The sequence below is a fragment of the Actinomadura pelletieri DSM 43383 genome, from assembly GCF_003634705.1.
GTDB classification, from domain to species: domain Bacteria; phylum Actinomycetota; class Actinomycetes; order Streptosporangiales; family Streptosporangiaceae; genus Spirillospora; species Spirillospora pelletieri.
The window spans coordinates 111,709-227,051 of record NZ_RBWU01000002.1; the positions used below are offsets into that span (position 1 = coordinate 111,709).

Genomic DNA, 115,343 nt, shown 5'->3' on the forward strand with positions numbered 1-115,343 from the left:
GCCCGGCCAGGCGATCGTCACCGGGTTCCGGCACAGCGGCCGGGTCGTGATGGCCGCCTCGTTGATCATGATGGCGGTGTTCGGCGGGTTCATGACCGGTGCCGGGATGATGATGAAAATGGTCGGTTTCGGCCTCGCCGCCGCCGTCCTGTTCGACGCCGTCATCGTCCGCATGGTCGTCGTGCCCGCCGTTCTCGCGCTGCTCGGCGGGCGGGCCTGGTGGCTGCCGCGCCGGCTGGACCGGCTGCTGCCGCGCGTCGACGTGGAGGGCGAGTCGCTGCGCGACCGGGTGCCGTCGCCCGCGCCGGTGCCGGACGGCGCCAGGACGCCCACGGCACGCGTCTGACCTGCCGCGACGGTGGGGTCGTCCGAGCGGCGCGCGGACGGCCCCACCGCGGTCCGTGCCCCATCATGGGGTACACGCGATCCGGGAGAGCCTCATGTCCAACACCTGGCGGCGGTTCACCGACCGCCGTCCGCGCTTCGCCGAGGCGGTCTTCCTGCTGCTGGTGTACGCGATCACCCTCGGCCAGTACATCGACTCCGAGACGGGCTGGTGGCCCGGGGCCCTTCCCGCGAGCGCCGCCTGCCTGGCCCTGGTGTGGCGCGGGCGTCACCCGGGCGCCGTCGTCGTGTTCGTCCTCGCCTGCACCGTCGTCGCCGGCGCCACCGGCTATCCCCTCGGCCACCAGCACATGGTCCCGCTCGTCGTCGCGTTCTACGCCCTGGGCGTCCGCAGCCCCGAGCGGGTCGCGCGCGTCTACGGCCTCATCGCCATCGTGGTGTTCGCCGTCGCCGCACAGTGGTCCGTCGAGGACGACCAGGCGCAGAAGCTCGCGACGTTCGCCCCCGCCTTCTGGATCATCGTGGCGATCGTCTCGGGCGCGGCGGTCCAGGGGAGGCGCGCCTACCTGGACGCCGCGCACGCCCGCGCCGAGCACGCCGAACGCACCCGCGAGGAGGAGGCCCGGCACCGTGTCGCCGAGGAACGCGTCCGCATCGCGCGGGAACTCCACGATGTCGTCGCCCACCACATGGCCCTCGCCAACGCCCAGGCCGGGACCGCCGCGCACATCGTCCGCACCGACCCCGGACAGGCGGGGGAGATCCTCGCCGAGCTGAGCCGTACCACCGCGGCGGCGCTGCGGGAGCTGCAGGCCACCGTCGGGCTCCTGCGCCGGTCCGACGATCCCGAACCGCTGGAGCCGTCCCCCGGGCTGGAACGGCTCGACGAACTGGTGTCCGCGTTCGAGTCCGCCGGGCTCCACGCCACCGTCACGGTCGACGGGGAGACGCGACCGCTCTCACCCGGCGTCGACCTGGCCGCGTACCGCATCGTCCAGGAGGCCCTCACCAACGTCGCCAAGCACGCCGGAGCGGCCACCGCGGACGTCCGACTCGCCTACCACGACGACACGCTGACCGTCACGATCAGTGACGACGGCGGCCCGAGCCCGCGCCCGCCCGCGCCGAGCGGCGGGTTCGGCATCGTCGGAATGCGGGAACGAGCCCGGTCCGCCGGGGGACGGCTCCGGGCGGAGCGGCGTCCCGGAGGCGGCTTCGCCGTCACCGCCGAACTGCCCGTCCACTGACCTCGTCCACCGCTCTCGGGAAGGCCCATGACGATTCGCGTTCTGCTCGCCGACGACCAGACCCTGCTGCGGGCGACCTTCCGGATCCTGATCGACTCCTGCGAGGACATGGCGGTGGTCGGCGAGGCCGCGGACGGCACGAAGGCCGTCGAACTGGCCCGGGCGCACCGTCCCGACATCGTCCTCATGGACATCCGCATGCCCGGCACCGACGGCCTCGCCGCGACCGAGGCCATCTGCGCCGATCCGGACCTGGCGGACACCCGCGTCCTCATCCTCACCACGTTCCAGACCGACGAGCACGTCGCGCGGGCCCTGCGCGCGGGCGCGAGCGGCTTCCTCGGCAAGGACGTCTCCGCGGACGGGCTTCTCGACGGCATCCGCACCGTGGCGTCCGGTGACGCGCTCCTGTCCGGCCCGGCCACACGCTCGCTCATCAGCCGCTTCCTCGCCGTACCCGAACCCGGCGCGGACGCCCTCCGCGGCGACGTGGCGGCCCTCACCGCCCGCGAACGCGAGGTGACGACCCTCGTCGCCGACGGGAAGTCCGACACCGAGATCGCCGCGGAGCTGTTCCTCAGCCCGCTGACCGTCCGCACCCACGTCCAGCGCGCCAAGATGAAGCTGGGCGCCCGCGACCGCGCCCAGCTCGTCGTCATCGCCTACCGGTCGGGGCTCGCGCGCGCCCCGCACGCGCCGGCGACGGACCCCGGTCAGCAGTCGGGAAGGAGCCGGGAGAGGTAGTCCTCGTAGAGGGGGACGTGGGCCTCGTCCACGACCCGGCCGTCCTCCTCGGGAAGCAGGTCGAGGAGGCTGCGGACGTCCCAGTACGGGTCGTGCGGGTAACCGCCGGAGACCTGGTCGAACGTGGCGAGGAAACGGTCGGCGACGGACGGCCCGTAGCGCAGCGCGAGCCCCCGGCGCATCCGGGCGATGTCGATGGCGACGGGACCGGACGAGGCGTCCGACCAATCGACGACGCCGGTGAGCTTGCCGAAGGACCACAGCGTGTTGTCGGCGTGGTAGTCGCGATGGAGGAAACGGACCGGTGCCTCCGGAGCGGGCCGCGCGGCGACCTCGTAGGCGCGTTCCCACAGGCCGGGCCGCAGCGCGTGCCGGGGTGGAAGCCGCACTTCGAGCCGGTTGTGCGGGACGTAGGGCGGCATCGTGGACGCCCCGTTCAGCGCGTGCACCGGCAGCAGCGCCGCCGCGAGCTGGATCAGGTACTCGGGCAGGTCGTCCGGTGACGGGCGGGGCGGATGACCGCCGAGCCGGGTGATGAGCAGGGCCGGCACGTCGCAGTAGGCACCGGCGGGATCGGCGGCGACGAGCGCCGGGGTGGGGATCTCGCAGCCGGCGAGCAGGGCCAGCGCGGCGATCTCGCGCTCCGGCGAGAACTCGCTGCCGTGCGGGCGCGCGGACACCGGCTCCCGGTACGTCCAGCGGCGCAGCACCAGCCGATGCGCGCTGCCGGACCGGCTCTCCACGAGGAGAGCGTGGTTGGCGTGGGCGGAGCCGCCCGCGAGCGGCCGCACCATGCGAACCTCGGCGCCCTTGCCGAGACACTCCTCGACCCAGCGCAGGGTGGTGGGGTCGGGTTCGGCGGCGCCGGTCGACAGGCAGGGAGCCGGTGTGCGAGTCACCTGATCCATGAAAACCGATTCCGAAGGGTATTGGGAGTGATTTTGCGAAGACGGAACGTAACAAATTGCACGTCATCGCGGTGTCGTGGTGGAGCACCTTCGGTCGTCACGGCGCTTTGCCGGACATACCTCGCGGATCCCGTGGGGTATCCGAACACCGCCGGAGCGGCTCGGGCGGGGCCGTCCACCCCCGCCCGAAGTCCGCTCCGGTCGCGCCCGCGTGGTGGCCGGTCAGTCCTTGGTCTCGCGGCGGGGGCGCAGCAGCGCCTCGGCGAGGGCGAGCATCGTCTCCTCCAGCGTGGACAGCCGTTTCAACACGTCCTCGTGCACGGCGTTGACCTGCTTCGAGACCTCGTCGTGGACGCCGTCGACCTTCTTGCCGACCTCGTCCTCGACATGCGTGAACCGCTTGGCGACCTCGGCCTGCGCGGCGTCGGCACGGCGCGCGGCCTCGTCCTGGAGACCCTCGACGCGCCGGGCGAACTCGTCGTGGACGCCGCCGACCTGCCGCGCGACGTCCTCCTGGATGGTGCCGACCTGCTTGACCACGTCCTCGTGGATGGTGCCGACCTGCCGGGTGACGTCGCTGTGGATGTCGCCGATCCGCTTGCCGACATCGTGGTGGACGCCGTTGACCTGCCGCGCCACCTCGGTGTGGACGGACTCGACCTGCTTGGTGACGTCCGCGTGCACCGACTCGACCCGGCGGGACACGAGGTCGACCTGCGCGGTGAACTCCTCCAGCGCGCCGTCGACCCGCTTGGCGACCTCCTCGTGGATGCCCTCGATGCGCTTGCGGACGTCGTCGTGCACGTCCTCGAAACGGCGGGAGAACTCGTCCATGCGCCGGGCGACGTCGCTGTAGGCCGTCTCGGCGATCCGCGACATGGTCGCCTTGACCTCGTCGCGGTCGGGGCGGGCCCGCAGCTCCTCGATCAACGGGTCGACGGCGTCGGCGAGATGCTTCTCCAGCGCGTCGAACCGGTCGCTGTGGTCGGCGGGCGGACGCTGCGCCAGCTCGCCCAGCAGCCGGTGCACCTCCGCCATCTCCAGCGTCGCGGGGAGCCGGGCGATCCGCTCGCCGACACCGTCGATACGGCCGTCGATGCCCTCGAACCTGCCGTCCAGGCCGTCCAGCTTGCCGGACAGGCCCTCCAACCGGCCGTCGACGCCGTCGAGCCGTCCGTCCAGGCCGTCGAGCCGCCCGCCGACGCCCTCGACCCGGCCGTTGACCGCCTCCAGGCCCTGCTCCATCCGCTCGGCCATCTCGCCGAGCGCCTGGTCGACCCGTGCCGTGACGCCGTTGATCGAGTGTTCGAGGCGCTCGGACCGGTGACCGAGCTCCGCCAGCGACTTGTCGAGCCGGTTGAACCGGACGGACGCGGCCTCCATGCTGCCCTGCAGCTTGTCGAGCCGCTTGGTCATCTCGTCCATGCGCTGCGACGCCTGCTGGGTGGCGTCGGTGATGTGCTGCGCGGAGTCGATGACGGCCTGGATGCGGGACAGGCCCTCGTCGACGTTCTCGGCGACGACGCCGACGTCGGCCCACAGCGCCGGAAGCTCGGCGACGGGCTTGACCCGCTCGCCGAACGCCTCCAGATGCTCGGCGAGGCCCTCGGCCCACTCCGGGGGCTTGCCCGCCAGCTCGTCGACCTGCCCGCGGACGCCGTCGAGCTGTCCGGTCAGCCCGGTCAGCTCCCGCTCGCGGACCTCGCGCAGGAGCCACTCCATGCCTTCCAGCCGCTGGCGAATCTCGTCGAGGACCTGACCCTGTGAGCGCTGTTCATAGACGTGGTCCTGCGCCGCACGGGCGAGCAACTCCCGCATCCGATCCGAGACCGGTTGACCCCCCGTCTGCAGGAAGTTGTGATTCGTTTCCACCCGATGCTCCTTCGTGTGCCGGCGCGACGAAATGACGCACGGCAATGAATCTCTGGAGTGGCCACTGTAGTGCGTGTAGGCGGCCGCTATAACGGGTAGTAGGGAACATTGTGAGTTCTGTGTAATGTGCCTGTTACCCGGCTGGGGCGTGAAGTCGCGGTTTTAGGTTGATGTGGCTTTTTCCGGCTTTGCGGCTATCGGTGGGATGGTGGCAGAGGTCGGAGTGTGGAGACGTCGACCGGTGGGACGAGGGCGTTGACCTGCCCGGACATCTCCGCTGAGAACGGTCGTTGCCGGGCGGTGGAGCGTCACGGACGGTCGGACACGTGCAGCCGTGATGTGATGCCGCGCGGCGTTGGCCGGGCCAATTCGGTGGGGCTTCCGGCGGTGTCGAAGGGGTCCTCGGGAACCCGGCGCGAAGATTTTCGCCGCGTTGATCGAGCCGGCTGCATTGGTGGCGCTGATCGCCGCCTTGCCGGACGCTCCCCAATCCCGGGTGAACCCGATGCCGCAAAACGCCGATGATTTGCCCGAACCTGACGCGTCGCCCGGTCCTCCTTGGCCCTACCGGGGCACCGGGAAGATCTTTGGAATTGATCGCCGTCCGGCCATCCGATTTCGGGTGGATTTCCGTGTGCGGGCCCGCGTCAGGTTCGCGTTCCGGCGACGGGACGGGTCAGGAGGGCGACGGGGTCGCGCCCCACCCGGGTCACCACCAGAGTCAGGGCCGCCGCGCCCTGCCGGGACGCGCGGCCACCGGCGAAACCGAGGTCGCGGCGGAGGCGATCGACGTCCACGGCCGAACCGCGCTTCTTCACGGTGAGCACACCGATCCCGCGCCGCCGCAGTTCCGCGCGCAGCCGCTTGACCGAGAACGGGAGCACGTCCTCGATCTCGTAGGCGGACGCGAACGGTGTGGGACAAAGCCGGTCAGAGGTGACATACGCGATGCGCGGGTCAGCGAGCCCGCCGCCGACCGACTCCGCGACCTCCCCGACCAGATGGGCGCGGATCACGGCTCCGTCCGGCTCGTAGAGGTATCGGCCCCATGCGCGCACGTCCGGCTCGTCCAGGCCCTGCGGGGTCAGCGTCCACACCTGTGGATCGGTGTCGGACGACAACAGGGTGGCGCGTCGGCCCACGTCCCCGGCCAGGTCGCCGAGCCACAGGGCCGCCTCCTTCACGTCGCCGCCGACCGAGATCCACTCCGCCTCGGCGCCGTACGGGACGGCCTCGTGCGGTATGCCGGGCGCGACCTTCACGCAGGCGGCCGGCACTCGACCCGCCATGTCCAGGACGACGTCCAGCGGCGGTTCGTACGAACGGGGATCGAACACCCGGCCACGCGCGGTGCGTCGCCCAGGATCGGCGAAGACGGCATCGAACGGACTCGGCTCCTCCTCGGTCGCGTCACCCACGCGCACGGTGGCGAGATCGTCCAGCCCCAGGGCGGACACGTTCGCCCGCGCCACCTCGGCCGTCAACGGGTCGCGCTCCACGCCTTCCCCGCGTAGCCCCGCGCGAGCCCGCGCGACCAGGTCGGCTCCGATGCCGCAGCCGAGCTCCAGCACACGCGCGCCGGGCAGCCGCTCCGCGAACCGCCGTGCCCGATGCGACGCCACGCTCGCCCGCGTCGACTGTTCGAGGCCCGCCGGGGTGAAGAACATGCGGTCCGCGTCGTCCCCGAACTTCGCCCGCGCCCGCTCCCGCAACCGCACCTGGGTGAGGGCCGCCGCGACGAGCGCGGGGTCGTGCCGTTCGCGCAGGCGCGACGCCGCCGTCAACAGCGCCTTCTCGCTCACGTCCAGGCTCGCCGCCTCGCGGAGAAGCGCCTGGCCGGACGGGCCCCGCAAAGCCCGGAATGACACGATGTCCATGGAGCGAAGTTAGCCGCCGGTGAACGGGAGAAGGCGGCGGCGGGGCACTCCCCGTGTCCGTGTTGACTGCTTACCGGGCACGGCATAGTCTCCATGACTGGCACTCTCGTATGGAGAGTGCCAACACAAGCGACGAAGGTCGGTCTGGCACCCGCGACGGCAGGCCGGTCCAGGGTCGCCTCTTCTGCCACATGTGCCGGTCGGCCCGCCATGGCCGGCCGAGGACCAATCGAAGGGGAGGTCAGATCGTGACGACCGCCACCAAGGTTGTTCTCAAGCCGCTCGAGGACCGCATCGTCGTCCAGCCGCTTGAGGCCGAGACCACCACCGCGTCGGGCCTGGTCATTCCGGACACCGCGAAGGAGAAGCCCCAGGAGGGCACCGTCATCGCGGTCGGCCCGGGCCGCGTCGACGACAAGGGCGAGCGCGTCCCCGTCGACGTGAAGGTCGGCGAGGTCGTGCTCTACAGCAAGTACGGGGGCACCGAGGTCAAGTACAACAACGAGGAGTACCTCGTCCTCTCCGCCCGCGACGTGCTGGCCGTCATCGAGAAGTAATCACCGAGAACGTGATGCACCCGCCCCGGTCGGCGCCGCCTTCGGCGGGCCGGTCCGGGGCGAATCGCGTGAAAGAGGAGAATCCGCATGGCGAAGATCCTGGAGTTCGAGGAGGACGCTCGCCGGGCTCTTGAGCGCGGCGTCAACGCTCTCGCGGACGCCGTCAAGGTGACGATCGGCCCGCGCGGCCGCAATGTCGTCATCGACAAGAAGTTCGGCGCGCCGACGATCACCAACGACGGCGTCACCATCGCCCGCGAGGTGGAGCTGGAGGACCCCTACGAGAACCTCGGGGCCCAGCTCGCCAAGGAAGTGGCGACCAAGACCAACGACATCGCGGGCGACGGCACCACCACGGCGACCGTCCTCGCGCAGGCGCTGGTGCGCGAGGGCACCCGCAACGTGGCCGCCGGCGCGTCGCCCCTCGGGCTCAAGCGCGGCATCGACGCCGCCGCGCAGTACGTGTCCGACCAGCTCCTCAAGACGGCCCGCGAGGTCGAGGAGAAGGGCGAGATCGCGCACGTCGCGACCATCTCCGCGCAGGACCCGCAGATCGGCGAGCTGATCGCGGAGGCGTTCGAGAAGGTCGGCAAGGACGGCGTCATCACCGTCGAGGAGGCCCACACCATGGGCCTTGAACTGGAGTTCACCGAGGGCCTCCAGTTCGACAAGGGCTACCTGTCGCCGCACATGGTCACCGACCCCGAGCGCATGGAGGCCGTCCTGGAGGACGCCTACGTGCTCATCGTGGACGGCAAGATCTCCAACGTGCAGGAGTTCCTGCCGCTGGCGGAGAAGGTCGCCCAGACCAAGAAGCCGCTGCTGGTGGTGGCCGAGGACGTCGAGGGCGAGGCCCTGGCGCTGCTGGTCGCCAACAAGATCCGCGGCACGTTCCTCTCCGTCGGGGTGAAGGCGCCCGGCTTCGGCGACCGCCGCAAGGCGATGCTCGGCGACATGGCCACGCTCACCGGCGGCCAGGTCGTCAGCGAGGCCATCGGCCTCAAGCTCGACTCCATCGGCCTGGAGGACCTCGGCCGCGCCCGCCGCATCACCGTCACCAAGGACGCCACCACCATCGTCGACGGTGAGGGTTCCACGGAGGACGTGACCGCCCGGATCAACCAGATCAAGGTCGAGATCGAGAACTCCGACTCCGACTGGGACCGGGAGAAGCTCCAGGAGCGCCTGGCCAAGCTGGCCGGGGGCGTGTGCGTGCTGCGCGTCGGCGCCGCCACCGAGGTGGAGCTGAAGGAGAAGAAGCACCGCCTGGAGGACGCCATCTCCGCGACCCGCGCGGCGATCGAGGAGGGCATCGTCGCCGGTGGCGGGGCCGCCCTGGTGCACGTCGCCAAGGAGGGCTTCGACACCCTCGGCCTGTCCGGTGACGAGGCGACCGGCGCCGAGGCCGTCCGCCGCGCGCTGGACGAGCCGCTGCGCTGGATCTCCGAGAACGCCGGCCAGGAGGGCTACGTCGTCGTCTCCAAGGTGCGCGACCTGCCGCAGGGCCACGGCTACAACGCCGCGACCCAGGAGTACGGCGACCTGATCGCCCAGGGCGTCATCGACCCGGTCAAGGTCACCCGTTCGGCGGTCACCAACGCCGCCTCGATCGCGGGCATGCTGCTCACGACCGAGGCGCTCGTGGTCGACAAGCCGGAGGAGCCCGAGGAGGCCGCCGGCGGCGGTCACGGCCACGGGCACGGTCACGGCCACTGAGACCGTCCGCCGGAGTTCCGTCCGGTGATCATCGGTAGACCCCCGTCCGTCCCGGGCGGGGGTCTCGCCTATCTATGTAGGAATTACCTATTAACTAGCTCCTTGAGCTATTTCAGGTCGTCCGTCCGATACTTCCGGCTCACAGAATTCGAAACTCTAAGTAGTTTTTCGATGTCCGTACGTAGTATTCCCAGGTTCGCTCCAGCACTGTGACCATTCCGTTGTCAATGGCGGTGGAGACACGCCCGGGAGTGCTGGGCATCATGCTTGACGTGACCGAGGGATGCTACGCCGGGACCATGACCGCGCGCGCTGCCGAGCCCTCGGGAGGGCCCGCCCCTCCACCGCCCCACGACACCGGCCGTGGGATCAGGGTGCTGCGCGCGACGAAGACGGCGGACGGTGACCTCAAGGAGCTGACGAACCTCGCCGTCCAGGGTGACCCCGGGGCCATCGAGGTGTTGATCGCCGAGGTGCGTCCCATGATCGTCCGGTACTGCCGGGCCCGTCTCGGACGGGTCTCCGGCCAGTACCACATCGCCGACGACGTCGCCCAGGAGGTCTGCATCGCCGTCCTGTCGGCCCTGCCCCGCTACCGGGACATGGGCCGTCCCTTCGCGTCCTTCGTCTTCGGCATCGCCGCGCACAAGATCGCCGACGCGCTGCGCAGCGCGGTCCGCGCGGCCGTGCCGACCGAGGACCTGCCGGACGGTCCCGACGACCGTCCCGGGCCCGAGGAGACGGTGGTCCGCTACATCGAGGCCCAGCGCGCCCGCGACCTGCTGACGCGCCTTCCCGACCACCAGCGCGAGCTGGTGCTGCTGCGGGTCGTGGCGGGCCTGTCGGCCGAGGAGACCGGTAATGTACTGGGCATGTCCGCGGGGGCGGTACGGGTCGCGCAGCACCGGGCGCTGGCCCGGCTTCGGGCGATGGCCAGAGAGGAGTCGATCGCTTGACGGAGCGCGGCCCCTTCACTGGCATGCGGGGCGCCCCGGGTCCGGCCGAGCCTTCGAACACCGGCGATCCCCCCGCGCCGGCGGGCGGTTCCCGAACCGCACCCGCCGACCTCAGCGAGGTGCGCCGAACGGACGCGATCATCGACTCGCTGGCGGCCCGGCGCGCTGCCGGTTCCACGGCCCGTTCCGCGACCTTCCCTGAAGGCACGGACAGCGGCCGCCCACGCCACACCGACGACCCCGCCGTACGCCTCCTGACCGCCCTGATCACCGACGTGGACGACCAGGACCCGGCGCCCGAGGCGTCCCCGCCCCCACCCGGCCCCGGCTCGGGCCCCCGCCGCCGGGGCCCCCGCACCATCGTCGCCCTGGGCGTGGCCGGAGCCGTCCTCGCCAGCACCGGAGTGGCGGCCGCCGGCGGCGGCACCGTAGACCGCCCCGCGGCCTTCCCGGCCCCCACAAGCCCCGCCGACCAGCAGACCAACGCCAAGAAGCCCCCGCCGACCGACACCGACGCCGGCTTCCACGCCGAGGCCCCGCGCCCACGCCTCCGCCCCGTCGCCGACACCGACCGCCCCGCCGCTTCGCGCAAACCGTCCGGCCCCCGCAAGGACCGCCACCAGACCAGGACGCGCCCGAGATACCTGTTCCCACCCGCGCCCCCGGCCCACGGCCGTCCCCAGAACCCCCCGGGCACGCCCACCTACTCCGCCCCACCCGTGGGCTACGGCACCGCCGAAGCCCCCCGCCGCCCCCAGGGCGGAGACAAATACCCGCGTAACCCCTCCTCCGGCATCCAAAGCCACCCGAAGGAACGCACCCACCCATACCTGGACCACTGCCACCACTGCCGCAACGACTAGGGCGTGCTGTGTTTATTGCAGGCCCGGCCCACTTCGCTCGCCTGGCGGCTGTGTTTACTACAGGCCCGGCCCACTGCGCTCGCCTGGCGGCTGTGTTTACTACAGGCCCGGCCCACTGCGCTCGCCTGGCGGCTCGCTACGTGACCGTGCCTGGGCGAACGCGGCATCGCTTCGCGATCCGCCCGGCTCCGCTCGCCTCCGGCATCGCTCCACCGGCCGGGTAACGCGTTCGCGCGCGGGCCGAGGCACGTCGAAACAGGCCCTAGCGCCCTCCCCGGCAGACAATCTCCAGGCTCTCGACCCTGACAGGTGAGTTCAACTCTCGTCGAATTTCGTATAACATGTTTGGTGTCTCTGCGTGTCTGGCCGTAATGGTGCCATCGCTCGTTGTCATACAATTCGGACTCCAGATTCGAGGTACCGCGGCGCGTTGACATGTCACGGGCTTCTCCGGGACGCCACATCACTCCAATGGGGCATGCCCGCGAACTCGCCTCCCGCTGGCGGCGCCGGCGAATAACACCGAGTATTCGACTTTTCGCTGTCGCATGAGTCGGTGGTCCGTCCTGTGATTTCTAACGCAGTGATATTAGTTGATCTTTCACTGTTCAGCGATTACTGTCCTCCAGCATCCGGTAGCTCATCGGGTTTATTGTTCGCGCCGTGGACGTCGTCCGCGCGCTTCGCCTGGAGAGTGGTTGATGAGGGCTCGTCCGGTGGACAGAATTCTGATGCGACTTGACTCGCTGTTCGACGGCGTTCACGAACCGTCGCGGGTGGTGACGGAAGTCGGACGCCTGAGCACACAACTGGTGCTTCAAGCCACGTTGGACGCGGAAGTACGACTCGATGGGCCGGGAGAAGACCCGCACCGGCGGCGGCGCACAGATCACCAACACCTATGACGACGCCGGTCAACTCATCAAGACCGAGACCGGCGGCGGAGCGGTCACCACCCAGGAGTACAACGCCGACGGCCAGCACACCGCCACCATCGACCCCCGCGGCAACGTCTCGGGAGCCGACCCCAACGACTACAAGACCCGCTTCACCTACGACGCCGACGGCCGCCAAACCAAGGTCACCGACCCCCTCGGCCGCGAAACCACCACCACGTACGACCCGGCCGGTCAACAAACAAAAACCACCGACCCGGCCGGAAACTCGACGACCTTCACCCACGACCCCCTAGGCAACGTCAAAACCGTCACCACATCGACCGGCGCGGTAACGACCTACATCTACGACAAGGCCGCCCAGGTCACCGAAATCAAGAACCCCCGCAACGGCGTAAGAACCCTCACCTACGACCCCGCCGGACGCCTCAAAACCGAAACAACCCCAGGTGACCGCACCACCACCTACGACTACGACGCCTCCGGCCGCCTGACCACCAAGAAGCTCCCCGCAGGCGAAATCGCCTACGAGTACGACCACCTAGGCCGCCCGACCTCGATCAACTACAGCGACAACAGCCCCGACCTGACCTACCGCTACGACCAGGCGGGCCGCCCCACCGAGATCACGCAGACCACCGCCGCCGGGCCGAAAACCGCCGCGATCACCTACGACCAGGCCGGACACGTCACCAAACTCACCCGCGGAGACCAGCAGTTCGTCTACGACTGGGACGACAACGGCAGGCTCGTCGAACGCAACCTCCCCGGCAACCGCTCCCAGTCCTACACCTACGACGACGACAGCCGCATCGCCTCCACCACCTTGACCGGTGCCACCGCCCTCACCATCGACTACACCTACGACCAAGCGGGCGCACTCAAGAAGACCACCCGCCAGGACGGCCCCACCACCACCCATACCTACAACCGCGCAGGCCAGCTCACTGACCTGGTCCACGCCAACGGCACCACCCCACTGGTCGAACACGAGCTCTCCTGGAACCCCCAGGGCTCACCCGCGACTGTCACCACCACCCGCGGCACCACCAGCACCAAGGCGATCTACACCTACGACACCGACGGCCGCATCACCAAGTTCTGCCAGTCCGACGGCGCTGAATGCACCGACACCTCGCCCTACACGGCCTACGAATACGACCCCAACGGCAACCGCACAAAACACACCGTCCATGACGCCCCGACTGCTGGCGGTCGCACAAACGTCACCCACACCGCCTACGACAGCGACGACCGCCCCATCCAAGACTCCGCGACACCAGGCGGACCGGCCACCGTTGCCTACGTCTATGACGACAACGGCAACCTACGCGAGAAGACCACGCCGGCGGGGACCAAGACGTTCCAATACGGCCTGGACGCCAACCTGCAACGCGTCGGCCTCGAAGACGGCCGCGACGTCACCTACACCTACGACGAGAACGGCAACCGCACCGGCCGCGCCATCAACGGAACCCACGACGCCGGCTGGCAATGGGACAGCGTCGGAGACCTCCCCGTCCGCATCGCCGAAATCAACGCCACAGGCACCACCACCCACCAGTGGTGGGCCGACCCCCTCAGCTCCCTGGGAACCGCGCTAACAGACGCCCCCGCCAACGCACCCCCCACATGGCTACTCGCCGACTTCCAAGGCACCATCACCGACACCGCGACCACCATCGACGACACCCTCACCCTCACCGGATCCGCCCAGTTTGACCCCTTCGGAGGTGTGACCAGGAGCGAGGGGTCATACAAAGACAATCCACTGAGGTTCCATGGCCAGTACTTCGATAACGCAATTGGCCTCTACGACATCCGAGCCCGGGACTACAACCCCGACGCCGGAACCTTCACGGCAACCGACCCCGTCAAGCCCAAGCCCGGCACTCCATTCACGACCACCTACCACTACGGCTACAACAACCCGGCCGCCTACACCGACCCCGCCGGCGAATGGGGCTTCCTCGCCAAAGCCGCAATCGGAGCCGTCGTCGGCGGCGGAATCGGCTACGTCAGCCATGGCATCTCCACCGGCAACTGGTGGAGCAAAAGCGCCGCCTGGGCCGCAGGAAGCGGAGCGCTCGCGGGCGCCTTCGGAAGCTTCGGTGGCGCAATTGGCGCAGGCATCGGCGGCGGACTAGGAGCCGCCGCCTACGGCTACGGCACCAGCGGCGGCAACTATAGCTTGGGCCAAGGTCTCGCAGACTTCGGTTTCGGCGCTGCCATTGGCATTGCGGGAAGCGCTGCTGTGGCGGCTGCCGCAGCCGCGGCACGACGCGCACTCCAAGCTCGAATCGTCAAAGACTGGAGCCGAAAGGGCCTCGAAAAGGCATGGGGCCCCATTAGAAAATCACTCACCAAGTGCCCGTGGTATCGAAACAGGAAATTGAAGGTCGCGCCTACCAGTTGTCTGCGGGGCAGTAGTTTTGTCGCCGGGACCATGGTGACGCTGGCCGACGGAAAACGGAAGTCAATTGAACGGGTAACGCGAGGGGAATATGTCCTATCGTCAGATCTTCGCACTGGGAAAAGCAGAGGAAGCATTGTACGCGAAACAATCGTAAGTCGAGGCCAAAAGAATCTGGTGCTCATTTCTCTTGGCAAGCAAAAAAGACCGGATTGGGGGTTGCAAGCGGGGCTCTGTTCCTCAAGGGGGCTGGCAATTCGAGCATCGTAGCGACGGATGAGCATCCATTTTGGTTGCCAGAAGCAGAACGATGGGCAGACGCCGCAGACCTCAAAGCGGGACAGTGGCTGCAAACGCATACTGGAACCAACGTACAAATCCGTGATATTTCGAAGTGGACTGAGTACGCTACAGTATACAATCTCGACGTCGGGGTCGACGACACCTTCTACGTGGGTTCTGGCCCCATCTCTGCACTCGTTCACAACTGTGATGGGGAGGTTGACTGGGTCAACGAGAACGCTACGATGGACTCGGCAGCCAGAGCTTACGATGATGGTGCTTTAGGTGCCGTGAGGGGAAAGGCTCCGGCACTCCACTATTATGGGGTTAACCGCAACAGTCTTTCGATCGTCAAATTCGACGGCGTAGACCTCAAAAACAGAGTCATGATCGACAGAAAGCTCAATGTTAAAGGTTACCCTAAAACCTATCGCCAAGCACAGAATCAATCGCTCGCACTTGAGCAAAATGGAATGACGGGGCGATGGGAGGTGCCGAATGAGCGGGCGGCTAAAGATGCGCGTCGCATACTCGGAAGGCTGAACATTACTAACATCAGGGTAAGGATCGTGCCACAAAGATGAACGGTTTCGAAATCGCGGTACAGGCTCTTTCGAATTTGATCATTTCCATCAATCTAACCGACGACGAGGAAATGGATCCGGATGTGGCTACCAGCCTACTAGAGCCGGTATCCGCCATACTTGACGGTATGGATAAAGAGGGGATGACCAAGTTTGCTGATCTAGTTGTCCGTTACGCAGAGACGGAACCGAATGATATTCGCAAACAAGCCCTTCTGGATTTGCCAGAAATCTTGGGCTTCCTCGATTGATGAATAAATCAAGAATCCCCGTGGCGGCGTGCAGACCCTGACCTACGACCCCGCCGGACGCCATGGGCTTCAGGCCGTGGCTGTCGTGGACGTTGGCGGCCGAGACGCCGACGACCAGGGGCAGTCCGTTCGCGTCCGACAGGACGTGCATCTTGGAACCCCGGCCTACCCCGGTCCACGGGGCTCGGACCGGTGTGTTCGTCCCCTTTTTCGCCCGCACGTGCGCCGAGTCGAGCACGACCCGCGAGACGTCGACCAGGCCGGCATCATCCAGTCGATGCAGCACCGCCTCGTGCAACCGGCCCCACACCCCGACCCGCGACCAGATGACAAACCGGCGGTGCGCGGTCGATTTCGAGATCTGAAAGCACGGCGGCAACGCCCGCCAGGCACAACCGCTGACCAGCACATAAACGATCGCCGCGAACACCGTCTCATCAGGAGAGTCTGGCGTACCACCGCCCTGCGGGCGCACCCTCGACGGCGGAATCAACGGTTCGGCGATCTTCCATAATCCGTCCGGCACGATCCAACTCCACGTTCCCTGACCCATACCGAGCCCAACGACCAACCACCACATAGGACACGGTCTAAGTGGATGTAGATTGGAATGAGTACGAACCATACATACCGGTGCATGAGGGGTTGCTGACGGAATTGTCTCGCTGTCACGCTCGCGAAGAATTTAGCAACTTGATGCAGCGGAAAAGCGATCGTGTTCGGCAACTTAAGAGGCTGTTAGCGGCAAACAGAATTAAGTTGAAGCAAGACCTACACTCCGTGCAACTTTTGAATGATATTTTTCGGCTAAACGTCGAGAAGGATGCGATAAACCTGAAGCGGATCGCGTCAATTTGGTGTGGAGTGATTAACGACATCGCTCCATTCTTGGGCGACCTGATGATCTCTATGTGTTTCGGCGTGCCAACATGGCGGTTCAATGTGTCGAGCAAGAGGGATGTCTCCTATCAGCGGCACGTGATTTCAGGATTCCCTAAAGCTGATCCGCGGTATTATGTTGACATAGACCTGGTAGTTGCAACGTATGGTCATCAAATTATTGAGGGGCAGACGTAGACAGCGAGTTTTTTGTCGCCGTCCTGGAATCGGCCAGAGAAATGACCTGACGAGGAGAGTGTCGGAGTTCGAGAGCGGCACGTTTGTCGAGTGGCAGGAGGAGGCCGCGGCATGACTGGGGTGCATGAGGAGCCCGTTGAGCACCGACGGTTCCTCCAATATCTCCTGGACCTAGAAACGGTGCCGAGGCGGACGAGGCCGATCGGGTGGCCGTCGTGCTCCGCGACCGTGACAGCACGGTGGCAGACAGTGCGGTGGGCCGTCATCTCGACCGCCGGGCCGCTCAACTGCTGACGACCGGGCATTCGCTGCGTGGGCACAGGCGATGAGCCAGGTGGTCGCCGATCGCGACTTCCTCACCCGCCGGCTACGTGAGTGGAGCTTGCTCAAAGCGATCGTCCTGGACGGACCGTGGGCCGCTGAGGATGTCACCGGCGCCACCAATTGTTCGAGCGCATGACCGCGACCACGCAGATCGTGACCGCAATCGATGCACTCCGGCTTCTCGCGGTAAGGAAAATCCGGAGCAGCAGAGGGTATGATTGTGGAGGGAAGGAACCGAGGCATCGTTGTTAAATGGATGGAATGCTGATGTCTTCCCGTGTCGAAAGAGGTTGCGTGTATGGCTGGCGAGATCAACTGATAGTAGTTCCGATTCTTGAGTCGGAAAGAGGGCATTGGAGTGACATCGCGCCGATAGTCTTGGCGAGTCCTTCATCAGTATCCTTGAGTGAGGCTGTTCGTTCAGCTTTGAGTCAATCGGGCAGGGGGCGCGCACCGAAGGATACGGAGTGGCCTGTCCTCGCATCGGTGGGAGTTGATTCGGAGAACAGATTCTACAAAGATGCCCACCCCTGCTGTATTTTTGTCACTAAACAGTCACGAAAATGCATGGCATCTGTCTGGAATAAAGCTCCGGACGGGCGGGGATACGAGCCGTCTAAGCAGGATGCCATTGAGATAGCCCTGGATGTCCAAAAAGGGGAGCCGGGGGCATCTCTGCTAGTACTTATGGGACTGTAGTCTATCGGTCATTTTGACGAATTATTAGTGTTCGCTGCGTTCGGCTCCCGGCAAGTTGGAAAGCCGTTTGATGGTAGGTCACCTGCGCTGAAGTAGTTGCATAAGAGTCAGCATATTGTATCATAATGTTGAGGACTCAGGGCGCTTGGCGCGCCTATCAAGGCGTACGGGGCCGCCATTCCACAACCGATGGAGTGAATGTGGACAGCGATAGGCCAAAGGCAGACTTCCCGTCCGCAGCCCCGGGGTGTCCCTATGGGTTCCGTCAAGTGGTGACGGGGGTTTGTGGTTGGTAGAGGGTGCCGTCGCGGAGCATGGCGAACAGGACGTCGCAGCGTCGTCTGGCGAGGCAGATCAGGGCGGCGTTGTGGCGTTTGCCCTGTTCTCTCTTCTTGCGGTAGTACGCCCTGCTGGCGGGGTCGGCGAGGGAGGCGAACGCGGCCAGGAACATGGCGCGTTTGAGGTTCTTGTTGCCGCCTTTGGGTGGCCGTTCGCCCTTGATCGAGGTGCCGGACTGCTTGGTGACCGGGGCGAGACCGGCGTAGGCGGCCAGATGGCCCGGGGTGGGGAAGGCCGAGCCGTCCCCGACTTCGAGGAGTACCCGGGAGGCGGTCCTGGCCCCGAAGCCCGGCATCGAGGTCAGGACCTTGGCAAGAGGGTGCGCATCAAGCATCCTTTCGACCTCTGCTGCGATCTGCTTGCGTTGATCGAGGACGTTGCGCAGCGAGACGGCCAGACGGGGCAGCACCGCCTCGGCCGCCGCTGTGCCTGGGACGGTCACCGTCTGCGCGTCCAGGGCGTTCATGATGTCGGTGACGAGCCGCTCGCCCATGCGCGGTGCGAGCTTGCGGGTGAGGTTCAGCAGGCGGCGACGTCCGGCATCGCGCAGACCTTGCGGCCCGCCGAACTTGGTGAGGATCTCCAGGACGGCGGGGTGGTCGAGCTTGGTGCCCAGGACGCGTTCCAGCGCGGGGTGGACCTGGGTGAGCAGGCCGCGGATCCGGTTGCGGACCCGGGTGGCCTCGCCGGCCAGGTCGTCGTCGAACCCGACCAGCACCTCCAACTCGGCCAGGGCTTCGTCGCCGGTGTCGACCCGGCGCAGCGTATGCGGCAGCGTCCGGGCCGCGTCGGCGATCACGTAGGCGTCCCGGGCGTCTGTCTTGGCGGTGCCGGGGTGCAGGTCGGCGAGCCGCCGCATGGGGAGCCCAGGCAGGTAGGCCACCTGGCAGCCCTCGGCCCGGGCGACCGCGACGGGCAGCGCGCCGATCGAGGCGGGCTGGTCGACCACCATCAACACACGGCCGTGCTCGGCGAGCTTGGCGAACAACGCCTTCAGCTTCGCCTCGTCATTGGGCAGCGCCCTGTCGTGCAGCCGATTGCCGGACGGATTCAGCGCACGCGTGGTGCCCGCTCTTGCCGACGTCCAACCCAAGGAACACCGCGTACTCGCTGCTCAAGACACTCCCGTCCGACCACCCCTGTATGCCTGGCCGAAATGGGGCTTCCTCGCCAAAGCCGCAATGGGAGCCGTCGTCGGCGGCGCAGCCGGCTACATCGGCCACGGCATATCCACCGGTAGTTGGTGGAGCCGCGACGCCGCCGCAGCCGCAGGAACAGGTGCTCTCGCTGGCGCCTTCGGAAGCTTCGGTGGAATCTTCGGAGCCGCAGCCGCGGGCGGAGCAGGCACAGCCCTCTACGGCTGGGCCACCAGCGGCGACAACTACAGCTGGAAACAAGGTGCGATAGATTTCGGCATCAGCGCAATTACTGGCGGCATAGGCGGCGCTGCCGCGCGTCTGGCCGGCAGAGTCGCCGCAAACGCGGCAGCCCAACAAGCCCTCCGGATCATTCAGAACTGGAGCAAGAAAAGCCTGAAGAAGGCATGGGGGCCGATCGACAAGGCGCTCATGAGATGTCCAAAAGTAACTGGCCCGATTAAGCGATCAGTTACTGTCTTGCCGCAGGGAGTTTCTAAAGCTCAATTCGCTGAGGCAAGGGGAATACTTCGCGCTGAAGCCGGCCACTATGGTGGCGATATCGCCGTACAAGGCAGCAGGGCCAAATACACGGGACCGAACTCCGATATAGAAATCGCAATTCGCGTTAGCGCGGCCAGATTCAACCAGGCTATCCGCGAGAGGTTCGGCACGCCGAATCCAAGAAGCGCCAAAGAAGATACAATGTTGCATGCAATGAGAGTCGGAAGAATCCAAGCTGGTGAAGCCGGCCTTCGGCGAGTGAGAAAACAATTGGAGCGCGTGTTCGGACTTGAGGCAGACTTGTCCGTGGTACGAATTGGCGGTCAGTTCGACCAAAGACCCTAGATGCAGATGAAGAGATGATATATGTATTGTAAGGCGTTCGTCAGTGAAGAGTGCTACCATGTCGTCCGGGAACACCTGTCCGGTATCCTGTCTGCCGACTTCGCGTCCGCGACAGCCGCCATCGACAGTGTAGAAGTTGAAATACGCCGTAATCCGGATCATGTTTCCAGTAAACGGCCAACTGACAAGTTCCTATACTGGCCGATTATTGTGGAGATAGAGGACGATTCATCCGTTGCGACGAGTGCGATGATGGGGATTGCGTCTCGGGTTATCATTGGCCTTTGGAAAGTCGATATCCCTGTGGTAGTCGCCTGCGACTTCGAGCAGTTGCTGCCGTGGAAGGGGGGCATCGAAAGAGTCGGCAATTCAGGTTAACAGGAAGAGTTATGGCCCAAAACTGCCACGCTCACGATCGAATGAGAAGTGAGAAGTACATCGATCAGTGCGGTGAGGCGGTTAAGACCGTGTCCTATGTGGTGAGGCGGTCCAGTCGTTTGTAGCAGCACAGGGCTGCTGCGAGGCCGAGGAATGCCCGGTGGTTGCGGGGGTTGCGTTCGTAGCGGTGGTTGAGTCTGCGGTAGCCGGTGAGCCAGGACAGGGTTCGTTCGATGACCCATCGTCGGCGGCCTGAACGTTGGCTGGATTCGATGCCTTTGCGGGCGATGCGGACGCCGATGCGTTGGCCGCGTAACCATTGGCGCAGGTCGGGTTGGTCGTAGGCCTTGTCGGCGTGCAGGCGACTTCGCCAAGATCCTCTGCGGGTGAGCATTCAGTGCGGGTGCGTTGGGGTGCAATGAATGCGCGGGCCGCGTGATCGCGGCGCGGGGAGGGGAAGTTCAATGGGCTTTGGGTGGGTGGCGTCCAAAAGCGATAGTGGCCCCTACCGCAGGCTTGCGGCGGTAGTTTTGTGCCGTCGAACGTGCCCTGTCTAGCAGCGTGAATACGCATGAAGCTGGTACGGGGTCGGGTCGGTGGGTGTCCCAATCGGGTGTATCCGATCCAGCCACGCTGGGGCGAGGAATACTCTGGCGTGTCGGCCTGGGGCGCGTCTCGTAGGTCCGTCTTAGCGCGTCGGCCCTGCGAAACGCGCAGTCTGGGGCGTCAGCTTTTGGTGGGGGTGGGGGACGTGGGGGCGAGGCTTTTGCATTGTTGGGTTGCCTTGGCGACTGTGGGGTCGTTTGTGTTGAGTGCCAAGGGTTCGGTTAGGGGTGGGAGTTTTTTGATGCCGTGCTGCATTAGGCACTTGCCGTAGGCTGAGTCGGCGTAGGTGAACTTGCGTTCTTTGGCCAGGCGTGGGCCTTCCACCGTTGACGGTGACGGTGCTGGTGGTCCGGGGAGTTCCTTGACCTCTCGGGTGGGCGGTTTGGAATCGCCGCCTAGGGTCGTCATTAGGAAGGCTGCGGCGGCTATGCCGGTTATGCCTAGGAGGAAGGGGAGCACTTTTCGGGGGGTGAGCTGAAGCTTTTCGCTGCGCTGCTCTTTCATCCCTTGCCTTTCGTGTGCAACGGCACAGGAAAGATCACTGGGCCTCGGAGGTTCCCTGTCCGCGTCCCTGACCTGCGGTGTCAAGCATCGTCCTCGACGTTGGAGCATGCAAGCTTGTGGTTCGGATGCGTTGCACAAAATCGGACATGGCGTGCGCTGACGGGTTCCTGGTTTGTGTTGGGTTCGTTGTTTTTCTCGAAGGTCCGTATGCTTCGCGGGGTGTTGGATCCTCGGAGTACTCGGCCGGATGCTGTGGGGGCGGACGGGTGGCCTGTTGTTCAGCGGTCGGTTCCCGAGCGTGGGCGGCCTGTCGGGGCGGTGTGGCGGACCTTGCAGGCGGTCGGCTCCATCGTTGGGGTGCAGGTGCTGGCGGTAGGTGTTTGTCTGCTGGTGGTCAGTAGCTATCGGAGGGCGGCTGCCGGGTGGGTGCTGCCGTTGGTCGGGGTTCTTGATGTTCTCGTTTCGGTGCAGATCGCGTGGCTGGCCGTCCGGGACATTCGGCTCGCCGGGAAGGGGACGGTCGGCGCGCGTGTTGTTTTGGCGTTTGTGGTGGTCGGCATGCCTGTGGGGGCGGGGGTGGGCGGGCTTGCCGTTCAGAGGTACATGAACCGTCCGGTGGACGGTGCGTTCGACTCTGCGGTGATGGACCGGGATCTCAGGTTCACGGCGACCGAGTTCCGGTGTGGCGGGAAGGTTAAGCGGGTTGTTGTGCGGGGGACGTTGTGCCGGGTCTCGTTAGCCGTTGCCAACACGGGGCCGGTGGGGGTGCGGTTCGAGGCCGGGGTGCAGCGGCTGCGGGAGAAAGAGGCCGAGTATCGCGGCACGCTTCTGGTCGTGGGACGGCAGAGGCGGCCGGTTTGGGAGGTCAAGCCGGGTGCGGAGGTACGGGGTGTTTTGGTGTTCGACGTGCCGCGTGGGGTGGTGCCTCGCTCGCTTGAGTTGAGGGCGGTGGCGGACAGTCGGGGAGTGCGGCTGCCCGTGCCGTGACGTCAGTTCTCGTCGCGGCCCTCTTCGCTGTCGATCACGCCGTCGACGTAGCCGCGGGCGTACTCCCAGCTCACGTAGTCGACGGGGTCGGGGGACATGGCCGGCTCGTGGACGCGGGGAAGGCCCTGGTCGAGCAGGTGGCGCAGGTTCCCGTGGAGCAGGTCCCAGTCGATGTAGTGCAGCTTGCCGCAGTCGCCGCAGTCGACGGTGAGGCCGCGCACGCCGAGGGGCTCCAGCAGGGCGCGGAAGACCTCCAGGTCGGCGAGGTCGGCCAGCACGTCTTCCCGCTCCGTCACGCTGAGCGGAGCGGCGTCGTCGCCCGGGTCCCCGAGCGCCGCGGCCGGGTCCTCCGGGTCTCCGGCGAACGGGTCGAGCGGAGCGTCGTCGTGCACATACCCACGCTACTGCGCCACGCGTGGAGAGGTGCACCCCCAGGCTGTTCCGTGTCGAATTGGTTACGGAATGTAGGGGAATGTTGGGGGTTGTCGTGCTTGTTGCGGGATGTCATCAAGGACACGTGCCCGCCCGCGCAACAGCCCGTCCCGGCGCGGGCGTACGCCCTACCATGGGAACAGGGTCGCCGTGACCTGGCCCGACGTCGCTACCACTACGGGAAGGTAGTCATGAACCCCGCCGAGTCCGACAAGTTCCTTCCGCAGGGGCTGACCTTCGACGACGTGCTGCTGCTGCCGGGCTATTCCGATCTCCAGCCCGGAGAGGTCGACACCACGACCCGGCTGACCCGTCGCATCAGCCTGCGGATACCCCTGTTGTCCGCGGCCATGGACACCGTGACCGAGGCCCGGACGGCGGTCGCCATGGCGCGGCAGGGCGGGATCGGGGTCCTGCACCGGAACATGTCCATCGAGGAGCAGGCCGAGCAGGCCGACCGCGTCAAGCGGTCGGAGGCGGGGATGATCACCAATCCGGTGACGTGTCTGCCGGACGCGACGCTCGCCGATGTCGAGGAGCTTTGCGCCCGTTACCGGATCTCCGGGGTGCCGGTCACGGATGTTCGGGGTGTGCTGGTTGGGATCGTGACCAATCGGGACATGCGGTTCGAGACCGACCCGTCCCGGCCGGTGCGAGAGGTCATGACGCCGATGCCGCTGGTCACGGCGCCGGTGGAGGTGACCCGGGACGAGGCGTTCCGGCTGCTCAAGGGCAACAAGGTCGAGAAGCTTCCGTTGGTGGACGCCGAAGGCCGTCTTAAGGGCCTGATCACTACCAAAGACTTCACCAAGAGCGAGCAGTATCCCGACTCGACCAAAGATGCAGACGGGCGGCTTCTCGTCGCCGCGGCCGTGGGGGTCGGGGAGGACGCGCTCCAGCGGGCCAAGGCGCTTATTGAGGCGGGCACCGATGTGATCGTGGTGGACACCGCCCATGGGCACTCCAAGGGCGTCGCCGACACGATCGCCGCGATCAAGGCGAACTCGTCCGTCGAGGTCGTCGGTGGGAACGTCGCCACGTATGCCGGGGCCGAGCTTCTGGTGGAGGCCGGTGCGGACGCGGTCAAGGTCGGTGTCGGGCCCGGCTCGATCTGTACCACCCGGATCGTCGCGGGCGTCGGGGTTCCGCAGCTCACCGCGATCGCCGAGGCGTCCCGGGCGGCCAGCAAGGCCGGTGTGCCCGTCATCGGTGACGGTGGACTTCAGTACTCCGGTGACATCGCCAAGGCCATCGTGGCGGGTGCGGACACGGTCATGCTCGGGTCGCTGCTCGCGGGTGTCGAGGAGTCGCCGGGCGAGCTGATCTTCGTCCATGGGAAGCAGTACAAGTCGTACCGGGGCATGGGCTCGCTCGGCGCCATGCGCAACCGGGAACGCGGCGCCTCCTTCTCCAAGGACCGTTACGCGCAGGCCGACGTCAGCGCCGAGGAGAAGCTGATCCCCGAGGGCGTCGAGGGGCAGGTTCCCTACCGTGGGCCGCTGGCCAACGTCGCGCATCAGCTCGTCGGTGGGCTGCACCAGTCGATGTGGTACGCGGGCACCCGGACGGTTCCGGAACTCCAGGAACGCGGGCGTCTCATGCGGATCAGCGCCGCGGGCCTGCGGGAGAGCCACCCCCACGACATCCAGATGACCGTGGAAGCCCCCAACTACCAGGGACGCTGATCTCGACCGTCCTACCCCCTGACGTAAGCTCTTGCCGGGCTTGTTCCCGCGGTCGGCGGGAACACCCGGCAGGACGATGACCGGCACGGCGCCGGGGCGAGGAAGAAGGGGCGCAGTGGCTGCTGAGGTGGAGATCGGTCGGGGCAAGAGCGGCCGCCGGGCGTACGCCTTCGATGACATCGGCATCGTGCCGTCCCGCCGGACGCGTGATCCCGAGGAGGTCAGCGTCGCCTGGCAGATCGACGCCTACCGGTTCGAGATGCCGCTGGTCGTCGCGCCGATGGACAGCGTGGTCAGCCCCGCCACCGCCATCGCGGTCGGACGCCTGGGCGGCCTCGCCGTGCTCGATCTCGAAGGGCTGTGGACCCGCTACGAGAACCCCGAGCCGCTGCTCGCCGAGATCGCGTCGCTGGACGATGTGCGCGCCACCCAGCGCCTCCAGGAGATCTACACCGAGCCGATCAAGGAGGAGCTGATCGGTCGCCGGATCCAGGAGATCCGCGAGGCCGGGGTCACCGTCGCGGCGCGGTTGTCGCCGCAGCGCACCGCCCAGTTCCACAAGGCCGTCATCGACGCGGGCGTCGATCTGTTCGTGATCCGCGGCACGACCGTGTCCGCCGAGCACGTGTCGGGACGCGCCGAACCGCTGAACCTGAAGCAGTTCATCTACGACCTGGACGTCCCCGTCATCGTCGGCGGCTGCTCCACGTACACCGCCGCGCTGCACCTGATGCGCACCGGCGCGGCCGGGGTGCTCGTCGGGTTCGGCGGCGGGTCCGGGCACACCACGCGGACCGTCCTCGGCGTCGCCGTCCCCATGGCCACCGCGGTCGCGGACGTCGCCGCGGCCCGCCGCGACTACATGGACGAGTCCGGCGGCCGCTACGTGCACGTCATCGCCGACGGCGGCATGGTCAACAGCGGTGACATCGCCAAGGCGTTCGCGTGCGGCTCCGACGCCGTCATGGTCGGGTCGCCGTTCGCCCGGTCCACCGAGGCGCCCGGACGCGGCTACCACTGGGGCAGCGAGGCGCACCACGGCGACGTCCCGCGCGGCACCCGGCTGGACCTTGGGACGATCGGGACGATGGAGCAGATCCTGCACGGCCCGTCCCATGTCGCGGACGGTTCGATGAACCTCATCGGGGCCCTGCGGCGCGCGATGGCGACGTCCGGATACACGGAGCTGAAGGAGTTCCAGCGGGTCCAGGTCGTGGTCGCCCCCCGCCGGTTCGCCGACTGAGATCACCCTGAGACCGAACCCACGCGGAATCGGCGCTTCCCGGTGTGGCCCCGTCCCTACTCTGGGGTAGGTAACCGCTCGGAACCGAACTGCTATGGGGGGAATCGCGATGACGGGATCACCTGTGACGGGCCTGGGCAGCTCCCGGCTGGGCCCGGCCGAACGGGCCGCGGCGCTGGATCGCATGGCGCGCGAGGAGTTCGACGTGGTCGTCGTCGGCGGCGGCATCGTCGGCGCGGGCGCGGCGCTGGACGCGGCCACCCGGGGTCTGTCCGTCGCGGTCGTCGAGGCGCGTGACTTCGCGTCCGGGACGTCCTCCCGCTCGTCGAAACTGATCCACGGCGGACTGCGGTACCTGGAGCAGTACAACTTCGATCTCGTTCGGGAGGCCCTCACCGAACGCGGCCTCCTCCTCCAGCAGATCGCCCCGCACCTGGTGCGTCCCGTCCCGTTCCTGCTGCCCACCACCCACCGCGTGTGGGAACGCGCCTACTTCGGCGCCGGAGTGGCCCTGTACGACGCGCTGGCGTTTCAGATGGGCAGCACCCGGGGCGTCCCGCACCACCGGCATCTGACGCGGCGTGGCGCCCTGCGCGTGGCCCCGTCCCTCCGCAAGGACTCCTTCGTCGGCGCCATCCAGCTTTGGGACGCCCAGGTGGACGACGCCCGCTTCGTCATGATGGTGCTCCGTACCGCCGCCGAGTACGGCGCGCAGATCGCGTCCCGCACCCAGTGCCTCGGGTTCCTCCGTGAGGGGGAACGCGTCACCGGGCTGCGCATCCGCGACCTTGAGGGCAACACGACCAGCGAGGTCCGCGCCAAGCAGGTCGTGAACGCCACCGGCGTGTGGACGGACGACATCCAGGAACTGGTCGGCGGGCGCGGGCAGATCCACGTCAAGGCGTCGAAGGGGATCCACCTCGTCGTCCCGAAGGACCGCATCCACTCCGCGGCGGGCATCCTCCTGCGCACCGAGAAGTCGGTCCTGTTCGTGATCCCCTGGGGACGTCACTGGATCATCGGCACCACCGACACCGCCTGGGACCTCGACAAGGCCCACCCCGCCGCGTCCAAGGCCGACATCGACTACATCCTCGACCACGTCAACGCGTTCCTGTCCACCCCGCTCACCCACGACGACGTCGAAGGCGTCTACGCGGGCCTGCGGCCCCTCCTCACCGGCGAGACCGAGGAGACGTCGAAACTCTCCCGCGAACACGTGGTCGCCCACCCCGTCCCCGGCCTGGTTCTCGTCGCGGGCGGCAAGTACACCACCTACCGCGTCATGGCCAAGGACGCCATCGACGCCGTCGCCCACGGTCTCGACGGAAAGATCCCCGAGTCCTGCACCGACCGGATCCCGCTCGTCGGCGGCGACGGCTTCCAGGCCATGTGGAATGCCCGCCACCGGCTCGCGTCCCGCTCCGGCCTGCACGTCGCCCGCATCGAACACCTCCTGCGCCGCCACGGCACGCTTGTCGACGACCTCCTCGGACTGATCGCCGAGAAGCCCGACCTCGGCAAACCCCTCGGCAACGCCGAGGACTACCTCCGCGCCGAGATCGTCTACGCGGCCACCCACGAGGGCGCCCGCCACCTCAACGACGTCCTCGCCCGCCGCACCCGCATCTCCATCGAAACCTGGGACCGCGGCGTCGGCGTCGCCCAGGAGGCCGCCGACCTCCTCGCCCCCGTGCTCGGCTGGTCGAAGAAGCAACGCGACCGCGAAATCGAGTACTACCGCAAGCGCGTGGAAGCCGAACGCGCCTCCCAGATCCAGGAAGACGATCAGGAAGCCAACGCCCACCGCCGAGGTGCCCCCGACATCGTCCCCACCGCCTGACCGAACAGAAAGCCCCTGGCGCCCCCTTCGGGCCCAGGGGCTTTGAACATCAAAGATTCTTGAGGGTGTGGGTGAGGTGGCGGAAGTTCTGGTGGCTGAGGAGGATGTTGCCGCCGTTCGGGTCTTTGCTGTCACGGAGCGCAACGATGTTCGGAACGCTGGCAACCTCAACGCAGTTGTCGCCCTTGTCGCTGCTCCGGGAAGCCTTGCGCCAGGTGGCGGTGCTCAGGTTCATTTCGTCTTTCCCGGTCCCAGGGGTGTTTTTCTAGAGGTTTTTGAGGGTGTTGGTGAGGTGGCGGAAGTCTTCGTGGCTCAGGAGAATTTTGCCGCCATTCGGGTACTTGCTGTCACGTAGCGCGACGATGTTTGGAACGTTCGCGACCTCTACGCAGTTGTCTCCGTCAGCGCTGCTGCGTGAGGACTTGCGCCACTTGACGGTGCTCAGGTCCATCTCTCGTCTATCACCCTTCTGATCAGCGCTCTCGTGTCTGTTATGTTGAGCGCTCCCGCCTGGAGTGTAACGAAGCTTTCGACTGTTAGCTCCACTTCGTGCGGCTTGGTCGAGGTTTCTCCGCCGTAGGCTTTCTGCGTGTACACCACCTGGCGCTGGTCGGGCAACGTCGCTATGGCGAACGACGTTCTGACGACTCGGCAGTACGCGAACGGGGCAATCTGAATATTGATCCGTTCACGGGTCGACAGTTCGATGAGGTACTTGAACTGGTCGCGCATGGTCTCCGGACTGTCTACTTCGCGGTAGAGGACGCTCTCGTCCATTACCACGGAGATGACGGGTGGAGGGTTCCTCTTGAGGATTTCCTGCCTCCGCATTCTGCTCTGGAAATCCTCTTCCTGGGGGAGTAGGAACCTCGCGTACGCCTCCGTCTGGAAGAGCCCGTAGACCGAGTACGCCTCGTATCCGCGTAGGAGTACGCTCGACACTTCCACCTTTGGGAAGTTCACAAAGTATGTCGGATACTTGGTGGATTTGATCTTTTCTACTAGCTCGTCCCAGGATTCGACTAGCTCTCCGTTCGCGTTGAGTGCCTTGTCCACTCGCGTGGTGAAGTCCCTGCGGCACTTGGTGCGTCCTCGCTCTACGTGGCTGATGTAGGAGCGCTGGACGCTGACCAGCCGGGCGAGTTGGGCCTGGTTGAGTCCGGCCGCTTCTCGCCTGCGCTTGAACTCGTTAGCGAATCCGAGCAGCTCGGGGTCCACCGGCATCCTGTTTTCGCTGGTAGATGTCATGTCGATCTTCCTTTCGTGGTGATTGGGCGTTGAATAATTGTTAGTCAGATGCGGCTGCTTCGCGCTTCTACCATTAAGGTTACGCCTTTCCGTGCGTTGATGTGGGCAGTCAAAGAATCGACTGCAAAGGTCGTACCGATGCCCGCAATCGCCCAGGTTCCCGAGGTGTCCACGCTGGTCCTCAGTCCCACCGTTAATGCGCCGAAGTACGCCAGGGACTTCCTCGCCAAGTGCTTCTGTGATCTAGGGATCGCAGACGACTATGTGGGGCGTACCGTCATCAGTGAATTGGTTACCAATACCTACGAACACGTCGGAACCGGACAGATCGTTATCCGGATCTTCGAGGACGAGCAGGACGGTTCCGTGGTCCTGGAGGTCTGGGATCAGGGAGCGGAAATGCCCGTCGTTCAGGAGGTCGAAGGTTCCGCCGAGTCGGGGCGCGGCCTCTTCGCAATGTCGCTTCTGGTGCGCGACTGGGGCGTCCGACCGATCAGTGAGGGAGGGAAGATCGTATGGGCCAAACTCGACCGCTGAGCGTTCGAGTGGAACGGCGCACGCTGCTACTGCGCACGCACCTCGGACGTTCGACGGCCGTCCGTTATCTGGACACGCTCAGCGCCGCGCTCAAGCCGTTGGGATACCGGTCCGTCCGTCTCTACCGTCCCGAGGAGTTTCCGGCCTCGGTCGTCTTGCCGCTGCTCTGGGAACCTCTGCTCTGGGTGTACGTCTCCGGCCCGCACAGCCACGTGGGGACCGTCGTGAACGCCCGTGCCGTGGCGAACCAGATGTGGGCGTACCACGAGGCCCGGCGCGGCAGGCACGGCTACCTCTCCCCCTGCGGGGATGTGAAGGCGGCGGTCGAGGAGATCGACAAGCTCCTCAAACACCGCATGTTTCCAGGCAACGCCTGGTGAGATCCGTCGAGGCCGGTGCCTACCGCCGACTATTGATGCTGCACCGTCAGTTGGCGGGTCGGAGTCTCGGTCGCGAGCTTCTCGCACACCGCGAGCAGGTGTTGGTGGCGGCGCAACCGCATGTATGCCTGTGGGGGTTGGAATGATCCCAGCTCGTTGCGCAGGTCCTCGATGGACAGGCCGGGGTACTCGCTCACGCGCAGGAGCGGGATGGCGAACCCCCGGTCCAGCCCCTTGAGGTACTCCAGCACCCTGGCTCCGTTCCCGGCTTGGGCCTGCTCGGCGATGGCGGCGATCCGGTCCGGACCGTCCACCACCGGCGGGCCCAGGTCGATCACCGCCGTCAGCCGAGCCACCGGCGTGGTCAGGTACACGAACCAGCGGGTCGGTCGCCCCTCCATGTAGCGGCGGCGGAACTCGTGTTTCTTCAATCCCTGCCACATCAGCTTGTAGTGCTGCTCGTGCAGTGCCATCAGCACCGGCTCGGGCTCTGTCACCGGACGCCCACCCTCCCGTTCCGCGGTTCAACGATCAGCGTTGACGGTCGGTCGGCCGGGCGTTGAGCGGCTTGCCGGTATTTGACCTGGGGATCGGCTACTTCGGGTGGCCTTGCATGAGGTTCTTGCCGGTCTGGTAGAGGTCGGCGGGGACTCGGGCCGGGTCGAGGAGGTGTTGGAAGGCTAAGCCGAAGTCGAGGGCCAGGGTGAGGGTGGCGCGTTCGTGGGGGGCGATGGCGTCGTCGGGGTCGAGTTGGCTGGCCAGGCGGGCGCGGCGTTCGGCGTACCAGTCGGCGATGCGCCAACCGGCGGCGTAGTCGCGCATGCCGTAGAGCCAGAACTCGACGAGGAGCAGGGCGAGTTGGCGGGCGCGTTCGTCGGGTTCGTGGCGGGACGAGGAGCGGCCCGTGGGGTCGCCGTCCTCTTCGGCGGCGCGGAGTTCGTCGCAGACGTCGGTGCGGGAGGGGTCGCTGGTGAAACGCTCCATCAAGGCCAGGAGAAGGTCGGTCTTTCCGGCGAAGTTGGAGTAGACGGCGCCCTTGGTGAGGCCCGCGGCGGCGGCGATGTCGTCGAGTGAGGCTCCGTGGATGCCGCGTTCGGCCCAGAGGCGTTCGGCGGCGGTGAGCAGGGCGGTGCGGGTCTGCTCGCGGCGGTCGGACGGTCGTGCGGGTGTCGTGGCACCCTCGGGATGGCCGCCGTGGGTGTCCCTCATGCGTTCTCCCCTCCGTGTGCGGACACGCGCGTTCGAGGACCGCGCGCTGAGAATCTCCTCTTCTTCGAAATACACCGGTTGAGCATGGTCAGTCCGTGAGTTGCGGAAGTCCGCCTGGCTTGGAACGCTCCGTTTGGACGGGCGAGGCCAGGGAGTGGGAGAAGCTCGGCAAATCGCCCAGGCGGCTCGTTTCCAGTGGATAGTCAGGGGTGGGCAGGGGGTCATACGCTGGAGTTCATGGCATCTCCGACGGTTCCGGCGGCCGAGCGCGCGCTGCCCCAGACGTTGATCGATCGGCTGGTGCCGTATGTCGCCTCGGGCGGTGGTGAGACGGCGACGGTCTCCTGTCCGTTCACGGAGGAGGCGCTGGCGGTCGTTCCGGTCTCGGGGAGCGATGACGTTCTCGCGGCCTATGAGCGTGGGCGTGCGGCTCAGGCGGCGTGGGCGAGGATGCCTGTGGGGGAGCGGGTCAAGCCCTTCCTCAGGCTTGTGGACGTGCTCGTCGACCGGCGCGAGGAGATCCTCGACCTCATCCAGTTGGAGACCGGCAAGGCGCGCCGCCATGCGATGGAGGAGTTCCTCGACGTGGCGTTGTGCTCGCTGTACTACGCGCGGCGGGCCTCGCGGCTGCTGGGGCCGCGGCGTAGGCAGGGGCTGCTGCCCGGGCTGACGCGGGTGCGGGAGCTGCGGCATCCGAAGGGTGTCGTGGCGTTGGTCGCGCCGTGGAACTACCCGTTCGCGTTGGGGCCGGGGGACGTCGTGCCCGCGCTGTTGGCGGGCAACGCGGTGATCCACAAGCCGGACACCCAGACGTGTCTGTCCAGTCTGTGGGTCGTGGACCTGTTGGTGGGGGTCGGGCTGCCGCGGGATCTGTGGCAGGTCGTGGTCGGTGAACCGGACGAGATCGGTGATGCGCTGGTGGAGAACGCCGACTATGTGGCGTTCACCGGCTCGACGCGGGGTGGGAAGGCGATCGCGGAGAAGGTCGCGCCGCGGCTCGTCGGCTACTCGCTGGAGCTCGGCGGCAAGAACCCGATGATCGTCATGGCGGACGCCGATGTGGAGCGCACGGCGAAGGGGGCCGTTCGGGCGTGTTTCGCCAATGCCGGGCAACTGTGCGTCTCGATGGAGCGGATGTATGTCCACGAGGACGTCTATGACCGGTTCGTTGCGAGGTTCGTCGAGTTGGTCAAGGGGATGCGGCTCGGGGTCGGGTTGGATTTCGACGCCGAGATGGGGTCGCTGACCTTCCGGCGGCAGCTCGACTCGGTGGTTCGGCAGGTCGATCAGGCCGTTGAGAAGGGCGCGACCGTGCTTGCCGGGGGGAGGCACCGTCCTGATATCGGGCCGCTTTTCTATGAGCCCACGGTTCTCGAAGGTGTGAACGAGGACATGGAGTTGTGGGCGGAGGAGACGTTCGGCCCGGTCGTCGCGCTCTACCGGTATCGCGACGAGGACGACGTCATCGAACGAGCCAACGACACGCCGTACGGGCTGAACGCGTCGGTGTGGACGAGCGACCCGGCGCGGGGGCGTCGTCTCGCCGCGCGGATCCGGGCGGGGACGGTCAACATCAACGACGGGTACGGCGCCGCCTACGGGTCCTACGACTCGCCGATGGGCGGAATGAAGCAGTCCGGGGTGGGACGCCGCCACGGGGCCGAGGGCCTGCTGAAGTTCACCGAGGTCCAGACCGTGGCGAGCCAGCACATCATGGACCTGGCGCCTCCGGGCGGCATGGGCTACGACCGGTTCGCCGACCTCATGGCGACCGGGGTCAAGGTCATGAAGAAGCTGCGGATCAGGTAGGGGCGGCCGTGCGGCAGGACTTCGACGTGCTCGTCGTCGGATCGGGGTTCGGCGGCAGCGTGTCGGCGCTGCGGCTGGTCGAGAAGGGGTACCGGGTCGGGGTGATCGAGGCGGGTCGCCGGTTCGACACGGGCGGAGCGCCGGGGTCGCGGTATCCCGAACTGCCCAGGACAAACTGGCGTGTCAGCCGCTACCTGTGGGCACCGGCGCTCGGGCTCACCGGCATCCAGCGCATCCATCTGATCCGCGGCGCGAAGTCGAGCCGGGTGATGGTGCTGGCGGGCGCGGGTGTCGGAGGCGGGTCGTTGAACTACGCCAACACCCTGTACGTCCCGCCGGAGCCGTTCTTCAAGGACCGGCAGTGGGCCCACATCACCGACTGGCAGGACGAGCTGACGCCCTACTACAGGCAGGCGCAGAGAATGCTCGGCGTCGTCCAGAATCCGACCATCACCGAGGCCGACAAGGTGATGCGGCGGGTCGCCGACCGGATGGGCAAGGGCGACACGTTCGTCCCGACCCCGGTCGGCGTCTACTTCGGGAAGGGGGCGGGCGTCGAGAGCGACGACCCGTACTTCGGCGGGGCGGGGCCACGGCGGCGCGGCTGTGTGGAGTGCGGCGAGTGCATGGTGGGCTGCCGCCACGGCGCGAAGAACATGCTGACGGAGAACTACCTGTACCTCGCGGAGAAGGCGGGGGCGCGGGTGATGCCGCTCAGCCGCGTGACGAGCGTGCGGCCGGTGGACGGCGGCTACGAGGTCGAGATCGTGCGGACCGGGTCGTTCGGACGTGACCGCAGGACGTTCACCGCCGGGCAGGTCGTCTTCGCCGCCGGGACGTACGGGACGCAGAAGCTCCTGCACAAGCTGAAGGCGACCGGCCGCCTCCCGAATCTGTCCGACCGGCTCGGCGCCCTGACCCGTACCAACTCGGAGGCGATCCTCGGCGGCGGCCGGGCGGGCGGCAAGCCCGGCCCCGACTATTCCACGGGCGTCGCGATCACCTCGTCGTTCCACCCGGCTCCGGACACGCACATCGAACCCGTCCGGTACGGGCGCGGCTCCAACCTGCTCGCCGGTCTCCAGACGTTGCTCGTGGACGGTGACCGCCCCGGTGAGAAGCACACGCCCCGCCTGGTGAAGTTCGTCCGGCAGGTGGTGCGCCGTCCCCGTGACATGCTTCAGATGCTCAACGTGCGGCGCTGGTCGGAGCGGACGGTCATCGCGCTGGTCATGCAGACCCGCGACAACTCGATCACGTTGAAGCCCAGGCGAGGGCCGTTCGGATGGGACGTCCGCGCGGCCGCGGGGCACGGCGAGCCCAATCCGACCTGGATTCCGGAAGGGCACGAGGCGACCCGGCTGATCGCGGAGGAGATCGGCGGCGTTCCCGGCGGCACGTGGGGCGACCTGTTCGACGTGCCGATGACGGCCCACTTCCTCGGCGGATGCGCGATCGGCGACTCCGCCGAGACCGGGGTGATCGACCCCTACCACCGGGTCTACGGGCATCCGGGGCTGCATGTCGTGGACGGCTCCGCGATCTCCGCGAACCTGGGCGTCAACCCTTCGCTGACCATCACGGCGCAGGCCGAGCGCGCCATGGCGTGCTGGCCGAACCGGGGCGAGGACGACCCGCGTCCCGCCGTCGGCGCGCCCTACCGGCGGCTCGGTCCCGTCCCGCCGAAGAACCCGGTCGTTCCGGTCGGCGCGCCGGGGGCGCTGAGCCTTCCGATCGTCGACGTCACCTGACCGGGCCACCGCGCGGACGGACGCGGCGAGAACCGTGAAGTTCTCGCCGCGCCACGGATCACTGCGCGCGGTAGCTGGACCACTGGGCCTGCATGCGCTGGTTCTGACCGGGCGTGAACTCGGTCATGCAGGCGTCGTAGCTGTAGTCCATGTAATTGTGGATCGGGTCGACTCCGGCGGCGGGGCAGGTGTCGCGGCCCGTCGGGCAGCCGGACGCCGGGCTCTGCTCGGCGGGGGTGTCGGCGACCTGGTCGCCTTCACCGGAGCAGCCGCCCTGGAAGGTGTGGTAGAGACCCATCCAGTGGCCCACCTCGTGGGTACCGGTGTCGCCCTCGTTGTACTCGGCGAGCGTGCCGCCCGGCAGGCTCTGGTAGTGGACGACGACACCGTCCATCACGGGCGAGTTGCGGTAGCTGCTCGGGAACGTGGCCCAGCCGAGGAGGCTGTTGCCGAGGTCGGCCGTGTAGAAGTTGAGGTCCTGCGCGTTGCCCTGGCGCAGGGCGGTCTTCATCGTCCGTTCGTTGCCCTCAGGGTCGGAGAACCAGGCCGCGTTCTGCGTCCGCTTGGTCTGCGCGTGCGTGAACGTCACACCGCTACTCGCGTAGGCGGCGTTGAGGACGTCGAGCTGCTTCTTCAACGTCGCGTCCGACACATTACCGGCGCTGCCATAGACGACCTGGAAATGCACGCGGACGTTGATGGCGTTGGTCCGCTTCTTCGGCAGCTTGCCGAGACGGGACCTGAAGTCCTTCTCCATCGCCGCGACCTGGGCCGGGCCGGGCTGATTCCGTTCGGTGACGTGGGCTCCGGCTCGAACACGGGCCTGTGCGGGCTGTTCGGCACAGGCGGCGGACGAGGCGGACGGCGCGGCCGTGGGAAGGGGAGCGGCCAGGGCGGCGGGGGCGTACGCCGTGGCGGTGGCGAGCACGCCGACGACGCCGACGATTCCAGCGCGGTTCATTGAACTCCTCGGGGGGCTTGCGCGGGCATGGAGGCGCGCGCATCGGGGGAGCGGAGTTACTGCTGGAACCAGAGTGGAGCGGAGTAAACATTCCGTCTTTGGCAAAATTGGACGAATTGGGGCGGTCAACGCTGAATACGGCACCCTAGCGTCCCGGCGTAGCGTGTCCGCATGGACGTCGGACACGAGGTGACGCGCGTACTGGCTGAGATGCGGGCACAGGCCGACCCGGTTCGGGCCGAGCAGGAAAAGCGGTATCTGAAGAGCGAACTAGCCCATATCGGAGTGCCGGTACCGGCTCTGCGCAAGGTGGCGGTGTCGGCGGTGAAGCCCGAACCGACCCGGGACGAGTTGGTCGTTCTTGCCGAAGCCCTCTGGGACGTGACCGACGAGGGGCGTCCGGTGCATGAGGCGCGCATGGCCGCGATCGAGGTGCTCGTCAAGCGGGCCGCGCTGCTGGAGCCACGGGACGTCCGGCTGGCGGAACGGTTCATCCGCGACTCGGCGAGCTGGGTGTACGTGGACCATCTCGCGGAGAAGGTCGTCGGCGGGCTCGTCGTCCGGTACCCGGACCTGGGAACCGTCCTGGACGCGTGGGTCGGCGACCCCTACATGTGGATACGGCGGTCGGCCGTCCTGGCCCTCCTCGCGGGCGTCCGGGCGGGGGACCCCGATCTGGAGAGACTCGACCGGTTCGGGGACGCCGTACTCGGTGAGACCGACTTCTTCATCCGCAAGGCCCTCGGCTGGGTCCTGCGTGAACTGTCGAAGAAGGACCCGGACTGGGTGGTGGCCTGGGTTCTCCCCCGAACGGGAGCCCTCTCCGGTGTCACGCTACGGGAGGCCGTTCGCCGACTCCCGGAGGAGGACGCCGCCCTCATCCTCAACCGCTGACACGCCGTGTGGCCGAGGGCCGCTCTGAGGCACGTCCAGGCGTGGACTCCAGTACACGGCACCGGTCCGGCGGCGTGCGCTCCACGTGACTCCCCCCGTCCAGAGCACAAGTCGCCCATCGGACGGGGTGCGGGCGATCCGGGAACTGGTGGAGGGTCGCTTCTCGGGAGCGGCGAGGGCGTGGTCGGGCCGCTCGTCGGGCGGCAGGCCCACGTCCCAGGCATCAGGTCCGCGTACGCCCTGGCCGATACCCCCGAATGCCGGACGCATCTGATCTACCGGTGCACCAAGCGCCCGGGCCGGGCGGCGGTTTCGGGATCAGGTGCGGTAAGCCTTCCACACGTTGTGGATGCGGGCGCCCTGACCGGCGGTGAACGACGTCATGCACGTGTCGTAGCTGTAGTCCATGTAGTTGTGCACCGGGTCCGCACCGGGGGAGGGGCAGGTGTCCTTGCCGGTCGGGCAGCCGTTGGTGGGGTCGCGTTCGGCCGGGGTGTCGGCGACCCGGTCGCCCTTGCCGCCACAGCCGTCCTGGAACGTGTGGTAGAGCCCCAGCCAGTGGCCGACCTCGTGGGTGGCGCTGAACCCCTTGTTGAAGTTGTCGATGGCACCGCCCGGCATGCTGCCGTAATGGATGGTCACGCCGTCCAGCTTCGGCTCGGTCTTGTACTTCCATGGGAACGTCGACCAGCCGAGCAGGTCTCCGCCTATGTGGCTGCTGTAGAGGTTCAGTGTGCTCTTGCCGCCCTTGCGCAGCCGGGGTTTGTACGTCTGCTCGTACCGTTCCGGGTCGTTGAACCAGGCGGCGTTGTCGGTACGGGTCACGGCGCGGAGTTCGAAGGAGACACCGGTGTCGGCGCCTCCGTTCCGTCCGGCGTAGGAGTCGTTCAGGGTGCTGATCTGGCTGTCGATCGCCGCGGCGGACACATTGCCCTTGGCGCCGTTGTGGAGTACGTGGAAATAGACGGGAACCCGGATCGGCGCGGCGACGCGCAGGGCGGCACCGGCCGACTGACGGCCCGGGGCGATGCCGAGCCCGCGCAGGACCTGGTCGAGGCGCTGTTCGACGTCGGCGGCCTCCCGGGGAGTCAGATCGTTGTGCTCCCGGTGGCCGTGCGCTCCCGGCCGGAGTCGCGCGTCGGCGTGCGCGCAGTCGTCCGAAGACGCGGCGGCGCCCTGGGTGGGGCCGGACGGCAGAGCCGGGACGAAGGCGGCGATCAGGGCGGTGACGGCGAGCAGCTTCACGGCACTCCTAGGGAGGACGCTTGCGGACGGGACCAGTGAATACAGAGCGTCATCAACAGGTATCAGAGCGAAGTCTTCCCGCGAGTGTGATCAAGGTAAACGGATGCCGACCGTTATCGGTGGATCGCATGTTGTGACGGCCGCGACAGGGTGCGCGCATCGGCGCAGGCGGGCGGCCCGTAGACTGAAGGGGTCGTTTCGGCCCTTGCGAAAGGCGTTGTTGGTGGTCGCAGACCAGTCCTTTGACACCGTTCTCGTCGTCGACTTCGGTGCCCAGTACGCGCAACTGATCGCGCGGCGTGTCCGCGAGTGCCACGTGTTCAGCGAGATCGTGCCGTCCACCATGTCCGCGGCGGAGATGCTGGCCCGGAAACCGAAGGCGATCATCCTGTCGGGCGGTCCGGCGTCGGTGTACGAGGAGGGCGCCCCGGCCGCGCCGGACGGGCTGTTCGACCTCGGCGTCCCCACGTTCGGGATCTGCTACGGCCACCAGGTGATGGCGAGGGCCCTCGGCGGCACGGTGGAGAACTCCGACGTCGCCGAGTTCGGTGGCGCGACCCTCACCGTCGCGGCCCCGGGAATGCTGTTCGCCGGGTTGCCGCACGAGCAGCCGGTGTGGATGTCGCATCGCGACCATGTCAGCCGCGCGCCGTCCGGGTTCATCGTGACGGCCAGCACCGACGTGACGCCGGTCGCGGGCATGGAAGACCGCGAACGCGGCTTCTTCGGCGTCCAGTTCCATCCCGAGGTGCTGCACACCGAGCAGGGCATGGAGGTGCTGCGACGGTTCCTGTACGAGGGCGCCGGGTGCCGTCCGAACTGGACGATGGTCAACATCGCGGACGAGTCGATCGAGGCCGTCCGGGAGCAGGTGGGGCACAAGCGGGCGATCTGCGGGCTGTCCGGCGGCGTGGACTCCGCGGTCGCCGCGGCGCTCGTCCAGCGCGCCATCGGCGACCAGTTGACCTGCGTGTTCGTCGACCATGGGCTGTTGCGCAAGGGCGAGGCCGAGCAGGTCGAGAAGGACTTCGTGGCAGCGACCGGGGTGAACCTGCACGTCGTGGACGCCCAGGAGCGTTTCCTCGCGGCCCTCGACGGCGTCTCCGACCCCGAACAGAAGCGCAAGATCATCGGCCGTGAGTTCATCCGGGTGTTCGAAGAGGCGGCGCGGCAGATCGTGGGTGAGGACGCGCCCGAACCGGTCGAGTTCCTCGTCCAGGGCACCCTCTACCCGGACGTCGTCGAGTCGGGCGGCGGCACCGGCGCGGCCAACATCAAGTCGCACCACAATGTCGGCGGGCTTCCGGACGATCTCCAGTTCACGCTGGTCGAGCCGCTGCGGAGCCTGTTCAAGGACGAGGTCCGCGCGCTCGGCGAGCAGCTCGGCCTGCCGTCGGAGATCGTCTGGCGCCAGCCGTTCCCCGGTCCCGGTCTCGGCATCCGCATCATCGGCGCCGTGACCCGTGAGCGTCTCGAGATCCTCCGCGACGCCGACGCGATCGCCCGCGCGGAACTCACCGCCGCCGGGCTCGACCGCGACATCTGGCAGTTCCCCGTCGTGCTGCTGGCGGACGTCCGGTCCGTCGGCGTCCAGGGCGACAGCCGCACCTACGGCCACCCGATCGTGCTGCGCCCGGTGACGAGCGAGGACGCGATGACGGCCGACTGGGCGAAACTCCCCTACGACCTGCTGCGGCGGATCTCGACCCGCATCACCAACGAGGTCCGCGAGGTCAACCGGGTCACGGTCGACATCACGTCCAAGCCGCCGGGCACCATCGAATGGGAGTGATCCCACGCGCGTGAGAAGGCCCGGGTGCGGTTCGCACCCGGGCCTTTCGCGTGTCGTGTGTCTCAGACGGCGGCCGGGGCCAGCACGGCCTCGGCGTCGAGGGTCGCGGCAGTCGCGTTCACGACGGCGGCGATGCGCAGCGCCTCCTGGACGAGTTCGCGCGACAGCCCCGCCTCGCGGAGAACCTTCTCGTGCGACTCCAGGCACCGTCCGCATCCGTTGATCGCGGACACGGCCAGGCACCACAGCTCGAAGTCCACCTTGTCCACCCCGGGACGGCCGATGATGGACATGCGCAACTTGGCGGGCAGCGTCGCGTACGTCTCGTCCCCGATCAGGTGGGTGGCGCGGTAGTACACGTTGTTCATCGCCATGATGGAGGCGGCGCCCTTGGCCGCCTCGAACGCCTCGGCGGACAGGTGGTCGCCCGCGTCCTCGGCCAGCTCGCGGATGACGACGGCGCTGCGCGTGGCGAACGCGCAGGCCAGCACCGTTCCCCACAGCTGCTGGTCGGTGAGCTGGGAGGTGGAGGTCAGCGAGCCCAGGTTGAGCTTGGTGTCCTTGGCGTAGCCCGGAAGGGCGGCCTTCAGAGTGTCCACGCCCATGGTCAGACCCCGGCCAGCAGCTTGCCGGCGTCGAGCGTGTCCTCGCCCTTGTTCCAGTTGCAGGGGCACAGCTCGTCGCTCTGCAGCGCGTCCAGCACCCGCAGGACCTCCTTGACGTTCCGGCCGACGGAACCTGCGGTCACCATGCTGAACTGGATCTCGTTGTTCGGGTCGACGATGAACGTCGCGCGCTGCGCCACACCGTCCTCGGTGAGGATGCCGAGGGCGGACGACAGCTCCCGGTTCAGGTCGGACAGCATCGGGAACGGGATGTCCCGCAGGTCCGGGTGGTCCTTGCGCCAGGCGAAGTGGACGAACTCGTTGTCGACGGACGCGCCGAGCACCTGGGCGTCGCGGTCGGCGAAGTCCTCGTTGAGACGCCCGAACTCGGCGATCTCCGTCGGACACACGAAAGTGAAGTCCTTCGGCCAGAAGAACACGACGCGCCACTGGCCCTCGTAGGACTTGTGGTTGATCTTCTCGAAGGCGTTGTCCGGGTCGAGCGAGACGCAGGCGGTGAGCTCGTACTCGGGGAACTGGTCACCGACAGTAAGCACGTTGCTCCTTCGTCGTAGCTGAGGGATGCGCCTTCGTCGAGGAAGGCGCAGGCAGGCCGCCGTGCTCCGGTTCGGCGGCTGATGTCACTCAGCGTGCCTCAGGCCCATAGAGAAGAGAAATCGATCCGTCCCCGTGCGGCCATAGGAGCTACCTATCAATCACAGTCCGCAACGCTGTGAGCTGGGAGTTCGCGATGGTGCGCTCGGCGGGCATCACTCTGTGTGGCGGGTGAGTGGGGAACGTCACTCGCCCGGACGCCCCGAATGCCCGGCCCGGGTCACTGTCTGTGATGAAGCGCGGGTAAAGTCTCAGGTGGAATGGCGATCAGTAGACCGACGGTGGCGCAGTTGCGGGCGTTCCTCGCGCTCGCCGAGCACCTGCATTTCGGCGACGCCGCCGCCGCGCTGCGGATGAGCCAGCCCGCGCTGTCCGGCGCGGTGGCCGCGCTGGAGGACACCCTGGAGACCCGGCTCGTCGAGCGGACGACCCGGAAGGTGCTGCTCACCCCGGCGGGCCGGCGGGTCGCGCGGCGCGCCGAGGTCGTCATGGCGGAACTCGATCGGCTGGTCGAGGAGGTCAGAGCCGTCCGTGGACCGCTGGTGGGGCCGCTCAGCGTGGGTGTGATCCCGACCGTCGCGCCGTACCTGCTGCCGATCGTGCTGCCGAGGCTCGCCAAGGAGTACCCGAAGCTGGAGCTGTCGGTGCACGAGGAGCAGACCGACCAGATCGTCGCCGAACTTCTCGCCGGACGCCTCGACGTCGTCCTGCTGGCGCTGCCCATGCCCGAGTCGGGCGTGACCCAGATCCCTCTCTACGACGAGGATTTCGTGCTCGCCGCGCCCGCCGAGTTCGAGCCGGCGCCCGGGTCGGCGGGCGTCTCCCGGGCCGCGCTGAACGACCTGGACGTGATCCTGCTCAACAAGGGGCACTGCCTGCGCGACCAGGCCCTGGACGTCTGCCGCGAGGTCGGCGCGCGGGCCGCCGCCACCTACGCGACGAGCCTGGCGACGCTGGTGCAGCTCGTGTCGGGCGGGCTCGGGGTGACGCTGGTCCCGGAGACCGCGCTGCCCGTGGAGACCCGCCGCGCCCCGAACCTGTCGGTGCACCGGTTCGCCGCGCCCGCCCCGCACCGGCGGATCGGGCTCGGGTTCCGGTCGACGTCGCCGCGCGCCGGGGAGTTCGAGACGCTCGCCGAGAGCCTTCGCGACGCCGTCGCCGAGGCGGGGTTCCCGGCGGGTGTCCGGCTCGCCTGACGGCGCCCGCAGGGAGGCGGCCTGAACCCGCCCTGAACCCGCCCTGAACCCGTCCGTTCGGACGGTCACCCGGCGGTCAACGGTCTCCTCGACGTCGCCGCGCGCCGGGGAGTTCGAGACGCTCGCCGAGAGCCTTCGCGACGCCGTCGCCGAGGCGGGGTTCCCGGCGGGTGTCCGGCTCGCCTGACGGCGCCCGCCGGGAGGCCGGCCTGAACCCGCCCTGAACCCGTCCGTCCGGACGGTCACCCGGCGGTCAACGGTCTCCAGGAGAGGTCAAGTCTGTGTCAGGGGACGGCCTGGCAATCGCGATGCGAGTTCAGATGGTCGCGGAAGGTCACCATGCTCGTGGGTCGAGGAGGAGGCCCCATGTCCCCGAAGCTCAGCGTCGTCGTGCCGTTCCACAACACCGAGGAGTTCATCCGGGAATGCCTGGAATCGCTGGCCGGGCAGACGCTGCGCGACCTTGAGGTGATCATGGTGGACGACGGGTCCACCGACAACGGCGCCGTGATCGCCAAGGAGATGTGCGAGGGGGACCCGCGGTTCCGGCTGGTGACGCGGGACCACGAGGGCCCCGGGCCCGCGCGGAACGCGGGGGTGCGGCAGGCGAGGGGGGAGTACCTGGCCTTCGCCGACGCCGATGACCTGGTCGAGCGTGAGGCCTACGCGCGGCTGGTCGGGTCGCTGGAGCGGACGGGGTCCGACATCGCGTCCGGCAACGTTCACCGAATGGACGCCGACCGGACGTGGCAGTCGCACCTGCACGACGGAGTGTTCACGGCGTCTTGTTCGAGGACGCATGTGTCGTCCAAGCCGTTGCTCATGCGTGACCGGACGCCATGGAACAAGGTGTACCGGCTGGATTTCTGGCAACGCGTCGGCCTGGAGTTCCCGAAGGGCTACTACGAGGACCCGCCCGTCACGGCGCGCGCGCACGCGTTGGCCCGTTCCGTGGATGTCCTGAGCGACACGGTCTACTACTGGCGCAAACGGCCCGGTTCCATCACCGAGGAGCGGTACGACTGGGACAACATCACGCAACGCCTGTCCTCCGCGCGCGCACTGCGCGACGGCATGGCCGAGTACGCGCCACGTCTTCTGAACGCCTACGACGAGCACGCCCTGGTGGGAATCGAGTTGCGCGTCCTGTTCGAGGCGCTGCCCAGAACTCAGGACGCGCAGCGTGAGGAACTCGTCGCGATCGGAGCGGATCTGGCGCGACGCATCAGCCCACGCGTGCTGAAGCGGCTTCCCGCGATCACGCGCCTGCAACTGCACCTGCTGTGTCGGCGGACGTTGCCGGAACTGCTGGAGGTGCTGCGTTTCGTGCAGCTGCGGAAGGCGGGGGACGTGCCGAGGGTGCGGCGGGGGCCGCGACGCCGCTGGTACGCGGAGTTCCCGTTCTTCGAGGACGAGGACCTGGCCGTCCCGCCGCACGTGTACGACGTCACCGACGAACTGAGGCCGGTCGCGGCGATCGACCGGGCCGAGTGGGTGGACGATCGGCTCCGCATCGAGGGCCACGCCTACATCCGGCACCTGGACTCCTCGACCGAGGACGGTTCCCGCATCCGCGTGTGGCTGGTGGCGTCGAACAAGCGGGGCCTCATCCGCGTGCCGATCCGGCGGGTCCGGCGGCCGGACGTGACCGCGCGGTCGAGGCAGTCGGCGGTGTCCTATGACTGGTCCGGGTTCGTCGCCGACATCGATCCGTCGTCGCTGCGGATGTTCGGGCGCTGGCGCGACGTCGACTGGGTGCCGTTCGTCGAGATCACCAACCGGGGGTTGCGGCGGCGGACCACGTTCTCGAACCCGAAGCTGACCCGTCGGCAGTGGCCGGACGACCGCGAGTGCGCGCCCGGCGTCCTCGTCCAGGGTGTCGCCGGGAGCAGGCGGTTCGTTCTTCAGGTGCGGCGGACGACGATGGCGGTCGAGGCCTGCCGCCTGGAACGCGGCGAGCTGTGGCTGGACGGCCGGAGCAGCGTCCCGCTCGGCGACGACCCGGCGGTCGTCGCGGTGCCGAGGGTCGGCCGGGCGACCGTCACGGGACCCGTCGAACCGCTCACCGACACCCGCGCCCAAAACGACGGGGACCGGGACGGCGGGTTCCGGGCCAGGCTGCCGGTCGCCGAGCTGATGGGACGTCCGGGCGACTGGGAGATCACCCTGCCCGGTGGTGTGCGGCCCTACCTGGACGAGGAACCTGCCGGTACCGCGTTCCGCGTTCCCGGTGGAGAAGTCGAACTCGCCAGGACGCGGCGCGGCACGCTGCGTGTCGTTGCCCGGGAACTGGTCCTTGCCGTGGACGCGGTGGCCTGGTCGTCGGACGGTCACCTGCACCTACGAGGAACGTGCAGCGACCATGCGGGACGGCCGGGCGCACTCGTCGTTCGGCGCCGACGGTCGTCGGAGGAGCACACGGTCACACTGCGCTGGAACGGTGACCGGTTCACCGCCAAGTTCTGTCCCGCGCGGATGCCGGTGCTCGGATTCTCCCGTCCGCTGGTCGCGGGCCGCTGGGACGTCGTCGCGACCGTCGGCGAACAGGAACGACCGGTCGTCGTCAGGCGACACACCCTCCGCGACCTGCCGGAGCCGTTCGAGGCGGGTCTGCACAGGATCACGGTGCGCGCCCAGAAGACCGACCAGTTGCAACTCCTGATCGAAACGGCCCTGGACGACGACGAACGCGGAGCCTACGCGCAGAGCCGCCTCCGCTCCGGGCACTACCGGCGCCACCTGAACCTGCCCGTACGCGAACTGGCCGTGTTCGACGCCTACAAGGGACGCCAGTACTCCTGCAACCCCCGCGGCATCTACGACGAGCTTCGACGGCGTGGAACCGACCTCGAATGCGTGTGGGTCACCGAGAACGGCCAGTTCGGCAAGCCCGCCGGTGCCCGAACCGTCCTGACCGGTACACGCGAGTACTACGAGGCCCTGGCCCGCGCCCGCTATGTCTTCGGCAACTGGTCACAGCAGGAGTGGTTCACCAAACACGAAGACCAGACATATGTGCAGTGCTGGCACGGGACGCCGTTGAAGAAGCTCGGATACGACGTCAAGCAGATGCCGTACAAGCGCACCGAGGGCGTCGACTGGATGCGACACGACGTCCCCCAATGGGATCTGCTGCTCGCCCAGAACACGTTCTCCGTGCCGCTGTTCCGGCGCGCGTTCGGCTACACCGGCGACGTCATCGTCAGCGGCTATCCCCGCAACGACATCCTGAACAGCCCCCACCGGGCCGAGATCGGCGCGGCGGTGCGGCGGCGCCTCGGCATCCCGGAGGGCAAACGCGTCGTCCTGTACGCGCCGACATGGCGGGACGACTTCCATCTGGCGATCGGCAAGCGGGCGTTCCGCCTGGAACTCGACATCGACAGGTTCAGGACGGCGCTGGGTCGCGACCATGTCCTGCTCCTGCGCACCCACTATCTCGTGACCGACCGGCCGAAGCTGCGTCCCGGCGACTGCGTCATCGACGTCTCCGTCTACCCCGACATCTCCGAACTGTTCCTCATCAGCGACGTCCTCGTCACGGACTACTCGTCGGCCATGTTCGACTTCGCCGTCACCGGGCGCCCGATGGTGTTCTTCACCTACGACCTCGAGCGATACCGCGACCATGTGCGCGGTTTCTACTTCGACTTCGACGCCGAGGCACCCGGTCCGCTGCTGCGCACCTCGCAGGAGGTCGTGGACGCCCTGCGCGAGCCGTCCGCGCTCGACGCCGGGTTCCGGGACGCGCGGGCCGCGTTCGCCGCGCGGTACTGCCCGCTCGACGACGGTCACGCCGCATCCCGAGTGCTCGACCGGGTCCTGCGACCCGCCCACTGACAACCCCATCACGGAGCCACACGTGTCACCTCAGATCAGCATCATCGTCCCGATCCGCGACACCGGGACAAACCTGGCGGAATGCCTCCAATCCCTGGCCTGGCAGACGCTGCGCGACCTTGAGGTGCTCATGGTTGACGAGCGACCGGCGGAGAAACGACCAAGAGACGAACAGGATGGCAAGTCCGTCGCCGCGGAGTTCGCCGACAACGACGACCGCTTCACGCTCATTCGACCGTGCTGCGCGCGGCCCACGATGCGGGGCGGCGGGCTGGACTCGGCCGTCGAACGGGCCAAGGGGCGGTATCTCGCCTTCGTCGACGGTGACGACACGCTGCCGCCGTACGCGTACGAACTCCTGGTCGGCACACTGGAATCGACCGGGTCCGATCTCGTCGGCGGAAACGTCATGCGCCTGGACGGGACGCAGGTGCACCAGTCCCCGATGCACGCCCAGGCCTACGCCACGACCGTCCAGTCGACGCACGTGACCCGCCACGCCGCCCTCCTCCAGGACAGGACGGTCCGCAACAAGGTCTTCCGGCGCACCTTCTGGGACGCGCACAGCTTCAAGGCTCCCTTGACGACAGAAACACAGGACGCGCTCGTCGCCGTGCAGACCCAGCTCCTGGCGAAGGCCGTGGACGTCCTCGACACGACCGTCTACTACTGGCGGGACCGTCCGGGAACGGCGACACGGCTCCGTCATGACCCTGCGGACATCACCGACCGGATGGCCGCCCTTGCGACCGTTCGGAGACTTGTCGCCGACCACGCGCCGGAGCTTCTCACCGTCCACGACGGCTACGCCCTGGATACAGAGGTGCGCGCGCTGATCCTCGCCCTGCCCGGAGCCACTTGGCAGGAGCGTGAACGCCTCGTCGAACTGGGCGCCGAGGTCGTCGCCTCCATGGCCGACACCGCCGCCGAGGGCCTGATATCGATCAGGCGGCTGGAGACCCACCTGCTCGGTGCGCGAATGCTGCCCGAACTCCTGGAGGTGCTCCGCTTCGAGGAGTTCGGTCTGCGGGACGTGCCGATCGTCCAGCAGGGCCGCGTCCGGCAGCGCTGGTACGCCCGCTATCCCTTCTACGGTGACGTGGAACGCGGCATCCCCGAAGAGGTGTACGACGTCACCGACGAGGTTCGCCTCCGCGCCGAGGTGAACCGCGTCGACTGGGACGTGGACACGCTCATCGTCGAGGGGCACGCCCACTTCGAACGGTTCGAGGTGGCGTCGGCGACGGACTCCCGTATCCGTGTCTGGATGCGCGACGTCAGGACGGGCAAGGAGATCCGCCTGCCGGTCGAACGCGTCCGCTACCCGGAGGCCACCGCCCGGTCCGAACAGTCGACCGTCTCCTACGAATGGGCCGGTTTCTGCGTCCGGGTCGAGCCCGACTACCTCCTGGACGGCGACGAATGGCGAACCGCCACCTACGAACTGTTCGTGGAGGTGTCGACGGCGGGACGTAAGGCCGTCCGGCGGCTGGAGGCGGAGAATCCGGCCGTCCGCTGGACCGCCGCGCGGCAGGTGGACGAGCATGTCGCCGTCCAGCCGGCGGCGGGCGACGACGATGTGTTCGTCGTCCATGTCAAACGCGCCAAGGCCGTCCTCACCGGCATCCGCGGGGACGGCGACATGCTCGAACTGACCGGATGGACGCGGCGTGCCCTCGGCGTGGGCGCCGCCGTGGTCGCCGCGCGGCGGCACGGCGGCGCGGAGGTCCGTGGCGAGGTGACGCTGCGCCAGTCGACCGTGGTGCGGATGGCGGCGGGCACCGGCTTCGACTTCACCGCGAGACTGCCCATGCGGAGCCTGATCTCCGTTCCGGACGGGCACGAGCACACGCTGGGCCACCGCCCGCACCTGCGGGACGCCATCGACTGGGACATCCGCCTGACCGGCGAGGGCGGCCCCATGAGGCTCACCGTCGCGAGCAACGTCACCCCCACCCGCCACGCCCTCCCGACCATCCCGGAACGCGGACGGGAGTTCGTCCTGACACGGACCGCCTTCGGGAACCTGCGCGGTGTGGAGCGCAGCTTCCGGCCGGTGGTGACGGCGGTGGAGTGGGACGCGAACGGCGTCTTGACCCTGGTCGGCGACTTCGCCGACCCGGTGGACCGACCCGACCACTTCGTCCTGCGGCGGCGCCGGTCAGGGGACGAGCACCGCCTCACCGTCACCTGGGAACGCGGCCGGTTCACCGCCGCGTTCACGCCCGGGACGATGTCCGTGTTCGGAACCGACCTGCCGTTGAGCAGCGGAACATGGGAACTGCTGGCGCGTGCGAGTACCGGAGAGGTGGCCGTCGTCGTCGAACGTGACGTGATCCCGAGCCTGCCCGGCTGGTGGCGCGTGGGAACGCACGAATTCGAGGTCGGCGTGTACCAGACGGACGCGGTACGGCTTCGCAGCCGCCCCGCCCTGGACGACGACGAACGCAGCCCACACGCACAACTGCTCCTCCAGCAGCGTGACTACCCCGTCTATCTGCGGAGCCCGCTCTCCAACGTCGTCGTGTTCGACAGCCACGGCGGCACCCAGTACAGCTGCAACCCCCGGGCCATCTACGAGGAACTGACCCGTCGGATGCCCGACGTGGAATGTGTGTGGATTTCCCAGGACGGCCAGTTCGCGGTCGACGGGAACGCACGAACAGTCTTGGCGGGAACCCGCGAGCACTACCGCGTCCTCGCACGCGCCCGTTACGTCATCACCAACCATGGATTGCCGCCCTGGTACGTCAAGCGGGACGGTCAGACCTGCGTCCAGACATGGCACGGCACCCCGCTGAAGCGGCTCGGTCACGAACTCGGCGACATGCCGTACCACCGGACGGCGCGGTTCGACTGGATGGACCGGGAAGTGGGCCGGTGGGATCTGCTGCTGTCCCCGAGTCCCTTCGCCACACAGGTCATGCGCCGTGCGTTCCGGTACGACGGGAAGGTCCTGGAAGCCGGGTACCCGCGCAACGACATCCTGAGCACACCCGAGTGGGAGAGCCTCGGGACCGGTGTACGCAAGCGGCTCGGAATCCCGGACGGCAAGAAGGTCGTCCTGTACGCGCCCACCTGGCGGGACGATCGGTTCCACGCGCCCGGCAGATGCGGGTTCTCCCTGGAACTGGACGTCGAGACCATGCGGAACGCCCTTGGCGACGACCACGTCCTGCTGTTCCGGGCGCACCACCTCGTCACCGAACAGAACCGTCCCGCGACGGACGACTTCCTGGTCGACGTGTCCAGATACCCGGACATCTCCGACCTCTACATGGCGTCCGACGTGCTCGTCACGGACTACTCGTCCGCCATGGTCGACTACGCGATCCTGGGCAGGCCGATCGTCGTCTACGCCTACGACCTGGCCGCCTACCGCGACCACGTGCGCGGCCTCACCTTCGACCTGGAGGCGGAGGCGCCCGGCCCGATCGTGACGACGTCCGCGGAGGTCGCCGACGCGGTCGAGCACGCGTCCGATTCGGAGGAGCGCTACGCCGAGGCCTATGACCGCTTCTTCGTGAAGTACTGCCCGCACGACGACGGCCAGGCGTCGGCCAGGGCCGTCGACCACATCTTCGGTGGCCTCCTCAGCACGGACTGACCGAACGCAACCAACAGAACGGGACATCTCTCAGCGATCTTCACTAAGCTCAACGTTCCGCCCAGCCGATGGCAGAGGAGAGCGTGAGCGCATGAGCGGAGAATTCGTCCCCGCGTCCAACGCCTTAACGGCACGGTGGGCCAAGGACGCCTGCGACGGCACGACCACGGTCCTGTCCGGCGCGGGGGTGTGGCCGCTGCTGGCGTTCCTCGCCGCCGCCTCCCGCGAGCCGGGCCGGGCGGAGTTGCAGGAGGCCATCGGCATCGACGCCGCCGGTGCCGACCGGCAGGCGCGCGTGGCGGTGAGCCTGCTCAAGCACGCGACGGAGGCGGCCGCGCTCGGCGTGTGGACGCACGCGGACCTGCCCGTGGAACCGTGGTGGCGCAAGGTCGTCCCCGCCGAGGCGCGGGGCGAGCTGACCGGCGAACCCGACGCCGACCAGTCCACGCTGGACGAGTGGGCCCGGGAGAACACCGGTGGCGAGTTCACCGAGATGCCGGTTCAGGTCCGCCCGGACACCATGCTCGTCCTCGCGACCGCGCTGACCGTCGACACGCGGTGGCGGGAGCCGTTCGACGCCGTTCCGCTCCGTCCCGAGGAGGGTCCCTGGGCGGGACGCGCCAAGGCTGTGGCGGGCCTCACCCACGCCAGCCAGGACGTCACCCGGCTCGCCCTCGCCCCGGAGACACCGGCGGGACCGGTCACCCTGCTGACCACCCAGGGGGAGGACGAGGTCGACGTCATCCTCTGCCTGGGCGAACCCGAACGCGCCCCCGGAGACGTGCTCGCCGCGGCGATCGAGGCCATCGACGGCAAGCATCGGCTCCGTCGCGGTGAGCGGCTCCTCGAACGGACCCTCGCGGACAAGACCCCCGGCCTGCGGATCGACACGGTCACCTCGTTCGAGCCGCACACCACGCTGCGCGCCACGACCGCGGCCTTCGACATCGCCGCCCACCACGACCTGCTGGCCCGTCCGAAGGTGTTCGGGCTCGCGACCGTCTCCACCATGGACGGGCGCGGCCACCTGCCCGGAATCAGCCGGACGCCACTGGCGGTCGGCGCGGCGGCGCAGGACGTCACCGCGACGTTCTCCGCGGAGGGGTTCCGGGCGTCAGCGGTCACGGCGATGACCGCGGTGCTCGCGGCGGCCCCGATGGCGGAGGCGCAGGTCCTGAACGTCACGTTCGACCGGCCGTTCGGCTTCCTGGTCTGGCACCGGACGAGCAGTCTCGTCCTACTGGCCGGTTGGGTCGCCGAACCCGCAGACCATCCCGAGGAGGACCCCGCCCCCTGACGCCCGTCAGCCCGGGCGGCGGGCCCGCGCAAGCAGGCCCGTGCCCGGCCAGGCACCGCACATCGGCAGCCGCCGTTCGAGGACGGCGGTCAGCCGCAGCGCCTCGTTGACGAACGGATGCAGCGGGGCGAGGTCCTCACGCCGGACCGTGCGGTGCCTGAGACGGCGCAGGAACGGGCGGAGCAGCACGCCCCTGCTCCACACCCGCTCCAGCACGAGTCCGGCGCCCTCGATCAGCTCCACGAACGTGCGGCGCGTGTAGCGGCGGACCCGGCCGAGGGCCACGTCGTGCGCCGACCACAGCGCCATGTCGCACGGCACGGACACCAGCGCCGTCCCGCCGGGCCGCAACACCCGGGTGATCTCCGCCGCCGCGCGCTCGTCGTCCTCGATGTGCGCCAGGACGTCCAGGGCCAGCGCCAGGTCGAACCGGCAGGACTGGAGCGGCAGGTAGCGCGCGTCGCCCTCGTAGGCGGCCACGCCCTGCGCCCGCGCCAACGCGACCGCCACCGGGTTCAGATCGATCGCGGTGGCCTCCCAGCCGTGCTCGGCCAGCACCCGCGAGGCACCGCCCGCCGCGGCCCCGATGTCCACGGCCGTGCCCGGCACGCTGTACCTCAGCAGCTCCGCGGACAGGATCTCCCGGCGCTCCCGATACCACCAGTTGTCGTTCTCGATCCGCGCGATCCGCCGGAGTTCGATGGTGTCCACGGGACAAGCGGACGCCATGGACGGTGGCACGTTCCACCGACATCGCCGTCCGGCGAGGGATCGTTGACCGGTGTTTGACCCCGCGCCGGACGTCAGCGCTTCTTGCGGCGCCGCCGGATGACGAGCCGGATCGCGACCAGCGCCGCGACCAGCCCGCCGACCGCCGGAGCGGCGCGCTTGGCCACCGACGGGCCCGCGAGCTCCAGCATGTCGATCGCGTCTTCCTCCCGCGCCACCCGCAACGGCCGTTCCCGCTTCACCGGTGCCGCGGACTCCGCCCGCTCCTCGACCTCCGCGGGCTCGTCCCGCGCCTCCGGCTCCGCGACCTCCTTCACGGCCTCCTCGGCCGCCTCCGGTTCGACGGGCTTCTCGGAAGTCTCGGGTTCGGCGGCCTTTTCGGATGCCTTCGGTTCGGCGGGTTTCTCGGACGTCTTGGGTTCGGTGGGCTTCTCGGAGGTCTTCGGTTCGGTGGGCTTCTCGGACGTCTTGGGTTCGGCGGCCTTTTCGGACGTCTTGGGTTCGGTGGGCTTCTCGGATGCTTTCGGTTCGGCGGGTTTCTCGGACGTCTTGGGTTCGGTGGGCTTCTCGGACGTCTTCGCTTTGGCGGGCTTCTCGGCCTTCTCCGTCGCGGTGGGCTTGTCCTTCGGCTTCGCCGGGGGCTTCTCGGACGATTCGAGTTCCGCCGCCAGGGCCTTGGCGAACCGGGCGACGAGCTTGGCGCCGACCTCGGACAGGATGTTGCGGCCGAACTGCGCGGGCCGACCCGTCACGTTGAGCTTCGTGTGGACGGTCACGCGGGTCGTGCCGTCCTCCTCGTGCAGTTTCGCCTGGACGGTCGACGACGCCGTCCCCGAACCGCGCGCCTCCTTACCGGACGCCTCCAACGTCACCGTCCGGGACGACTCGTCGGCGGACACGATCCGCGCGGTCCCGCGATAGGTGATGGTCATCGCGCCGACCTTCACCTTCAACCGGCCCTTGTACTCGTCGCCTTCGGCGGAGTCGAGGGTCGCGCCCGGCATGCAGGTCGCGACGCGCTCCACGTCGAGCAGCACCGGCCAGGCCTGATCCACCGGCACGGGGACGGTGAAATCGTGGTCGAGCTCCATGATCGGTGTCCTTATCGTCCGGAGGTTTTGCCCGTGACGTGACCTTACGGTGGCGGGCCGTTCGGTCGCCAGTCGGGGGCGGTCACCCGGATCCGGGTACCCCGCCCCCGATGATCAAACGGCGATGAACGGTCAGGCGGTGCAGGCCGTCAGCGCCCGCGCGGTGAGCACCGTCGCGAGATGCGACCGGTACTCCGCCGAACCGTGCAGGTCGGACGGCGGTTCGGTGCCCTCGGTGGCGTGCTCGGCGGCGGCCCGGAACGACGCCTCCGACACCGGAAGGCCCCTGACCGCGTTCTCCACCGCACCGGCCCGCACCGGCACCGGACCCATGTTCGTCAGTGCGACACGTGCGTCCTCGACCACGTCGCCATCGCGGCGTACCGCACACGCCACACCGACGATCGCCCATGCCTGCGCCGTCCGATGGAACTTCTCGTAGTGCACGCCCCAACCGGATCCCAGCTTGGGCACCCGCACACCGACGAGCAGTTCGTCCGGCTCCAGCGCCGACGTCATCCAGTCGACGAAGAACGACGGGGCCGGGATCTCCCGCTCACCGCGCACCGACCGGACGAGGAACAGCGCGTCCAACGCCAGCGCGACCGCCGGAAGGTCACCGGCCGGGTCGGCGTGCGCCAGCGCCCCGCCGAACGTGCCGCGATTCCGGACGGCCGGGTCCGCGACGGTCTCCGTCGCCCGCGCGAGCAGCGGAACGTGCTCGCGCACCAGCGGATCGCGGATCACCTGGTGGTGCGTCGCCATCGCGCCGACGAACAGCGCGTCGCCCTCGTCCCGGATCTCGCGGAGCGCGTCCACCCGGCCGAGGTCGACCAGCGCGTCGGGGAACGCGAGCCGGAGCCGCAGCAGCGGCATCAGGCTCTGCCCACCGGCGAGCGGCTTGGCGTCCTCGCCCGCGTCGGACAGGGCCCGGACGGCGTCGTCCACCGACACGGGCCGCGTGTAGTCGAACGTCGCCGGGATCATCGCGCACCCGCCTCCCCGCGCAGGGCCCGCCACACCCGTTCCGGTGTGCACGGCATCGGCACGTCGTGCACGCCGTGCGGGCGGAGCGCGTCCACGATCGCGTTGACGACCGCCGGGGTGGACGCGATCGTGCCCGCCTCACCGACGCCCTTCACGCCCAACGGGTTGGACGTCGCGGGCGTCTCCGTCCGGGCGGTCGTGAACGGCGGCAGGTCCGCGGCGGATGGGACGAGGTAGTCCGCGAGCGTGGTCGTCGTCAGATTGCCGTCCGCGTCGTACACGGCCTCCTCGAACAGCGCCTGCGCGATGCCCTGCGCGAGCCCGCCGTGCACCTGCCCTTCCACGATGAGCGGGTTGACGACCTTTCCGACATCGTCGACGGCCACGTACTTGCGGAGCTTCACCATGCCCGTCTCGGTGTCGACCTCGGCGGCGCACAGGTGCGTGCCGTGCGGGAAGGAGAAGTTGTCGGGGTCGAAGGTGGCGTCGGCGTCCAGGGACGGTTCGAGACCGTCCGGAAGGTCGTGCGCGGTGAACGCGGCCTGCGCGACCTCCTGGAGCGTCGTGCTCTCCTCGGGGACGCCCCGGACGCTGAACCGTCCGTCGCGGAACTCCAGGTCCTGTTCGGCGGCCTCCAGCAGGTGCGCCGCGACCGTGCGCGCCTTCTCGACCACCTTGTCGCACGCGGACGACAACGCGACCCCGCCCACGGCGAGGGACCGCGACCCGTAGGTGTCCATGCCCTTCGGCGCGATGGCCGTGTCACCGTGCAGGACCCGCACGTCCTCGAACGGAACCCCGAGCCGGTCGGCGGCGATCTGCGCCCATGCCGTCTCGTGGCCCTGCCCGTGCGGGGACGAACCGGTGATCACCTCGACCTTGCCGGTCGGCAGGACGCGCACGGACGCGTGCTCCCAGCCGCCCGCCCCGTACGACAGCGAACCGAGGACCCGGGACGGAGCCAGCCCGCACATCTCCGTGAACGTCGACACCCCGATGCCCAACTGCACCGGGTCTCGCCGGTCACGCCGGTCGGCCTGCTCCGCGCGCAGCTTGTCGTACTCGAACAGCTCCAGCGCCTTGTCGGTCGCGGCCTCGTAGTCGCCCGAGTCGTAGGTGAGGCCCGCGATCGTCTCGTACGGGAACTCCTCGTGCGCGATCCAGTTGCGCCGCCGTACCTCGATGGGGTCGATGCCGAGTTCGTGGGCCAGCTCGTCCATCAACCGCTCGATGGCGTACGTGGCCTCCGGACGGCCCGCGCCCCGGTACGCGTCCGTCGGTGTCTTCGTCGTGAAGACACCCGTGCACGTGAACGAGTACGCGTCCATCTTGTAGATGCCGTTGAACATGAACGCGCCCAGCAGCGGGATGCCCGGGGTGACGATCATCAGGTACGCGCCCATGTCGGCCAGCAGGTCGACCTTGAGGCCGCGGATCCGCCCGTCCTGTTCGGCGGCGAGCGTGAGGCGCTGGATCTGGTCGCGGCCGTGGTGGACGGTCATGTTCCCTTCGCTGCGCGACTCCGTCCACTTGACCGGGCGGCCGAGCCTGCGGGCCAGCAGGAGCGCGATGACCTCCTCGCCGTACACCTGGAGCTTGGAGCCGAACCCGCCGCCGACGTCGGGAGCCACCACCCGGAGCCGGTGCTCGGCGATGCCGGTGACGGTGGCCAGCATCAGCCGCAGGATGTGCGGGATCTGCGTGGCCGAGTACAGCGTGAACTCCTCGCCCTCCGGCACGCAGAGCACCGAGCGCGGCTCCATCGCCGAGGGGATCAGCCTTTGCTGGACGTACTCGCGTTCGATGACGACCGGGGCGTCCCGTAGCGCGGCCTCCAGGTCACCGTTCTCGTACACCCACGTGTAGGACTTGTTCGTGCCCAGGTCGTGATGGACGACGTCGGCTCCGTCCGCGATGGCCGCCTTCATGTCCACGACGGCGGGCAGCGGTTCGTAGTCGACGTCGATCTTCTCCAGGGCGTCGACGGCCGTGTACCCGTCGCGGGCGACGACGCACGCCACCGGCTCACCGGCGTACCGCACCTCGTGCACCGCCATGGGCGGATGGTCCGGATGCTTCATGTCGTCGGTGACGATCCACGCGCACGGCAGCGACCCCTGCTCGTCGGCGAGGTCCGTTCCGCTGAACACGGCGACCACGCCGGGGTGCGTCGCGGCCTGGGACGTGTCGACGCGCGTGATCTTCGCGTGGGCGTGGGGGCCGCGCAGGAACGCCATGTGCAGCGTGCCCGCGGGGGTGAGGTTGTCCGTCCACTTCGTCCGGCCGGTGAGGAGCCGGGCGTCCTCCGTCCGGCGGCGGGGGCTGCCGATCTCGTGGACGGTCACGACGCCACCTCCCGGCGCGCGGGCCGCATCTCCTTCGCGGCGCTGCGGACGGCCCTGACGATGTTCTGGTAGCCGGTACAGCGGCACAGGTTGCCTTCGAGCCCGGCCCGGACCTCCTCCTCGGACGGGTCGGGGTTCTCCCGCAGCAGGTCCAACGACGCCATGATCATGCCGGGGGTGCAGTAGCCGCACTGGAGCGCGTGCTCCTCATGGAAGGCGCGTTGGAGGGGATGCGAACCGGTGGAGTTCGTCGGCTGGGCGGTGGTGGCTGGGGCCTGGTCGGTGTCGGGTCCCGCGAGACCCTCGATGGTCGTCACGTCGCAGCCGTCCGCCTGGACGGCGAGCACGGAGCAGCTCTTCACGCTCACACCGTCCAGCAGGACGGTGCAGGCTCCGCAGTTGCCGGTGTCGCAGCCGACCGGGGTTCCGACCTTCCCCAGCCGTTCGCGCAGGTAGTGGACCAGAAGGAGGCGGGGCTCGACGTCGTCCTCGTACGTCGCGCCGTCGACCTCGACACGGACACGTGGCATGCCTTTCCTCCCAGGGACGTCTCACAGCGGGCCAGCGGGCTTCGCGAAGGGGCGTCCCTGGGGGAGGGGCGCGTGGATCCGGCCACGTCATCGGGCCACCTCCGTGGAAGGCGACCCTACGAACGTATGACGCGGGTAAAAGGTGGACCAGCCCTCAATGAGAGCTATTTCGTGATACGCGCGAGTTTCTGAGATGTGCAGGGGTGTGGGAGGCGCGCTAGTGGACGCGGAGCAGCACGGGCCAGGTCTTCGGCCCGACGATGCCGTCGGCCGCGACGCCGCCCCACCGCTGCACCGCCTTCACGGCCGCCTCGGTGGCGTCGTCGAACCGCCCGGTCATGCGGATCTCCGGGTGGCTGCGGGCCATCAGCAGACCTTGCAGGCTCTGTACGTGCTCGCCCGAGTCGCCCTTGTTGAGCTGGGGCAGTTTCTTCACGATGTCCTCCGTCCAGTGACCGCCGTATGCCGGTCGCCCATAACCAGCGATGACGCTGGAACTCCGCACGCGACGCCGAACCGCGTTGTCGGTGTTGGCCTCGATCGTCTGGACCCGCCCGCCGCCGAGGACCTTCTCGACCACGCCGACATGGTCGATCGCGCCGATGCTGTTGGTGGAGCCCCAGTCGAAGAAGACGATGTCGCCGGGCTTGGCCCGGTTGACGTTCGCGGTCGTCCCGCTGTGCCAGCGTCCGATCTTCTGGAAGTCCTGGGCGTGCCAGACGGTGTAGGCGCGGTCGCCGCCCGGCAGGACGGCCTCGGCGTTGCCGCTCTCCCGGGCCCAGTAGGTGATGGCCATGTCGCACCAGTCGGCCTCGAGGAACTCGTCGCCGTGCTTGGCGGCGTACCTCTTGGTGATCTTGTTCGGGCGGCCCGACATCCCGATCGACCCACGGGCCTCGGCGATCATCCCCGCGGCGCTCACCCGGTCTCCTCGCCGAGGTAGAACCCGTCGGAGTCGGGGTCGCCGTACAGCTCCGCGAGGACCTGCTCCTCATCGGGCTCGGTGGCGCGGTGGACGTCCGGATGCACATCCACTTCGTCCATATGGGCGGCTTCTTCGCTGTCTGTTCTGTCGTGGGGGCTCACGGCGCTCTCCTGGGCCTTCGCTGTGGGCCACCCCGTTCTGTAGATGGCCCCTAGCTGACCGTAATAGGTTCGGCCATTACTTCTCTGGCTTTCGACCTAAAACAGGCCCATCCGAGCGAATTTCCTTTCTGTCGGGTAAGCGCGATGCCCCTGACCAGCGGAGTGACCGGGGACGCATGCGAGTTTTGTGCCTTCCGGGGTAGGGCTCCGGTATGTTCTTCTTCTTCTCGTCTCGACTGGGATGTCTGGGTTCACTGGTCGTGACCGTGGTCCTCACCTCGATCGCGTACGTGATCCTCAGTCGCTGACCCCCGCGGGGCTCCGATCCGCGTCGGCTTGACAAGGGTCGGCCGCCGAGTGTCTTCTGGTACGCATGTCGGCGCGCGATTCCTTTGACAGCCCCGTGGCCCTGGGCCGCGTGGCGAGCGCGCTGTGTCCTTCGTGTTGTCGCTGAACCAGACCTGCTAGTTCCGCTGACCTCCGTACGCGAAGGACCTTCCGTGTTTCCCGATCTCACCATGCGTGGCCAGGACGATCCGCACGGCCGCGCGCTCACCGTCCGTCCGCCCACCGTCGGTCAACTCGCGAGCCGCGTCGGCGACCTGGCCCGGCGTCCGGCGGACTGGTGGCGGCTCGTCGTGTTCGACGCCGCCGCGCCGGTGCGCGTCCCGCTGGACGATCAGCTCTGGCTCACCACATGGCCGCCCGGCCACGGCGGGACGGTCCACGGCCGGGTCAGCACGCTGCTCGCGGGAGAACTGGCCGAGGTGATCCTCGCGGACTGCGGGGTCACCGAGCGGCCGCTGAGGGCCAACCGGGTCCGGGTCCACGGCGGGCCGTGCACGGTGACGAACCCCGGTCCCGCGTACGCGGTCAGCCTGCACGCCGACTGGTCAGGGACGGACGAACCGTCCTCCGGCCGCTGAGAAGGCGAACGTCAGCGCAGGTTCCGGCGGCGCGCCCGGGTCAGCACCCGGACGGTCCCGACAAGACCGAGGCCGATCAGCACCACCGGGGCCAGCGTCGTCACGGCCGGCAGGTCCCGGTCTGACAGGCCCTGCGCGAGGAACAGGCCCGCGAGGCCGAGGAAGAACAGTCCGGTGATCGGTCCGGCCGGGTCGAACCGCCGCCGTCCCGGCGTGTCCGGCTTCCGCTCGTCAGCCACGGCGCACGCTCACCTCGCCGACCTTCCCGCGGATCCGCAGGCTTATCACCGGCGGGTCGCCGCCCGGCCCGCTCTCGGGCTCCAGGGTCTGGACGACCTTCGCCCGCGGACCGCCGGTCATCCGCCGCTCGATGTTCAGGTCACCGATCGCCAGCCGCGCGTCCACATGGACCCGGGCGGTCGCGGGCACGACGATCGCCAGCTCGCCGAGAACGACCTCGGCGTCGATCGCGACACGCTGCCCGGCGACCAGCCGGAGCGCGGTCAGGTCGAGATCGCCCTGGCCGACGCCGACCTTGTACACCTGGTTCGTCCGCGAGACGTCCGTGGGACGCCACTCGATCTCCCCGTACTCGGCGTCGCGCGGCGCGTCCCCCGCGACCGACGCGGTCAGCATGGTGAGGGTGAGGACGGTGCCCGCCGCCGCGAGACCCTGCGTCCGGAACCAGCCGCCGAGGACGAGACCGCACCCGACGACGGCGAGCGCGGGAGCCATGACGATCAGCCAGGAGTCGGGGGCGGCATAGTCCTGCGCGACCGGGATCATCGCCGCTCCGGCCGCCATGGCGGCGAGCAGCGTGATCGTCCCCACCGGTGAGCCGCCGCGTGCCCGCCGCGCCACGGTGGCCCCGCCCGTTCCGGCGGGCCGCAGGTCGGTGTCGGCGGTCTCCTCGTCGAGGGGGGAGGCGGTGTGCGCGGCCGAGTAGGCGGCCAGGTCGATCATGCCCTCGGGCAGGCCACCGGAGCGTGTGGACGGCGCGTCCTTGGTGAGGGTCACGCCGCCGCTCTCGGCGTGCGTCCGGGCCGCCGACGGGTCCGGCGGGTGCCCGGCGAACCGCTCTGGGACGGACCGCGCCAACGCCACCAGGTCCACGCCCCGCGAATGCGCGATCAGCAGCGACAGCCCGAACACGACCAGCAGCGCGATCGTGTCGGTGACGGCCGTGCCGAACACGCTGAACGCGACCCCGGCGGTCATCAGCACGCCGAGGACCGTCAGCACGGCCCCGGCGTCGAACCACCGCTTGAGCAGCTGCTCCACGATCGAGGACCGCTCCGGTCGCGCGGGCATCAGCAGCACCGCCGCGACGTAGAGGAAGATCCCCTGCCCGTGCGCGAGGACGAGGATCGCGAACCCCACCCGGAAGACGACGGGGTCGATGCCGGTGTGGCGCCCGAGCCCGGTGCACACCCCGGCGAGCACGCGGCGATCGGCGTCGCGCGCCAGTCGCCGGTACTGGAGGCCGTCCCGCCGCCCGCCGTCCTGTTCCCTGCTCATGGCGACCATCCTGACGCGCCGTCCCGCACGCGTGGTATCCGGGACGTCCCTGATCCGACCCTGAAGTGAAGCCGGGGTGCGCCCCTGATGCGGGCGGCGTCCCCCGCGTGTGACGATCGGTCACGTGGAAGAGGAGACGGCGACCAAGGAGCCCGGCGCGACGTCCGCGGCGGCCGCGTTGGCACCGGACGCCGCCGTGCGGCGGTTGGAGCGCGCCGCGGAGGGCCGGCTCGTCGCCGGCGTGTGCGGCGGTCTGGCCGCGCACCTCGGCGTGGACGCGTTCGTCATCCGCGCCGCGTTCCTGCTGCTGAGCCTGGCCAGCGGGATCGGCGTCGCCGCGTACATCGCGTTCTGGGTCCTGGTCCCGCGGCGACGGCTGCCGGAGTCCGGCGTGCCGGTGCCGGTCCGGCGTGGCCGCCGCGACTGGGGGCAGCTTCTCGCCTACTCGGCGGTGGGGCTGGGGTTGGCGGTGCTGCCGTGGGGCGCGGCCGGGGTCGTCCAGTGGGCGCTGTGGCCGTTCGTCGTCGGCGGCGTCGGCGCCGCGATCCTGTGGCAGCAGGCCGACCGCGACCAGCGGCAGCGGTGGACGCTGCCGCTGCGCCAGCGCTGGCTGCGCAGCCTGCTCGGCCTGCTGCTGGTCGTCGGCGGCATCGGCGGGTTCGTCGCGCAGAAGGTCGAGGCCGACCAGGCCCGGTCCGTCGTCATCGCCATGCTGATCATCCTCACCGGTGTCGCGGTGATCGTGACGCCGTGGGTGGTGCGGCTCTGGCAGGACCTGGACGCCGAGCGGCACGAGCGGATCAGGTCGCAGGAGCGCGCCGAACTCGCCGCGCACATCCACGACTCGGTGCTGCACACGCTGACGCTCATCCAGCGGAACGCGCACGACACCCGGGAGGTGCAGCGGCTCGCCCGCTCCCAGGAGCGGACGCTGCGGACCTGGCTCTACCAGCCGCGCGCCGACCCCGACCAGACGTTCGCCGCCGCGATCCGGGAGATCGCGGGGGAGGTGGAGGACGACCACGGCGTGCCGATCGAGGTCGTCTGCGTGGGCGACACGGCGCTGGACGAGCGGCTCGGCGCGGCGTTGCAGGCCGCGCGGGAGGCGATGGTGAACGCCGCCAAGTACGCCGAGGCGCCGTCGGTGTCGGTGTACGCGGAGGTCGAGCGCGAGGAGATCGCCATCTTCGTCCGGGATCGCGGCAAGGGTTTCGATCTCGACCAGGTCCCGGATGACCGGATGGGCGTCCGAGGGTCCATCATCGGACGTATGGAGCGCAACGGCGGCACGGCCACCGTCCGCACCGCGCCAGGCGAGGGCACCGAAGTGCGTTTGGAGATGCGGAAGTCGTGAGCGAGGCGTTGAAGAGGGTGGTCCTGGTCGACGACCACCAGATGTTCCGGACCGGGGTCAAGGCGGAGCTCGGCGGCGGCGTCGAGATCGTCGGCGAGGCCGGTGACGTCGACGAGGCGGTCGCCGTGATCAAGGCGGCGCGACCGGACGTGGTGCTGCTGGACGTGCACCTGCCCGGCGGCGGTGGCATCGAGGTGCTGCGGCGGTTGCAGGGCGTCGTCCCGTCGAAGTTCCTGGCGCTGTCGGTGTCGGACGCCGCGGAGGACGTGATCGGCGTCGTCCGGGGCGGCGCGCGCGGCTATGTCACCAAGAGCATCTCCGGGCCCGAGCTGACGGACGCGATCGGCCGGGTCGCGGAGGGCGACGCCGTGTTCTCGCCGCGGCTGGCCGGGTTCGTCCTGGACGCGTTCGCCGCCACGGACGTCCCCGCCGTCGATCCCGAGCTGGACCAGATCACCCAGCGGGAGCGGGACGTGCTGCGGCTGATCGCCCGCGGCTATGCCTACAAGGAGATCGCCAAGGAGCTGTTCATCTCGGTCAAGACGGTGGAGACGCACGTCAGCAGCGTTCTGCGCAAGCTTCAGCTGTCCAATCGACACGAGCTGTCACGCTGGGCGGCCGCCCGCCGCCTGGTCTGAAAATGCGCGTCCCGGCGCGCTTGACGGAATAGCCGCAGGTCAAGTCGGTGGGAATTACGCTCTATGCCTGTTCGGTGGCCTGGAGTAAACAATTTCGGTTAAGTGTTGGTAAATCGTAATAATCCTTTTCCGTACTTCATGATCGTCGTAGTGGTCGGGTGTGAAACAGTCCCTTTTCATGACCTATCCTCCCCCCGATCCCGGTTGGCCCGGCCAGCAAGGGCCGCACTCGCCCCCGCCCCCGCCGGGCGGGCCCGGCCAGCCGCCCATCCCCGGCCAGCCGCCCATCCCCGGCTATCCGCCCGGTCCCGAGTACCCGCCGTCACCCGGCCACGGCTCCTCTCACCAGGACGAGCGCACCAACGGCATGTCCATCGCCGCGTTCGTCACCGGTCTTCTCGGCTGCTTCGGCGTCCTCGGCGCCATTCTCGGCATCGTGTCCCTGCGGCAGATCAGCTCCCGTGGAGGCAAGGGCCGCGGCTTAGCGATCGCCGGAATCATCCTGTCCTGCCTGTGGGTGGCGGGCGCCGCGATCGGCTACGCGGTCGGCATCAGCAAACTCGACTCCTCGTCGCTGCCGTCCACCACCTCGAAGCACCCGGGGCCGTCCCCGACCAAGACGTCGGAGGTCGACGCCAGGAAGATGCGGGTCGGTGACTGCATCGACGACTCCAAGGTCGCCTCCAGCCCCGAAGGGGAGTCGGTCAAGGTCGAGAGCGTCAAGATCGTCCCATGCGCCGGGCCGCACGACGGCGAGGTCATGGCCACCTTCCGCGTGCCCGGCGGCGCCATGCCGCCCGAGCAGGAGATGATGCGGCTGGCGGCCACCGGCTGCGAGAAGCGGCTGACGAAGAAGATCCGCCGCGACCCCGCGGCCGACTCGCTCAGCATGTCCTACTACTACCCGACGTCGCTCTCGTGGCGGCTGGGCGACCGCTCCGTCACCTGCGTCGTCGTGTCCGCCACCGAAGGCAAGAAGCTCACCCGGCCGATCCGGAAGTCCTGATGCCGGCACTCGTGGGCGGCCGGCCCGCCGCCCAGCCCCGGATCAGGTCTCGCCGTGCCACTTCTCCATGTGCGTGGCGTGGGTGCCCAGGTAGGCCCCGGGTTTGAAGTGGCGGTCGTAGAAGTCGAGGTCCAGATGGTGTCCCTGGACGTAGTTCATGATGAACACGGTCGGTACCGTGCCGGGGAACTTGCCGAACGCGTCCCACACGTACTGTGCCTGGAGCGCGACGCACGCCTTGAACTCGTCGTCGTGAACCTGGGCGCTCCCGCGGAACCCGGGGCTGTCGGTCCAGGCGCCGGGTGTGTCGGGGTGGAACGGGCCGCCCGGTCCGAACTTGCGGTGGGCGAACGCCTCCACGGCCGCCGCCATGTCGGCGTGGTGGGGCGGGCAGTACGCCTCGAAGACCCCTTCCCTGCCGGTGGGGTTGGGCGTCGACCAGCGCTCGTCCTCGTCGTAGCGGAAGCCGAGACCGGGCACGTCCGGGTCGCCTGACGCGCCGAGCATGCAGAAACGGTCGATCCCGTCGAACATCCAGCCGCCGAGCCCCATCGCCTGGAGCATCAGTACGCCCGCGTAACAGGCGGTCGCGAGTTCCGCGGTCGCCTCGGTCAACGCGTACTGCTCGGCGAACGTGAGCGGGTACGGCTCCGCCACGTCGACCAGGCCGCGGAACTCCGCGAGCCCGGGGATCTGGCGGTTGTTGACGTCGTCGTACAGGGCGTAGCCGTTCTGGACGAGGAAGCACAGAACCGCGATCAGATGCTGCGCGATGTCCGCCACCGGGATGACGAGCAGTGAACCGGGCACGTTGACGCACCAGGTGTTGTGCCCCTCCAGGTAGGGCTCCTCCGCGGGCAGGTGAAGCCGCTCGGGGGAGAGCCGCCGCAGCCGCTCTCGGTGGCGCGCGACCATCAGTTCCGGCGTGACCGTCTCGGCGGACGGGTCGACCAGCGCACCGGCGTCACGGGTGGGGAAGAAGTAGAGGCCCGAATCGTCGGTGAAGAACAGCTCGGCGGTATGGAACCCGGCCGCGGACGGGAACGTGCGTCCGGCGGCGGCGCCGGAGTAGTTCGAGGCGTGCGGCGCGTACCGGGCGTGCCGCGTGATCGCGTAGTGCCAGCCCGTCGTCCCGCCCATCGCGCTCAACACGAGCATCCGTTCCAGCTCGGTGAGCGGGAGCGGCTCATGCTCGGAGCGGTGGGCGAGCGGACCGTCAGGGATCTCGGCGCCTAGCGCGAACCGCCGGGAGCGGCGACCGAACAACGCGTCCACCAGTGGGAAGGCCGCCAGTTCCTGGAGCGCCTCGGTCTCGGTGGCCGTCGGCTGCCGCGTAGAACTCATCAGACCCTCCCGTGCCTGTCAGGACCTGCCCTTGTCGTTACGGGTGTTCCCCGCGTCTCAAGGACGGGACGCGCGCAGGGTGCCCACCACCATTCCCGCCACATGCTCGACCGTGGCGACGCCCGCCCCCATCGTCGGGTTGTCCCCGCTGCACACCGCGACGAGGAAGTCGTGGTCGCGTCCGGTGATGCGGCCGATGCTGTTCACCGTCCAGCCGGTCCCCTGGTGGCGGACGGGCGTCCAGCCGTTCTTCAGCGCCACCCTCTCGCCCGGCAGCGCCGCCGCGCTGACGCCCCACGCCTGCTCCTCCACGACGGAGCCCATCAGGTCGAGGATGTACCGGCGCCCGGACGCCCCGATCGGGCTGGTGTCCGCCACCAGGTCCCTGAGCAGCCGGACCTGGTCGGCCGGGCTCGTCGTCGACGACCCCCACGACGTCGGGAACGGTGTGGTGTCCACCAGCCCCAGCCGTTTGTTGGACCTCGTGACGCCCGTGCCGTGGCCCGCCTTGGAGTACAGCGAGTCCGCCGCCGAGTTGTCGCTCACCCGGATCATCGAACTCGCCAGGGCGCGTTCACCGTCGGACAGGCCGAGCCCTCGCTGGGCGCGCTGCCGTTGCAGGACGAGGCTCGCGAGAATGTCGACCTTCATGACGCTGGCGCTGACGAACTCGCCCTTCTCGTTCTCCCCGAAGGACAGGCCCGTGCGCAGGTCGGTGGCCATCACCCCGGCCTTGCCCGGACGTGTCTCGATGTAGGCGCGGACGGCCCGCCGCAGCCGCGCCGCGTCGAACGGACGGGTCGTCGCCCTGGCCACGGCCGCTCCCCGCCCGCCGGCCGACTTGCCGGCCGACGCCGTGGCGCCCGCGACGACGCCCTCACGTTTCGGTTCGTCCGAGACGAACCAGTGGGCGGTGAAGCCCGCCCCGGTGGCGCCCGCAGCGAGAGCGAACGCGATGAGGTGACGTCGCATCGTTCCCCCCGAAACCCGTGCGACCTGCCCCGATATGGACCTATCTACTGATCAGAGAGCGCCCGGCAGGCGGGCCGGGCAGCCCGGCTCGCAGCGTTCGGAATGCCGTGCCACCCGGCGCGCGTACGAGTCGAACCGGCGGCGCAGCACCGCCCGCGTCAACGGCCGGATGCCGGGGAACCCGTCGAAGACGCCACGCCAGCGGATCAGTGTGCCCGTGAAGTGCGGCTCCAACGTGACGTCCGCGCGGAAACGGCGCGACGGAGGCCAGGCCAGCGCGATGTAGCCGTAGTGCCGGGGCGGATCCCAGGCCACGACCTCCTCACGCCGCGGCCGGACGTACCGGACGGCCCCGATCCCGTTCGGATGGTCCGTGCCCGCGGACTCCCGCCTCGCCCGGACCAGGAACCCGCCCCATTCGTCCCAGGCCTCCGCCACGCACAGATGCTTGAAGATCACGTCCGGCGCGGCCCTGGAAATGGCGGTGGCCTCGACCTCATGGCCCCCGACTTCATGGCCCTCGACCTCATGGCCCTCGACTTCAGGGCCCCCGATGTCATGCGGCATGACAACCCCCCGACTCCCGTCACATGGGGGGACATGCCCGACGTCGGGTCAATCACGACCTGTGAACGGCCGTATTTGGCAAGTGATGACCGTTCCCGGGACGGTCCTGTGCCGCCCTACGCCGTGTCGATGACCTGGAAGGGCTCGGCCAGACGACCCTCCGGGAGACCCGCCGCCGCGGCGTTGCCCGACATCCAGCCGCGCAGCATCTCCGCCAGCCCGTCGCCCATGTGCGCGGTCTGGCTGGCATGGGCCTTCAGGGCGTGCAGCTTGCGGTCGAACCGTTCCGTGACGTCGACGTAGTGGTTCACGAGCGGGCCGCCGGTGGCCCACACCTCCCGCGTCGTCCAGGCCTCCAGGCCCTCGTCGGCGAGCAGTTCCGGGAACGCGTACGGGTTGCGCGCGTCCGGGTAGACGGCGTCGAGCGCCGCCGCGCCCACCGCGCGGTGGTCGGGATGGCTCGGGTATATCCGCTCGTAGTTGCGGTCGGGGCTCGGCATCAGCAGCCGGTCCGGCCGCACCTGCCGGATCACCCGCGCGATGTCGCGGCGCAGGCCCAGCGTCGCCTCGACCCGCCCGTCGGGGTAGCCGAGCCACCGGATGTCGTCGACCCCGACGCACTTGGCGGCCGCGCGCTGCTCCTCGCGCCGCAGCGCCGCCATCTCCGCGCGCGAGATCGTGTCGTCGAACCCGCCCGCGTCACCGTCGGTGACCATGAGGTACACGACGTCGATACCGCGGTCGGTCCAGCCCGCGACGGTTCCCGCCGCGCCGAAGTCGACATCGTCGGGATGCGCCATCACGACAAGGATCCGTTGCAGTTCGCCGTCGTCCAGAACGTTGGTCACGGATTCAACTGTAAAGACCCTGGACGATTACTGGTACACCCCGAGATCAGCAGAGGTCTGTGACTTCACGGACGGGCTACAACGACATGATCGACGCGAGCAGCCGCTCCTGGAACTCCGCCACGTCGCTGCCGACCGCCACCTTCACCGGACGGCGGGTGTCCTCGGCGGGCAGCGAACGCGCGTCCCACACGGTCGTGCCGCGCGTCAGCTCCCCGCGCAGCTCCACCCGGACCGGACGGTGCGCGTACTCCCCGAGGCCCGGGTCGACGGCCAGCATCGCGGCGAGCGCGTCGTGGATGACCGCGCCCCGGCGGCGGAGCGTCGGCGTGTAGGCGTCGGCGTAGAACTCCAGGATGCGGGCGGCGAACCGGGTGACGGGCGTGTCGTGCGCGGCCAGCCGGTCCAGCCAGTCGTCGTGGACGGCGGTCGGGTGGGTGGCGTCCAGCGGCACCAGGACGATCGGCCAGTCCGCCGCGAACACCAGGTCGGCGGCCTCGGGGTCGTGCCAGATGTTCGCCTCGGCGTGCGTGGTGATGTTGCCGGGATGGTCGAACGCGCCGCCCATCACGACGACCTCCCGCACCAGGGATGGCAGTTCCTCGTCCAGCAGCAGCGCCGCGCCCAGGTTCGTCAGCGGGCCCGTCGCGAGGAGCGTCAGCTCGCCGGGCATGGTGCGTGCCAGCCTGACGATCTGCGCGGCGGCCGACTCGCCGGCGGGCCGTCCCACCGGTTCGGGGAGGTGCGTGTCGCCGAGGCCGTCGGTCCCGTGCCAGTCGATCGCGTGGTGGACGTCCTGCGCCATCGGCCGGGCGGCGCCGACCGCGACCGGCACGCCCGGCTCACCGTGGGGGACGTCACCGGCGTCGATGCCCGCCGCCTCCAGCACACGGATCGTGTTCAACGCGCCGGTCAGCGGGTCGATGTTGCCGTGCACCGTGCCGATGCCCGCCAGCTTCGCCTCGCCCGCCCGGAGGAGGGACGCCAGATACAGCAGCGTCAGCGCGTCGTCGATGCCCGTGTCGCAGTCATAGAGAAAGGTGGGTGGATTCGTCACGGATGCAACCTATCCGTCCGGGACCCGATGTTGATCATCACTGGGTCTGGGACGTGGGGTCGCGCCAGGGTAGAGCATGAGACATGCGCAAAATCATCAACGCCCCGGCGGACGTGGTCTCCGACGCGCTGCGCGGTCTCGCCGCCGCGCATCCGTCCCTGCGGGTCGACCCGGAGCAGGGCACGGTCGTGCGCGCCGACGCGCCGCGCGCCGGGAAGGTCGCCCTCGTGTCCGGGGGCGGGTCCGGCCACGAGCCGCTGCACGCCGGGTTCGTGGGCCACGGGATGCTGGACGCGGCCTGTTGCGGCGAGGTCTTCACCTCACCGGTGCCCGACCAGATCATCGCCGCGACGATGGCGGTGGACGGCGGCGCTGGCGTCGTCCTCGTGGTGAAGAACTACACCGGCGACGTGATGAACTTCCAGCTGGCCGCCGAACTGGCCGAGGACGAGGACATCGAGGTCACGACCGTGATCATCGACGATGACGTCGCCGTCGAGGACAGCACGTTCACCGCCGGGCGGCGCGGCACCGGGGCCACGCTGTTCGTCGAGAAGATCGCCGGTGCGCTCGCCGAGGAGGGCGCCGCCCTGGACGCCGTCGCGGCGGTGGCGCGCGAGGTGAACGAGCGCAGCCGGTCGTTCGGGGTCGCGCTGTCGTCCTGCACCGTTCCGGCCGCCGGGACGCCGACGTTCGAACTCGGCGACGACGAGATGGAACTCGGCATCGGCATCCACGGCGAACCCGGCCGCGAACGTGCCAAGATCGCCACCGCGGCGGAGATCGTCGACGCGGCGCTCGGCGCGATCGACGCAGACATGCCGCTGTCGGGGGCCGAGGTGCTGGTGCTGGTCAACGGGATGGGCGGCACCCCGCTCATCGAGCAGTACATCGCCTACGCGGCGGCCGCCGCATGGCTGGAGGACCACGGCGCCACCGTCGTCCGCAGGCTCGTCGGACCGTATGTGACGAGCCTGGAGATGGCCGGCTGCATGATCAGCGTGTGCCGGATGACGCCCGAGCTGACCCGGCTCTGGGACGCGCCCGTCGAGACACCCGGTCTGCGGTGGGGCCGGTGAGCGTGGTGGAGTCGATGAACGCCACGGACGTCGCGAACTGGATCCGGCGCGCGGCGGAACTCGTCGCCGCCGACACCGAACGGCTCACCCGGCTCGACGCCGCCATCGGCGACGGCGACCACGGCCACAACCTCGACCGCGGTCTGCGCGCCGCCGTGGCGGCCCTCCCGGACGACGCCCCGCCCGGCAGGACGCTGATCGCCGCCGGGCGGGCCATCGTGTCCAAGACCGGCGGCGCGTCCGGACCCCTCTACGGGACGGCGCTGCGCCGCGCCGGCAAGGCCCTCGGCGACACCGCCGACATCGACGCCGCCGCGCTCGGGACCGCGCTGCGCGCCGCGCTGGAGGGCGTCCAGGATCTCGGGAAGGCGGAGGAGGGCGACAAGACGATGGTCGACGCGTTCGCCCCCGCCGCCACGGCCTATGACGCCGCGCTCGCGGACGGCGCCGACCTCGCGGGCTGCGCGCGCGCCGCCGCCGACGCCGCCGCCCGGGGCGCCGAGGCGACGGTCCCGATGCAGGCGCGCAAGGGACGGGCCAGCTACCTGGGCCCGCGAAGCGTCGGGCACATGGACCCCGGCGCCTGCTCCACCGGGCTCGTGCTGCGCGCCCTCGCCGAGACCGTCGAAGGGACCGGGTGACATGGTCGGCATCGTGATCATCGCGCACAGCCGGACGCTGGCCGAGGGCGCCGCCGAGGTGGCCCGCGCCATGGGCGTCGGCAAGGCCGTGGTGGAGCCCGCGGGCGGCGACCCCGAGGGCGGGCTCGGCACCAGCCTCGACCTCGTCGAGTCCGCCGTCGCCGCCGCGGACGACGGCGACGGCGTCGTTCTCGTCGCCGACCTCGGCAGCTCCGTGCTCACCGCCAAGATGCTCATCGAGGACACCGGCGGGGAGAACGTGCTGCTCGCGGACGCGCCGCTCGTCGAGGGCGCGGTCGCCGCAGCCTCCATGGCCGCGACCGGCGCCGACCTCGCGGCCGTCCACGCCGCGGCCGAGGCCGCCTTCGACCACCGCAAGACCCGCTGACCGGCCGAGCCGCCCCGGGCCTACTCGGCGGGGCCGTGCAGCAGGGTGCCGAGGACGGACGGCGCGCGCACCGTCGGGTCGCCCCGCACCTCGTAGACGCGGGGCGGCCCGTCCGCGCCGTCCTCGACGGTGATCCGGTAGCCGGGCAGGTCGGCGCCGATCTCACCGCGCTCGCCGCGGGCCTGCGCCGCGGCGAGCGCGTTCACCGCCTCCCGGATGCGTCCGGCCTTTCCGGCGGGAAGCGCGGCGGTGTCGTACCGCGCGACGACGGTCGTCTTCCCCGTGAACCCCCCGGTGCTCTCGACCTTGACGCGCACCGCTCTCGCACCTCCGCCGGTTTCCTCGAATCTCGGACGACTAACTGAACGCCTCGCGCAGCTCTTCCAGGTCCGCGTGGAGGATGTCGTCGTCCTCCAGGGAGCCGTGCCTGGCGAGCTTCTCGGCGGAGACGACCTGGTACTCGGGCATCTGCATCGTGCCGCAGCACCGGGTCCGGTCCTGCTCGGCCCGCAGGCTCGCCGAGTGCTCGTCGAGCTGCTCGACCTCCGTGACGTCCCGCCCGTCCCCGGTGTAGTCCGCGTCGGTCATCCTCATCCGCCCGCTCATCAGGTCGGTCAGCGACGTCGCGGCGGTCGTGATCTCCCGGACGGCGAACCGGTTGCGGATGAACGTCCGGTAGATCGGCGGGTGGCCGCGATCCGCCGAGATCTGCAGCATCCTGTTCGCCACGTCCACGTACCGGGCGTTCGTCGCGGGGGACGCGACGATCGCGTCGAACACCAGCCTGCACAGCTCGGCGGCCGTCTCGATCAGCACGAGCGTCGGGTCCTTGGTGCGCCGCTGCCGCGCGGTCTCGAAGGCGCAGACGTCGGCGAGCACGTCGTAGATCGCGCCGGTGAACACCTGGGAGATCCCGTGCACCTCGTTGCCGACCTGGCTCAGCTTCAGGTCGTTGTCGCAGTTGCGCAGCCCGGACGGCATGCCGAGCGCCCGCCCGAACTCCTCCGCGACGTCCGCGAGGAACGACCTGTCGTGCAGGTTGCCCTTGGTCGACGCGACCAGGGCCTCCGCCTGGTCCGGCTGCGCCAGCGCCAGGAAGATCGCGGTGAGGTCGCCGAACGCCTCGTGCAGCCCGCCGGTCTGCGGCGGGCAGTCCGCCGCCAGCCAGCCCGGCTTGAGGCCGTCGAGCAACGCGTGACCCGTCTCGTGCGCGACGATGTCGAACGACCTACACGTGTGGACCACGGTCGACTGCGGCTGCCCCTCCGGCGTGAAGAACAGGAACTTCAGCGCCTTGGCGGTCCGGCTGTAGAACGCGTTCGCGCCGAGACCGGCGTGCGGGAACACCGTGATGCGGTCGGTGTTGCCGTCGACGTTCCACGCGAACGGGATCGGCCTGCCGCCGTTGTGCCGCTCGTACATGGCGAGGACCTGCCGGACGACGGCGAACGTGTGCGCGCAGTCGAACTGCGGGGTCCCGGCGGCGAACACGAAGTCGCCGTTGACGTTGCGGGCGACCGGGGTGACGCCGTCCAGGACCGTCCGGACCCGCGCGTCCGTCGGACCGTTCAGCACCACCGACGGGACGAAGGCCAGCCGGGCGCCCAACTCGGCGACCGACGGGTCCTGCTTGTAGATGAGGAACCGGTGCCCGGTCCGTATCGGCGCGGGAACCGGCACCGGCCTCGGCACCACGGGCGCCGCCGCCTGGACGGTGGCCTGCACCGCGGCCGTGGCCCCGGACATGTGCCCGGCCGAGGCCGGTCGCTGCGCGGGGACCTCGACGTCCATCGTTCCCGTACCCCGACGATCTTGGAAGTCCTGCTGGTGGATCTCCATGGAAACCACCTCCCCCTCACGGCGCGCGAACCCCTGATGACTCCGCGCTCTCGCGGGTGGACGCGCGTCCGCCGAGGCCCTGCCTGCACACGCCGGGCCCAGCCGGGGTCGGCGGGTCGTGTCCGCCCCGTCCCGCCACACGCTCCGCCGGTCAGGAGATCGAGTCAACCCGTGGCGTTCAAAAGGCCCGCCATCTGTCCACAAGCTGCCGCGGGACGTCCACATGCTGCCACCGGATCGTGACAGGACGGGTTGTCATGGCCGCGCCGCTCCTTCGTGGAGACGCCGAAATCGTCCGGCCGGAGCCGTAGACTCGCACATGATGTCGAAGACCGAAGCCAGCCCCTTGCTCGACGGACTCAACCCGCAGCAGCGCGCCGCCGTGGTGCATTCCGGTGGTCCGCTGTTGATCGTCGCGGGCGCCGGCTCGGGCAAGACACGGGTACTCACCCACCGGATCGCGCATCTGCTCGGCGAGCGGGACGCGCACCCCGGTCAGATCCTCGCGATCACCTTCACCAACAAGGCCGCCGCCGAGATGAAGGAGCGGGTGGACGCCCTCGTCGGGCCACGCTCACGCGCCATGTGGGTGATGACGTTCCACTCGGCGTGCGTGCGGATCCTGCGGCGCGAGGCCAAGCGGCTCGGTTTCCCGACCAGCTTCTCGATCTACGACCAGGCCGACGCGAACCGCCTCATGGCGCTCGTCTGCCGGGAACTGGACCTCGACCCGAAGCGGTACCCGCCGAAGGCGTTCAGCGCGCAGGTCTCCAACCTGAAGAACGAGCTGATCGACTACGAGACGTTCAAAGCGCGGGCGTCGACCCACATGGAACAGACGCTCGCCGAGGCGTACGAGATGTACCAGGCGCGGCTCCAGCAGGCCGGCGCCATGGACTTCGACGACCTCATCATGATGACGGTCAACCTGATGCAGGTCTTCCCGGAGGCCGCCGAGCACTACCGGCGCAGGTTCCGGCACGTCCTCGTCGACGAGTACCAGGACACCAACCACGCGCAGTACGAGCTGGTCCGTGAGCTGACCGCCCCCGTCGAGGGGCTGGAGCCCGCCGAGCTGTGCGTCGTCGGTGACGCCGACCAGTCGATCTATGCGTTCCGCGGTGCGACGATCCGGAACATCCTGGAGTTCGAGCGCGACTACCCGGACGCCACGACGATCCTGCTGGAGCAGAACTACCGGTCCACGCAGACGATCCTGTCGGCCGCCAACGCCGTCATCGAGCGCAACGCCGACCGCAAGCCCAAGAAGCTCTGGTCCGACCAGGGCGAAGGCCACAAGATCACCGGTTATGTGGCCGACAACGAGCACGACGAGGCCGCGTTCGTCGCCCGCGAGGTCGACCGGCTCGCCGACGACGGCGAGGCCCGCGCCGGTGACGTCGCCGTGTTCTACCGCACCAACGCGCAGTCCCGGGTGTTCGAGGAAGTGTTCATCCGGGTCGGGCTGCCGTACAAGGTCGTCGGCGGGGTCCGCTTCTACGAGCGCAAGGAGATCCGCGACGCGCTCGCCTACCTGCGCTGCCTCGCCAACCCCGAGGACACGGTCTCGCTGCGCCGCATCCTGAACGTCCCCAAGCGCGGCATCGGCGACCGTGCCGAGGCGTGCGTCGAGGCGTACGCGTCCCGCGAGCGGATCTCGTTCTGGCAGGCGTTGCGGAACCCGGAGGACGTGCCGGGCATGGCGACCCGGTCGATCAAGGCCGTCCGCGACTTCGTCGCCCTGCTGGACGACCTGCGCGGCGCCGCCGAGTCCCTCAGCCCCGCCGACCTCGTCGGCGAGATGCTGAAGGCGAGCGGATATCTCGCCGAACTCCAGGCCTCCAAGGACCCGCAGGACGAGACCCGCATCGAGAACCTCCAGGAACTGGAGGCCGTCGCCCGCGAATTCGAGGAGCGCCTTGAGGGCGAGTCCGCCGAGGGGCGCCTCGCCGAGTTCCTGGAGCAGGTGGCCCTGGTCGCCGACGCCGACTCGATTCCCGGTGGCGCGAAGGGCGGGCCGGTCCCGCCCGGCGAGCAGCCGGAGGAGACCGAGGGCGGCGTCGTCACGCTGATGACCCTGCACACCGCCAAGGGGCTGGAGTTCCCCGTGGTGTTCCTGACGGGCATGGAGGACGGCGTCTTCCCGCACCTGCGCGCCATGAGCAACCCGAAGGAGCTGGAGGAGGAACGGCGGCTCGCCTACGTCGGCATCACCCGTGCCCGGCAGCGGCTCTACCTGTCCCGTGCCGCGATGCGCAGTTCGTGGGGCGCGCCGCAGGTCAACCCGCCGTCCCGGTTCCTCGGCGAGGTCCCGAAGCCGCTCGTGGAGTGGGAGCGGGAGGCGACCTCGACCTCCGGTTCGGCGATGACGCAGATGGCCTCCCGTCCGGGGGTGCGCTCGTCCGGCAACCGGCCCGTCCCGTCCCTCACCCCGGGGGACAAGGTCACCCACGACGCCTTCGGCCTCGGCACCGTGGTGTCGGTCTACGACGGCGGCCAGAAGGCCAGTGTCGACTTCGGCGGCGACTACGGCGTCCGGACGCTGGTCCTCCGCTACGCCAGCATCGAGAAACTCTGACCCCCTGGCGGTTGGGAGACCCCCATGTTCGCTCTCAGGCTCGCCGACGACGCCGAGCTTCGCCCGCTGGAGCCGTGGAACGCCGCCGAGTTCGCCGAACACGCGGTCCGCGTCCGCAAGGACATCGACCACTACATTCCCTGGGCGCGCACCGTCGTCGACGAGGCGACCGCGCAGGAGTTCCTGCGGTCGTACGCGGTCAAGCAGGCCAAGGACATCGGGCGCATCTACGGCATCTGGGTGGACGGCGTCCTCCAGGGCGGGACGCTCTTCCGCACGTTCGACGCCGCCATGGGGGTCTGCGAGGCCGGGGTGTGGCTCTCGTCGGAGGCGCGCGGGCGGGGGCTGGTCACCACGGCCGTCCGGCACATGATCGACTGGGCGTTCCGGGCGCGGGGGATGCACCGGGTCGAGTGGCTGTGCGACCCGCGCAACACGGCGAGCGCGGCGGTGGCGAAGCGGTTGGGGATGACCTGTGAGGGCGTCCACCGGCAGGGGTTCGTCCTGGACGGTGACCGGCGGGACGTCCAGGTCTGGGCGATCCTCGCGGACGAATGGGGCGAGTGAGCCACTGTCACGGCCCGGCCCGGGGCCCTGTCAGTTCGTCGGCGGGATCGGCAGGGGCTTGTCCAGGGCGGTGAGGGTGAGCAGCGTGAGCGCCGCCGTCCAACCGAGCGGGGCGGGGCCCGCCTGCCCGCCCTTCGGGCCGACCTTCTCCGGCAGGACCCCGAGGGTCGTGCGGTTCGCGTTCAGCCAGTCGAGGCGGCCGAGGGCCTCGTACGTCCGGCCGGACGCGGCGGAGTTCAGCCCGAACATGGCCGTCTCCGGCGTCCAGGCCACATCGGGGTCGCCGGACCAGCGCTCGCCCGGCAGCACGCCGCCGTTCGGCAGCGTCTGCCTGCGCCGCGCGTCGGCGATCGCGGCGGTCACGGCCGGGTCGGCCGGGGCGAACGGCGGCGCGAGGAAGGTCACCGAGGTGTCCATGAGGCCGTCGCGGACGGGTGAGCGCGGGTAGCCGAACGGGGCGAACTGGCGGTCCACCGCGTCCGACAGCTGCCGCGCGGCCTTCCGCCACTCGGCGGCCTTGCCGTGCTCGCCGCGTGCGCGGGCCAGATCGGCGGCCGACCGCAGGCCGGCGAGCACCGGCGCGACGACACCGAGGGTGGGGCGCCGCGGGTCCTCCTCCTTGCGGTGGTCGCGTTCCCAGTAGTCGGACGAGGCGGGCGGCAGCCCCTCGGCGTCCAGCGAGCCGGCGAGGTGGTCGGCGGCGCGTCGCACCATCGGCCACAGGTCGGGCGGTTCCTCGTCGAGCGGTTCCGTCGTGGCGAGGTGGAACCAGGTCGCCCACAGCACCCAGCCGACCGAGTCGAGTTGCGGGGCCCGTCCGTCGGCGACGGCCGTCCCGTCGGGGTGGTAGCGGGCGGCCCACATGCCGTCGTCGTGCTGGACGCGGGCGAGGAAGCGCAGGATGCGGCGGGCCTCGGACGGGTGCCCGGTCGCGCTGAACGCGGCGACGGCGAACGCGGAGTCGCGGGGCCAGCAGTAGCGCCACTTGGTGTACCAGGAGGCGAGGGACGCGCCGTTCGGGCGGGTGAGGAGCCGCAGGTCGAGCAGGGCTCGGGCGGCCATGTCGTGGTAGCCGGGACGGTCGCCGGTGGGGACGGTGCCCTGGGCCAGCCAGGAGCGGTCGGACCGCAGCGACTGGGCGACCCGTGGGTCGGACGCGTCCACGGTGACGGGCGTGTCGCCGCCGAACGGGATGAGGCGGACACGTCCGTCCGCGAGCCGGACGGCCGAACTGTCCCTCAGGTAGAACGCCCCGGGCGCCAGTTCCGGGGACAGCGGGGCGCCCGCGAACGGCCAGCCGCCCCCGCCGACGAGACCGGGGCTCGCCCAGCCCTCGCCGGAGCGTTCGGGGACGTTCGCGCCCCCGGTCGCGATGATCGCCGCCACGATCAGCAGGGCCGTGACCCGGCGGAACGCGCGCGTCGACCCGCGCCCGCGCGGGCGCCGGCGATCGGGGGGCGGGGTGTGGACGGGGCCGGCCGCGACGATCCCGCTCGGCACGGTTTCCGGGAGGAGCGCGTCGTCCAGGGCGGGATCCGTCAGAACGGGTGCCGCCGGCGCCGCGAGGGGCGTGTCCCGCTCATCCGCCATCGCCATGCGTCGCCCCCTTCACCGCATCGCCCGCCGGACTGGTCCCGGACCGAAAATAAGTACATCAAACTACGTCAATTGGTTCATCCTCCTCACGTGCCACTCGTGCCCTCCTCAGGGGTGAGACATACCCACGTCCCGGTAACACTCCCTGAGGGGACCCGGTGGCCTCATCACCGTGCCGGGTTGACTAGGCTGCATCGACGGAGCGGACCGCAGAGTGCCGGCCGCGCGGAGTCCCGTGCAAACCCCCACTCGTGTGGTCGATCGACTGTCGATCCGTTAAAGGACGCCTCGTGGACCTGTTCGAACATCAGGCGAAGGAACTCTTCGCCGAGTACGGGGTACCGGTGCCCACCGGCAAGGTCGCCCATACTCCCCAGGAAGCCCGGGCCATCGCGGCGGAGCTGTTCGCCGCGGGAAGCTCGAAGGTCGTGGTCAAGGCCCAGGTGAAGACCGGCGGCCGCGGCAAGGCCGGCGGTGTGAAGCTGGCCGACTCGGCCGACGAGGCGGAAACGCTCGCCGGCCAGATCCTCGGCATGGACATCAAGGGCCACACGGTCCACAAGGTCCTGATCGAGGAGGGCAGCGCGATCGCGCAGGAGTTCTACTTCTCCTTCCTGCTCGACCGCGCCAACCGCACCTTCCTGTCCATCTGCTCCGTCGAGGGCGGCGTGGAGATCGAGGAGGTGCCGCACGACCGGCTGGCGATGGTGCCGATCTCGCCGCTGCACGGCGTCGACCGGGCCCTCGCCCGCGAGATCGCGGAGAAGGGCCGGCTGCCGGAGGAGGCCGTCGAGGGCGCCGCCGAGCTCATCGAGCGCCTCTGGGCGGTGTTCACCGACGAGGACGCCTCCCTCGTCGAGGTGAACCCGATGATCCTCACGTCGGACGGACGGGTGACGGCCCTCGACGGCAAGGTCACCCTCGACGACAACGCGGACTTCCGCCAGGACCACGACAAGTACGAGGACAAGGCCGCCGCCGACCCGCTGGAGGCCGCGGCGAAGGCCAAGGACCTCAACTACGTCAAGCTCGACGGCAGCGTCGGCATCATCGGCAACGGCGCGGGGCTCGTCATGTCGACCCTGGACGTGGTCGCGTACGCGGGCGAGGAGTTCGGTGGGCAGCGTCCCGCGAACTTCCTCGACATCGGCGGCGGCGCGTCCGCGGAGGTCATGGCGAACGGGCTGGAGATCGTCCTGTCGGACAAGGACGTGAAGTCGGTGTTCGTCAACGTCTTCGGCGGCATCACGGCCTGCGACGCCGTCGCGAGCGGCATCGTGTCGGCGTACAAGCTGCTGGGCGACCGCGGCGAGTCCGTCGACCGGCCGCTCGTCGTCCGGCTCGACGGCAACAACGCCGAACTCGGACGCAAGATCCTCAACGACGCGGCGCTGCCCGGCGTCCAGCAGGTCGACACCATGGACGACGCGGCCAGGCGCGCCGCCGAACTCGCGGCAGGTGCATGAGCGATGGCCATCTGGCTCACCGAGAACAGCAAGATCATCATTCAGGGCATCACGGGGTCGGAGGGCACCAAGCACGGCCGCCGGATGCTCGCGTCCGGCGCGCAGGTCGTCGGCGGCGTGAACGCCCGCAAGGCGGGGCAGACCGTCGACTTCGACGGGACGGTCCTGCCCGTCTTCGGCACCGTCAAGGAGGCGATGGACGAGACCGGCGCGGACGTCTCCGTCGTGTTCGTCCCGCCGAAGTTCACCAAGGACGCCGTCGTCGAGGCCATCGACGCGGAGATCCCCCTCTGCGTCGTGATCACCGAGGACATTCCCGTCCACGACACCGCCTACTACTGGGCGTACGCCGAGTCCAAGGGCAACAAGACCCGCATCATCGGGCCGAACTGCCCCGGCATCGCCTCGCCCGGCAAGTCGAACGCGGGCATCATCCCGGCCGACATCACCACGCCGGGCCGTCTGGGCCTGGTGTCCAAGTCGGGCACGCTGACGTACCAGATGATGTACGAGCTGCGCGACATCGGCTTCTCCACGTGCGTCGGCATCGGCGGCGACCCCGTCATCGGGACGACCCATATCGATGCCCTCCAGGCGTTCCAGGACGACCCGGACACCGACGCCATCGTGATGATCGGTGAGATCGGCGGGGACGCCGAGGAGCGTGCCGCCGCCTACATCGAGCAGCACGTCACCAAGCCGGTCGTCGGCTATGTCGCCGGGTTCACCGCGCCCGAGGGCAAGACGATGGGCCACGCGGGCGCGATCGTGTCGGGCTCGGCGGGCACCGCGCAGGCGAAGAAGGACGCCCTGGAGAAGGTCGGCGTCCGAGTCGGCAAGACCCCGAGCGAGACCGCCGTCCTCATGCGGGAGATCATCAAGAACCGCTGACCGTCGTTCTCTCGTCGCCGAAAGACGCCCGAGCCGCCATGGCCGGGCGTCTTTTCGGTTTCCGGTCCGCGCCCGGCGACGGCGAGGCGACACGCCGCGCGAGGGGACGTCCGGGGCGCGGGCGTGGTGCCAGCATGGTGCGCGTGAGCGATGCGACCCCTGGAAGGCGTGCGACCCCCGACCGTGGTGCCGCGACGGCGGCGGGACGGGCCGCGCGGCGTCCGGAGGCGCGCGGCCGTGCCCAGCCCCCGCCGGAGGCGCCGGCCCCGGTGCCGGCCACCCGACCGCTGTACGTGACGGGCCTGGTCGCGGCGCTGTGGTGCATCGGGATCGGGCTCGCCGTCCTCACCACCATCACGCTCATCGGGTGGATCGCGGCACCCGGGACGGCGTTCGGCGAGGGGATGTCCGGGGTCTTCCGGACGGCCGTGAACTTCTGGCTCGTCTCCCACCACGCCGGTTTCTCCTACGGGCAGGGCCGGGTCGGGCTGCTGCCGCTCGGCGTGCTCGTCCTGCCCGGGGTCATGCTGTACCGGGGCGGCGGGTGGATGATCCGGGTGGCGGGGCTGCCGCACCGGCCCCGGGCCGCGGTGGTGCGCGTCGCGGTCGCGCTGGCCACCCCCTACGCCGCGCTGGCCGCGCTGCTCGCGCTGGCGGCGTCGTCCCCGCAGCTACGGCCGTCGGCGGGGCAGGCGCTCATCGCGTGCTTCCTCGTCGCGGTCATCGCGGGCGGGCTCGGCGCCGCGCGGGCCGTCGTCGCCGCGCAGGTGGCGGCGGAGGCGAAGGGGCGGCGGGTCAGATCGGGCCTCGGGGCGCTGCTGCGGCTGCTGCCGGACCGGCCGCGCTCCCTCGTGATCGGCGTGTCGGGGTCGCTGGCCGTGCTGCTCGGGTCCGGTGCGGTGCTCGTCGGCGCGTCCCTCGCCGTGAACATCCGCGACGCCGACCACCTGTACGACATGCTCGCCCCCGGCGTCGTCGGCGGCGCCCTGTTGCTGCTGGTCGAGCTGGCGTTCCTGCCGAACGCGGTGATCTGGGGGATGGCGTACGCGGTCGGGCCGGGCTTCTCCGTCGGCTCCGGGACCAGCGTGTCGCCGACCGGGGTGGTCCTCGACCTCGTTCCGGCGTTCCCGCCGCTCGCCGCGCTGCCGGAGCCGGGACCGGCGCCCGCGGTGTCGCTCGTCGCGCTGGCCGCGCCGTTCCTGGCGGGCGCCGTGGGCGGCGTCCTCACGATCCGGTCGATGCCGAGCCCGGTGTCGGAGGGGGCTCCCCTGTGGGGGTTCATGTCCGGGGCGCTGACCGGTGCCGTGGCGGCGCTGCTGACCGTGCTGTCCGGCGGGCCGCTCGGTGACGGGCGGATGGCGACCATGGGACCCTCCGCCTGGCAGGTCGGGCTGCTCGCGGCCCTGGAAGTCGGCATCTCCGCGGCGATCGCGGCATGGGCGGCGAACGCGCTGATCCTGCGCCGTGCCGCCCGACCCCCGGCGGAGACCCGGGCGCCGGCACGGAAACGGGCGTCCAGGAAAGCGGCCAGGAAGGCGGCCGAGAAGGACACGGTCAAGCCGAAGAAGCGGGGACGGACCGCCGAGCCGACGCCGGTGCCGCTGTCCGCGCCCGTCCCGGCCGACGTCGAGGAGAAGGCCCCCGAGCCGCGGCCCGCGCCGAGGCCCGCGCCGAGGGCGCCGCACGCGCCGGACCCGCTCCAGTTCGAGGAGGCCGAACCGGTCCTCGGCCCGCGTCGCCCGCGCCGCCGCCCCGCCCCGCCGCCCGACCCGGTCGAAGAACCGCCCGAGCCCGAACCCGTACCGGACGTCCTCGAAGGCCACATCGTCGACGAACCCGTCGACGTCCCACCGCCACGCGAGGACCCCGAACGCATCGAGACCCGCGGCGGGGCCATCTACGTGCTCCGCGAAGACCCCGAACGGGACGACCAGGGCATGTCTCAGTGAGGTCGATGACACTTCACAGTGGTGAAGGTCACTGTGAGACCCGTCTTAGAGCAGGTCGCCGTACTTGTCCATGCTGCCGGACGGCAGACCGAGCTTGTCCTCGATCTTCGGGTAGTACTCGTCGCGGCACGCCTGCTTGTCGACGGTGGTGTTGGAGCCGCTGATGCAGCTCTGGTAGCCGCTCAGCTCCGACCACAGGAACGCCGTCAGCGACACCGACAGCGTCGAGAACACCAGCCCGATCGTGCCGAGGACGATGCCCGGGACGGCGCCCGGCGCCGCCGCCCGCGCCCGCCGCGCGCTCCGCCGGGCCCGGATGCCGACGACCAGTGCGGCGACGCCGAGCACGAGGCCGAGCGGGTAGAAGAAGAACGCGGTCACCAGCGCGATGCCGCCGAGCCACAGGGCCCGCCAGCCGCTTCGCTGGGGCGGGCCCGGGACCGGAGGCGGCGGAGGCCCCACCGGCGGTCCGCCCGGGTGATCGTCCGGGCGGTGTTCCGGCTGGGCCGGAGGGCCCGGCTGCTCGCTCACGTTCTCTTTCCTCCTAGCCCCTGGTGTGGAACAACCCCTGGTCCGTTTTCGGGGGGCGCCGAGCCGGCCCGATAGGCTGCTGGTCGGCCAGAACGGCAAACCCCATCGTCCACCAGGGAGTCATGGTGTCCGCCCGGCTCGTCGTCCTCGTCTCCGGCGCGGGGACCAACCTACAAGCGCTGCTCGACGCGTGCGCGGATCCAGCCTACGGGGCGAAAGTCGTGGCCGTGGGGGCGGATCGTCACGATACCGGCGGAACCGCCCGTGCCGAACGGTGCGGCGTGCCCACGTTCACCGTCCGAATTCCGGACTTCCCGTCCCGGGACGGCTGGGACGCGGCGCTCACCGAGGCCGTCGCGGCGCACGAACCCGACCTGGTGGTGTCCGCCGGATTCATGAAGATCCTCGGCCCGCGTTTCCTGGCGCGGTTCGGCGGCCGGACCGTCAACACCCATCCCGCGCTGCTGCCGTCCTTCCCCGGCGCCCACGCCGTACGGGAAGCCCTGGCTTACGGGGTGAAGGTCACCGGATGTACGGTTCACTTCGTCGACGAAGGAGTGGACACCGGACCCGTCATCGCCCAGGACACCGTCCCCGTGCGCTGGCATGACGACGAAGACTCCCTGCACGAGCGCATCAAGCAGGTGGAGCGCCGGCTCCTGGTCGACGTCGTCGGACGGCTCGCCCGTGACGGCTGGACGGCGCGCGGCAGACGCGTCTCACTCAAATGCAAGACCTGCGGTGAACCGAACGGCAGGGACACGTCCGATCAAGAGGGGAGCTCGGCCGGTGAGTCGGGTGGCGATTAAGCGGGCTTTGATCAGCGTCTACGACAAGACCGGGCTGGAGGAACTGGCCCGCGGCCTGCACGAGGCCGGTGTCGAGATCGTCTCGACCGGTTCCACGGCCGGACGGATCGCGTCCGCCGGGGTGCCGGTGATGAAGGTGGAGAAGCTCACCGGCTTCCCCGAATGCCTCGACGGGCGGGTCAAGACCCTCCACCCGAACGTGCACGCGGGCCTGCTCGCCGACCGCCGCAAGGAGGAGCACCTCCAGCAGCTCGACGACCTCGCCGTCGAACCGTTCGACCTGTTGATCGCCAACCTGTACCCGTTCTCCGCGACCGTCGCGTCCGGCGCCCGGCCCGACGAATGCGTCGAACAGATCGACATCGGCGGCCCGACGATGGTCCGCGCCGCCGCCAAGAACCACGCGAGCGTCTCCGTCGTCGTCGACCCGTCCGCGTACGGGACCGTCCTCGACGCCGTCAACGCGGGCGGCTTCACCCTGGAAGAACGCCGCCGCCTCGCCGCGCAGGCGTTCGCGCACACCGCGTCCTATGACGTCGCCGTCGCGTCCTGGTTCGCCAGTGCCTACGCCCCCGACGAGACCGCCGCCGACACGAACTGGCCCGACTTCCTCGGCGCCACCTGGGAGCGGTCGAACACCCTCCGGTACGGCGAGAACCCCCACCAGCGCGCCGCCCTGTACCGGACCCCCGGCGAGACCGGGCTGGCCGGAGCGGAACAGCTGTACGGCAAGGAGATGTCCTACAACAACTACGTGGACACCGACGCCGCCCTCCGCGCCGCCCACGAGTTCCCCGACCCCTGCGTCGCGATCATCAAGCACGCCAACCCGTGCGGCATCGCCGTCGGCGCCGACATCGCCGACGCGCACCGCAAGGCCCACGCCTGCGACCCCGTGTCCGCCTACGGCGGCGTCATCGCGGCCAACCGTCCCGTCACCGCCGCCATGGCCCGGCAGGTCACCGAGAGCTTCGCCGAGGTGCTGATCGCGCCGTCCTTCGAGGACGAGGCCGTGACCGTCCTCACCGACCGCTTCAAGAACATCCGACTGCTCGTCTGCCCCGACGCCCCCGCGGGCGCCACCGAGTACCGGCGCATCGACGGCGGCCTCCTCCTCCAGAGCGTCGACCGCATCGACGCCCCCGGCGACGACCCGACCGGCTGGGAACTCAAGACCGGCGCGGCCGCCGACGAGGCCACCCTCCGCGACCTGGCGTTCGCATGGCGCGCCGTCCGCTCCGCCAAGTCCAACGCCATCCTCCTCGCCGCCGACGGCGCCACCGTCGGCGTCGGCATGGGCCAGGTCAACCGCGTCGACGCCGCCAAACTCGCCGTAGCCCGCGCCGGCGCCGACCGCGCCGCCTCCGCCGTCGGCGCCTCCGACGCCTTCTTCCCCTTCCCCGACGGCCTTGAAGTCCTGACCGAAGCGGGCGTCCGCGCCATCGTCCAACCCGGCGGCTCCGTCAACGACGACAAGGTCATAGCCGCCGCCACCAAGGCCGGAATAACCCTCTACTTCACCGGAGTAAGGCACTTCTTCCACTGAGCCTTTCTCCTCCGGGACGCTGCGCGCCCTCCACCGTCAAAAGACTCGAGGCGATCGCCGGCATCGCTCCGACTCGCTGCTCCGCCCACCCCAGCCCGCCTCCGCAACCCCGCAACAACCTCGACCACTGCGATCGCGTCCGAAGGCAGGTGCGAGCGAAGCGAGAACCTGATCGCGCAGCGAGCCGCCAGGCGAGACGAAGCGATGCCAGCGATCGCACGCAGTTCACGACGATGGAGGGCCGCCAGGCCCGAAGGAGGAGTGCACTGCAATAAACAGGTAGCCTCTGGTCTGCCGCGCCCCCCGGAACGTTCTGACCACTTCGGCGCGGAGTGATCTGGATGGGAGGCGCGGTGGAAGCGGTCTTGTCGATGATCGTTGTGTCCGTTTACCGGACGGACGCGCTGTTGATGGAGTCGCGGCAGATGATCGGGCTGGCCGCCGCCGTGCTCGCGGCGATGCTCGCGGCGCAGCTCGGATGGCATGGGACGGACCGGCTGCTCGCGTGGCGGGGGCGCTCCGAAGACTGAGGCGGCCGGTGCCGGTCGATAGCATGAGGTCGGACGCGACTGGCGCGGTCAAGGTGGGGCACCACCGGGGAGCGAACCAAGAGTCCGGACGCCGCGCGCCTGGGTGGACGGGAGACCTTCCGCGGAGGAACGCATGACGGCACAGATTCTGGACGGCAAGGCCACCGCCGCCGAGATCCGCTCGGACCTCAAGGGACGGGTCGAGGCGCTGAGGGCGCGCGGCGTGTCCGTGGGGCTGGGAACCGTCCTTGTCGGCGACGACCCCGGCAGCCACTCCTACGTCAACATGAAGCACCGCGACTGCGCCGAGGTCGGCATCGAGAGCATCCGCCGCGACCTGCCCGCCACCGCGTCCCAGGACGATGTGGAACGCGCGGTCGCCGAACTGAACGCCGACCCCGCCTGTACCGGCTACATCGTCCAGTTGCCGCTTCCGAAGGGCCTGGACGAGCAGCGGGTGCTGGAGCGCATCGACCCGGCCAAGGACGCCGACGGCCTGCATCCCGCGAACCTCGGGCGGCTCGTGCTGATGCAGCCGGGGCCGTTGCCGTGCACCCCGAAGGGGATCATCGAGCTGCTGCGCCGTTTCGATGTGCCGATCAAGGGCGCGGAGGTCACCGTCGTCGGGCGCGGCATCACCGTGGGGCGTTCCCTCGGGCTGCTGCTGACCCGGCGCACCGAGAACGCGACCGTCACCCTCTGCCACACCGCGACCCGTGACCTGGCGGCGCACACCCGTGCCGCCGACATCGTCGTCGCCGCCGCCGGGGTGCCCGGTCTCATCACCGCCGACATGGTCAAGCCCGGCGCGGCCGTCCTGGACGTCGGCGTGTCCCGGGTGGACGGCAAACTCGCCGGGGACGTCGCCGCGGACGTTCGGGACGTCGCGGGCTGGGTCGCGCCGAACCCCGGCGGGGTCGGCCCGATGACCCGTGCGATGCTCCTCGCCAATGTCGTCGAGGCAGCCGAACGCCTCAACTGATCGGCGGGGGCGTCACCGGCACCCCCGGTGACGACCCCGCCGTTCACGTTCCCGCCGGACGGGGCCGCGCCGTCACTAACGCGACCCCGTACGGACCGTCTCGGCGATGACCCTCACGACCTTGCGCTGCCCGGAGGGTGGGCGCCGAGAAACCCTTCGGGTCAGCTCGCCCTCCGTCCTGCCGGGCTCGGTGCCCGTCCGGGCGGCCCGGTGACATGGCCGTGGCCCGTACCCGTCCGCCGCGGGTCGGGCTTCGGCCGGACTCCGGGGACGCGCCCGTCCATCGGAGGGCGGCCCTGCGGCACGTGCACCGGTGGTAGCGGCCGGACGAGGCCCATGGCGATGACCTCGTTGGCGAGCCGCGTGCGCCGGTTGGCGCCCTCGGGGATCCGGAACTTCTGGTAGAGGCGCAGCAGATGCTGCTTGACGGCCGCCTCCGTCACCACCAGCTCTCCGGCGATGTCACGCGCCGTGGCCGGGGCCACGAACGCCTCGTCCGACAGGGCGGGACGGCAGAGCGAGGTCAACACGTCGACCTCGCGTCGGGTGAGCTCGGGTGCGACGGCACGCCGCAGTTCGACGTCCGGATCGACCTCCTCACGGGGGATGCCCCCCATCCGGCAGCGCGCCGTGCCGAAGCTCACGACGTCACCGTCATCCAGGACTCGGCGGGCGATGGGTCGCCCGTTGACGCGGGTCCCGTTACGGGACAGACCCATGTCCACAACGTAGACGTAGGGTCCGCGCCGGACGATCTCAGCGTGCAAGCGGGACACACTCGGGTCGTCGAGACGTATGTCGACTCCTCTCCCTCTCCCGACCGTCGTCACGTCGTGGCGCAGCGGCATCACCAGCCCGCTGTCCTCGATCCGCATGAACGGCCCCTCCACGGCAGTCCTCCCAGCTAGTTAGCGACCCCTGTCTGCCGGGTTACCCGGGCGCGTCACCGTCACACCCTCCTACTGGCGAGTAGCACCGATGGTGCAAGGGATTCCGGGCTCTCGGGCATCACCCGGGCACCATCCGTCCCGCCCGCGGAGCCGGACGATGACGTGCCATGAGGGGATTGCCGATACGGTGGAAACCATGAGCACCCAGGTGCGTCGGCGGACGCGCAGGGCGCCGCGCCGCCGGGGCGCCGCGCCGCACTGGCTGGCGCAACTGCCGTACCTGATCGTGCTCAGCGGAGTCGGCGCCGGTCTCACGCTGTGCGCGTTCAACTACTTCCGCAAGGGCTCCGGGTTGATGGCCGCCGCGCTGCTGTTCGGTGCGCTCGCCCGGCTGCTGCTGCCCGAGTCGCAGCTCGGCCCGCTCGCCGTCCGCAGCCGGTCCATCGACTGCTGGACGCTCGTGATCCTCGGCGAGATGGTCGCGTTCGTGTCGCTCAGCGTCCCGCCGATGAACAAGCCGGGCCTCGCGCTCGCCGGCGCGTTCGGCGTGTTGATCCTGCTCGCCATGGTGGCGCGGGCCGTGCGGCTCCTCATCACCGGTCGTCGTGACGGCCCAGGCCAGGTCTAGACCTCCGAACGCCCTCGGCTAGCCTTGCCAGTTGAGCCTTACAAGGTCTGAGTCTTTAGCTCGCCCCGGTGTAGGAAAGGGACAGCACCAGCATGCCCAAGATCAAAGTAGCGGGCCCGGTCGTCGAACTCGACGGCGACGAAATGACACGGATCATCTGGAAATTCATCAAGGACCAGTTGATCCTGCCCTACCTCGACGTCGACCTGAAGTACTACGACCTGGGAATCGAACACCGTGACGCCACGGACGACCAGGTCACCGTCGACGCCGCCAAGGCCATCCAGGAGCACGGCGTCGGCGTGAAGTGCGCGACCATCACCCCGGACGAGGCGCGCGTCGAGGAGTTCGGCCTGAAGAAGATGTGGCGGTCCCCGAACGGGACGATCCGCAACATCCTCGGCGGTGTGGTCTTCCGTGAGCCGATCATCTGTTCCAACATCCCCCGCCTCGTTCCCGGTTGGACCAAGCCGATCATCATCGGCCGCCACGCGCACGGCGACCAGTACCGCGCCACCGACTTCGTCGTCCCCGGCCCCGGCACGGTGACCATCACCTACACGCCCGAGGGCGAGGGTGAGCCGATGGAGTTCGAGGTCGCCTCCTTCCCCGGCGGCGGCATCGCGATGGGCATGTACAACTACGACTCGTCCATCCGCGACTTCGCGCGGGCGACGATGCGGTACGCGCTGGAGCGCGGGATGCCGCTGTACATGTCGACGAAGAACACGATCCTGAAGGCCTACGACGGCCGGTTCAAGGACATCTTCCAGGAGATCTACGAGTCGGAGTTCAAGTCCGACTTCGAGGCCAAGGGCCTCACCTACGAGCACCGGCTCATCGACGACATGGTCGCGGCGGCGCTGAAGTGGGAGGGCGGGTTCGTCTGGGCCGCCAAGAACTACGACGGCGACGTCCAGTCCGACACCCTCGCGCAGGGCTTCGGCTCCCTCGGGCTGATGACGTCCGTGCTGATGACCCCCGACGGCAAGACCGTCGAGGCGGAGGCCGCGCACGGCACGGTCACCCGGCACTTCCGGCAGCACCAGCAGGGCAAGCCGACGTCGACCAACCCGATCGCGTCCATCTTCGCCTGGACCCGCGGCCTCGAACACCGCGGCAAGCTCGACAACACCCCCGCGGTCATCGAGTTCGCCCGCACCCTGGAGCAGGTCTGCGTCGAGACGGTCGAGGGCGGCCAGATGACCAAGGACCTGGCCCTCCTCGTCGGCCGGGAGACCCCGTGGCTGACCACGCAGGCCTTCCTGGAGGCCCTCGACACCAACCTCCAGAAAAAGGTCAATGGCTGAGGCCCCTGGCTTAGGCGTTCGTCCCCGAGGCCGTCCCGGAGTACTTCCGGGACGGCCTCGACGCGCCATGCCGATGGTGCACCTGCCGGGTGATGGGTAGGGAGTGCGCGATAGCCTGAACCTCGCACATATCTCGATGGCGAGAGACCCCGCGCGGCGGCGGGCTCAGGTTCACAGCAGCAGAGAGAAGAAGAAGGCAATGACGCGCACCCCAGTCACCGTTACCGTCACCGGCGCCGCGGGCCAGATCGGCTACGCGCTGCTGTTCCGCATCGCGTCCGGGCACCTCCTCGGCGCGGACGTCCCCGTACGCCTGCGACTCCTGGAGATTCCGCAGGCGGTCAAGGCCGCCGAGGGCACCGCGATGGAGCTGGACGACTGCGCGTTCCCGCTGCTGTCCGGCATCGACATCTTCGACGACGCGACCAAGGCCTTCGAGGGCACGAACATCGCCCTCCTCGTCGGCGCCCGTCCCCGGACGAAGGGCATGGAGCGCGGTGACCTCCTGGAGGCCAACGGCGGCATCTTCAAGCCCCAGGGCGAGGCCATCAACGCGGGCGCCGCCGACGACATCAAGGTCCTCGTCGTCGGCAACCCCGCCAACACCAACGCCCTCATCGCCCAGCAGCACGCCCCGGACGTCCCCGCCGACCGCTTCACGGCCATGACGCGCCTCGACCACAACCGCGCCCTCGCCCAGCTGTCGAAGAAGGCGGGCGTCTCGGTCGCCGACATCCGCAAGATGACGATCTGGGGCAACCACTCCGCCACCCAGTACCCGGACATCTTCCACGCGGAGGTCGCCGGCAAGAACGCCGCCGAGACGGTCAACGACCAGGGCTGGCTGGAGAACGACTTCATCCCGACCGTCGCCAAGCGCGGCGCCGCCATCATCGAGGCCCGGGGCGCGTCCTCCGCCGCGTCCGCCGCGTCCGCCGCCATCGACCACATCTACACGTGGGTGAACGGCACGGCCGACGGCGACTGGACGTCCATGGCCGTCGTCTCGGACGGCTCCTACGGCGTCCCCGAGGGCCTGATCTCGTCCTTCCCCGTCACCACCCGCGACGGCAAGTGGGAGATCGTCCAGGGCCTGGACATCAACGACTTCTCCCGCACCCGCATCGACGCCTCCGTCGCAGAACTCTCCGAGGAGCGCGAAGCCGTCCGCAAGCTCGGCCTCATCTGACACTTTCGACCACGGCCCCGAGGGCACCGGTCTAGGGGAAGATCCTCCGCAGGGGGATACGAAGAACCTGACCACTCACCTCGGGGCCGTGGAGTTCACACAGCGGGCTCTACCTCGACGAGAGGACGCGCGGCTGCCACCGCCGCACCTCCGCTAATGGCATACCGAGCCCACACCCATTTCCCGCGGGGCCTGGTCGGTGTCACCCCGCATTTCTCCGACAGCGCCTCGACGATCGGCAGCCCCCACCCGCCCGTCCCGGCCTCCGGGTCGTCATCACCGCCCGCCGAGCGCCTGCGCACGGGCCTGCCGTCCGAGGCGTCCCATACCGCCAGCCTCACGGCGCCGGGCTCCCGGGTGAGCCGCACCTTGATCTCTCGCCCCACCGTGCACCGAATCGCATTGGTGACCAGCTCGCTCGCGATCAGCGCGAGATCATCGCCGATGTCGGCCAACTCCCACTCCGCGAGCCGGCCCTGCACCCACCGACGCACCCGCGCCGGCGCCGTCGCCGCCGCCGGTTCCCTCATCTCCAGGGCCGAGCAGGCGTCCATCACGACCACCGCCTGATCTGCCGCAGCACGAGCAACGCCCGCTCCGCCGCCCCCGCCTCGGCCCCCACAAGCCCGATAACGTGCCCGCGCTCCCCACCCAGCCGGAACCGCCGACCGTCACACGCGATCACCCGCTCCCCACGCACACCCAGCGAGATGATCAGCCTCCCCCCGTCCACCCGCGCCCGACACCCCCGCCGCGCGAATTGCGCCGCCAACACCTTCAGCGACTTGGCCGTGGCATTTTCCATGGTCCGACCTCCATCGTCAGATCAAGGCCTCGGTTTCCCGGCGTTCGCCCGCCGGGCCCGAGGCCGTCTTTTGTGTCCTGGACACCATTCGCACTCCACCTGAGTGCATACGGGGCTAGCGTGGAAGGCGGTGTCTGCTGGCCTCCCATGCAGGCAGCGTCAGGTAACGGGTGAACCCGGGCGAAACGGGTGAGGCAATGGCGACCTTCGGTGAAGAGCTTCGACGTTTGATTGCCGAGCGACAGTTGAGCCAACGCGGACTTGCACGTCTCGTGCCATGCGACGGCGGATATCTGTCCAAAGTGGCCAGCGATCAGAAACGGCCTTCGGCGGAACTGGCGGAACGACTGGACCAGTTACTCCAGGCGAATGGCACGCTCGCCGCGCTGCGACCGACGGATCCCGAGCGGCACCCCGAGGTGCTCGACCTGACCGGCGTCCATATGCCCGCCGCGACCGGCCCACCCGCCGACGCCGACTTCGTCACCGAGGTTCGCCGGACCAGCCAGTCGCTGGTGCGCCTGGACACCGTGCACGGAGGCGACGACGTCCTGCCGTTGGCCCTGCGAGCCTTCCGGGCCGTCAACCACCGGTTGGGCTCGGGCTCCTACCGGCCCGCGGTCGAGCGAGACCTGATCGCCGCTGCGGGCGAGGCGGCCGAGGTCGCCGCCTGGCTGGCCTACGACGCCGACCGGCAGGACGTCTCCCGGCAGATCATCCACGAAGCCCTGATGCTGTCCAGGCAGGCCGGAGACTCGGACATGGAACTGTTCGAGTTGACACACCTGGCGATGCAGTCGGTGCACCTGCACCGACCCACCGAAGCCCTCCGCCTCACGACGGGCCTACTAAACGACGGGCTGCCGCCCCGCGCAGCGGCGCTACTGAACATTCGCCGCGGCCGAGCGCTCGCCCAACTGGGCCACAAGGCCGACGCGATGGCCGCGCTCGCCCAGTCCCGATCGGTGCTGCTGGACGGATCGGGCCGCCGCGACGCTGCATGGACGTGGTGGATCACCGACTCCGAGGTCCTGTGGCACACCGGCATGGCCCGCGCCGAGCTGGGCGAGTGGGGCGCGGCGGTGCCGTTGCTGAGAGAGGCGGCAGAGCTGCGAGGCCGCTTCCCGCGGGCTCGTTACAACGACCTCACGCACCTGCTGAACGCCCTGGTACACGTGGGCGACTGGGCTGAGGCGGAGCCGGTCCTACGGGAGATCAGCGGGGACGCCGGTGCCGTGGGCTCGGGCCGAACGACGAACCTACTACGCCGGGTCACGGACCGAATCATGCGCGCGGACGCGCCCTCGGCACTCAACGACCTGGCCGAGCACGTCCACCGCGCTCTTCACGCCGCCTGATCGTGGGCTCTGGCTGCGGACGCCGAATCCGCTCGATGCGAGGAGATGAGCACGTGGGGTCAGCGCGGTACAACGAGATCGCCGACGACTTGCTGCGGCGCATTGACGCAGGTGAGTGGCGGTCGGGCGCGACGTTGCCGCCGATGGAGAAGCTGGCCGAGCACTACGGTGTCAGCCGCAACGCGGTCGCGCGGGCGGTCGGGAAGTTGGCGAAGCAGGGCCGCCTCGTCTCGGTCCCCCGTCGGGGGACCGTCGTCCGGCCCAGGCATCGAGCGACCGTCATGCGGACCGACCTGGTGAAGCGCAACACCAGGCATCGTAAGAACGAGGAGGAGTTCGCGGCGGGTTACAGCTTCCCCGCGGCCATGGGCAACGAGCTCTGGACGCACCACATCGAGCCGGACGTCCGTAAGGTTCCGCTCGATGACCCTCGACTCGCCCACATGCTGAACGTGCCGGTCGGAGAGATGGTCATGAGGCGCCTGCGCGTGACCGGACCGGATGGGGAACCGGCTTTCCAGATCTCCGCCACGTGGATACATCCGCGCATCGTCGCCGAGGTTCCCGAAGTCGAGGAGCCGCACGGCACAGGTCCCGGTGCTTGGATTGACGCGATCGAGGCCAAAGGGCACGGCCCTCTGGAGTGGCTGGAGCGTCGGCGCGTGAGGATGCCGACACCGGATGAGGCCAGGCTGCTGCTCATACCCGTTGAGTTGCCTGTTTGGGAGATCGTCCGTATCAGCTATAGCGCCCTGGACGAGAAGGCCGTCGATGTCACGCAGGTCGTCATTCCCGGCGACCGCATGGAAGAGATCTCACGCTTGCGTCGGGACGAGTCCGCCAAGTGGCCCCACCGTTCCACAGGCCCGGACGGTCCGCCGGTCGCGCCCGCCGAGTAACGGGGCGGGAAGGCTGGTGGGCGCAAGGGAGGGGAGTTTCCCTTGCGCCCGGGAGGACAGGAGCTGTGCTCGACTGCGCCCTGTGAACATTTTCAAGGGCTTTGCTATCGGAAAACTATGGACGCGTGGTTAGGGTGCGCGCGCGGAGAGTAGTTGTCGGGTGGCGTGAGGGTCAGGGTGGAATTGGGTGGTTGGTCCGGGCAAATGATCTGTGGGCGTCGGTATCGGTCGCTAGGGTGTGATCGCCCGTAAAGGTGATCGGGGAGGCGTGTCGCTGGTGGAACAGGCATTTCAGGTCGACCTGCGTGGTGTGGTGGATCTGCTGAGTCGGCATCTGTATGCCAGTCCCCGGGTCTACCTGCGGGAATTGCTACAGAACGCGGTGGACGCGATCACGGCGCGGGGTGCGGGTGGCGGTCGGGTCGAGATCGAGACCGGTGGCGGGGTGCTGCGGGTCCGGGACGACGGTGTCGGGCTCACCGAAGAAGAGGTGCACTCGCTGCTGGCCACCATCGGACGGTCGTCCAAGCGGGACGAGCTGGGTTTCGCGCGGCATGACTTTCTCGGGCAGTTCGGCATCGGGCTGCTGTCGGCGTTTCTGGTCGCGGACGAGATCGAGGTCGTGACGCGGTCCGCGAAGGGTGGCGACGCCGTTCGGTGGACGGGTCGTTCCGAAGGCAGCTACCTGGTCGAGCCGGGTGAGCGGGACGAGCCGGGGACGACGGTGACCCTGCGGGCGCGGGCCGGGTCGGCGGAGTTGTTGAGTCCGTCGGTGGTGGCGGAGTTGGCCCGGACGTATGGGTCGCTGCTTCCCGTTGATCTGGTCGTGGACGGGGTGCCGATCACGGGGGACGGGCCTCCGTGGCAGGCGTCCTACCGTGACCCCGCCGAGCGCAAGCGGGCGTTGGAGCGCTACTGCGAGGATCTGTACGGGTTCACGCCGTTCGACGTGGTCGACATGAGCGTGCCCGAGGCCGGGCTGACGGGCGTGGCGTTCGTGCTGCCCCAGCCGGTGTCGCCTGCGGCGCGTGCGTCCCATCGGGTGTATCTGAAGCGGATGCTCCTTGCTGAAAGTGTGGAGGGGCTGCTGCCCGAGTGGGCATTCTTCGCGCGATGTGTCGTTGACGCGGGGGAGTTGCGGCCGACCGCCAGCCGGGAGGCGCTCTACGAGGACGAACTGCTCGACTCGGCGCGGCAGGGGCTCGGGGATGTGCTGCGGCAGTGGCTGGTGACGCTGTCGGAGACCGAACCGTCGCGGTTGCGGGCGTTTCTGCGGCTTCACCAGCTCGGTGTGAAGGCGATGGCGCTGCAGGACGACGACATGCTGCGGATCGTGGACCGGTGGCTGGACTATGAGACGTCCGCCGGGCCGATGACGCTGCACGAGTTCAGGCGTCGCCATCCGGACGGGCGGTTCACCGGGAGCGTGGACGAGTTCCGGCGGCTGGCGGCGGTGGCGGGCGCGCAGGGCGTGGGGCTCGTCAACGGGGGCTATGTTCATGACACCGAGATCATCGAGCGGCTCCCCGAACTCGATCCCGACATCCGGCTGGCGCGGCTGGACGCGGCGGAGCTGACGACCACGTTCGGCGTCCTCGACCCGGCGACGGAGTTGGCGCTGCGGCCGTTCCTGGCGGCGGCGCAGCGGGCGGTGGAGCGGCTCGGCTGCGAGGTGGTCGTCCGCGAGTTCGATCCGGCGTCGCTGCCCGCCCTGTACCTGCCGAGCCGCGACGCCCAGTTCCGGGAGGAGCTGGCGCGGGCGCAGGAGGAGGCGGACGAGCTGTGGGCGGACGTGCTCGGCGCCGTCCATGCCACGGTCGGCGACGAACGCCCCCAACTGGTGTTGAACCACCGCAATCCGCTGGCCCGGCGCATCATGTCGCTGGGTGACGGCGGGCCCGTCGAGGTCGCCGTCCAGGCTCTGTACGGGCAGGCGCTGCTGCTCGGGCACCATCCGCTGCGGCCCGCCGACACGGCGGTGCTGAACCGTTCCTTCATCGGCCTGCTGGAGTGGGCCGTCCATTCCCCGGAGGCCCCCAGTGAGCACGGATGACGTCTACGCGTTGATGACGCGGTCGCAGGAACTGCCCTACGGCGAGGCGAAGACCGTCCTGGTCGAGGACGCGTTGCGCCGTGCCGAGGCGGCGGGCGACGACGTGTTGGCGTTCCACGTCCGGGTCCGGTTGACCGACGCGTACCGGTACGGCGGCGAGCCGTTGAAGGCGTTCGCGACGTTCAGCCGGACGCTCGCCGACCACGACCGCGACCCGGGCCGGTACGACGAGACGCACGGTCTGCTGTGGCAGATGAAGGCGATCGTCAGCTCCCTGACCTTGTTCCCGGAGATCGCCCTCGACCGCACCTACGAGGTGCTGGACGACATGGAGCGCCGCTACAAGGCGAGCGGGCACAGCCTCCAGGCGGTCTACCACTACCGGAACGTGGTCGCCCGGCACGTCGGTGACGGCACGGCCGACGAGTGGTACACGAAGTGGCGGGCCGCCCAGCGGGACGACCTGTCGGACTGCGAGGGCTGTGACCCGACCAGCCAGGCCCGCCATCTCGTCGAGCAGGGACGGTACGAAGAGGCGTTCGAGGTCGCCGCGCCCATTTTGGACGCGTCGCTGACCTGCAACGAGCAGCCGCAGGCGATTCACACCGCGCTGATGCCGGTGTACCTGCGGACGGGCCGTCCCGAGCAGGCCGCCGACGCGCACCGCCGCGCGTACCGGGTGCACCGGACCCGGCTCGCCGACCTCAGCGACATCTCCGAGCACCTGGAGTTCTGCGCGGTCACGGGGAACGAGGTGCGCGGGCTGGAGATCCTCCAGCGGCATCTCGGATGGCTCGACCGGGCGCCGAGCACCCATGCGGAGATGGAGTTCTGCGCGACGGCGGCGCTGGTCCTCTCCCGGGTCGCGGCGGCAGGACACGGTGACCTGACGGTGCGGCGTCCCGCGGCGGAGGACCGTCCGACGGCGGACGTGCCGCTGGAGGAGTTGCGCGCGGAACTGGCGGAGCGCGCGACGGAGCTGGCGGCCCGCTTCGACGCCCGCAACGGCACGTCCCACCAGGGCGACGTGGTGCGCAGGGCCCTCACGGCGGAGCCGATCGTCGAGTTCCTGCCGCTGGCCGCCCACCACCGTCGGCCGACCCCCGCTCCGGCTCCTGCGGCGCCGCCGCAGTCCGCCCCTGAAGACGAGCCGGCCGGTCAGGACGACCTTGACGCGCTCCTCGACATCGCGGACGACCGTCGCACCGAGCGCGAGATGGCCCGTGCGAAGGCCGCGTGGCGCCGGTTCGACGTCCTCGCCGAGAAGGCGGAGGTCACGCCGCTGCAGCAGGCCCGCCGGGTGGCGGCGCGGGGCGTCGAGCACGCCCTGGAGGAGGAGCGCGCGGAGGCGATCGCGTGCTGGGAGGAGGCGCTGCGGCTGTTCGACGGCATCGGCGACGTGACGCACCGGTACCGGACGCTCAGCCGCCTCGGCACCATGCGCGTGCAGATGGGCGACGGCGGCGGCCTGGCCCAGGTGGCCGAGGCCGCGGACCACTTCGAGAGCAACCCGGGCACGGAGGGCGACGCGACCGGCGCGCTGATCCGTCTCGCGATCGTGCACGTCGAGCAGGAGCGTCCCGCCGAGGCCGTCGCCGCCCTCGACCGGATCGACCCGGACGACGCCCCCGACCGGGCCGGCGAGCTGGCGTTCCGGCGCGGGCAGGCGCTGCTGATGACCGGGGACTTCGACGGCGGGGTCGCGCAGCTGCGCCGGTCCCTGGAGGCGGGGCGCGCGTCCGGTGAACCGGACGAGATCGCCGCGCCCGCGCTGCTGCTCGGCCGGGCCCTGGCCAGGAGCGAGGAGGGCCCCGATCCGGAGGCTCTGCCCCTGTTCGACGAGGCGCTGGGCGCGCTGCCCGAGCCGACCCCGATGCGGGCGGCGGCGCACACCGAACGGGGCCTGGCGCTGCTCGCCCTGGAGCGTCCCGCCGACGCCATTCCCGACCTCACCGAGGCGATCGCCGGGTGGACGGCCGAGTCCCTGCACGAGCAGGCGTTCCACCTCCGCGTCGATCTCGCCGCCGCCTACCTGTCCGCGAACCGTCACCTGGAGGCCGCGGAGACCGCCGAGGAGGCGCTCCCGGCGCTCACCGCCCCGGACGACGTCCCCGCGGAGCGGCGCTGCCGCCTGATCCTCGCGCACGCGCAGAAGGGGATGGACGAGCCGGACGCCGCCACGACGTTCACGGGCCTCGCCGAGGACGCCGCGCAGGACGGTCAGTACGACGCGGTCGGGCATTTCCTCAACGAGGCCGCCGACGTCCTCGCGAACCACGACATGGACGCGCAGGCCGCCGAACGGTACGCGGGCGCGGCCGACGCCTACGAGAAGGCCGGTGACCCGTACGGCGTGGTCCGCACGCGGCGCCGCCACGCGACCTGCCTGATGTGGAGCGGCGACCGCGACCAGGCCGTCACCGTCATGGAGCAGGCCCGCGCGGCCCTCGCGGCGCTGCCGCCGGACAACGAACCGGCCCGGGTGTGGGAGACCGCGCTCGTGTCGTTCGACCAGGGCCGCCTGTTCGCCCAGCTGGGACGGCTCCCCGAGGCGTTGTCGCTGGCGTCCGCCGCCGTGGACGGGTTCACGACCCTGGACGAGCCCGAAGCGGCCAGGGAGGCCGCCCGGCTCCGCGACGAGATCGACGAGGCTATGCAGCAGCAGCGGGAGTGACGCGGTCCGCGCCATCGGACGGGACGGCGTCGTAGAACTCGGGCGCCGTCCAGCCGCGTCCGGCGTAGGCGGCGACGATCGCGTCCTTGATCTTCGCGGCCCGGTCGGCGGGCACGAGCACGATCACGGACCCGCCGAAGCCGCCGCCGACCATGCGGCCACCGCGGGCGCCCGCCCGCAGCGCCGCGTCGACCGTCGTGTCGGCCTGCGGCCAGGACACCTCGAACTGGTCGCGGAGCGACAGGTGCGACGCGTTCAGCATCGCGCCGAGCTCCGCGACCGCCCCGGCCCGCAACAGCCCGACGGTGGCCTCCACGCGGTGGTTCTCGGTGACGACATGCTGGACGCGGCGGCGCAGCACCGGGTCGCGCAGCGCCGTGAGCGCCGCCGCGAGATCGGTGACGTCGCGGAGCGCGTCGACGCCGAGCAGCTCAGCGGCCCGCGCGCATTCGGCGCGCCGCCGCCCGTAGTCGCCGCCGGTCAGAGAGTGGGAGGCCCGCGTGTCGACCACGAGCAGCGTCAGCCCGGCGGCGGCGGGGTCGAACGGCACCCGCGACGACAGGCCGCTGCGGCAGTCGAGCATCAGCGCGTGCCCGGCCGCGCACAGCAGCGACGCCGACTGGTCCATCGGCCCGCACGGCATCCCGACCTGCTCGTTCTCGGCGCGCCACGCCAGCCGGGCCAGCGCGGGACGGTCCAGGTCGACGCCGTACAGGTCGCGGAGCGCCAGCGCGGTCGCGCACTCCAGCGCCGCCGACGACGCCAGGCCCGCGCCCCGCGGGAGATCGGAGTCGAACAGCAGGGACGCGCCGCCCACGCCGTGTTCCCGCAGGACCCGCGCGACACCGACCGGGTACGCGGCCCACGCCCGCTCGGGCGGCCATCCCTCTGCGACGACCGGGCCGCCGTCCACGGGCGCGGTCACGGCCGTCGCGGCGTGGCGCGAGCGGACCTCGATCACCCCGTCGTCGCGGGACGCCGCCGCCACCGACACACCTAGCGGCAGCGCGAACGGCAGCACCAACCCCTCGTTGTGATCGGTGTGCTCGCCGATCAGGTTGACGCGCCCCGGGGCGAACCAGACACCGTCCGGGGCCCGTCCGAAGGTCTCGGTGAACGCGGCTTCGAGCCGGGCGGTCATCGTGACCGCAGGAAGGTCCACGCGTCGTCGACCATGGTCCGCAGGTCCCGTTCCGGCTTCCAGCCCAGCTCGGTCTGGATCTTGTCGGACGAGGCGACCAGCACCGCCGGGTCCCCGGGACGGCGCGGCGCGACCTCCGTCGGGATCTCCCGGCCGGTGACCTCACGGCACACGTCCACGACCTCCCGGACGGTCGCGCCCGTCCCGCTGCCCAGGTTGTAGATCCGGTGGGTGCCGGGCTCGCAGGCGTCCAGCGCGAGAAGATGGGCGCGGCCCAGGTCGGTCACATGGACGTAGTCGCGGACGCAGGTGCCGTCGGACGTCGGATAGTCGTCGCCGAACATCCGCACCACGTCCCCGTCGCCCTGCGCGATCTTCAGCACGTTCGGGATCAGATGAGTCTCGACGGTGTGGCGCTCCCCGTGCCGCCCGTAGGCGCCCGCCACGTTGAAGTACCGCAGCGACACCCCGCCGAGGCCGTGCAGCCGCGCGTACTCGGTCAGCGCCGTGTCGATCGCCAGCTTCGACGCGCCGTACGGGTTGGTCGGACGGGTCGGCGCGGTCTCCAGGATCGGCGTCGTCTCCGGCTCGCCGTAGGTCGCGGCCGTCGAGGAGAACACGATCCGCGGGACGCTCGCCAGGCGCATCGCGTCCAGCAGCGCCAGCGACTCGCCGAGGTTCTTGTCCCAGTACAGGCCCGGCTTCTCCACCGACTCGCCGACGAGCGACTTGGCGGCGAAGTGCAGCACGGCCTCGAACCCGGCTCCGGCCAGGACGTCGGCCGCCATGTCGCGCAGCGTGCCGCGGACCAGGCGCGCCCCGTCCGGGACGGCGTCCTCGTGGCCGGTGGACAGGTCGTCCAGGACGACGACCTCGTGTCCCGCCTCCAGCAGCTGAGCGGAGACGACGCTGCCGACATAGCCGGCGCCTCCGGTGACGAGCAGCTTCACGAGCGGACCTCCATGAGCATAAAACTGTGGCGCGGGGGTGTGCCCAGGCTATCCGGAACGGCGAACGGGGAAGGCTGAACTCATGGACCGGACGCCACACCTGGACCAGACGAACCGGACGGACCAGTCGCCGTCCCGGCCGCCGCGCGGCCTGGCCCGGCCCCTGGTGTGGCTGCTGTCGAACTCGACCGACCTCGTGGTGCGGCTGTCGGGCGGCGATCCCGGCGCGCTGCGCGAGGAGCTGACGGCCGAGCGGATGCGGGCCCTCGTCGCCCAGAACACCCAGCTCACCGCCGACGAGCGGACGCTGATCGGGGAGGTGTTCGCGGCGGGGGAGCGGCCGCTTCGGGAGGTCCTCGTCCCGCGCACCGAGGTCGCGTTCCTGGACGCGGCGCTCCCGGTGTCCGCCGCGGCCCGGATCGCCGCGAACAGCCCGCACTCGCGCTTTCCGGTGTGCCGCGAGTCCCATGACGAGGTGATCGGCTTCGTCCATATCCGTGATCTCCTCGCGCCCGGGCCGGCGGGGAGCGACGGGCCGGTGGGCGGTCTGGTGCGTCCGGTGAAGTTTCTGCCGTCCTCGAAGCGGGTGCTCCCGGCGCTGTCGGAGATGCGCCGCGAGGGCTGTCACCTGGCGATCGTCATGGACGAGTACGGCGGCGTCGCCGGAATCGTCACGATGGAGGACCTTCTGGAGGAGCTGATCGGCGACATCCGTGACGAATATGATGTCCACGACGCGCAGGCACGGCGCCTGCACGGCGGCGTCGTCGAGGTCGACGGCCTGCTCAACCTGGACGACTTCGCCGCCGAGACCGGCATCCGGCTGCCCGCCGGGCCCTACGAGACGGTCGCCGGGCACATCATGGCGGCGCTGCGCCGCGTGCCCGCCGAGGGCGACTCGGTGGACGCGGGCGGACACCGTCTCGTGGTGGCCCGGATGGACGGCCGGAGGGTGGCCCGCGTGCGCGTCGTACCCCGGGTGACGCCGCAGGTCGTCGCGGCGCCGCTCCCCACCCCGCCCGCGACCCTGCGGGCTGCCACCGGTGACCCCGCCGACACCTGAGAGAATCGGTCCGTGCACATGTCCGAAGCGTCCAGCGCCACAGCAGCATCCGATCCGAACGGCGCGGTGAAGCCCCGCGTGTTCTCCGGGATCCAGCCCACCGCCGACTCGTTCCACCTCGGCAACTACCTGGGCGCGTTGCGGCAGTGGGTCGCGATGCAGGACACGCACGACGCCTTCTACTGCGTGGTCGACCTGCACGCGATCACCGTCGAGCACGATCCGGCGGTACTGCGCCGCCGGACGAAGGTCGCCATCGCGCAGCTCCTCGCGATGGGCGTCGACCCCGACCGCGCCACCCTGTTCGTGCAGAGCCAGGTTCCGGAGCACGCGGAGCTGGCGTGGGTGCTCGGCTGCCTCACCGGGTTCGGCGAGGCCGGGCGCATGACCCAGTTCAAGGACAAGTCGTCCAAGCAGGGAACGAGCGGCACCTCGGTGGGGCTGTTCACCTACCCGATCCTGCAGGCCGCCGACATCCTGCTCTACACGCCCGACCCGGGCGTCGAAGGGCGGGCGATCCGCGTCCCCGTCGGTGAGGACCAGCGGCAGCACCTGGAGCTGACCCGGACGCTGGCGCAGCGCTTCAACCACCGGTTCGGTGAGACGTTCGTGCCGCCGGAGGCCCATATCCCCGCGGGCGCCGCGAAGATCACCGATCTTCAGGAGCCGGACGCGAAGATGAGCAAGTCGGCGTCCTCCCCGCAGGGGATCATCGACGTGCTGGAGGAGCCGGGCCCGATGCGCAAGAAGATCATGCGCGCGGTCACCGACACCGGCTCGGAGGTCGTCTACGACGAGGAGAAGAAGGCGGGCATCACCAACCTGCTGCGGATCTTCTCCGCGCTGGACGGCACGTCCATCCCCGACCTGGAGAAGCGCTACGAGGGCTCCGGCTACGGGCAGTTCAAGAAGGACCTCGCGCAGGTCGTCGTCGACACCTTCACGCCGATCAGGGAGCGCACGCTCAAGCTGCTCGACGACGAGGAGCAGCTCGACCGGGTCCTCGCGCAGGGCGCCGAACGCGCCTCCACTGTCGCCGCGCGCACGATGGACATCGTGCGCGAACGGGTGGGATTCGTGGGACGTGGTCGCTGACCGCCGACGCCACGACGCCGCGGAGGGCCCCGAGGAGACGCCCTCCGCGACTCCCCGCCACCCGGGCGAGGACGGGCTTCGCGCGATCGGTGTCGCCATTCCGATTCCCGACCCGTACGGGGCGCGCCTGCAGGCCAAACGCGCCTCGTACGGCGACCCCATGGCGCACGCGATCCCCACGCACATCACGCTGCTCCCGCCGACCGAGGTGCACGAGTCCGAGCTCGGCGCCGTCGAGGAGCATCTGCGGGAGATCGCCCGCACCGAGCAACCGTTCCCCATCAAGCTCCGCGGTAGCGGAACGTTCCGGCCCGTCTCTCCGGTCGTGTTCGTCGCCCTCGCCGAAGGAATCGGTGGTTGCGAACGGATTCAGGCAAGGGTTCTGACAGGGCCGCTTGCCCGGCCGCTGCCGTTTCCGTACCACCCGCACGTCACCATCGCCCACCATCTGCCCGACGACGTCATGGACAGGGCCTTCAAGGAGCTGGCCGGGTACAGCGCCGACTTCGACGTGTGGGGCTTCTCCCTCTACGAGCACGGGTTGGACGGCGTGTGGCGTCCGCAGCGCGACTTCGTGTTCCCCGTCCCCGAACCGGGATCGGGGACCGCTCCGTCCGCGTCCTGACCCGCGCCTTCCCCTGGGCGTTCCCCTAAGCGCAGCCCGGCGTTTCCGAAGGTCGTCCCGCCGGGTGAACATCGAGTGACGGTTTGTGGGTACTTTGCGTACATGCGGCAGGTGATCAACCGGGCGCAGCGGCGCGGCGAGGCCCTGTTCGGGGACGCCAAGGACCGGCTGAGCGACGCCCGGGAACGCCGCCCCTGGTTCGATCACCAGGCGCGGGCGCTGTCGCGGTACCGGGAGCGGCGCGGCGACCGTCTCGCGGCGGCCCTCACCTGTTACGCGTTCCTGTCGTTCTTCCCGCTGCTGGCGCTGGCGTACTCGTTGCTCGGCTACCTGGTCGGCTTCAGCGGCGCGGCGCGCGACTACTTCGTCCGGGCGGTGAACTCCCAGTTGCCCGGCCTGTCCGACCAGCTCCAGGTCGAACAGATCGCCCAGTCCAAGACGGCCGTGGGGATCATCGGGCTGGTCGCGCTGCTGATCACCGGCCAGGGCTGGGTGCAGGTCCTGCGTGAGGCGCTGCGCGACATGTGGGGCAACGAGCCCGGCGGCGGCGGGAACTACGCCGTCAAACGGCTGTGGGACATGGCCGTCCTGGCGTTCCTCGGCGTGGTCCTGATCTGCGGCATGGCCGTGTCGACCGTCACGACGTCGGCGACCCACACCGTCCTCGGCTGGTTCGGGCTGGAGGACGTCACCGGCGCCGGGACCGTGCTGCGGCTGCTGTCCCTCGCCTGCGCGACCGCGTTCAACGCCGTGGTCTTCCTGGTGCTGTTCACCCGGCTGTCGGGCACCCGGGCGCCCTGGCGGCGGATCATCCGCGGCGCGCTGTTCGGGGCGGTGGGCTTCGAGATCCTCAAGCAGATCGCGTCACTGCTCATCGCCCGGACGACGGCGAACCCCGTCTACGGCACCTTCGCCGTCCTGGTCGGACTGATGGTGTGGATCAACATCGTCTCGCGGTTCGCCCTGTACGTCGCCGCGTGGACGGCCACCCGCCGCGCCGTCCTCACCGCCGACGCGGAGAACCCGGAACGGACGGAGGCGGCGCCGTCGGGCGAGTCGGGCGAGTCGGGCGAGGAGTCGCCCCCGGTGCGGGAGAAGCCGCCGAAAAGGGAACGGCCCCCGGGTCAGGACCAGAAGGCGTCGTCGGCGTACTGATCCTCGGCCAGTGTGCGGATCTCGGTGATCCTGCCGTCCTCGATGCGGAACAGGTCGACCGCGCGGCCGTCCAGGACCCGGCCCGGATGTCCCGGCCGTTCCGCGTACGTCTGGACGAGCGCCGCGCCGTACTCCTCGTTCGCCATCACCGCGTACGGCTCGGCGCGGAACGTCCCGCCCGACAGCTCGAACAGCCGGACGTAGAAGCCGAGGACCTCCTCCGGCGTGCGGTACTCCCCGGACAACGGCCCGCGTCCCGGCACGCGGTGCACGACGTTCTCGGCGAGCAGACCGCGGATGAGCGTCATGTCGCCCTTGGCGAAGGCCGTGTAGCCGTCCTTCAGCAGCGACACGTTCGGATGTTCGTCAACGAGAACGTGCGTGTCGGACAAGTGCGGGTCGGACGTGCGCAGATCAGACATGGCGCGCTCCTCCTTCACCGGCGCCACCGTGAGCGTAAGCCCGTGTCCGCCGCCAGGCCAGCGTCCCGGCGTCCCCTGAGCGAACCTTTACCGCCCGTTCGGCTCCCGGTCAGGAACCGGTGTCGTCGGTGGCGGCGGGCGTGCCGTAGCGCAGGGCCTCCAGGCGGCGCCGGCGGCGCAGCACGACGAACAGGACCGCGATCGCCAGCAGGGCGCCCACCGTCCCGCCACCGACGAGAAGCCATGTGCGGGACGCGTCGTCCGAGGCGAGCGGGGCGTCCGGCAGCACCCCGTGGGCCTTCGTGTCCTTCTCCGCCGACTTCGGGTTGCCGGGGGCGACGAGCGCGCCCACGGGCTGGGTCTTGCCGCGGGCGGCGAAACCCCAGTCGAGCAGCTGGGTCGCGTACTTCGACGGCTGCTCCTCGGCCCGCATCAGCGAGATCACGATCGTGTGCCCGTCGCGCCGCGCCTGCGCGACGAAGGTCTGCCGGGCGGCGACCGTGTATCCGTTCTTCCCGCCGAGCATTCCGGGGTACGCGTGCCGTTCGCCCGGAAGCATGCGGTTGTGGGTGTGGATCGGGTACCCGCCGACCTTCTTGCCCTTCTTGCGCTCCTTCTTCGTCGGCGGGGCCGGGAACTGGTGGTCGATCGTCTGCATGTAGGTGCGGTAGGCGGGGTTCTTCATCCCCTCGCGCAGGATGAGCGCCAGGTCGTAGGCGGACGTGTGCTGGGTGTTGACGTCCAGGCCGAGGTCCTTGTCGAGCCCGTTCGGGGACCCGGCCAGCGTGTCGTGCGCGTTGATGCGCTTGGCCTCGGCGTTCATGGCGGCGAGCGTCGCGTCCATGCCGCCGTACGCCTCGGCCAGCGTCACCGAGGCGTCGTTGGCCGACATCATCAGCATCGCGTGGAACAGGTCGGAGACCTTGTAGCTCATCTTCGGGGTGAGGCCGACCTTGGTGCCCTCGACGTCGCAGGCCGCCTGCGAGGGGCGGACGAGCCGGTTCGGGTCCAGCTTGGGGACGAGGGCGAGCGCGGTCAGCGTCTTGATCGTGCTCGCCGGAAGGTAGCGGCCGTGCGGGTCCTTGGCGGCCAGCACGTCCCCGGTGTCGGCGTCCGCGATCAGGTAGGAGGCCGCCTTGATGTTCGGCGGCGGGGGGACGCCGGGCGTCTGGTTGACGACGATGCCGCGGCCGGCGAGCTGCTGGCCGCCGACGACCTCCTGCGGTGTCGTCCCGGACGACGGGGTGGGCGCGGTCCGCGGCTCGGCGACCCGGGGGCCGGCCGTGGCGGGGGCCGCCACGAGCGCGGGGCCGGTGGCGAGGGACGCCGACGCCAGCGGCACGGTGATCAACATCAGGGCGCGGCGGACGCCCGTCCGCTCTCGTCGCTCTGCTCGCAAGCTTCCGACGCTCCTTGGTCCCGTGGAAGCACGTTCGCTTCCGCAGCGGCCGCACGTGGCGCCCATGATCTCCCCCGAAAGACTAGGCGACCTATCCGGCGAAGGGGTACCCGGCCGTGAAGGCCACAAGCACGGGACGTACGGGACGCCGGGTACAGGACGCTATCTTTGGGGCATATGGGACGGTCCGTTTCGGTGACAGTCCGTTATCGACGGTATTTTGGGACGCACTGACTAGTTCGATCGGATGGTGTCGTAGACAAGATCGATGACCGAAAGGTAGGACGTCCGCCCGCCCGCCGACCGTCCGCATGAGTCAATTGACCCGCAAAGGGCATGGACACCCGGCAGGACGGCGAGAACGGACGTCATCATGGTGCGAACACGTGACCTGGACCGGCGTTTGTCCAGGCTTAGGGACCCGCTGGCTGAATTGCGCCACGTGCCACGCAACGACCTGCAAGGATTGTGGACGGAGGTTGGCCGTGGCCATTGACTTCAACGCATCGAACGGTTCGACGCTCGGCGTCGAGTGGGAGATCCAGCTGGTCGATGCGGTGACGAGGCACCTGCGGCAGGACGCACGCGAGGTGCTCGCCGCCCTGCCCTCCCTCAGCGAGGACGACCAGAACCCGCCGGTCCGTCACGAGCTGATGGAGTCCACGGTCGAGGTCGTGACCGGAATCTGCGCAACGGTCGGTGAGGCCAAGAACGACCTCGCCGGCACCCTCGCCGCCCTCCGCTCCGCCGCCGCCGAACGCGGCATCGCGCTGGCCTGTACCGGCACCCATCCGATCAGCGACTGGCGCGACGCGGTCATGGCGCCGACGCGCCGCTACGCCGAGCTCATCGAGGAGATGCAGTGGCTGGCGCGGCGCATCCAGACGTTCGGCGTTCATGTCCATGTCGGCGTCTCCGACGCCGAGAAGGCGATCCCGATCGTCAACGCGCTCTCGTCCTACCTTCCGCACTTCCTGGCGCTCACCGCGTCCAGCCCGTTCTGGAGCGGCAGCGACACCGGCCTCGCGTCCTGCCGGGCGGTCGTCTTCGGCCAGCTCCCGACCGCGGGGCCGCCCCACCTGCTGGACGACTGGGCGGCGTTCGAGGATTACATGGACACGCTCCTGCGTTCTGGAACTATTCGCAGCATCAAGGAGGTCTGGTGGGACATCCGGCCGCATCCGGATTTCGGCACGGTCGAGATCAGGATGTTCGACGGGATCCCCACCATGCGCGAGGTCGGCATGGCCGCGGCCCTCTGCCAGAGCCTGGTCACGCTGTTCGACCAGCAGCTCGACCGCGGGTACACGCTGCCCCGACCGGCCGCCTGGGTGGTGCGCGACAACAAGTGGCGCGCGACACGGTACGGGCTCGACGCCATCGTGATCACCGATGACGCGGGGAACACCGCACCCCTCCGCGACGACCTGTACGAGCTGATCAGGGAGCTGGAACCGGTCGCCGACCGGCTCGGCTGCGCGGAGGAGCTCAAGGTGGCCGGCGAGGTCCTGGAGTACGGCGCGCCGTACGAGCGCCAGCGCGCGATCCGCGCCGAGGGCGGAACGCTGGAGAACATCGTCGACGCGGCGATCATCGAACTGGCGGAGGACAGGTTCGTCACACTGGGGGAGGTCGCACATGCCGGCACCTGAGGAACCGGCCGTTCCGGGCAACCCACCCGGCGCCGCCGCCGTCCCCGCCCGCGAGGCGGCGGCCCCCGTGGACGACCAGGACCACGCGCCGGCGCCGTCCCCGGGACACGAACCGGGACGGCATCCGGGACACCTGCCGGGACACGAAACGGGACACGCGCTGGGACGCGGCCCGGTGCGCGCACAGGTACGCCGGGCGGAACCCGCGCCGGGACGCGAGGCGTTCCCCGGCCGGGAAGCCGACTCCGAGAAACAGAACATGAACACCACAGGGCGGGGACCCTCCGGCTCCGCCGTTATTCAGGGGGCGCAGATGACACATCCGGGGCCCGGGGTGATACCCGGCCTTGAACCACCCAACCCCCCGGGGCCCGCGAGTCCCGCGGGCCGCCACGAGGCGGTGCCGCCCACCGTGCCGTCGCCCGTGGAGTCCAAGGTGCCGTCCACCGGCATGAGCCCCACGGGGATGGGCGCGGCCGGGATGGGCGCCGCAGGAGGCTTGGGCGCGGCCACCGGGAACACGTCCGGCGGAGAGGACGATCCCGACGAAAGTATTCCGGAAGGAACGGTCCCGGACGAAACCCTGCCGCAGGGGGCCGCGGCGGGGGAGATCGTTCCGGGCGCCCCGGCGGAGGGCGCCGCGTCCGCGGGTTCGGCGGTCCTCGGCGGCGCGGTCCTGCAGCCGCAGCTCGACGCCTTCCTGGCCGCGCACGAGGACGAGCTGATCGCCTTCCGCCGCGACCTGCACATGCATCCCGAGCTGGGCTATGCCGAGCACCGCACGACGCGCAAGCTCGCCGAGCGGCTGCGCGCCGCGGGCCTGAAGCCGGTGATCCTGCCAAAGGGCACCGGGCTGTTCTGCGACATCGGGCCCGAGGACGGCGGCACGGTCGCGCTGCGCGCCGACATCGACGCGCTTCCGCTCCAGGACGAGAAGGAGGACGCCCCGTACCGGTCCACGGTTCCGGGCGTCGCGCACGCGTGCGGCCATGACGTCCACACCGCGATGGTGCTGGGCGCGGGCCTGTTCCTCGCGCAGCAGGCGGAGGCGGGGCTGCTGCCCGGCCGGGTCCGGCTGCTGTTCCAGCCCGCCGAGGAGACCCCGGGCGGGGCGCTGGACGTGATGGCGGCCGGCGGCATCGTCGGCGTCGACCGGGCCTTCGCGCTGCACTGCGACCCGCGGATCGAGGTCGGGCAGCTCGGCCTGCGCACCGGTCCGATCACCGCCGCGTGCGACAAGGTGTACGTGAAGGTCACCGGCCCCGGCGGGCACACCGCCCGGCCGCATCTGACCGCCGACCTCGTCTACGCGCTCGCCAAGATCGTCACCGAGCTGCCGTCCGCGCTGTCGCGCCGCGTCGACCCGCGCTCCAGCCTGTCGCTGGTGTGGGGACGGGTGTCGGCCGGGTCGGTCGCCAACGCCATCCCCGACGACGGGATCGCCGAGGGCACGGTCCGCTGCCTGGACGACGAGGCCTGGCACCGGGCCCCGGAGATGATGAAGGCGCTGTTGCAGTCGGTCGCCGCCGCCTACGACGTGGAGGCGTCGCTGGAGTACGTCCGGGGCGTCCCGCCGACCGTGAACGAGGCGACCAGCGTGCAGATGTTCCGGGACGCCGCCGCGCAGGTCATCGACGAGGACGGCGTGGTGCCCACCCCGCAGAGCCTCGGCGGCGAGGACTTCGGCTGGTACCTGGAGTCGATTCCCGGCGCGCTGGCCCGGCTCGGCGTCCGCACCCCCGGCTCGCCCGGCGAGTACGACCTGCACCGGGGCGACTTCGACGTGGACGAGCGCTGCCTCGCCGTGGGCGTGCGGGTGCTGAGCGCGACGGCGCTGACCGCGCTGTGGGAGGGCGGCCGTCCCGGCGACACGGAGACGACGATCGAGGGTGCGGCACTGGCCTAGTCCCTGACCACGGCACGTCTCCCTTCCCAGGGTGCGCGGCCCGATTCTCGCGGTTCCGCCCACCGGCTCCGGTGCCGGTGCGGCGGGGCCGTCGCGCGTGCCGATTAGGCGCTGACCTGCGGCTCCGACCGTTCTGTCCGGTCCATGGCGAGATGCCTACGCGTTGGTAACGGACCTGTTGCGAATCGATGCACGCGAGAAGTTTGCCCTCGTTCGAGGGGTAGCGTCCGCAGCGATTTCGGTGACCTGACCGGGCCGCCACAGTGAAGGTGGGACGGAAGGAGCGCGACGTTGCGCCGTGGACTGAAGATTACGCTCGTCGCCGTGACGGGTGCGGCGCTGACGATCAGCGCGTCCGCCTGCGGTGGCAAGAAGGCCGACAGCGATGACGGCGGCGGCACGGGCGACAAGAAGTCGCTCAAGATCGGTCTCGCCTTCGACATCGGTGGACGCGGCGACCAGTCGTTCAACGACTCCGCCGCCGCCGGGCTCGACCGCGCCAAGAAGGACCTCAACGTCCAGACCGAGGAGATCTCCGCCAAGCCGGACGAGCCGGACGCCGACAAGGAGTCGCGGCTGCGGCTGATGGCCAACAAGGGCTACAACCCCGTCATCGGCGTCGGCTTCGCGTACACCACCGCGATCATCAAGGTCGCCAAGGACTTCCCGAACACCAAGTTCCTCGTCGTGGACGCCGACCAGTGCAAGGTCGAGGGCCCGAACGTCAGCGGCGCCTGCTTCTCCGAGGAGCAGGGCTCCTACCTCGTCGGCGCCGCCGCGGCGCTGAAGTCCAAGTCGGGCACGATCGGGTTCATCGGCGGTGTCAACGTCCCGCTGATCCAGAAGTTCTTCGCCGGGTACCAGGCCGGGGCGAAGGCCGCCAAGCCCGGCATCAAGGTCCTGCCGCCGAAGTACCTGACACAGCCGCCGAACTTCAACGGCTTCAAGGACACCGGTCTCGGCAACGAGGCCGCCAAGGGCCAGCTCGACCAGGACGCCGACGTCATCTACCACGCCGCGGGCGGCGCCGGGATCGGCGTCATCAAGACCGTCGGCCAGGCCGGCAAGTGGGCGATCGGCGTCGACTCCGACCAGTACAACCAGCCCGCCGTCGCCGGGGTGAAGCAGCAGATCCTCACCTCGATGGTCAAGCACGTCGACCTCGCCGTGTACGACTTCGTGGAGAGCGTCGCGAACAACACGTTCAAGGCCGGCACCAAGCAGTACGACCTGAAGAACGACGGCGTCGGCTACGCGCCGTCCGGGGGCAACGTCGACGACATCAAGGCCAGGCTGGAGGAGCTCAAGGCCAAGATCGTCAGCGGTGAGATCCAGGTCCCGACCAAGGTCTGAATCCGGTTTCGTCCGACTGGAGCCATGCGCACCGGGCGTCGTCGCCCCGATGACGTCCGGTGCCGCGGCATATCACGTCCCGCGGGACGTTCGAGGCGGAGGGGGGCGCTCGTGCCCGACCAGGTCCCGGCCGTGCGACTGACATCGATCACCAAGCGGTTTCCCGGCGTGGTCGCCAACCGCGACATCGATCTCACCATCGAGCGCGGCGAGGTGCACGCGCTGTGCGGCGAGAACGGCGCCGGCAAGTCCACCCTGATGAAGATCCTCTACGGGATGCAGCGGCCGGACGAGGGCACCATCGAGGTCGAGGGCGAACCGGTGTCGTTCCGGACGCCCGCCGACGCCATCGACCGCGGCATCGGCATGGTCCACCAGCACTTCAAGCTGGCGGACAATCTGACCGTCCTGGAGAACGTGATCCTCGGCGCCGAGCCCCGCCGGCTCGGCCGGATCGACTTCGCCTCCGCCCGCGCCAAGATCAGGGAGATGGCGCAGGCGTACGGGTTGCGCGTCGATCCCGACGTGCTGGTCGAGACACTCGGCGTCGGCGAACGGCAGCGCGTGGAGATCCTCAAGGTGCTGTACCGGGGCGCCCGCGTGCTGATCCTGGACGAGCCGACCGCCGTGCTCGTCCCGCAGGAGGTCGACGAGCTGTTCGGCAACCTGCGGGAGCTGCGCGCCGAAGGCCTGACCGTGCTGTTCATCTCCCACAAGCTCGACGAGGTGCTGGCCGTCGCCGACACGATCTCGGTGATCCGGCGCGGCACCACCGTCGCGACGCGGCTCGACCCGCGCGAGACCACGTCCCGGCGGCTGGCGGAGCTGATGGTCGGGTCGGAGCTGCCGACCCCGGAGCTGCGCGAGTCCACGGTGACCGAGGACGTCCAGCTCGACGTGTCCGGGCTGACGGTTCTCACCCCCGAGGGCCGTCCCGTCGTCGACGACGTGTCGCTGCGCATCCGTCGCGGCGAGATCGTCGGTCTGGCGGGCGTCGAGGGCAACGGTCAGAGCGAGCTGATCGAGACCATCATGGGCATCCGGCACGCGGACACCGGAACGATCCTCTACGGCGGCGAGGACGTCACCCACTGGACGACCCGGCGGCGTCGCGAGGCGGGCATCGCCTACATCCCCGAGGACCGGCACCGGCACGGGCTCGTCCTGGAGGGGACGCTCTGGGAGAACCGCATGCTGGGCCACCAGACACGGCCGCCGAACGTCCGCGGCCCGTGGGTGGACCGGCGCGGCGCCCGCCGTGACACGACCCGGATCGTCCAGGCGTACGACGTGCGGACGCCGGGGATCGACGTGCCCGCCGCCGCGCTGTCGGGCGGCAACCAGCAGAAGCTCATCGTCGGGCGGGAGATGTCCGGGGAGCCGCGCCTGCTGATCGCCGCGCATCCGACGCGCGGGATCGACGTCGGCGCCCAGGCCGCCATCTGGGACCACCTGCGGCGGGCCCGCGCGGACGGGCTGGCCGTGCTGCTGATCAGCGCCGACCTTGAGGAACTCATCGGTATGTCCGACACCCTGCATGTGATCCTGCGGGGACGGCTGGTCGCGGAGGTCGATCCGCGGACCGTCACCCCGGAGGAGCTCGGCTCCGCGATGACCGGCGCCGGAGCGCGCTCATGAGCGAACCGAACGGCGGGGGCGAAGGGCCGTCCCCCCGGAAGGACGCCGACCCGTCCGACCCGTCCGGTCCGTCCGCTCCGGAGCCGGTTCCGGCGTGGCAGGCGATCCTGCGGGGGCTCGGCCCGCGGGGGCTGGGCCTGCGGATCGGCGCGCCGGTGCTGGCGCTGCTGATCTCCCTCGTCATCACGATGATCCTGCTGCGGATCACCGGCGCCGACCCGTTCAGCTCCGTGCAGAGCATGATCGACTACGGCACCACCGAGAACTCGATCGTCGACATCGTCAACCGCGCGACCCGCTACTACCTGTCGGCGGTCGCGGTCGCGATCGGGTTCCGGATGGCGCTGCTGAACATCGGCGTGGACGGCCAGTACCGGCTGGCCGCGTTCCTCGCCGCCGCGCTCGGCGGGGCGCTCACCCTGCCGGCGCCGTTCGGCCAGATGCTGGTGATCGTCGCGGCGATGGTGGTCGGCGGGCTGTGGGCGGCGATCGCGGGTGTGCTGAAGGTGACCCGCGGGGTCAGCGAGGTGCTGTCCACGATCATGCTGAACGCGATCGCGACCGGTCTGATCGCGTACCTGCTGAACGACCAGCGGCTCGCGGAACTCCGGCCGGGCAGCAACAACGTCGCGACCCCGCAGATCCCGGACGAGGGACGCGTCGGCTCGCTGAACGGCTTCCTGTCCGCGATCGGCATCGACCTGCCCGGGGAGGTGTACGGACTGCTGCCGCTCGCGATCGTCGTCGGGATCGTGTTCTGGGTCGTGCTCAACCACACCAGGTTCGGGTTCGACCTGAAGGTGTCGGGGCTGTCGCCGTCCGCCGCGCGGGCCAGCGGCGTCGACGCCCGCCGCATGATCGTCTACACGATGGTGGCGTCCGGGGTGGTGGCCGGGCTGATCGGCATGCCGGAGCTGCTCGGCGCGTCCTACGAGTACTCGCTGAACTTCCCGGCGGGCCTCGGCTTCACCGGTATCACGGTCGCGCTGCTCGGCCGCAACCATCCGGTCGGGATCGCCCTCGCCGCCCTGCTGTTCGGGTTCCTCGACCAGACCTCCGACGTGCTCCAGGAGGTCGATGTGCCCAAGGAGATCGTCGGGGTGATGCAGGGCGTGGTGGTGCTGACCGTCGTCATCGTGTACGAGCTCGTCCGGCGCTGGGAGATCCGGCTCCAGCAGCGGACCGTCGCCGCCGAGCTGGCCACCGGCCACGACCTGGCCCGCGAGGGGAGCGCCTCATGAGCATCGCGACCGGGACGGCGCCCGCGAAGAAGGCCCCGAACGGCGGGCGCCGGCTGCGCTGGCCCCACTACCTGCTGATCGCCTCCGGGCTGCTGGTGCTGCTGTCGCTCGTCCGGGTGATCGACGACGCGGACCCGGTGACGTCCAGCGGAACGGTCAGCGCCGCGCTCCGCCTCGCCGTGCCGATCTTCCTGGCGGGTCTCGGCGGGCTCTGGTCGGAGCGCTCCGGCGTGATCAACATCGGGCTTGAGGGCATGATGATCCTCGGGACCTGGACCGGCGCGTGGGCCGGCTACCAGTGGGGGCCGTGGATCGGGGTGCTGGCGGGCATCATCGGCGGCGCGCTCGGCGGCCTCCTGCACGCCATCGCGACGGTGTCGTTCGGCGTGGACCACATCGTGTCCGGTGTCGCGATCAACATCCTCGGTCTCGGGCTGACCCAGTTCCTCGCCGACCTGATCTTCGACCAGGGCGAGGCGAAGGCGCTCGGCGGCGGCCCACGCCAGTCGCCGCCCGTCGACGCGATCTCGACATTGACGCTGCCGGTGTTGTCCGGCGGGAAGGTCGGCGGCTGGCAGAGCCCGGACTGGCTGGGCTCGCTCGAAGACCATCACTGGTTCCTGGTGTCCGACCTCGCGGGCATCCTGCGCGGTCTGACGAGCGACATGTCGCTGCTGACGTTCGTGGCGCTGCTGCTGGTGCCGCTCAGCTTCATCGTGCTGTGGCGGACGCCGTTCGGGTTGCGGGTCCGCTCCTGCGGCGAGGACCCGTACGCGGCCGAGTCCCTCGGCGTGCAGGTGTACCGCATGAAGTACGCCGCGGTGATCATCTCCGGTGCGTTCTCCGGCCTGGCGGGCGCGTTCCTCGTCACGATCAGCTCCGTCTACCAGGACGGTCAGACCAACGGCCGCGGCTTCATCGGCCTCGCCGCCATGATCTTCGGGAACTGGCGTCCGGGCGGTCTCGCCGCGGGCTCGCTGCTGTTCGGATACACCGACGCGATGAACGTGCGCGGCGGCGGGCAGTCCGTGCACGCGCTGCTGCTGTTCGTCGCGATCCTGCTGGTCGGTGTCGCGATCTGGCAGGCGGTGCGGGCGAACCGGCTGCGTCCGGATGCGGTCACCGACCTCGGCCGCCGCGAGGTGCGCGCCGCGTCCCTCGGCTCCGTGCTGGCGCTGGTCGCGGCCGTCGCGCTGCTCGTCTGGTTCCTGATGAGCGACATCGTCCCGGGCGAGCTGGTCTCGTTCACGCCGCATCTGACGACGCTGCTCGTCCTCGCGCTGGCCAGCCAACGCCTCCGCATGCCCGCCGCGAACGGGGTCCGTTACCGGCGCGGTGAGGCACGATAAGGAAATGGAGATCGACTGGCCTGCACTGCGCGCCGCCGCGCGGGAGGCGATGAGCCGCGCCTACTGCCCGTACTCGGGGTTTCCCGTCGGCGCCGCGGGTCTGGTGGACGACGGCCGGATCATCACCGGCTGCAACGTCGAGAACGCCGCGTACGGGAACACGCTGTGCGCGGAGTGCGGGCTCGTGTCGGCCCTGCACGGCCCCGGCAAGTCCGACGCGCCCCGGCTCGTCGCGGTCGTGGTCGTCGACCGCAACGGCGACACTCTGATGCCGTGCGGGCGCTGCCGTCAGCTCCTCTGGGAGCACGGCGGCGCCACGATGCTGATCGAGACGACCACCGGCATCCTGCCCATGTCGGCCGTCCTGCCGGACGCGTTCGGCCCCGACGACCTCGTGAAAAGAGCCTGAGATCGTGGACGCCATCGACGTCATCCGCGCCAAACGGGACGGCGCGGCCCTCACCCCCGAGCAGATCGACTGGGCCGTCGACGCCTACACGCGCGGCGCGATCGCCGACGAGCAGATGGCGGCGCTGGCGATGGCGATCCTGCTGAACGGCATGACCCGGCCCGAGGTGGCCCGCTGGACGGACGCGATGATCCGCTCCGGTGAACGGATGGACTGGGCGGAGCTGGACCGTCCGACCACCGACAAGCACTCCACGGGCGGGGTCGGCGACAAGATCACCCTGCCGCTGTCGCCGCTGGTGGCGGCTTGCGGCGCCGCCGTTCCGCAACTGTCGGGACGCGGCCTCGGCCACACCGGCGGCACGCTCGACAAGCTGGAGTCCGTTCCGGGCTGGCGGGCGTCCCTGACGAACGCCGAGATGCTGGACGTGCTGCGCACCGCCGGCGCCGTGGTGTGCGCGGCGGGCAGCGGCCTCGCCCCCGCCGACCGCAAGCTCTACGCCCTCCGCGATGTGACCGGCACCGTCGAGTCGATCCCGCTGATCGCGTCCTCGATCATGTCGAAGAAGATCGCCGAAGGGACCGGCGCCCTCGTCCTGGACGTCAAGGTCGGCTCCGGCGCGTTCATGAAGACCGTGGCGAACGCCCGCGAGCTGGCCGAGACCATGGTCGCGATCGGCACCGACCACGGGGTGCGCACGACCGCGCTGCTCACCGCGATGGACCGTCCGCTCGGCAACGCCGTGGGCAATGCCGTCGAGGTCGCCGAGGCGGTGGAGGTGCTCGCCGGGGGAGGCCCGGCCGACGTGGTCGAGCTGACGCTGACCCTCGCGCGGGAGATGCTGTCGGCCGCCGGTCTGGAGTCGAGGGACCCGGCCGACGCGCTGAAGGACGGCTCCGCCATGGACGTCTGGCGCCGCATGATCAGCGCCCAGGGCGGCGATCCCGATGCGCCGCTCCCGTCCGCCCGCGAGACCCACACGGTCGTCGCCCCGTCCAGCGGCGTCCTGACCCGCCTGGACGCCTACGGCGTCGGGGTGGCCGCGTGGCGTCTCGGCGCGGGCCGGGCCCGCAAGGAGGACCCGGTCTCGGCCGCCGCGGGCATCATCTGCCACGCCAAACCGGGCGACACCGTCACCGAGGGCCGGCCC

General features: G+C 69.6%; 99 protein-coding genes, 2 pseudogenes and 1 riboswitch (2 of these 102 only partly in view). Of the genes and pseudogenes, 60 read left to right on the plus strand and 41 right to left on the minus strand.

Annotation, left to right across the window (positions count from 1 at the left end; all coding sequences use genetic code 11):
• From BZB76_RS07320 to BZB76_RS07330, 3 genes are all read left to right on the plus strand, one after another.
• Window positions 1-346: the end of an MMPL family transporter gene (locus BZB76_RS07320; RefSeq protein ID WP_121433569.1), read on the plus strand. Its footprint begins 1,859 nt before the window's first position; 346 of the gene's 2,205 nt are visible here — the last part of the coding sequence; its start codon lies beyond the left edge, outside the window; the stop codon is at window positions 344-346.
• 94 nt (window positions 347-440) lie between these two features.
• Complete coding sequence (locus tag BZB76_RS07325; RefSeq protein ID WP_121433570.1) at window positions 441-1,592, plus strand: sensor histidine kinase; 1,152 nt, start codon at window positions 441-443, stop codon at window positions 1,590-1,592.
• 27 nt (window positions 1,593-1,619) lie between these two features.
• Complete coding sequence (locus BZB76_RS07330; protein WP_121433571.1) at window positions 1,620-2,336, plus strand: response regulator transcription factor; 717 nt, start codon at window positions 1,620-1,622, stop codon at window positions 2,334-2,336.
• Here the strand turns inward: BZB76_RS07330 and BZB76_RS07335 are convergent.
• From BZB76_RS07335 to BZB76_RS07345, 3 genes are all read right to left on the minus strand, one after another.
• Window positions 2,306-3,244, minus strand: coding sequence for a phosphotransferase family protein (locus BZB76_RS07335; protein ID WP_121433572.1), 939 nt, complete (start codon window positions 3,242-3,244; stop codon window positions 2,306-2,308). The two genes, BZB76_RS07330 and BZB76_RS07335, sit on opposite strands and share 31 nt — an antisense overlap.
• A gap of 222 nt (window positions 3,245-3,466) precedes the next feature.
• Window positions 3,467-5,116 carry a coiled-coil domain-containing protein gene (locus tag BZB76_RS07340; protein ID WP_121433573.1) on the minus strand — a complete coding sequence of 550 codons (1,650 nt, stop codon included), beginning with the start codon at window positions 5,114-5,116 and terminating at the stop codon, window positions 3,467-3,469.
• A gap of 647 nt (window positions 5,117-5,763) precedes the next feature.
• Window positions 5,764-6,993, minus strand: coding sequence for a class I SAM-dependent methyltransferase (locus BZB76_RS07345; RefSeq protein ID WP_121433574.1), 1,230 nt, complete (start codon window positions 6,991-6,993; stop codon window positions 5,764-5,766).
• Between the two features lie 248 nt (window positions 6,994-7,241).
• Between BZB76_RS07345 and groES the strand changes: the two genes are divergently transcribed.
• From groES to BZB76_RS35750, 7 genes are all read left to right on the plus strand, one after another.
• Window positions 7,242-7,550, plus strand: a complete 309-nt coding sequence (gene groES, locus BZB76_RS07350) for a co-chaperone GroES (protein ID WP_067629509.1) — start codon at window positions 7,242-7,244, stop codon at window positions 7,548-7,550.
• Window positions 7,551-7,637: 87 nt separating this feature from the next.
• Window positions 7,638-9,266, plus strand: a complete 1,629-nt coding sequence (gene groL / locus BZB76_RS07355) for a chaperonin GroEL (RefSeq protein ID WP_117398443.1) — start codon at window positions 7,638-7,640, stop codon at window positions 9,264-9,266.
• A gap of 299 nt (window positions 9,267-9,565) precedes the next feature.
• The gene (locus BZB76_RS07360; protein WP_420534769.1) at window positions 9,566-10,222 is read left to right on the plus strand and encodes a sigma-70 family RNA polymerase sigma factor; all 657 of its coding nucleotides are present in this window, start codon (window positions 9,566-9,568) and stop codon (window positions 10,220-10,222) included.
• Entirely contained in the window at window positions 10,219-11,085 is an 867-nt protein-coding gene (locus BZB76_RS07365; protein WP_147449360.1) for a hypothetical protein, read from the plus strand. Before BZB76_RS07360 ends, BZB76_RS07365 begins: the two co-directional genes overlap by 4 nt.
• 849 nt (window positions 11,086-11,934) lie before the next feature.
• The gene (locus BZB76_RS07370; protein WP_121433576.1) at window positions 11,935-14,664 is read left to right on the plus strand and encodes an RHS repeat-associated core domain-containing protein; all 2,730 of its coding nucleotides are present in this window, start codon (window positions 11,935-11,937) and stop codon (window positions 14,662-14,664) included.
• A 23-nt stretch (window positions 14,665-14,687) separates the two neighbouring features.
• Entirely contained in the window at window positions 14,688-15,260 is a 573-nt protein-coding gene (locus BZB76_RS07375) for a hypothetical protein (RefSeq protein ID WP_246006806.1), read from the plus strand.
• The gene (locus BZB76_RS35750) at window positions 15,257-15,511 is read left to right on the plus strand and encodes a hypothetical protein (protein ID WP_117398452.1); all 255 of its coding nucleotides are present in this window, start codon (window positions 15,257-15,259) and stop codon (window positions 15,509-15,511) included. Before BZB76_RS07375 ends, BZB76_RS35750 begins: the two co-directional genes overlap by 4 nt.
• 73 nt (window positions 15,512-15,584) lie before the next feature.
• Here BZB76_RS35750 and BZB76_RS36640 read toward each other — a convergent pair.
• Together BZB76_RS36640 and BZB76_RS07385 are read right to left on the minus strand one after the other, a co-directional pair.
• Window positions 15,585-16,136 (minus strand): annotated as a pseudogene (locus tag BZB76_RS36640) (IS5 family transposase); the annotation flags it as partial.
• 1,740 nt (window positions 16,137-17,876) lie between these two features.
• Window positions 17,877-19,068 (minus strand): annotated as a pseudogene (locus BZB76_RS07385) (IS110 family RNA-guided transposase).
• Between the two features lie 63 nt (window positions 19,069-19,131).
• On the opposite strand from BZB76_RS07385, the gene BZB76_RS34165 reads away from it, so the two are divergent.
• Complete coding sequence (locus tag BZB76_RS34165) at window positions 19,132-19,935, plus strand: hypothetical protein (protein ID WP_147449361.1); 804 nt, start codon at window positions 19,132-19,134, stop codon at window positions 19,933-19,935.
• Window positions 19,936-20,407: 472 nt separating this feature from the next.
• On the opposite strand, the gene BZB76_RS35755 is transcribed toward BZB76_RS34165, so the two are convergent.
• Complete coding sequence (locus BZB76_RS35755) at window positions 20,408-20,707, minus strand: transposase (protein ID WP_211342888.1); 300 nt, start codon at window positions 20,705-20,707, stop codon at window positions 20,408-20,410.
• A 1,106-nt stretch (window positions 20,708-21,813) separates the two neighbouring features.
• Between BZB76_RS35755 and BZB76_RS07395 the strand changes: the two genes are divergently transcribed.
• On the plus strand, window positions 21,814-22,410 hold the full coding sequence (locus BZB76_RS07395) for a DUF4352 domain-containing protein (protein ID WP_147449362.1): 597 nt from the start codon (window positions 21,814-21,816) through the stop codon (window positions 22,408-22,410).
• A gap of 2 nt (window positions 22,411-22,412) precedes the next feature.
• Here the strand turns inward: BZB76_RS07395 and BZB76_RS07400 are convergent, their stop codons facing one another.
• Entirely contained in the window at window positions 22,413-22,802 is a 390-nt protein-coding gene (locus BZB76_RS07400) for a DUF5319 domain-containing protein (protein WP_117398460.1), read from the minus strand.
• A gap of 231 nt (window positions 22,803-23,033) precedes the next feature.
• On the opposite strand from BZB76_RS07400, the gene guaB reads away from it, so the two are divergent.
• The 3 genes from guaB (at window position 23,034) to glpD (ending at window position 27,613) form a co-directional block, all read left to right on the plus strand.
• Window positions 23,034-24,527, plus strand: coding sequence for an IMP dehydrogenase (gene guaB / locus BZB76_RS07405; RefSeq protein ID WP_121433579.1), 1,494 nt, complete (start codon window positions 23,034-23,036; stop codon window positions 24,525-24,527).
• A gap of 127 nt (window positions 24,528-24,654) precedes the next feature.
• Window positions 24,655-25,770: a GuaB3 family IMP dehydrogenase-related protein gene (locus tag BZB76_RS07410; protein ID WP_121433580.1), complete on the plus strand. Its 1,116-nt coding sequence runs from the start codon at window positions 24,655-24,657 to the stop codon at window positions 25,768-25,770.
• Between the two features lie 109 nt (window positions 25,771-25,879).
• Window positions 25,880-27,613, plus strand: coding sequence for a glycerol-3-phosphate dehydrogenase (glpD, locus tag BZB76_RS07415; RefSeq protein ID WP_121434538.1), 1,734 nt, complete (start codon window positions 25,880-25,882; stop codon window positions 27,611-27,613).
• A 49-nt stretch (window positions 27,614-27,662) separates the two neighbouring features.
• Here glpD and BZB76_RS07420 read toward each other — a convergent pair whose 3' ends face one another.
• From BZB76_RS07420 to BZB76_RS07430, 3 genes are read right to left on the minus strand one after another with little or no spacing between them, the layout of a single operon-like run.
• Window positions 27,663-27,848 carry a DUF397 domain-containing protein gene (locus BZB76_RS07420; protein WP_121433581.1) on the minus strand — a complete coding sequence of 62 codons (186 nt, stop codon included), beginning with the start codon at window positions 27,846-27,848 and terminating at the stop codon, window positions 27,663-27,665.
• A 30-nt stretch (window positions 27,849-27,878) separates the two neighbouring features.
• Entirely contained in the window at window positions 27,879-28,064 is a 186-nt protein-coding gene (locus BZB76_RS07425) for a DUF397 domain-containing protein (RefSeq protein ID WP_121433582.1), read from the minus strand.
• Window positions 28,055-28,861 carry a helix-turn-helix domain-containing protein gene (locus tag BZB76_RS07430; protein ID WP_121433583.1) on the minus strand — a complete coding sequence of 269 codons (807 nt, stop codon included), beginning with the start codon at window positions 28,859-28,861 and terminating at the stop codon, window positions 28,055-28,057. Before BZB76_RS07430 ends, BZB76_RS07425 begins: the two co-directional genes overlap by 10 nt.
• 48 nt (window positions 28,862-28,909) lie before the next feature.
• On the opposite strand from BZB76_RS07430, the gene BZB76_RS07435 reads away from it, so the two are divergent.
• Both BZB76_RS07435 and BZB76_RS07440 read left to right on the plus strand, forming a co-directional pair.
• Window positions 28,910-29,398 carry an ATP-binding protein gene (locus BZB76_RS07435; protein ID WP_147449363.1) on the plus strand — a complete coding sequence of 163 codons (489 nt, stop codon included), beginning with the start codon at window positions 28,910-28,912 and terminating at the stop codon, window positions 29,396-29,398.
• An 8-nt stretch (window positions 29,399-29,406) separates the two neighbouring features.
• Window positions 29,407-29,778 (plus strand): hypothetical protein, encoded by a 372-nt coding sequence (locus tag BZB76_RS07440; RefSeq protein WP_121433585.1) that lies wholly within the window; start codon window positions 29,407-29,409, stop codon window positions 29,776-29,778.
• Between the two features lie 29 nt (window positions 29,779-29,807).
• On the opposite strand, the gene BZB76_RS07445 is transcribed toward BZB76_RS07440, so the two are convergent.
• On the minus strand, window positions 29,808-30,275 hold the full coding sequence (locus tag BZB76_RS07445) for a hypothetical protein (protein WP_211342889.1): 468 nt from the start codon (window positions 30,273-30,275) through the stop codon (window positions 29,808-29,810).
• A 97-nt stretch (window positions 30,276-30,372) separates the two neighbouring features.
• On the minus strand, window positions 30,373-30,987 hold the full coding sequence (locus BZB76_RS07450) for a TetR/AcrR family transcriptional regulator (protein WP_121433586.1): 615 nt from the start codon (window positions 30,985-30,987) through the stop codon (window positions 30,373-30,375).
• A gap of 237 nt (window positions 30,988-31,224) precedes the next feature.
• Between BZB76_RS07450 and BZB76_RS07455 the strand changes: the two genes are divergently transcribed.
• A complete protein-coding gene (locus tag BZB76_RS07455) occupies window positions 31,225-32,796 on the plus strand; it encodes a succinic semialdehyde dehydrogenase (protein ID WP_121433587.1) in 1,572 nt (523 codons plus the stop codon).
• Window positions 32,797-32,804: 8 nt separating this feature from the next.
• A complete protein-coding gene (locus BZB76_RS07460; protein ID WP_121433588.1) occupies window positions 32,805-34,547 on the plus strand; it encodes a GMC oxidoreductase in 1,743 nt (580 codons plus the stop codon).
• Between the two features lie 58 nt (window positions 34,548-34,605).
• On the opposite strand, the gene BZB76_RS07465 is transcribed toward BZB76_RS07460, so the two are convergent.
• A complete protein-coding gene (locus tag BZB76_RS07465; protein WP_121433589.1) occupies window positions 34,606-35,508 on the minus strand; it encodes a zinc metalloprotease in 903 nt (300 codons plus the stop codon).
• A gap of 171 nt (window positions 35,509-35,679) precedes the next feature.
• On the opposite strand from BZB76_RS07465, the gene BZB76_RS07470 reads away from it, so the two are divergent.
• Complete coding sequence (locus BZB76_RS07470; protein ID WP_121433590.1) at window positions 35,680-36,402, plus strand: DNA alkylation repair protein; 723 nt, start codon at window positions 35,680-35,682, stop codon at window positions 36,400-36,402.
• 318 nt (window positions 36,403-36,720) lie between these two features.
• Here the strand turns inward: BZB76_RS07470 and BZB76_RS07475 are convergent, their stop codons facing one another.
• Complete coding sequence (locus BZB76_RS07475) at window positions 36,721-37,647, minus strand: zinc metalloprotease (protein WP_246006807.1); 927 nt, start codon at window positions 37,645-37,647, stop codon at window positions 36,721-36,723.
• Between the two features lie 217 nt (window positions 37,648-37,864).
• Here BZB76_RS07475 and guaA point away from each other — a divergent pair, with 217 nt between their 5' ends.
• On the plus strand, window positions 37,865-39,439 hold the full coding sequence (gene guaA / locus BZB76_RS07480) for a glutamine-hydrolyzing GMP synthase (RefSeq protein WP_121433591.1): 1,575 nt from the start codon (window positions 37,865-37,867) through the stop codon (window positions 39,437-39,439).
• 62 nt (window positions 39,440-39,501) lie between these two features.
• On the opposite strand, the gene ahpD is transcribed toward guaA, so the two are convergent.
• Together ahpD and BZB76_RS07490 are read right to left on the minus strand one after the other, a co-directional pair.
• On the minus strand, window positions 39,502-40,044 hold the full coding sequence (gene ahpD, locus BZB76_RS07485; protein WP_121433592.1) for an alkylhydroperoxidase, AhpD family: 543 nt from the start codon (window positions 40,042-40,044) through the stop codon (window positions 39,502-39,504).
• A 2-nt stretch (window positions 40,045-40,046) separates the two neighbouring features.
• Window positions 40,047-40,601, minus strand: a complete 555-nt coding sequence (locus tag BZB76_RS07490) for a peroxiredoxin (RefSeq protein WP_121433593.1) — start codon at window positions 40,599-40,601, stop codon at window positions 40,047-40,049.
• 318 nt (window positions 40,602-40,919) lie between these two features.
• On the opposite strand from BZB76_RS07490, the gene BZB76_RS07495 reads away from it, so the two are divergent.
• The 4 genes from BZB76_RS07495 to BZB76_RS07510 all read left to right on the plus strand — a co-directional run bounded on the left by BZB76_RS07495 (window position 40,920) and on the right by BZB76_RS07510 (window position 50,599).
• Window positions 40,920-41,855, plus strand: coding sequence for a hydrogen peroxide-inducible genes activator (locus BZB76_RS07495; RefSeq protein WP_121433594.1), 936 nt, complete (start codon window positions 40,920-40,922; stop codon window positions 41,853-41,855).
• Window positions 41,856-42,221: 366 nt separating this feature from the next.
• Window positions 42,222-45,695, plus strand: a complete 3,474-nt coding sequence (locus BZB76_RS07500; RefSeq protein WP_121433595.1) for a bifunctional glycosyltransferase/CDP-glycerol:glycerophosphate glycerophosphotransferase — start codon at window positions 42,222-42,224, stop codon at window positions 45,693-45,695.
• Window positions 45,696-45,717: 22 nt separating this feature from the next.
• Complete coding sequence (locus BZB76_RS07505) at window positions 45,718-49,302, plus strand: bifunctional glycosyltransferase/CDP-glycerol:glycerophosphate glycerophosphotransferase (RefSeq protein ID WP_170180539.1); 3,585 nt, start codon at window positions 45,718-45,720, stop codon at window positions 49,300-49,302.
• A 91-nt stretch (window positions 49,303-49,393) separates the two neighbouring features.
• Window positions 49,394-50,599, plus strand: a complete 1,206-nt coding sequence (locus BZB76_RS07510) for a serpin family protein (RefSeq protein WP_121433597.1) — start codon at window positions 49,394-49,396, stop codon at window positions 50,597-50,599.
• A gap of 6 nt (window positions 50,600-50,605) precedes the next feature.
• Here BZB76_RS07510 and BZB76_RS07515 read toward each other — a convergent pair whose 3' ends face one another.
• The 7 genes from BZB76_RS07515 to BZB76_RS36325 all read right to left on the minus strand — a co-directional run bounded on the left by BZB76_RS07515 (window position 50,606) and on the right by BZB76_RS36325 (window position 57,325).
• Window positions 50,606-51,310, minus strand: coding sequence for a class I SAM-dependent methyltransferase (locus BZB76_RS07515; RefSeq protein WP_121433598.1), 705 nt, complete (start codon window positions 51,308-51,310; stop codon window positions 50,606-50,608).
• A 92-nt stretch (window positions 51,311-51,402) separates the two neighbouring features.
• Window positions 51,403-52,419 (minus strand): SRPBCC family protein, encoded by a 1,017-nt coding sequence (locus BZB76_RS35760; RefSeq protein WP_246006808.1) that lies wholly within the window; start codon window positions 52,417-52,419, stop codon window positions 51,403-51,405.
• Between the two features lie 132 nt (window positions 52,420-52,551).
• Window positions 52,552-53,406 carry an FAD binding domain-containing protein gene (locus BZB76_RS07525; RefSeq protein ID WP_121433599.1) on the minus strand — a complete coding sequence of 285 codons (855 nt, stop codon included), beginning with the start codon at window positions 53,404-53,406 and terminating at the stop codon, window positions 52,552-52,554.
• Window positions 53,403-55,751: a xanthine dehydrogenase family protein molybdopterin-binding subunit gene (locus tag BZB76_RS07530; protein WP_121433600.1), complete on the minus strand. Its 2,349-nt coding sequence runs from the start codon at window positions 55,749-55,751 to the stop codon at window positions 53,403-53,405. Before BZB76_RS07530 ends, BZB76_RS07525 begins: the two co-directional genes overlap by 4 nt.
• Window positions 55,748-56,281, minus strand: a complete 534-nt coding sequence (locus BZB76_RS07535; protein ID WP_121433601.1) for a (2Fe-2S)-binding protein — start codon at window positions 56,279-56,281, stop codon at window positions 55,748-55,750. The genes BZB76_RS07530 and BZB76_RS07535 overlap by 4 nt, the downstream gene beginning before the upstream one ends.
• 217 nt (window positions 56,282-56,498) lie before the next feature.
• Window positions 56,499-57,203, minus strand: coding sequence for a peptidoglycan-binding protein (locus BZB76_RS07540; RefSeq protein ID WP_246006809.1), 705 nt, complete (start codon window positions 57,201-57,203; stop codon window positions 56,499-56,501).
• A complete protein-coding gene (locus tag BZB76_RS36325; protein WP_281273853.1) occupies window positions 57,200-57,325 on the minus strand; it encodes a hypothetical protein in 126 nt (41 codons plus the stop codon). Before BZB76_RS36325 ends, BZB76_RS07540 begins: the two co-directional genes overlap by 4 nt.
• Before the next feature lie 542 nt (window positions 57,326-57,867).
• Between BZB76_RS36325 and BZB76_RS07545 the strand changes: the two genes are divergently transcribed.
• Window positions 57,868-58,293: a cupin domain-containing protein gene (locus BZB76_RS07545; RefSeq protein WP_170180540.1), complete on the plus strand. Its 426-nt coding sequence runs from the start codon at window positions 57,868-57,870 to the stop codon at window positions 58,291-58,293.
• An 11-nt stretch (window positions 58,294-58,304) separates the two neighbouring features.
• Here BZB76_RS07545 and BZB76_RS07550 read toward each other — a convergent pair whose 3' ends face one another.
• Together BZB76_RS07550 and BZB76_RS07555 are read right to left on the minus strand one after the other, a co-directional pair.
• On the minus strand, window positions 58,305-58,532 hold the full coding sequence (locus tag BZB76_RS07550) for a hypothetical protein (RefSeq protein ID WP_121433602.1): 228 nt from the start codon (window positions 58,530-58,532) through the stop codon (window positions 58,305-58,307).
• Complete coding sequence (locus tag BZB76_RS07555) at window positions 58,525-59,811, minus strand: PspC domain-containing protein (protein ID WP_170180541.1); 1,287 nt, start codon at window positions 59,809-59,811, stop codon at window positions 58,525-58,527. Before BZB76_RS07555 ends, BZB76_RS07550 begins: the two co-directional genes overlap by 8 nt.
• A 178-nt stretch (window positions 59,812-59,989) precedes the next feature.
• Between BZB76_RS07555 and BZB76_RS07565 the strand changes: the two genes are divergently transcribed.
• The 3 genes from BZB76_RS07565 to BZB76_RS07575 all read left to right on the plus strand — a co-directional run bounded on the left by BZB76_RS07565 (window position 59,990) and on the right by BZB76_RS07575 (window position 62,809).
• Complete coding sequence (locus BZB76_RS07565) at window positions 59,990-61,165, plus strand: ATP-binding protein (protein ID WP_121434544.1); 1,176 nt, start codon at window positions 59,990-59,992, stop codon at window positions 61,163-61,165.
• Window positions 61,162-61,803: a LuxR C-terminal-related transcriptional regulator gene (locus BZB76_RS07570; RefSeq protein ID WP_281273854.1), complete on the plus strand. Its 642-nt coding sequence runs from the start codon at window positions 61,162-61,164 to the stop codon at window positions 61,801-61,803. The genes BZB76_RS07565 and BZB76_RS07570 overlap by 4 nt, the downstream gene beginning before the upstream one ends.
• A 178-nt stretch (window positions 61,804-61,981) precedes the next feature.
• Entirely contained in the window at window positions 61,982-62,809 is an 828-nt protein-coding gene (locus BZB76_RS07575) for a DUF4190 domain-containing protein (RefSeq protein ID WP_147449364.1), read from the plus strand.
• A gap of 42 nt (window positions 62,810-62,851) precedes the next feature.
• Here BZB76_RS07575 and BZB76_RS07580 read toward each other — a convergent pair whose 3' ends face one another.
• The 5 genes from BZB76_RS07580 to BZB76_RS07600 all read right to left on the minus strand — a co-directional run bounded on the left by BZB76_RS07580 (window position 62,852) and on the right by BZB76_RS07600 (window position 67,597).
• Window positions 62,852-64,153, minus strand: coding sequence for a hypothetical protein (locus tag BZB76_RS07580; RefSeq protein WP_121433605.1), 1,302 nt, complete (start codon window positions 64,151-64,153; stop codon window positions 62,852-62,854).
• Between the two features lie 57 nt (window positions 64,154-64,210).
• Entirely contained in the window at window positions 64,211-65,125 is a 915-nt protein-coding gene (locus tag BZB76_RS07585; protein WP_121433606.1) for a serine hydrolase, read from the minus strand.
• Between the two features lie 51 nt (window positions 65,126-65,176).
• Complete coding sequence (locus tag BZB76_RS07590; protein ID WP_121433607.1) at window positions 65,177-65,692, minus strand: SRPBCC family protein; 516 nt, start codon at window positions 65,690-65,692, stop codon at window positions 65,177-65,179.
• A gap of 116 nt (window positions 65,693-65,808) precedes the next feature.
• Complete coding sequence (locus BZB76_RS07595) at window positions 65,809-66,492, minus strand: PIG-L deacetylase family protein (protein WP_121434545.1); 684 nt, start codon at window positions 66,490-66,492, stop codon at window positions 65,809-65,811.
• A gap of 124 nt (window positions 66,493-66,616) precedes the next feature.
• On the minus strand, window positions 66,617-67,597 hold the full coding sequence (locus BZB76_RS07600) for a nucleoside hydrolase (protein WP_121433608.1): 981 nt from the start codon (window positions 67,595-67,597) through the stop codon (window positions 66,617-66,619).
• Window positions 67,598-67,680: 83 nt separating this feature from the next.
• On the opposite strand from BZB76_RS07600, the gene dhaK reads away from it, so the two are divergent.
• Genes dhaK through BZB76_RS07615 form a run of 3 tightly spaced genes read left to right on the plus strand, consistent with a single transcriptional unit; the run spans window position 67,681 to window position 69,705 of the window.
• Window positions 67,681-68,676, plus strand: coding sequence for a dihydroxyacetone kinase subunit DhaK (gene dhaK, locus BZB76_RS07605; RefSeq protein ID WP_121433609.1), 996 nt, complete (start codon window positions 67,681-67,683; stop codon window positions 68,674-68,676).
• On the plus strand, window positions 68,673-69,317 hold the full coding sequence (dhaL, locus tag BZB76_RS07610; RefSeq protein WP_246006810.1) for a dihydroxyacetone kinase subunit DhaL: 645 nt from the start codon (window positions 68,673-68,675) through the stop codon (window positions 69,315-69,317). Before dhaK ends, dhaL begins: the two co-directional genes overlap by 4 nt.
• A gap of 1 nt (window position 69,318) precedes the next feature.
• Entirely contained in the window at window positions 69,319-69,705 is a 387-nt protein-coding gene (locus tag BZB76_RS07615) for a PTS-dependent dihydroxyacetone kinase phosphotransferase subunit DhaM (protein WP_121433610.1), read from the plus strand.
• 20 nt (window positions 69,706-69,725) lie between these two features.
• On the opposite strand, the gene BZB76_RS07620 is transcribed toward BZB76_RS07615, so the two are convergent.
• Together BZB76_RS07620 and BZB76_RS07625 are read right to left on the minus strand one after the other, a co-directional pair.
• A complete protein-coding gene (locus tag BZB76_RS07620; protein WP_121433611.1) occupies window positions 69,726-70,022 on the minus strand; it encodes a protealysin inhibitor emfourin in 297 nt (98 codons plus the stop codon).
• Between the two features lie 40 nt (window positions 70,023-70,062).
• Entirely contained in the window at window positions 70,063-71,544 is a 1,482-nt protein-coding gene (locus BZB76_RS07625; RefSeq protein ID WP_147449365.1) for a gluzincin family metallopeptidase, read from the minus strand.
• Between the two features lie 322 nt (window positions 71,545-71,866).
• On the opposite strand from BZB76_RS07625, the gene pcrA reads away from it, so the two are divergent.
• Entirely contained in the window at window positions 71,867-74,122 is a 2,256-nt protein-coding gene (gene pcrA, locus BZB76_RS07630; RefSeq protein WP_211342890.1) for a DNA helicase PcrA, read from the plus strand.
• Window positions 74,123-74,146: 24 nt separating this feature from the next.
• Window positions 74,147-74,689, plus strand: a complete 543-nt coding sequence (locus BZB76_RS07635) for a GNAT family N-acetyltransferase (RefSeq protein ID WP_121433614.1) — start codon at window positions 74,147-74,149, stop codon at window positions 74,687-74,689.
• 30 nt (window positions 74,690-74,719) lie between these two features.
• Here BZB76_RS07635 and BZB76_RS07640 read toward each other — a convergent pair whose 3' ends face one another.
• Window positions 74,720-76,285 carry a glycoside hydrolase family 15 protein gene (locus BZB76_RS07640; RefSeq protein ID WP_246006811.1) on the minus strand — a complete coding sequence of 522 codons (1,566 nt, stop codon included), beginning with the start codon at window positions 76,283-76,285 and terminating at the stop codon, window positions 74,720-74,722.
• 290 nt (window positions 76,286-76,575) lie between these two features.
• On the opposite strand from BZB76_RS07640, the gene sucC reads away from it, so the two are divergent.
• The 3 genes from sucC to BZB76_RS07655 all read left to right on the plus strand — a co-directional run bounded on the left by sucC (window position 76,576) and on the right by BZB76_RS07655 (window position 80,591).
• Window positions 76,576-77,751 carry an ADP-forming succinate--CoA ligase subunit beta gene (gene sucC, locus BZB76_RS07645; protein WP_121433615.1) on the plus strand — a complete coding sequence of 392 codons (1,176 nt, stop codon included), beginning with the start codon at window positions 76,576-76,578 and terminating at the stop codon, window positions 77,749-77,751.
• Window positions 77,752-77,754: 3 nt separating this feature from the next.
• The gene (gene sucD / locus BZB76_RS07650; protein ID WP_121433616.1) at window positions 77,755-78,642 is read left to right on the plus strand and encodes a succinate--CoA ligase subunit alpha; all 888 of its coding nucleotides are present in this window, start codon (window positions 77,755-77,757) and stop codon (window positions 78,640-78,642) included.
• Between the two features lie 143 nt (window positions 78,643-78,785).
• On the plus strand, window positions 78,786-80,591 hold the full coding sequence (locus tag BZB76_RS07655) for a cell division protein PerM (protein WP_246006812.1): 1,806 nt from the start codon (window positions 78,786-78,788) through the stop codon (window positions 80,589-80,591).
• A 45-nt stretch (window positions 80,592-80,636) separates the two neighbouring features.
• Here BZB76_RS07655 and BZB76_RS07660 read toward each other — a convergent pair whose 3' ends face one another.
• Window positions 80,637-81,122: a hypothetical protein gene (locus tag BZB76_RS07660; protein ID WP_121433617.1), complete on the minus strand. Its 486-nt coding sequence runs from the start codon at window positions 81,120-81,122 to the stop codon at window positions 80,637-80,639.
• Window positions 81,123-81,244: 122 nt separating this feature from the next.
• Between BZB76_RS07660 and purN the strand changes: the two genes are divergently transcribed.
• The 4 genes from purN to BZB76_RS07680 all read left to right on the plus strand — a co-directional run bounded on the left by purN (window position 81,245) and on the right by BZB76_RS07680 (window position 84,989).
• The gene (gene purN, locus BZB76_RS07665; protein ID WP_121433618.1) at window positions 81,245-81,931 is read left to right on the plus strand and encodes a phosphoribosylglycinamide formyltransferase; all 687 of its coding nucleotides are present in this window, start codon (window positions 81,245-81,247) and stop codon (window positions 81,929-81,931) included.
• Complete coding sequence (gene purH / locus BZB76_RS07670) at window positions 81,912-83,477, plus strand: bifunctional phosphoribosylaminoimidazolecarboxamide formyltransferase/IMP cyclohydrolase (RefSeq protein ID WP_121433619.1); 1,566 nt, start codon at window positions 81,912-81,914, stop codon at window positions 83,475-83,477. The genes purN and purH overlap by 20 nt, the downstream gene beginning before the upstream one ends.
• Before the next feature lie 365 nt (window positions 83,478-83,842).
• Window positions 83,843-84,007 (plus strand): hypothetical protein, encoded by a 165-nt coding sequence (locus BZB76_RS34625; RefSeq protein WP_170180542.1) that lies wholly within the window; start codon window positions 83,843-83,845, stop codon window positions 84,005-84,007.
• Window positions 84,008-84,032: 25 nt separating this feature from the next.
• A riboswitch (ZMP/ZTP riboswitch) is annotated at window positions 84,033-84,119 on the plus strand.
• Between the two features lie 21 nt (window positions 84,120-84,140).
• On the plus strand, window positions 84,141-84,989 hold the full coding sequence (locus BZB76_RS07680; RefSeq protein WP_121433621.1) for a bifunctional methylenetetrahydrofolate dehydrogenase/methenyltetrahydrofolate cyclohydrolase: 849 nt from the start codon (window positions 84,141-84,143) through the stop codon (window positions 84,987-84,989).
• A gap of 161 nt (window positions 84,990-85,150) precedes the next feature.
• Here BZB76_RS07680 and BZB76_RS07685 read toward each other — a convergent pair whose 3' ends face one another.
• The gene (locus tag BZB76_RS07685) at window positions 85,151-85,879 is read right to left on the minus strand and encodes an FHA domain-containing protein (RefSeq protein ID WP_121433622.1); all 729 of its coding nucleotides are present in this window, start codon (window positions 85,877-85,879) and stop codon (window positions 85,151-85,153) included.
• Window positions 85,880-86,075: 196 nt separating this feature from the next.
• On the opposite strand from BZB76_RS07685, the gene BZB76_RS07690 reads away from it, so the two are divergent.
• The 3 genes from BZB76_RS07690 (at window position 86,076) to BZB76_RS07700 (ending at window position 89,006) form a co-directional block, all read left to right on the plus strand.
• Window positions 86,076-86,507 (plus strand): DUF3017 domain-containing protein, encoded by a 432-nt coding sequence (locus tag BZB76_RS07690; protein WP_117398536.1) that lies wholly within the window; start codon window positions 86,076-86,078, stop codon window positions 86,505-86,507.
• Window positions 86,508-86,599: 92 nt separating this feature from the next.
• Entirely contained in the window at window positions 86,600-87,817 is a 1,218-nt protein-coding gene (locus BZB76_RS07695; RefSeq protein ID WP_121433623.1) for an NADP-dependent isocitrate dehydrogenase, read from the plus strand.
• A gap of 199 nt (window positions 87,818-88,016) precedes the next feature.
• Complete coding sequence (locus BZB76_RS07700; protein ID WP_121433624.1) at window positions 88,017-89,006, plus strand: malate dehydrogenase; 990 nt, start codon at window positions 88,017-88,019, stop codon at window positions 89,004-89,006.
• Between the two features lie 95 nt (window positions 89,007-89,101).
• On the opposite strand, the gene BZB76_RS07705 is transcribed toward BZB76_RS07700, so the two are convergent.
• Together BZB76_RS07705 and BZB76_RS07710 are read right to left on the minus strand one after the other, a co-directional pair.
• A complete protein-coding gene (locus BZB76_RS07705; RefSeq protein WP_147449366.1) occupies window positions 89,102-89,560 on the minus strand; it encodes an ATP-binding protein in 459 nt (152 codons plus the stop codon).
• Complete coding sequence (locus tag BZB76_RS07710; protein ID WP_121433626.1) at window positions 89,560-89,811, minus strand: hypothetical protein; 252 nt, start codon at window positions 89,809-89,811, stop codon at window positions 89,560-89,562. Before BZB76_RS07710 ends, BZB76_RS07705 begins: the two co-directional genes overlap by 1 nt.
• Window positions 89,812-90,008: 197 nt before the next feature.
• On the opposite strand from BZB76_RS07710, the gene BZB76_RS07715 reads away from it, so the two are divergent.
• From BZB76_RS07715 to BZB76_RS35200, 4 genes are all read left to right on the plus strand, one after another.
• On the plus strand, window positions 90,009-91,169 hold the full coding sequence (locus BZB76_RS07715) for a helix-turn-helix domain-containing protein (protein WP_121433627.1): 1,161 nt from the start codon (window positions 90,009-90,011) through the stop codon (window positions 91,167-91,169).
• A 53-nt stretch (window positions 91,170-91,222) separates the two neighbouring features.
• Complete coding sequence (locus BZB76_RS07720) at window positions 91,223-92,068, plus strand: GntR family transcriptional regulator (RefSeq protein WP_211342891.1); 846 nt, start codon at window positions 91,223-91,225, stop codon at window positions 92,066-92,068.
• Window positions 92,069-92,336: 268 nt separating this feature from the next.
• Complete coding sequence (locus BZB76_RS07725; protein ID WP_475647897.1) at window positions 92,337-94,121, plus strand: HSP90 family protein; 1,785 nt, start codon at window positions 92,337-92,339, stop codon at window positions 94,119-94,121.
• Window positions 94,108-96,795: a tetratricopeptide repeat protein gene (locus BZB76_RS35200; protein WP_211342892.1), complete on the plus strand. Its 2,688-nt coding sequence runs from the start codon at window positions 94,108-94,110 to the stop codon at window positions 96,793-96,795. The genes BZB76_RS07725 and BZB76_RS35200 overlap by 14 nt, the downstream gene beginning before the upstream one ends.
• On the opposite strand, the gene galK is transcribed toward BZB76_RS35200, so the two are convergent.
• Both galK and galE read right to left on the minus strand, forming a co-directional pair.
• On the minus strand, window positions 96,773-97,936 hold the full coding sequence (gene galK / locus BZB76_RS07740) for a galactokinase (RefSeq protein WP_121433630.1): 1,164 nt from the start codon (window positions 97,934-97,936) through the stop codon (window positions 96,773-96,775). The genes BZB76_RS35200 and galK overlap by 23 nt on opposite strands.
• Window positions 97,933-98,886, minus strand: a complete 954-nt coding sequence (galE, locus tag BZB76_RS07745) for a UDP-glucose 4-epimerase GalE (protein WP_121433631.1) — start codon at window positions 98,884-98,886, stop codon at window positions 97,933-97,935. The genes galK and galE overlap by 4 nt, the downstream gene beginning before the upstream one ends.
• A gap of 82 nt (window positions 98,887-98,968) precedes the next feature.
• Between galE and BZB76_RS07750 the strand changes: the two genes are divergently transcribed.
• The 4 genes from BZB76_RS07750 to BZB76_RS07765 all read left to right on the plus strand — a co-directional run bounded on the left by BZB76_RS07750 (window position 98,969) and on the right by BZB76_RS07765 (window position 102,824).
• Window positions 98,969-99,949, plus strand: a complete 981-nt coding sequence (locus tag BZB76_RS07750; protein ID WP_121433632.1) for a hemolysin family protein — start codon at window positions 98,969-98,971, stop codon at window positions 99,947-99,949.
• An 18-nt stretch (window positions 99,950-99,967) separates the two neighbouring features.
• On the plus strand, window positions 99,968-101,044 hold the full coding sequence (gene trpS, locus BZB76_RS07755) for a tryptophan--tRNA ligase (protein WP_121433633.1): 1,077 nt from the start codon (window positions 99,968-99,970) through the stop codon (window positions 101,042-101,044).
• Complete coding sequence (locus BZB76_RS07760) at window positions 101,034-101,669, plus strand: 2'-5' RNA ligase family protein (protein WP_121433634.1); 636 nt, start codon at window positions 101,034-101,036, stop codon at window positions 101,667-101,669. Before trpS ends, BZB76_RS07760 begins: the two co-directional genes overlap by 11 nt.
• 102 nt (window positions 101,670-101,771) lie before the next feature.
• Complete coding sequence (locus BZB76_RS07765) at window positions 101,772-102,824, plus strand: YihY/virulence factor BrkB family protein (RefSeq protein WP_121433635.1); 1,053 nt, start codon at window positions 101,772-101,774, stop codon at window positions 102,822-102,824.
• Here the strand turns inward: BZB76_RS07765 and BZB76_RS07770 are convergent.
• Window positions 102,794-103,246 (minus strand): nuclear transport factor 2 family protein, encoded by a 453-nt coding sequence (locus tag BZB76_RS07770; protein ID WP_147449367.1) that lies wholly within the window; start codon window positions 103,244-103,246, stop codon window positions 102,794-102,796. The two genes, BZB76_RS07765 and BZB76_RS07770, sit on opposite strands and share 31 nt — an antisense overlap.
• Before the next feature lie 109 nt (window positions 103,247-103,355).
• Window positions 103,356-104,645, minus strand: a complete 1,290-nt coding sequence (locus BZB76_RS07775) for a D-alanyl-D-alanine carboxypeptidase family protein (RefSeq protein ID WP_246006813.1) — start codon at window positions 104,643-104,645, stop codon at window positions 103,356-103,358.
• A gap of 485 nt (window positions 104,646-105,130) precedes the next feature.
• Here BZB76_RS07775 and BZB76_RS07780 point away from each other — a divergent pair, with 485 nt between their 5' ends.
• From BZB76_RS07780 to BZB76_RS07815, 8 genes are all read left to right on the plus strand, one after another.
• Window positions 105,131-106,297, plus strand: a complete 1,167-nt coding sequence (locus BZB76_RS07780; protein WP_121433638.1) for a glutamate--cysteine ligase — start codon at window positions 105,131-105,133, stop codon at window positions 106,295-106,297.
• Window positions 106,298-106,907: 610 nt separating this feature from the next.
• Window positions 106,908-108,203: a M20 family metallopeptidase gene (locus BZB76_RS07785; RefSeq protein WP_420534774.1), complete on the plus strand. Its 1,296-nt coding sequence runs from the start codon at window positions 106,908-106,910 to the stop codon at window positions 108,201-108,203.
• A gap of 291 nt (window positions 108,204-108,494) precedes the next feature.
• Window positions 108,495-109,556: a BMP family lipoprotein gene (locus BZB76_RS07790; RefSeq protein WP_246006814.1), complete on the plus strand. Its 1,062-nt coding sequence runs from the start codon at window positions 108,495-108,497 to the stop codon at window positions 109,554-109,556.
• A 132-nt stretch (window positions 109,557-109,688) separates the two neighbouring features.
• The gene (locus BZB76_RS07795) at window positions 109,689-111,194 is read left to right on the plus strand and encodes an ABC transporter ATP-binding protein (RefSeq protein ID WP_246006815.1); all 1,506 of its coding nucleotides are present in this window, start codon (window positions 109,689-109,691) and stop codon (window positions 111,192-111,194) included.
• Window positions 111,191-112,435 carry an ABC transporter permease gene (locus tag BZB76_RS07800; RefSeq protein WP_121433640.1) on the plus strand — a complete coding sequence of 415 codons (1,245 nt, stop codon included), beginning with the start codon at window positions 111,191-111,193 and terminating at the stop codon, window positions 112,433-112,435. The genes BZB76_RS07795 and BZB76_RS07800 overlap by 4 nt, the downstream gene beginning before the upstream one ends.
• Window positions 112,432-113,784, plus strand: coding sequence for an ABC transporter permease (locus BZB76_RS07805; RefSeq protein WP_121433641.1), 1,353 nt, complete (start codon window positions 112,432-112,434; stop codon window positions 113,782-113,784). The genes BZB76_RS07800 and BZB76_RS07805 overlap by 4 nt, the downstream gene beginning before the upstream one ends.
• Before the next feature lie 4 nt (window positions 113,785-113,788).
• Entirely contained in the window at window positions 113,789-114,193 is a 405-nt protein-coding gene (locus tag BZB76_RS07810) for a cytidine deaminase (RefSeq protein WP_121433642.1), read from the plus strand.
• 4 nt (window positions 114,194-114,197) lie between these two features.
• Window positions 114,198-115,343: the 5' portion of a thymidine phosphorylase gene (locus BZB76_RS07815; protein WP_121433643.1), read on the plus strand. 123 nt of this gene lie beyond the right edge of the window; only the first 1,146 of its 1,269 coding nucleotides appear in the window; it begins with the start codon at window positions 114,198-114,200; its stop codon lies beyond the right edge, outside the window.

Bases quoted from the DNA above. Each gene is read 5' to 3' on its own strand.
- BZB76_RS35750 (WP_117398452.1), top strand. From the start codon at position 15,257: ATGAACGGTTTCGAAATCGCGGTACAGGCTCTTTCGAATTTGATCATT.
- BZB76_RS07690 (WP_117398536.1), top strand. From the start codon at position 86,076: ATGAGCACCCAGGTGCGTCGGCGGACGCGCAGGGCGCCGCGCCGCCGG.
- BZB76_RS07580 (WP_121433605.1), bottom strand. From the start codon at position 64,153: ATGAGTTCTACGCGGCAGCCGACGGCCACCGAGACCGAGGCGCTCCAG.
- groL (WP_117398443.1), top strand. From the start codon at position 7,638: ATGGCGAAGATCCTGGAGTTCGAGGAGGACGCTCGCCGGGCTCTTGAG.
- BZB76_RS07805 (WP_121433641.1), top strand. From the start codon at position 112,432: ATGAGCATCGCGACCGGGACGGCGCCCGCGAAGAAGGCCCCGAACGGC.
- ahpD (WP_121433592.1), bottom strand. From the start codon at position 40,044: ATGGGCGTGGACACTCTGAAGGCCGCCCTTCCGGGCTACGCCAAGGAC.
- sucD (WP_121433616.1), top strand. From the start codon at position 77,755: ATGGCCATCTGGCTCACCGAGAACAGCAAGATCATCATTCAGGGCATC.
- BZB76_RS07770 (WP_147449367.1), bottom strand. From the start codon at position 103,246: ATGTCTGATCTGCGCACGTCCGACCCGCACTTGTCCGACACGCACGTT.
- BZB76_RS07715 (WP_121433627.1), top strand. From the start codon at position 90,009: ATGGCGACCTTCGGTGAAGAGCTTCGACGTTTGATTGCCGAGCGACAG.
- BZB76_RS07625 (WP_147449365.1), bottom strand. From the start codon at position 71,544: ATGGAGATCCACCAGCAGGACTTCCAAGATCGTCGGGGTACGGGAACG.
- BZB76_RS07370 (WP_121433576.1), top strand. From the start codon at position 11,935: ATGGGCCGGGAGAAGACCCGCACCGGCGGCGGCGCACAGATCACCAAC.
- purN (WP_121433618.1), top strand. From the start codon at position 81,245: ATGGTGTCCGCCCGGCTCGTCGTCCTCGTCTCCGGCGCGGGGACCAAC.
- BZB76_RS07435 (WP_147449363.1), top strand. From the start codon at position 28,910: ATGCGGCTGCTTCGCGCTTCTACCATTAAGGTTACGCCTTTCCGTGCG.
- galK (WP_121433630.1), bottom strand. From the start codon at position 97,936: ATGACCGCCCGGCTCGAAGCCGCGTTCACCGAGACCTTCGGACGGGCC.
- BZB76_RS07510 (WP_121433597.1), top strand. From the start codon at position 49,394: ATGAGCGGAGAATTCGTCCCCGCGTCCAACGCCTTAACGGCACGGTGG.
- BZB76_RS07750 (WP_121433632.1), top strand. From the start codon at position 98,969: ATGGACCGGACGCCACACCTGGACCAGACGAACCGGACGGACCAGTCG.
- BZB76_RS07595 (WP_121434545.1), bottom strand. From the start codon at position 66,492: ATGGCGCATCCCGACGATGTCGACTTCGGCGCGGCGGGAACCGTCGCG.
- BZB76_RS07680 (WP_121433621.1), top strand. From the start codon at position 84,141: ATGACGGCACAGATTCTGGACGGCAAGGCCACCGCCGCCGAGATCCGC.
- BZB76_RS07635 (WP_121433614.1), top strand. From the start codon at position 74,147: ATGTTCGCTCTCAGGCTCGCCGACGACGCCGAGCTTCGCCCGCTGGAG.
- BZB76_RS35755 (WP_211342888.1), bottom strand. From the start codon at position 20,707: ATGCTCACCCGCAGAGGATCTTGGCGAAGTCGCCTGCACGCCGACAAG.
- BZB76_RS07335 (WP_121433572.1), bottom strand. From the start codon at position 3,244: ATGGATCAGGTGACTCGCACACCGGCTCCCTGCCTGTCGACCGGCGCC.
- BZB76_RS07700 (WP_121433624.1), top strand. From the start codon at position 88,017: ATGACGCGCACCCCAGTCACCGTTACCGTCACCGGCGCCGCGGGCCAG.
- BZB76_RS07360 (WP_420534769.1), top strand. From the start codon at position 9,566: ATGACCGCGCGCGCTGCCGAGCCCTCGGGAGGGCCCGCCCCTCCACCG.
- BZB76_RS07575 (WP_147449364.1), top strand. From the start codon at position 61,982: ATGACCTATCCTCCCCCCGATCCCGGTTGGCCCGGCCAGCAAGGGCCG.
- BZB76_RS07710 (WP_121433626.1), bottom strand. From the start codon at position 89,811: ATGGAAAATGCCACGGCCAAGTCGCTGAAGGTGTTGGCGGCGCAATTC.
- BZB76_RS07420 (WP_121433581.1), bottom strand. From the start codon at position 27,848: ATGAACCTGAGCACCGCCACCTGGCGCAAGGCTTCCCGGAGCAGCGAC.
- dhaK (WP_121433609.1), top strand. From the start codon at position 67,681: ATGCGCAAAATCATCAACGCCCCGGCGGACGTGGTCTCCGACGCGCTG.
- BZB76_RS07330 (WP_121433571.1), top strand. From the start codon at position 1,620: ATGACGATTCGCGTTCTGCTCGCCGACGACCAGACCCTGCTGCGGGCG.
- BZB76_RS07325 (WP_121433570.1), top strand. From the start codon at position 441: ATGTCCAACACCTGGCGGCGGTTCACCGACCGCCGTCCGCGCTTCGCC.
- BZB76_RS07495 (WP_121433594.1), top strand. From the start codon at position 40,920: ATGGCGATCAGTAGACCGACGGTGGCGCAGTTGCGGGCGTTCCTCGCG.
- BZB76_RS07695 (WP_121433623.1), top strand. From the start codon at position 86,600: ATGCCCAAGATCAAAGTAGCGGGCCCGGTCGTCGAACTCGACGGCGAC.
- BZB76_RS07465 (WP_121433589.1), bottom strand. From the start codon at position 35,508: ATGAACCGCGCTGGAATCGTCGGCGTCGTCGGCGTGCTCGCCACCGCC.
- BZB76_RS07590 (WP_121433607.1), bottom strand. From the start codon at position 65,692: ATGCCGCATGACATCGGGGGCCCTGAAGTCGAGGGCCATGAGGTCGAG.
- BZB76_RS07800 (WP_121433640.1), top strand. From the start codon at position 111,191: ATGAGCGAACCGAACGGCGGGGGCGAAGGGCCGTCCCCCCGGAAGGAC.
- BZB76_RS07585 (WP_121433606.1), bottom strand. From the start codon at position 65,125: ATGCGACGTCACCTCATCGCGTTCGCTCTCGCTGCGGGCGCCACCGGG.
- trpS (WP_121433633.1), top strand. From the start codon at position 99,968: ATGTCCGAAGCGTCCAGCGCCACAGCAGCATCCGATCCGAACGGCGCG.
- BZB76_RS07345 (WP_121433574.1), bottom strand. From the start codon at position 6,993: ATGGACATCGTGTCATTCCGGGCTTTGCGGGGCCCGTCCGGCCAGGCG.
- BZB76_RS07425 (WP_121433582.1), bottom strand. From the start codon at position 28,064: ATGGACCTGAGCACCGTCAAGTGGCGCAAGTCCTCACGCAGCAGCGCT.
- BZB76_RS07555 (WP_170180541.1), bottom strand. From the start codon at position 59,811: ATGAGCAGGGAACAGGACGGCGGGCGGCGGGACGGCCTCCAGTACCGG.
- BZB76_RS36325 (WP_281273853.1), bottom strand. From the start codon at position 57,325: ATGGACGAAGTGGATGTGCATCCGGACGTCCACCGCGCCACCGAGCCC.
- BZB76_RS07500 (WP_121433595.1), top strand. From the start codon at position 42,222: ATGTCCCCGAAGCTCAGCGTCGTCGTGCCGTTCCACAACACCGAGGAG.
- BZB76_RS35760 (WP_246006808.1), bottom strand. From the start codon at position 52,419: ATGGAGCTCGACCACGATTTCACCGTCCCCGTGCCGGTGGATCAGGCC.
- BZB76_RS07450 (WP_121433586.1), bottom strand. From the start codon at position 30,987: ATGAGGGACACCCACGGCGGCCATCCCGAGGGTGCCACGACACCCGCA.
- BZB76_RS07430 (WP_121433583.1), bottom strand. From the start codon at position 28,861: ATGACATCTACCAGCGAAAACAGGATGCCGGTGGACCCCGAGCTGCTC.
- BZB76_RS07810 (WP_121433642.1), top strand. From the start codon at position 113,789: ATGGAGATCGACTGGCCTGCACTGCGCGCCGCCGCGCGGGAGGCGATG.
- guaB (WP_121433579.1), top strand. From the start codon at position 23,034: ATGAACCCCGCCGAGTCCGACAAGTTCCTTCCGCAGGGGCTGACCTTC.
- BZB76_RS07765 (WP_121433635.1), top strand. From the start codon at position 101,772: ATGCGGCAGGTGATCAACCGGGCGCAGCGGCGCGGCGAGGCCCTGTTC.
- BZB76_RS07470 (WP_121433590.1), top strand. From the start codon at position 35,680: ATGGACGTCGGACACGAGGTGACGCGCGTACTGGCTGAGATGCGGGCA.
- BZB76_RS07455 (WP_121433587.1), top strand. From the start codon at position 31,225: ATGGCATCTCCGACGGTTCCGGCGGCCGAGCGCGCGCTGCCCCAGACG.
- BZB76_RS07705 (WP_147449366.1), bottom strand. From the start codon at position 89,560: ATGGACGCCTGCTCGGCCCTGGAGATGAGGGAACCGGCGGCGGCGACG.
- pcrA (WP_211342890.1), top strand. From the start codon at position 71,867: ATGTCGAAGACCGAAGCCAGCCCCTTGCTCGACGGACTCAACCCGCAG.
- BZB76_RS07535 (WP_121433601.1), bottom strand. From the start codon at position 56,281: ATGCCACGTGTCCGTGTCGAGGTCGACGGCGCGACGTACGAGGACGAC.
- glpD (WP_121434538.1), top strand. From the start codon at position 25,880: ATGACGGGATCACCTGTGACGGGCCTGGGCAGCTCCCGGCTGGGCCCG.
- BZB76_RS07615 (WP_121433610.1), top strand. From the start codon at position 69,319: ATGGTCGGCATCGTGATCATCGCGCACAGCCGGACGCTGGCCGAGGGC.
- BZB76_RS34165 (WP_147449361.1), top strand. From the start codon at position 19,132: ATGGGAGCCGTCGTCGGCGGCGCAGCCGGCTACATCGGCCACGGCATA.
- BZB76_RS07640 (WP_246006811.1), bottom strand. From the start codon at position 76,285: ATGGCGATGGCGGATGAGCGGGACACGCCCCTCGCGGCGCCGGCGGCA.
- BZB76_RS07525 (WP_121433599.1), bottom strand. From the start codon at position 53,406: ATGATCCCGGCGACGTTCGACTACACGCGGCCCGTGTCGGTGGACGAC.